Raw genomic sequence first — 112,734 nt, 5'->3', positions numbered from 1 at the left:
ACCCGCGCAGAGCGGCACCGAGAGCGAGCGCCTGGACCCGGTGGAGCTGGTGGCGATCGCCTCCCGCGTGCGCACCCGGGCCGTACGCCTGGACGGCCGCTGGTGGCGGGACAACATCGGCCCGCTGGTGGGACACCGGGCCCTGTCGGGTGCGCCGGTCGCGCTGCTGTGGCGGCGCGGCGGATATGTCGCCGTACATCCGGCGACCGGACGTGAGACGCCGATCGAGAAGGACAACGCGGAGGAGTTCGAGCCGCGCGCGGTGATGTTCTACCGCCCGCTGCCCGAGCGGACGCTGAGCCCCCTGCGGCTGCTGCGGTTCAGCATGCGCGGCACCGGCGGCGACCTGACCAACCTGCTGCTGAGCGGTCTGGTGACGGTGGCGATCGGCGCGCTGGTGCCCGTCGCGACCGGCAAGGTGCTGGGTGAGTTCGTCCCGAAGGCGCAGACGGGCCTGATCGCGCAGGTCTGTCTGGCCGTGATGCTCACCAGCATCGTGGCGGCGGCCTTCATGCTGCTGGAGAACCTCACCATCCTGCGCCTTGAGGGCCGCATCGAGGCCACGCTCCAGCCGGCCGTCTGGGACCGGCTGCTCAGGCTCCCGACGAAGTTCTTCACCGAGCGCTCGACCGGCGAGCTGGCCAGCGCGGCCATGGGCATCAGCTCGATCCGCCGCATGATGGCCGGGCTCGGGCCCGTCATCGCCCAGTCGGTGACCGTCGGCGCGATGAACCTGGGGCTGCTGTTCTGGTACAGCCCGTCCATGGCGCTGGCGGCGATCGGCATGCTCGTCGTCATCGCGGCCGTCTTCCTCGGCCTCGGCCTGTGGCAGGTGCGCTGGCAGCGCAAACTCGTCGTGCTCAGCAACAAGCTGAACAACCAGGCCTTCCAGACCTTGCGCGGTCTGCCGAAGCTGCGGGTGGCGGCGGCCGAGAACTACGCCTACGCGGCCTGGGCCTCGGAGTTCGCGCACAGCCGTGAACTGCAGCAGAAGGTCGGCCGCATCAAGAACCTCACCACGGTGATGGGCGCGGTCTATCTGCCGCTGTGCACCCTGCTGATGTTCATGCTGCTGGCAGGACCGGCGCGCGGGGCGATGTCGGCGGCCGCGTTCTTGACCTTCAACACCTCGGTGACGATGGTGCTGACCTCCGTCACCCAGCTGACCAGCGCGTTCGTGTCGACCGTGGCCGCGCTGCCGCTGTTCGAGGAGATCAAGCCAGTGCTGGAGGCGACGCCGGAGGTGCGCACGGCGAGCACCCGGCCGGGCCCGCTGTCCGGCGCGATCGAGGCCCGGCGGCTGTCCTTCCGCTACACGGACGACGGTCCGCTGGTCCTGGACGACGTGTCGTTCGAGATACGCCCGGGTGAGTTCGTGGCGATCGTCGGCCCCAGCGGCTGCGGCAAGTCGACCCTGCTCAGGCTGCTGATCGGCTTCGACAAGCCGGTCTCGGGCAGTGTCCTGTACGACGGTCAGGACCTGGGGGCGCTCGACCAGTCGGCCGTGCGCCGGCAGTGCGGTGTGGTGCTGCAGCATGCGCAGCCGTTCACCGGTTCCATCCTGGACGTCATCTGCGGCACCGAGCCGTACACGCCGGAGGAGGCGATGGCGGCGGCCGAGATGGCGGGGCTCGCCGAGGACATCAAGCGGATGCCGATGGGACTGCACACGATCGTCCAGGGCAGCGGCGCCGTCTCCGGCGGCCAGCGCCAACGCCTCATGATCGCTCAGGCGCTGATCCGCCGGCCGCGGATCCTCTTCTTCGACGAGGCGACCAGCGCCCTCGACAACGAGACGCAGCGCACGGTGATCGAGTCGACCAAGGCGCTCAACGCCACCCGCGTCGTCATCGCACACCGTCTGTCCACGGTCCTGGACGCGGACCGCGTGATCGTGATGGAGGACGGCAAGGTCGCCCAGCAGGGCCCGCCCGCGCAGCTGCTCGCGGACACCGGCGGCCGGCTGCACGAGCTGGTGCGGCGGCAGATGGCCTGAGAGCTCAGTCGAGGCCGGGCACCGGCGCCCCGGAGGGCACACCTGCCTCGATGTACCCCTCGTAGAAGTCCTTCCAGCCGGCGCCCGCCCCGGAGTCCGGCCCCTCGAACCGCTCCCCCCGCGCCTTGGCGTCGAGGGCGGCCAGGCACACCTCCCAGCCGGCGGCGTTGCGGGCGGCGGTGTCGGCGGCCTTGAGGACGTTGGTGAGGGTGAAGCGGGTGCGCTCGTCGTCCAGCGCCTCCAGGTCGAAGTGCAGCTCGTCGCCGCCCCACTCGAAGGAAAGGCGACGCGGCTCGTCGAGGGCGAGCACCCGGCCGGTGGACTCCGGCATGTTCGGATCGCCGCTGAAGTTGATCGTGCCGCCGGGCCGGGGGTCGATCTCGGCGCGCGAGGGGAACCAGTGGGCGAGTTCCTCGGCATCGGTCACGAACTGCCAGACGCGCTCGATGGGATGGCCGTAGGTACGGCTGAAGCGCACGGCCGGGCGGCCGTCGTCCACGGTCAGATAGGTGCCGGTGAGTTCAGCGGCCATGGTGGATCAGTCCTTCGGGGCGGGGTCGAGGGCGTCGACACGCCTCCACGATCTCCCCCACGGGCCGCGGCCGCTCCAGGAGCAGCGCGACGACACCCCGTATGAGACGGAGGCCACACCTAGCGAAACGTTGCCGTTTCGCTTTCGGAGGGTCTAATCTGCCGGTGTACGAAACCGTTTCGTTCAAGGTTTCCCGGACGACTTCCCTGGAGTGGTTCTCCCATGTCTCAGAACACCCTGACCGACAGCGTCCCCAGACGGGCGGTCGAGGCCGAGCCCGCCACCTCGTCGAAGCGCTGGTGGATCCTCGCGGTCGTCGCCGTCGCACAGCTGATGGTGGTGCTTGACGCCACCATCGTGAACATCGCGCTGCCCTCGGCCCAGGCCGACCTCGGCTTCTCCGACGGCAACCGCCAGTGGATCGTCACCGCGTACGCGCTGTCGTTCGCCTCCCTGCTGCTGCTCGGCGGCCGTATCGCCGACCTCTTCGGCCGCAAGACCGCCTTCCTCATAGGCGTGGTCGGCTTCGCCGGCGTCTCCGCGCTCGGCGGTGCCGCGAACGGCTTCGGCATGCTGGTCACCGCGCGTGCCCTGCAGGGAGCCTTCGGCGCACTGCTCGCGCCTGCCGCGCTCTCCCTCCTCAACACGACCTTCACCGACGCCCGCGAGCGCGCCAGGGCGTTCAGCGTCTACGGCGCCATCGCCGGTGCCGGCGGCGCCGTGGGCCTGCTGCTCGGCGGTGTCCTGACCGACGCGTTCGACTGGCGCTGGACGCTGTACGTGAACGTCGCGATCGCCGTCGTCGCCTTCGTGGGCGGCTGGCTGCTGCTGACCAACCACCGCGACGCGGGGAACTCCAAGCTGGACGTGCCGGGCACGCTGCTGGTCGCCGCCGGTCTGTTCTCCCTTGTCTACGGCTTCTCCAACGCCGAGACGCACGACTGGGGTTCGGGCCTGACCTGGGGCTTCCTGATAGCGGGCGGTGTGCTGATCGCGGCCTTCGCCTGGTGGCAGACCAAGGCCGCGCACCCGCTGCTGCCGCTGCGCATCCTGCTGGACCGCAACCGGGCCGCCTCGTTCCTCGCCGTGCTGATCTCCGGCGGGGGCATGTTCGGGGTGTTCCTCTTCCTCACCTACTACCTGCAGCTGAACCTGGGCTTCAGCCCGACCAGGACCGGTGTGGCGTTCCTGCCGATGGTCGGTGCGCTGATGGTGGCGGCGCAGCTCGGCACCACGACCCTGGTGCCGCGGATCGGGCCGAAGGTCGTCGTCCCGCTGGGATTCGCGGTCGCCGCGGTCGGCATGGCCTGGCTGACCGGGATCGGCGTCGGCTCCAGCTACGTCAGCGCGGTGCTGCCGCAGCTGATCGTGACCGGCGCGGGCCTCGGCCTGGTGATGCCGGCGGCGATGCAGCTGGCCACCGGCGGGGTGGCCGCCGAGGACGCGGGCGTCGCCTCCGCCACGGTCAACGCCATGCAGCAGGTGGGCGGTTCGATCGGTACGGCCCTGCTGAACACCCTCGCCGCGAGCGCCGCGACCGACTACCTGGTGGGCAAGGACGCGACCAGCAAGCTGGTGCAGGCCCAGGCCACGATCGAGAGCTACACCACCGCCTTCTGGTGGTCGGCGGGCCTGTTCGCCGTCGGCGCCGTGATCGCCTTCGTGTTCTTCCGCCGCGGGGTGCCGGAGCAGGACGCGAACGCCGCACCGGTCGTCCACATGTGATCGATCCGGGCTGAGCCGCACCGGCTCGATCCGCACCGGTCCAAGGGGCCGCCGTCCGCAGGGAGACGGCGGCCCCTCTTCGCTGCCATGGTGGCCGCATGCGTAAAACGCGGGCGGCACTCGGGTCCACGCTCTTCCTCTTCCTCGCACCGGGCACGGTGGTCGTCCTGGTGCCGTGGTGGCTGACCGGCTGGCGGGCCGGCGACTGGTGGCCGCCCGTCCGCGCGCTCGGCCTGCTCCCGCTCACCGCGGGGGCGGTCGTCCTGCTGTCGGCCTTCGTGCGCTTCCTGACCGAGGGGTCGGGCACACCGGCGCCGGTCGCGCCGACCGAGCACCTGGTGGTGGGCGGGCTGTACCGGTACGTGCGCAATCCGATGTACGTCGCGGTGATTGCGGCGGTCGGCGGCCAGGGCCTGCTGCTCGCCCGGCCGGTGCTGTTCGGGTACGACGTCCTCGCGGGAGGGGCGATGTGGGCGTTCGCGACGTGGTACGAGCAGCCCGCGCTGACCCGCCGCTTCGGCGCCGACTACACCCGCTACCGGCGCGCGGTGCCGGGCTGGTTGCCTCGGATGACACCCTGGCGCGGTGACTGACGGGGCGTTGGCCTGCCCGGAATTGGGTACCCCCTGGCCCATGCGGATCAGCGTGGTGGATGTGGGATCGAACACGGTCAGACTGGTTGTGGCGGACGCCGAGGGCGGGGTGCCGCTGCCGGTCCACACCGCCAAGTGGCGCCTGCGGCTGTCGGAACACGTGAGGCCCGGGAGCAACATTTCCGAGGAGGACATCGACCGGATCGCCGGGGCGGTCGCCGACGCGAGCCGGACCGCGGCCCGATGGGGAGCGACCGCACCGCTTGCCTTTGCGACGGCCGTGGTGCGTGCCGCTCCGAACCGGCGGGAGGTGCTGCGCACCGTCCGGTCCCGGACCGGGGTCGGGTTGTGCACGCTGCCCGGCGAGGTCGAGGCCGAGCTGACCTTCCTGGGGGCGCGGCGCTGGATGGGCTGGCGTTCGGGACCGCTCGCGCTGCTGGACATCGGCGGCGGTTCCCTCGAAGTGGCCTTCGGGCGCGGCCGGTTGCCCGACTTCGTGGCCTCGCTGCCGCTGGGCGCGGGACGGCTCACCCATGAGTTCTTCCAGGGGCAGGATCCGCCGCCGCAGGAGCAGGTGCGGGCGCTGCGCCGCAAGGTCCGGCACCAGATGCGGGACGTCGCCGCCCGGATCCGCTGGGAGGGTCCGCGCACGGCGGTGGCCACCTCGCGCACCTTCCAGCAGCTCGGACGGCTGTGCGGGGCGCCGCCCGGGCGCCACGGCCCGTTCGTGGAACGGCAGTTGAAGCGCTCGGACCTACGGGCCGCCGTCGGCAGGCTGGCCACACTGCCGGCCGCCGAACGCGCCCGGCTCCCCGGCATCTCCGCGCCGCGCGCCCAGCAGAGCCTGGCCGGCGCTGTGGTCGCCCACACCTCGATGAAGCTGACCGGCCTCAGAGTGGTCACGATCTGCCCCTGGGCGATCCGTGAAGGCGTCCTGCTGCGCCAGATCGAGGACGGCACATCCTGGTGGGCGAAGATCAACAATCTTGACGAGGTGCCCTCGTCCCCCGATCCGGTGCCCCTGCGCATCGCGGCCCCTGCACCCTGAACGAAGACCCTTCAGTCGTTGCGCGCGCAAATTGTCAAGCGCCTCCACCGCAATTCACCAGGTCGAGTGAACTAGATCTTGCGCTCGGCGTGTCGGGGATGCTCCCCCGCCGGTCGGGGTAACTACCGAGACCGAATGCGCCCTTTGCCCAGGTGGAGCGGACATGACGCCGCATGCGGACGACCGCGCTTGCGAACCACCCGAGGCGAACCCCCATGCCCGCACACGGGCCGGCAGCCGGTTCACCATGGTCACGGTCGCGGGTGAGATCGATCTGGCCACCGCGGAGTTCCTCCAGGAACACCTGGACGCGGCGACTGCGCGGCCGGAGCCGGATGTGCTGGTCGACCTGCGGCAGGTCGAGTTCTTCGACTGCTCGGGCCTGCGTGTGCTGTGCCGGGCCGAGTCGCGGGCCCGGGAGCGCGGCGGCCGGCTGCGCATCGTCTCCGACGCACCCGGCATCCACCGGCTGCTCAGTGGTGCGGGACTGCTGGAACGTTTTCCGCCCCTCCCCGCGATCCCCGGGGAGGGGCGGAACTGATGCCAGGAGTCGGCGGGCGGCCCCACTCCGCCTTGCCGACCCCTGGTGCGAGATCGACGGGTACCCGCGACAAGGGACTCGCACTCCCCAACTGCGTGCCTCTTCAGGTGTGCACGAGGACTCCGCGATCCCGGTCTCTCAGAACGCGAAGAGGCTGGTCCCGTAGGAGTTCTTCACGCACTCGTTGCCGAAGGTCCGTTCGTAGGAGACGCGCTTGCCCTGCCAGACTCCGTCGACCGTGACGACGACCGGGTCGTACAGCTTGTTGCAGATCACGCCGTCTCGCGCCTTCAGGGCGTCGATGTCACCGCCGACCCCGCGCAGGTCGGCGCAGGCGAGGGCCGGGGCCGGATGGGTGCCGGAGGCCGTCGGGGCGCAGTTCAGGGTGACGGCCCGCAGCGGGGTCGCGGCGGCCGCGCTTGTGCCGTGGCCGACGGTGAGCACCAGGGCCGAGGGGGCGTAGAGCGAGGCGGGAGCAGCGGCCGGGGTGGCGAGCGCGGCTCCGGTGAGGGGTCCGCAGACGGCGGTGGCCGTGAGGGCGAGGGTGGCTGCCCAGCGCGCGGTGTTCCGCATTGTGTGCATCCTTCCGCAGGATTCGAGGGTGTGCCGACCCGTTCCGGTTTGGTGCCGGACCGGCGAGCGCGAGTCTGCCGAGTCCGCCGCGGAAAAACACCTCGACCCCATGTGTTTCAGTAACCTTGCGTGTTGAATCAGTGGCGCGAAGTCACAGAGTTCGACCGCATGACCCCTGGAACTGAGCGGTTCTTGATCGCCCGAAGCAGCCAAGTGGCCGATTTCCTGCGCTTCGTTAATAGGCCTGAAACATTCCGGTTGAGCTGTCGGCGGACTCCCCCGCACCCCCTTGCGTTCATGGTCCCGTCGAGTAATCGTCATTACATGATTACGACAGAGCAACGAGAGAAGCTGCGCGGCTGGTTCGCCGGCCGGCTGCCCGAGGATCTCTTCGAGGAGCTGGCCGAGCTCACGGTCGACCGCGAGGAGATCACCGTGATCGGCCGCATCCCCGCGCCCCGGCTCACCGAGGACGCTTCGGACGCCGAACGGGAGGCCGCCGTCCAGGGCAGGATCCAGGAGTTCCGGGAGCGCACCCGGGAGACGCGCATCGAGGTGGCCCGCGAGGCCGAGCACCGCTTCCGCCGGAAGGTGTCCTGGGGGGTGGAGTGCGGTGGGGAGCGCGCGCTGTTCACTCACGTGGCCGCGCCCGTGATGACCCGGCTGCGCCAGCCGGAGCGCCAGGTCCTCGACACCCTGATCGCCGGCGGGGTCGCCCGCAGCCGCAGCGACGCCCTCGCCTGGTGTGTGCGGCTGGTCCAGCAACACACCGACGACTGGCTCGCCGAGCTGCGCGCATCCCTCGAACACGTCCAGCGGGTGCGGGCGCAGGGCCCCGACACGCAACCGCAGGACGCCGCCACGGACCGTTCGACGGACACACCGGCCGACGACGACTGATGGAGGATTCGTACACCCACCGCGCAAAAGATGGATGAACCGTCCTCTGGTGCGGGTCCTGCACTCCGCCTTACGGTCGGCAGACCGCCGAGAGGACGGTCGCCATGCCCGCCGCACACCCCCGCGGCGACGACCGGCCGTCCACCACGCCGCGCCACCACGCGCTCCACCGCCCCGCCCTCGCTGGAGCCACCTTGTCCTCGCAGTCGTCCGACTCCCCCAGCACCCCGCCGTCCCTCACCGAGGTCGAGGCCCACGGTGTCGAGCGCATCCCCGACGCGGACCGCACCGCGACCCCGCTCGACCTGTTCCGGCTCGCCTTCGGCGGCGCCAACACCTTCTCCACCTGCGTGTTGGGCGCCTTCCCGATCCTTTTCGGCCTCTCCTTCTGGCAGGGCCTCGCCGCCACCCTCCTCGGCGTCCTCGCGGGCGCGCTGATCCTGTGCCCGATGGCGGTGTTCGGGCCGGTCAACGGCACCAACAACGCCGTCTCGTCCTCCGCGCACCTGGGCGTGCACGGCCGGGTGGTCGGCTCGTTCCTGTCGCTGCTGACCGCGATCGCGTTCTTCTCGATCTCGGTGTGGAGCTCCGGGGACGCCCTGGTCGGCGGTGCGCACCGGCTCTTCGGCCTTGAGCGCAGCAACCTCTCGTACGTCATCGCGTACGCGCTGTTCGCCGGCCTGGTCCTCGCGGTGTGCGTGTACGGCTTCCGGTTCATGCTGTTCGTCAACAAGGTCGCGGTGGCCTCGGCGACCATGCTGTTCCTGCTCGGCGCGATCGCCTTCGCCGGCGACTTCGACCCGTCGTACGCCGGTGCCTTCACCGACACGGCGGACGCGGCGACCAGATCCCTGTTCTGGCCGTCGTTCATCGGCGCGGCCCTGATCGTGCTGTCCAACCCCGTGTCGTTCGGAGCGTTTCTCGGCGACTGGTCGCGCTACATCCCGGCGAGCACCCCGCGCCGCCGGGTGATCGGTGCCGCGTTCCTGTCGCAGATCGCGACGCTGCTGCCGTTCGTCTTCGGTCTGACGACCGCGAGCATCATCGCCGCCAAGGCCCCGAAGTACGTCGACCCGGCCGCCCCCGACTACGTGGGCGGGCTGCTCGCCATCTCGCCGACCTGGTACTTCCTGCCGGTGTGTCTGCTCGCCCTGATCGGCGGCATGTCGACGGGGACGACCTCGCTCTACGGCACCGGGCTCGACTTCTCCTCCGTGTTCCCGCGGCTGTCGCGGGTGCAGGCGACCGTGCTGGTCGGCGTCCTGTCGATCGCGTTCATCTTCATCGGTCGGTTCGGGCTCGATCTCGTCCAGTCCATCTCCACCTTCGCCACGATGATCATCACGTGCACCACGCCGTGGATGGTCGTCATGATGCTGGGCTTCTTCACCCGGCGCGGCTGGTACGACCCGGAGGCCCTCCAGGTCTTCAACCGCCGTCAGCGCGGCGGCCGTTACTGGTTCGCGCACGGCTGGAACTGGCGGGGCATGACCGCGTGGTGGGTGTCCGCGCTGCTGGGCGTGCTGGTCACGAACATCCCCGGCCAGTTCGTGGGCCCGCTGGGCGACCTCGTGAACGGCATCGACATCAGCCTGCCGCTGTCGCTGGTGGCGGCCGCCGTGCTGTATCTGGGGCTGCTGCGGATCTTCCCCGAGCCGCGCGCGGCGTACGGGCCGCAGGGCGCGCGGCTGGCCCGCACCGTCGAGGTCGCGGTGCCGCCGATCACGGGGCCGGGAGAGGGAGTCGAAGAGGGGGCTTCCGCCACGCTGCGGGCGTGACGCACTTCGTGCCGCAGGTCCGCCCCGGTGGACGGACCTGCACTTACTCGCCAGTATCGTCGGGGTGCAACGCGTTCTCAGCGACGAGGGGCGGGACGTACCCATGGCCAAGCACTGGGCGGACTTCCAGTACGAGATCTATCTGGGCGGGATGTCGGGCGCCGTACCGAGGCTGCCCACCGATCTGACCCGGCTGGAGGAGCTGACCGAGCAGCGGCTCGGCCCCGGGCCCGTCGGCTATGTCGCGGGCAGTGCGGGCGACGGCAGCACGGCGCGCGCCAACCGGGCGGCGCTCGGGCGGCGCCGGATCGTGCCGCGGATGCTGCGGGACGTGCACGAGCGGGACCTCTCGGTCGAGGTGCTGGGCCGCGCGCTGCCCGCCCCGCTGGCCCTGGCACCGGTCGGCGTGCTGTCGATCATGCACCCGGACGCCGAGTGCGCGGCCGCCCGGGCCGCCGCGGCGCAGGGCGTGCCGTACATCCTGTCCTCGGCGTCCAGCACGCCGATGGAGCAGGTCGCGGAGGCGATGGGCGACGCGGAACGCTGGTTCCAGCTGTACTGGGCCAAGGACCGTGAGGTGACGCGGAGCTTCCTGAACCGGGCGAAGGCCGCCGGGTTCACCGCGCTGGTCGTCACCCTCGACACACCGCTGCTGGCCTGGCGGCCCCGCGACCTCGACCAGGCCTATCTCCCCTTCCTCCATGGCGTCGGCACCGCGAACTACTTCTCCGACCCTGCCTTCCAGGCGGGTCTCGCCAAGCCGGTGCACGAGGACCCGAACGCCGCCGTGCTGCACTTCGTCGGCATGTTCGCGGACCCCGGCAAGACCTGGCCGGACCTGGCCTTCCTGCGGGACAACTGGGACGGCCCGATCGTCCTCAAGGGCATCCTGCACCCGGACGACGCCCGGCAGGCCGCCGATGCCGGAATGGACGGCGTGGTCGTCTCCAACCACGGCGGCCGCCAGGTGGCCGGCTCCGTCGCGGCCGCCGATGCGCTGCCCCGGGTGGCCGAGGCGGTCGGCGACCGGCTGACGGTCCTGTTCGACAGCGGCGTGCGCACCGGCGACGACGTCTTCAAGGCACTCGCGCTCGGCGCGCAGGCGGTGCTCCTGGGGCGGCCGTACGTGTACGGGCTCGGTCTCGACGGACAGCCGGGCGTGGAGCATGTGATCCGCTGTCTGCTCGCCGAGTTCGACCTCACGCTCGCCCTGTCCGGACACGCCACGCCCGCCACGATCGGCCCCGCCGACCTCATCGAGGAATCCGCATGACACCCCCGAAGAACATCCTCGCGGTCATCGCCCCGCACGTCGGGGGCCGCGCCGCCGGCGCCGGACTCGCCACGCTCTTTCCCGGCTCGGCGAACGTCACCGTCGTCGAGGCGGCCGACGAGGACCCGGCCGCCCTCCGCGCAGCACACGTGATCATCACGGCCCTCGCGCCCGTCACCGCCGAACACCTCGCCGCTGCACCGGACTTGAAGCTGGTGCAGTGCGCGAGCCACGGCTTCGAGTACGTCGACGCGGGCGCCGCCCGCGCCCGGGACGTACTCGTGTGCAACATCGGCTCCAGCGGCGCCGAGTCGCAGAACGTGGCCGAACAGACCTTCGCCCTCATGCTGGCGCTGGCCAAGCAGCTGATCCCCGCGCACACGGCGCTCGTCGAGGCGGACTGGGCACTGCCCCGACTGCAGCGCTCCCTCACCGAACTGTGCGGCAAGACGCTCGGCATCGTCGGACTCGGTGGCATCGGGCAGGAAGTCGCCCGCCGTGCGGTCGCGTTCGACATGAGCATCGTCTACGCCGGCCGCCGCAGGCTGCCCGAGGAGACGGAGGCCAGGCTCGGCGGGGCCCGCCGTGTCCCGCTCGACGAACTCCTGCGGACGGCCGACTACGTCTCCCTGCACGCGCCGCTCACCGACGAGACCCGGCATCTGCTCGACGCCGAACGGCTCGCCCTCCTCAAGCCGACGGCGTTCGTGATCAACACGGCGCGGGGCGCCCTCATCGACCAGGACGCCCTCGCGGACGCGCTGGAGAAGGGCGCCCTGGCCGGTGCGGGCATCGACGTCTTCGACCCCGAACCGCCCACCCCGGCCCTGCGCCTCCTCAAGTCACCGAACGTGGTGCTCTCACCGCACGTCGGCGGCGTGACCCGCGAAACCCTGATCCGCATCGCCCTGGCCGCCGTGCAGAACGTGACCGACTTCCTGGCGGGAGGGCACCCGCGGGACGTCGTTGGCTAGGGCCCTTCGGAGCGCCCGCAGGGCGCCTCAAAGGGGCGCGGGGCTGTGTCGATATGCGGCTCCGCCGCGGGGGCGCGACAAGCCACAACGCACCCGCAGCCGCCAGAGGCTCCCGCCCCCGAGCCATTAGGCGCTCTTCCCGGACGACCACGCCGGCCGAGCCGCAGGCGCCCCCGTCCCCGTGATCGACAGCGAGCCCGGGGTCGCCGTCGCCGTCGCCGACGGATCGGCCAGCCAGCGCTGCGCCGGGGAGCCGTCGCGGGCCTTCGCGACGACGTCCGCGCCCGGCTCCTCGGCGGTGGCGGCGAGGGCGAGCCGCTCGTCCCAGCGGGGCAGCAACTCGCCCTGCACGGTGAGGTCGTAGCGCACGTCCGCGCCCCGCTTGTCGTTCTCGGCGACGCACTTGCCGAGGACGGCCACGCCGGCGTCCACGTGCGAGTCCAGGCACAGGCCGGGGTCGGCCGCGCTGCGCAGCAACCCGTCCTTGTCGAACGACCATTGCTGGGTGTCGGCGTCCGAGCACGCCGCCAGGTCGGTCCCGGCGCCGGCCTTCACGGTGCCCGTGATGGCGAGGCAGAGGTCGGCGCCCGCGTTGCGCAGCCGCGACTGCCCGGGAACCGTGGGGAGTTGGGCCGTGCCGGGCGACGACTGGGAGCCGATGCCCGGCGCCGTGCCGCCGCTCGCACTGGTGGAGGCGGCCGGGTCGACGCCGTCTTCGTGGGACCACAGGCCGGCCGCGAACAGACTGGCGAGCAGCCCGGCGGAGACGACACCCACCCCGGTCAGCAGTGCCCGGGAATTCCGCGGCACGCCCGACGATCGCCGACCGGGCAGCGGGATACGGGGCAGGATGCGCGGCCGCCCGCCGCCGTGCCGCGAGGAGCCGCTCGCGCGCGCTTCCTGCGGCGCACGCCCGGGACGGGAGTCGAGGTAGCGGCGGGCGCCCCAGCCGAGCACCGCCTCGGCGAGGAGCACCCCCAACCCGCCCTCGAAATGACTCAGTTGTTCAGCCGCGGAACGGCAGTAACGGCACTCCGCCAGATGCTGCTGGACATCCGGCAGCAGAGCCCCGCCCCGGCGAATCGGAACATCGAGGAGACGGTTGTAGAACCGGCAATCCTTGCTCGGCGCGAGTTCCCGATGGGCATGTACACAACCTTCGCGGAATTTTTCACGCGCCTGTTCGAGTGCCGCCGACGCGGTGTCGGTATCCATGCCGAGCAGACCGGCGGGAACGGTTATGGACTCCGCTTCGACCTCGGTGTGCCAGAGCAGGCAACGAGAGAGTCCGGGAAGAGCCTGGAAAGACCGCTCGGCGAGCCTGCGGTTTTCGGGCGTCATGGACTTCGCCGTCCGTATACCGCGGCCGCCGGAGGGTTTCTGCAGCTCCGGCAGAACGCTGGATATCCGGTCCTCGGCGGACCACACGCGGACCGTCTCGCGTACGGCCACCAGCATCCGGGGGCGCAGCGCGAGCGCGGGCTCGCCCAGCGCCAACCGGTCCAGGACCTGGTGGAAGGCGGACGCCGTCACCATGGAGGCAAGGTCGGCAGGGGAGGCCAGGCAGATCGCCGCATAGTCGCGGGCGGGCTGCCAGTGCCGCGCCATCAGCAGCGCGACGGATTGGGCGGCCTCGCCGTCGGGACGGCCCCTGAGCCGGGTGGCGAGGTTCTCGTCGGATTCTCCGGGAACACCGCCGGGCGGCGGGTAAGGGGGACGAGGTGGGTGGGGGGTGGGCACTGAGCGGATTCCTTCCCACACGCATGGGACTCACAGGAGGGCGTGAATTCGGGTAGGTCCGTCCGGCCCGGTTTTCCGATTGGCCGATCGACACCCGGCCATTACACCCCCCGCACGGGTAGTTCACCCTTGCACAACACACTCATGACCAACAAGGCACTTGGGCAACATCTGCCTCTTTGAAGGTTGGTCAGAAACGGCGACAACTCGCCTCGTCCACATGAGCTTTCGTCATTCCATGCGCCCCGTGTGAAACAGGCGCACGCGCCGGAGCACCGCGCACGCTCCCGGCGCGCACCACCCCGTAGTGCACTGGGTAGCGGCCCTTCTCGGAGGCCCTGCGCAGGACGGCGGCTCTCCTGCGCCGCACGGGCCGCCGGCCTTGTTCCTCCCGCCCTCGGTCGGCGGCCCCGGGGGCGGGTCGTCCCGACGGCGGTCGGCGGCCCTCAGATCTGCCAGGAGCGCAGCCGGTCGGCCGCGCTGTAGACGTCGGCCTTCCCTGACATCAGATCGCGGGCGAGGTCGACGAGGGCGCCGTAAGGCGGGTCGATGCCGACGTCGCTCACGAACATGTACGCCACGGCTGTCGCACAGGCGAAGCGGGCGTTGGCCGAGGGCAGGGGCTTGAGCAGGGCGAGGGTGTGCAGCAGTGCGGCGGCCCGCCAGGCAGGGTCGGAGTCCACGCCGAGGCGGGGCGGGTCCACGCGGTGGCGGGCGACGGCGGCGACCAGCGCAGAGAAGTCGTTGATGGTGGGCTGGTCCGGCAGGACCTCTTCGTGGCGCTGGAGCAGCCAGGGCACGTCGATATGGATGACGGGTGCCATCGGTCAGGCGACCCGCCCCTCACCGGCGTGGGCGGGTTCGTCGTCGGGGAAGGCGGCGGCGAACTCGTCGGCATGGGAGGCGAAGAAGCGGCGGAACGCCTCCGCGCCCTCCTGCAGCGCGCGGTGCCGGGCTATGTCCGCCGCGGCCGCCTCGCGCACTAGGGCCTTCATCGACGTACCGCGCTCCTTGGCGATCTGCCGCAGGTCCTCTAGTTCGCGGTCGCTGAACTCGACATTCAGGGCTGGCATGCCATCACGGTACCGCCGGGGTACTCACTCGTAAATAGCCGCTGGTCACAGCAGCTTTCCTACGGTACCTCCGGCCATCGGACCCAGCTGAGGGCCATGTCCGTTTCCCGCCGGTTGCGGACGGCGCGGCGCAGCAGGCTGGAGCCATGACGACGTACACGAAGATCGACAGTCCGGCGGGTGAGCTGCTGCTGGTGGGCGACGGCAGGCGTTCGGGGAGGCCGCCCGGCAGCTCTCCGCCTACTTCGCGGGCCTGCTCCCCGCTTCGAGCTGAGCCTGACCCCTGACGCGACCGACCGAGACCGGCACCGAAGGGGCGGGCCATCGCAGCCGAGTTGGACGACAGGAATGTGCTGAGACGTATGTCACATTGCGCCCGCTCCATGTCACATTCGACCCCCTCCCGGCCCTCGAAGTAGTGAGCGCGGCACCGGGGAGGCCCACACATGACGCACAGCACCGGAAGTCCGGTCGCCGACGAGGCGACCGATGTCTTCATGAACCATCGGGAGCTGATGTTCAGCCTCGTCTACAACATGCTGGGCAGTGTCACCGACACCGAGGACGTGCTGCAGGAGACCTGGCTGGCGTGGTCGGGCCGGGGCGTCGGCGGGATCACCGACCCGCGCGCCTATCTGGTCCGGATCGCCGTCAACCAGGCCTTGCAGCGGCGGGCCGTGATCGCCCGCCGCCGGGAGAGGTATGTCGGCCCGTGGCTGCCCGAGCCCCTGGTCGCCGAGGACGCGAACCCCGACGACCCGGTCCTGCGGGGCGAGTCCGTGTCCCTGGCGATGCTGGTGGTCCGGGAGGCGCTGACCCCGCTGGAACGCGCGGTGTTCGTCCTGGGCGAGGTGTTCGGCTACGCCCACACCGAGATCGCGGACATCATCGACCGCAGCCCGGCGGCCGTACGGCAGCTGGCGCATCGCGCCCGGGACCATGTGCTCGCCCGCCGGCCGCGCTACCGGGCGCATCCGCGCGTCCGGCAGGAGGCGACCGAGCGGTTCGTGCGGGCGGCGCTGGGCGGGGACCTCGCCGAGCTGATGGAGATCCTGGCCCCGGACGTCACGGTGTGGACGGACGGCGGCGGCAACCGCAGGCCGGCGGGGCTGCGCCCGGTGCACGGCCGGGACAAGGCGGTCCGCCTGATCACCTCGTACGCGGCGCGGCGCGGCCCCCAGCAGCTCGACCTGCGCTACCGCCGGGTCAACGGTGACGACGCCGCGGTGCTGTTCCAGGGCGACTCGCCGTACGCCGTCATGGTCATGGACCTCACGCCCGCGGGCGACCGTGTCAACGGCGTCTACATCGTCACCAACCCCGACAAGCTCACGCACGTGCACAGGGACGACGAGGAGGACGAGTGACCGCCACCGAGACAGCGGGCCGGGGCGAGCGCGTCGCCGACTGGCTCGACGGACGCGTCGGCATCCACTCGCTGGGCAGGAAGTACCTGCGCAAGGTCTTCCCGGACCACTGGTCGTTCCTGCTCGGCGAGATCTGCCTGTACAGCTTCGTCGTACTCGTCCTGACCGGCGTGTATCTCACCCTGTTCTTCCATCCGTCGATGAACGAGGTGACGTACCACGGCAGTTACGTCCCGCTCAACGGCGTGCGGATGTCCGAGGCGTACGCCTCCACGCTGCACATCAGCTTCGACGTGCGCGGCGGGCTGCTGATCCGGCAGCTGCACCACTGGGCGGCGCTGGTGTTCGTCGCCGGGATGCTGACGCACATGATGCGGCACTTCTTCACCGGCTCCTTCCGCAAGCCCCGCGAGGTCAACTGGCTGTTCGGCTGGCTGCTGCTGTTCCTCGGCCTGTTCGAGGGCCTGTTCGGCTACTCGCTGCCGGACGACCTGCTGTCGGGCACCGGCCTGCGCTTCGTCAACGGCGCCCTGCTGTCGGTGCCGGTCGTCGGAACGTATCTGTCGATGTTCCTGTTCGGCGGTGAGTTCCCCGGCCATGACGTCGTGGCCCGCTTCTACTCGCTGCACATCCTGCTGATCCCCGGCATCATGGCGGCGCTCGTCGTGGCGCACCTGATTCTCGTCGTGTACCACAAGCACACGCAGTTCGCGGGACCGGGGCGGACCGAACGCAACGTCGTGGGCACGCCGTTCATGCCCGTGTACCTGGCGAAGGCGGGCGGCTTCTTCTTCCTGGTCTTCGGCGCGCTGACGCTGGTCGCGGCGGTGGCGACGATCAACCCGGTCTGGGTGTACGGCCCCTTCCGCCCCGACCAGGTCTCCACGGGCGCCCAGCCCGACTGGTATCTGGGCTTCGCGGAGGGACTGGTCCGGGTGATGCCGGGCTGGGAGATCACCCTGTGGGGCCACACGCTCGTCCTCGGCGTGCTGATACCGGTCGTGGTCTTCCCGCTGCTCCTCGTCTTCATCGGGATCTACCCGTTCCTGGAGGCACGGGTGACCGGTGACAAACGCGAGCACCACCTCCTGGACCGCCCGCGCAACCGCCCGGTCCGCACGGCGATCGGCGCCGTCTGGATCAGCCTCTATCTGATCCTGCTGGCGGGCGGCGGCAACGACATCGTGGCCACCCGTATGCATCTGTCGATCAATACGGTCACCTGGACGGTCCGCGTGGCGGTGTTCGTCCTTCCGGCGGTCGTCTTCGTCGTCACCCGCCGCATCTGTCTGGGTCTGCAACTGAGGGACACGGAGCTGGTGTTGCACGGCCGGGAGACCGGTGTGATCAAGCGGTTGCCGCACGGCGAGTACGTCGAGGTGCACCAGCCGCTCGATCAGGCCGAGCTGCACACCCTCACCGCCCACCGGCGGCAGGGCGAACGCGTGGAACACGAGCCGCGGCCCGAGCTCGTGGAGCGCGAGCCGCGGCCCTGACAGGGCTCAGCCCTGGTCCGCCACGAACGACGCCATCCGGGCCAGCGCCGCGTTCCAGTTGATGGCCGTCTCGTTGGTCGACCAGGACTGGATGTCGTCGATGTAGCAGAACTGACCGACGCAGCCCTGGAGTTTGCTCTGCGCGTAGGGGTCCTGGATGGACGAGTTCGGCCCGCCCGCCAGCGTTCCGTGCGGCGGGTTCGGGAGCTTCGGGTCGAGCTCGTGGGCGTACCAACGGCTGTGCTGGTTGTGGGAGTTGACCTCGCCGTAGCCGGTGACGTACGAGATGTTCAGCGCGTTGCGGCCCAGGATGTAGTCCATGGTCTGAACCGCGCCGTCCCGGTACTTCGAGGCTCCGGTGATGTCGTACGCCGTCGCCAGGACCACGCCGTTGTTGAGGATCTGATGGCTGGAGCCCCAGTCGTAGACGTTGTTGTCGGGCGCGTACGGCATGCCGTACGGCTGTGACCTCAGGGTGGCCAGGTAGCGCTCGGCGCCCTTGACGACGGACTGGCGGATCTTGTCCCGGCCGGGCAGTTTGCTGGGCACGGTCGCCAGGTCGAGTCGGCCCGCCGCGGCCGTCCTTCCCCAGTCGAAGCCGAGCGGGCCGAAGATGTCGGCGGTGTTCATCGGCGAGTTGCGCACGTAGTCCGCGAACTCCTTCTCGCCGGTGGTGAGATACAGCTCCGCCGCCGCCCAGTAGAACTCGTCCGTCGCGTTGGTGTCGTCGTAGGTGCCGCCTCCGGTGCCGTCACTGGCGGAGGCGTACATGGTCGGGTGGGCAAGCGCCGCCGACCAGGCCTTGCGGGCCGCCGTGAGGGCCTTCGCCGCGAAGGCGCGGTCGTAGGGGCGGTAGAGGCGGGCCGCCTGGGCGGCCGTCGCCGCCAGGTTGAGGGTGGCCTGGGTGGACGGCGGGTGCAGTTCGCGCTTCTGCGGGTCGTCACTGGGCAGCAGGGGCAATCCCGTCCACTGCGCGTCATGGATCTTGTGATGGGCCATACCGGCCAGCGGCTGCCCGTCGGGCACCTGCATCTTCAGGAGGAACTCCAGCTCCCAGCGGGCCTCGTCGAGGATGTCGGGCACCTTGTTCGCGCTCTCCGGGATGGCGAGGGTGCCGTCCCGCAGCTTCTCCGGCTCCCCCGTGCGGGCCAGCTTTTCTCGTTCGTAGGTGCTGAGCAGCTCCCAGGTGGCGATGCCGCCGTTGACGACGTACTTGCCGTGGTCGCCCGCGTCGTACCAGCCGCCGGTGACGTCGAGCGTGTAGTCGCACACGCCCGGCTGGCAGGGAACGTGTGAATCGCCTTGGTTCGGCGCCACGTCGAGGTGCCCGGCGGCCCGGCCGTACCCCGGACGCAGATCGTCGCGGATCGCTATGCCACTGCGCTGTGTGTAGTAGTACTTCACCGAGTCGAGGCGCAGTTGCTCGTAGGCGCCGGTGCCGATGTCGAAGGGGCGGCTGGTCTCCCCGTCGGCGACCAGCGTGAAGCCCTTGCCCGGTCTGCGGTAGTCGCCGAAGTCGATCGAGTGGACGTTCTGCCCGGAGGAGACGTCGACCCCGCGCGGCACGGTCCAGCCGTGGTCGACGGTCGCACCGCCGGCGTCCTTCAGCTGCCAGGGCAGCTTCGCGGTGGCGTCGGTGACCAGGGTGGCGTTCTTGGGTCCGGAGGGCAGATAGGCGACCTGGTTGACGCGGACCCGCGGTCCGGTGTCCGGCTGGTACACCTCGGGCGGGACACCGCCGAGCAGCGATATGTCGTCCATGCAGAATCGCCAGGCGTCCGCGCTGCCGCCGGCCTGGAAGGCGACCTGGCCCTGGGTGGTGTCGACGGGTGAGGTGAAGGTGTACGAGTAGGTGTTGCCGGAGACGCTCAGCTGCGGGCTCACCTCGAAGTAGGTGTCGTAGGGCGCCACTTGGAGCCCCACGACCGCCCGCACCACGTGCCCTTCGGGCGAACCGGTCGCTTTGAAGCTGAACTTGTACGACTCTCCCTTCTTCAGGGTGACGTCGTTCTGGCCGACGGCGGCGTCCCAGCGGTTGGCGGTGCCGCCCGGCACATCCGCGCAGAGCTGTCCGCCGGACACGCCTGCGGTGACGTTGGTGGTGGTCCACCAGGGGTCGATGGTGGTGTCGAAGGTGCCGTTCTTGAGCTGCTCGACCGGGTCGGCGGCGGCCGGAGGGGCCGGCACCCCGGTCAGCGCCGTCCCCAACAGGGCCGCCAGGGTCAGCAGAACGGTTCTGCGTCGTTTCACGTCTGGGCTCCTCGGGCTGAGGTACGGGTGACGCTCGCCGGACCCAACGGGGTGGGAGCGCTCCCAGATGCGGACGCAGCTCATGTTTGTTCGTGCCATGACATTCCGTCAACGGTCCGGACGGGACTGGTTTCCCGCCCGGACCACTCCGGCCGCTCAGCCGCCCGGCGCCTCCCACTTGCTGATCCGCAGGGCCCCGAGGACTTCGCCCGGGTGGGCGCTGGTCAGCGTGAGCCGCAGGCGGGAGCCGCGCGCCGCGTCGAAGGTGAGGACCGTCGGCGCGTCCGAGGCGGTGGCCCAGTCGACCGCAGCCCCGGTGACGGGCACATACCTTCGTCCGTCCCACACGGCCGCCTCGATCGACGCGGGCAGGCTGTGTGTCGCGTCAACGGTGAAGGAGACCTCCACCCGGTCGAAGGTCCGGGCCCGCCCGTAGTCCACCGAGACCCAGTCCTTTTCGCGTGCGCCGTTGAAGGCGGGCAGCAGGGCCGTGGCCGACTTGGCGAAGGCGTTGGACCAGCCGGTGGCCGCGTCGCCGTCGAGCATCGCGGCGGGCAGGGTGTCCGGGCGGCCGGAGTAACTGGCGTCCGCGTGCGGATAGTTCGGGGGCGCCGGGTGCTCCGGTCCGAAGGCGGCCGCCGGGGTGGTCGCGGCCGACCGGGCGGGCGTGGTGCGCGCGGTTGCCGTTCCCGTGCGCAGTCCCTCCGCGCGGGCGGTCACCTTCAGGGTGCCGGTCCTGGTGCCGGCACGCACGATCGCAAGGGCCCTTCCGTGGAAGGCGGTACGGGTGGTGGCCTGGTAGCGCTCTGCGCTCTCCTCCCGGCCGTTGTCAAGTCCGGCGAGGGATCCGCCCGTCACCTCGAAGGTGATCAGGTGCTCGGCGTCGGGCACCACGACCCCGCGGGCGTCGACGACGTCCGCGGTCACGAAGGCCAGCGAACGCCCGTCCGCCACGAGGGACTTGCGGTCCACGGTGAGCCGTACGGCATGCGGTTCGCCCGCCGTGCGCAGCACGTCGGTGGCGACCACCTTGCCGTCCCTGCGGGCCACCGCCTTCAACTCACCCGGCTGGAACGGCACTTTCCAGGTCAGGTGCAGCTTGCCGGCGCTGCCGTTCGGGCTGGTGTAACTGCCGGGATAGGGGCCGGTGGTGAAGGTCTTGTCGTCGCCGGTGGCCTCCGTGGTCTCCAGATACGTACGGCCGTCCGTGGTCCTCTTCGTGTCGAAGGTGCGCGTCCCCAGGGACTTGCCGTTGAGGTACAGCTCGACGGTGTCGGCGTTGGAGTACGCCCACACCTCGACCGTGTCGCCCTGCTCGTGGTTCCAGCTCATGGGCAGCAGATGGACCATGGGCTCGCTGATCCACTGGCTCTGGAACAGGTAGTACATGTCCTTGGGGAAGCCGGCCGTGTCGACCGCGCCGAAGAAGGACGCCTTGACCGGGAAGACGTCGTACGGGGTCGGCTCGCCGATGTAGTCGATGCCGGACCACAGGAACTGCCCGGCGAACCATTTGCGGTCCCGGTCCTTCTTGTGGCCGTACTCGCCGCTCATGGTCCAGGAGGCGAGGTTGTTGTCGTAGGAGGAGACCTCGCGTCTGCCGGGCGTGTGGTTCTCGCCGGTGTTGAGGTGCTCGGGCTCCTGGTAGGAGCCGCGGGTCGAGGTCTCCGAGGAGGACTCCGACTCGAAGAGGAACAGCTTCGGGTACTTGGCGTGCAGGGCGTCGACCGATTTGGCGGTGTTGTAGTTGAGTCCGAGGCCGTCCAGTTTGGCGAGCATGAGGTCGGCGGCGGAGCCGGTGGCGGGCACGCCGTGGTACTTGTTCGAGCCGATGACGACCGGCCGGGTGTCGTCCGCCGCCTTGATGGCTCCGATGATCCGGTCCGCCATGGCCAGTCCGGCGGTGGAGGTGGAGTCGGGTATCTCGTTGCCGATGGACCACAGCACCACGGCGGGCGAGTTGCGGGCCGCGAGGACCATCTCGGTGGCGTCCTTCTCGCACCACTCGTCGAAGAAGCGGCCGTAGTCGTACGTCGTCTTGCCGGTCCGCCAGCAGTCGAAGGCCTCCACCATCATCACGATGCCCAGTTCCTCGCAGACCTGGATCATCTGCGGCGAGGGCGGGTTGTGCGAGGTGCGGAAGGCGTTGACGCCCATCGACTTCATGATGGTCATCTGCCGGCGTACGGCGTCGATGCTGATCGCGGCGCCGAGGGCACCCTGGTCGTGGTGCAGGTCGACGCCCTTGATCTTGGTGTGGGTGCCGTTGAGGGAGAAGCCCTCGTCGGGGTCGAAGCGGTAAGTGCGGATGCCGAAGTCGGTGCGGTAGGTGTCGACGGTCCTGCCGCCGACGCGCAGTTCGGTCTCCAGGGTGTAGCGGTGCGGGGCCTCGACGTCCCACAACTTGGGCTCGAAAACGGTGAGTTCATGGGTCTCGGCCGTCTTGTCGGTGACCGCGACCGTGGTGGTCGCGCGGGCCTCCGTACGGCCGTCGGGGTCCTTGACCGTCGAGCGGATCTCGACCCGGCTCGCGGCGCCGGACTCGTTCACCACCGAGGTCCGTACGCGTACGACGGCCCGCTCCGCGGTGATGTCCGGCGTGGTGACGTAGGTGCCCCAGCGCTCGACGTGCACCGGTTCGGTGACGACCAGGCGGGCCTCGCGGTAGATGCCGCTGCCGGAGTACCAGCGGCTGCTGGGGAGCTGGTTCTGCACCTTGACGGCGATCACGTTCTCAGTGGTGCCGTCGGTGTGCAGCAGGTCGGTCAGGTCGAAGGCGAAACCGGTGTAGCCGTAGGGGTGCCGGCCGGCCTGGGTGCCGTTGCAGTAGACGTAGGAGTCCATGTAGACGCCGTCGAACTCCACCGAGATCCGCTTGCCGGCGAAGGCGGGCGGCAGGGTGAAGGCGAGGCGGTACCAGCCGAGGCCGCCGGGGAAGAAGCCGGTGCCGCTGGTGGTGCCGTGCTCGGTGGTCGGGGTCTGCTCGATGCTCCAGTCGTGCGGCACCGCCACCTCGCGCCAGCCCGAGTCGTCGTAACCGGGGTCGGCGGCGTGTGTGTAGGCGCCGGTCGGATCGGTGATCCCGTCCGGGTTGACCAGCGCGAAACGCCAGCCGTCGCGCAGGGCGACCGTGCGGCGGCCGGATCCGCCCGCGGCGGCCTCGGCGGCCCGGGCCACCGGGGTGGCGAGAAGCGCTCCGGCGGCCGGCGCGGCGGCGGAGGCGAGCAGAACCGATCTCCGAGTCACTCTCATGGCGGCTCCCCCTCATCAGGGCCCAGAAGTACTCACAACTGATCGTGAACAAACAGATTCTGACGGGACGCCACACAGAGCCGTCAAGGGTGCGGGAACGTTCTTCTGCCCCACGCGTCACAACGGCCGGAATTGCCCCTTGACCGGGCCGCCGCGCGCCCAGGGGGGTTCCCGTCCGTGCGGCTCGGCGACGGACTAGGCTGGAACTCAAGTGACCCGGCGGTTCACTGTGAGTGTTCGCGATGGAGTGGCGACGATGAGCCCGGAGTATCCGTTCGACGAGGCCGCGACGGCGCGGGCTGTCATCGATGAATCCGGCACTCTTGTCGAGTGGAACGCGGGTGCGGAGCGGCTGCTGGGCTGGCCGGTCACCGAGGTGGTGGGGCGCCCCGGCCGGAACCTGTTGATCGACAGGGATGTCCTCGCGCCCGCCGGGGCCCGCTGGGACGGCACGGTCGCGCTGCGCCACCGCGACGGCCACGAGGTGTCCGTCTGGCTGCTCGCCCACCATCGTCCGTCGCGCAACGACACGCCCGGCCGGTGGCTCCTCTTCAGCCCCCTGGACGGCGACGCCCCGCACTCCCCCGACGACCCACTGGCCCAGGCGGCGCTCACCCAGTCGCCCTGCGCGGTCGCCGTGTACGACGAGCGGCTGCGGCTGAGAAGGGTCAACGACGCCATGGTCGACGTGATCGGCCTCCCCGAGGAGCGCATGCGGGGGCTTCGACTGGCCGAGATCGGCGGCAAGCCGCAGAGCGAGGAGCTCGAGGCGCACATGGTGCAGGTGCTCGCCACCGGGCGCCCACTGGACGTCCAGACGTACATGCGCACCGGCGGCGAGGATCGCGCACACGCCTGGCTGGCCCGGATGGCGCCGGTCACGGACGCCGAGGGGCGGGTGCGGGGCGTGTGCCTGGCCGCGCACGACTTCACCGACAACTACCTCGCCCGGGAGCGGCTGCAGCTGGTCAACGAGGCGAGTGTGCGCATCGGTTCCACGCTCGGCGTCACCCGTACGACGCAGGAGCTCGTGGACGTTCTCGTGCCCGCCCTGGCCGACCTGGTCAGCGTCGACCTGCTGGACCTCCAGGAGCACGGCGGCGAGCCCCCGCTCAGGCTGACCGCGCCCATCGGACTGCGCCGCGCCGCACACCTCTCGGTCAATCCCGGCACACCCGAGGCCGTCCTCCAGCCCGGGCAGCTGGAGCACTACCCCGCGGGCTCACCCCAGGCCGACTCGCTGATCGCCGGCCGTACGATCGTCGCGTCCGTCTCCTCGGGCGACCTCGACCAGTGGCTCAGCTGGCACAAGGCACGTGCCGAGCGGGTCAAGGAGTACGGCATCCACTCCACGATGTCGGTGCCGATCCGGGCCCGCGGTCAGACCCTCGGTGTCGCGGTCCTCACCCGGTTCCGGCGGCCGGACCCCTTCTCCGCGGACGACGTCCTGCTGGCCGAGGAGATCACCACGCGGGCCGCCGTCTGCATCGACAACGCCCGCCGCTTCTCCCGCGAACGGGAGACCGCCCTCGCCCTGCAGCGCAGCCTGCTGCCCCGCTCGCTGCCGCGCACGGCCGCGGTGGATGCCGCCTCGCGCTATCTGCCCGCGGCCCGGGCAGGCGTGGGCGGCGACTGGTTCGACGTGATCCCGCTGTCGGGGATGCGGGTCGCCATGGTCGTCGGGGACGTCGTCGGGCACGGCATCCAGGCCTCGGCCACCATGGGCCGGCTGCGCACCGCCGTGCGCACCCTCGCCGACATAGACCTCGCCCCCGACGAGCTGCTCACCCATCTGGACGATCTGGTCGTCCGGCTGTCCGCGGAGGCCGGCAACGACGGCAGCCCCGGCGAGGTCGGCGCCACCTGCCTGTACGCGGTCTACGACCCGGTGTCCCGGCGCTGCACCCTGGCCCGGGCCGGGCATCCCCCGCCGGTCGTGGTGCCGCCGGGCGGCGTTCCGCAGCAGGTGGAGCTCCCGGCCGGGCCGCCGCTGGGCCTGGGCGGGCTGCCGTTCGAGTCGGCCGAGCTGGAGCTGCGTGAGGGCAGCGTGCTGTCGTTCTACACAGACGGACTGATCGAGACCCGCGAGCGGGACGTCGACGCCAGCCACCGGATGCTGTGTGACGCGCTGGAGACGTACTCCGACTCGCTGGACGAGACCTGCGACCGGGTGCTGCACACCCTGCTGCCGTCGGGCGGCGCCCTGGACGACGTGGCCCTGCTGCTGGCCCGCACCCGCGGGCTGCCGTCCTCGCAGGTGGCGACCTGGCACATCCCCGCCGACCCGGCACTGGTGGCGCCGATCCGCAAGCAGGTCGTCGCGCAGCTGGACGGCTGGGGGCTGCAGGAGGCGGCGTTCACCGCCGAGCTGGTGGTGAGCGAGCTCGTCACGAACGCGATCCGGTACGGCGCGCACCCCATCCGGCTGCGGCTGATCCATGACGAGGCCACGCTGATCTGCGAGGTGTCGGACACCAGCCACACGGCTCCGCATCTGCGGCGCGCGAAGACGTGGGACGAGGGTGGGCGGGGGCTGCTGCTGGTGGCTCAGCTGACGCAGCGGTGGGGTAGCCGCCATACGGCGGACGGGAAGACGATCTGGGCGGAGATCGGGCTGCTCGACGAGTGACGCTCCGCGGGGCTGCGCGGTGGGGTCGTCTTGCGTCTGCCGGTGCGTTGTGGCTGGTCGCGCAGTTCCCCGCGCCCCTACGGGGCGCACGTCGCGCGCCCTTCAGGGCGCTTCCAGCAGCCAAGGTCTGATGTGCTTGCGGGCCTCGTGGAGGCGGGACTTGAAGGTGCCGAGGGGGATGCCGGTGCGCTCGGCGGCCTCGGTGTAGTCGAGCTGGCAGATGTCTCGGTAGACCAGGGGGGCGACGAGTTGGGGGTGTTCGCGCTCCAGGCGGTCCAGGGCCTCCAGCAGGTCGAGGCGGGAGCCGGCGATGACGCTGGTGGTGCGGGGGTCGGTGAGCCGTCCCGCGTCGATCGGGGCCGGTTGTTCCGCCGAGCGCCGCTTGAGTTCGCGGTACTTCTGGCGGCAGCAGTTGGCGACGACCGTGTAGAGCCAGGTGCTGAAGCGGCTGCGGCCCTGGAAGGTGGGGATCTTCCGGGCGACCTGGAGCAGGACGTCCTGCGCTGCCTCCTCGGCGTCCTCGCGGCAGGGCAGGAACCGGCCGCAGCGCCGGACGACCTCGGGCCCGATCGCCCGGAGCAGTCCCTCCAGCGCCGCCGGATCGCCCGCCGCGGCGCTGCGGGCCAGGTCCTCGGTGGGCGCGACCTGGGGTTCTCCTCGGGAACGATCCACGTCCAGGCATGATAGTCGTATGCATTCCGTCGAGCGGATCGGGCGCTACCGTCTCGAACGGCGCCTGGGCACGGGTGCGTTCGGCACGGTCTGGCTGGCCCATGACGACGAGCTCGACGCACCGGTGGCGGTCAAGGTCCTCGCCGACAACTGGTCGCACCGGCTCGATGTGCGGGAGCGGTTCCTGGCCGAGGCGCGGATGCTGCGGCGGGCGGGTTCGGACCGGGTGGTGCAGGTCTACGACATCGGTGAACTCCCGGACGGGAGGCCGTACTTCGTGATGGAGTACGCCGACGGCGGCACCCTCGCCGAGCTGTCGGCCGGCGGTCCGCTGCCGGTGGCGGAGGCGCTGAGGCTGACGGCGCTGGCCGCCCGTGGCGCGGCGGCGCTGCATGCGGCGGGGATCGTGCACCGGGACATCAAGCCGAGCAATGTGCTGCTGTGCTCCTCCCCCGACGGCGGCTCGCGGGTGCTGCTGGCCGACCTGGGGCTCGCCAAGAGTCTTGCGGAGGCGTCCGGGCTCACGCAGGCCGCCGGTTCGGCGGGATACCGGCCGCCCGAGCAGGCCGAACCCGGCGTCGGCATCGACGCCCGGGCCGATGTGTACAGCCTGGGCGCGGTCGCCTACCACCTGGTCACCGGCGCGGTTCCGGGTGAGCCGGGCAGGGTCGTACGGCCCGACCGGCTGCGTCCGGAGCTGGCTCCTGCTGTCCGGCGGGCCCTGATGCGGGCGCTGGCGCCGGACCGCAGCCGCCGCTGGCCCGATGCCGAGGCCTTCGCTCGGGAGCTGGAACGGCTCGCCGCCTCCGGTCACCGGCCCCGAAGACACCGGACGGCTCTCACCCTTACGGGTGCTGTGGCCGTGGTCGCGGCCGTCGGTGTGACGCTGGCGCTGGTCGACCGGCAGGCCCCGGCGACCACGGATGTGCGGGTCTCGGACACGACCGGCAGGGTGGTCGCCGAGGTTCCCCGCGGCTGGGACCGGCAGGTGCGCGACTCCGGGTGGGATCCGCGGGCGCTCGGCCTGCCTTCGGGCCATGAGCCGGGGTTCGCCGTCGCGGACCGGCTGACCGCGTGGCAGGACCTGACGACCGAGGTCAACGGCGTGCTGGTGGGGCTGAGCGGGCACGGCGACCTCACGGCCGCGGTGAACGCCCTCACCCACCCGGACTGCCACTACGACGGTGCCCGCGCCTACACGGGCACCGTGTGGCACGGCAGGGTCCGCACCTGGGACGGCTGCCCGGGCGGCGGGGCGGTCACGGAGGCTGCGCTCGCCCCGGCGGACGGCAGCGCGCAGACTCGGGTGTACGTACAGATCCGACAAAGTGGCCGAGCGTCGGCGACCGACCGCATCCTCGCCTCCGTACGCGTCGGAAGCTGATGCGGAACACTCGGGCCGCGCGAACTTTTTCGCCCCGGCACGCATCGGACCTGCATGACGGGGCACATCAGCGCCGTACGCACACGCCACGACGTGTGCGAGGAATCTCCGGGAGTGTTGAGGCACATGGCGAAGAAGTCCCCCTCCGTCCACCGGGCGGCCCTGCTCGCGAGTGCGGTCGCGGTGCTCGGTCTGCTGACGGCCTGCGGCAACGGCGGCACGGCGAGCGCTCCGACGACGCTGCCCGGTACGGCCGCGCCCGCCACCGGCGGCGACCACAGCACCGACCCGGCGAGCGCGTCCGCCTCCACGACGAGCACCGCTCCCGCCGGGGCCACCCGGACCGCGTCGGCGGCGCAGTCCACGCCGGCCGGCAGCACGGGAGGCCGTTGCCACACCTCGGAGCTGCGGGCCACCGTCGGGCAGAACGACCCCGGTGCCGGACAGGAGAACTTCCCGGTCGTCCTGACCAACGCCTCTTCCCGCACCTGCACGGTGCGCGGCTATCCGGGTGCCGCGTTCGTGGACGCGTCCGGACGACAGCTGGGCCCGGACCCGAAGCGCTCCTCGGGCAGTCCTACGACGGTGACGCTGGCGCCGGGCAAGAGCGCCTGGGCCGGGCTGACCTTCTCCAACCCGGACGTCAGCGGCGCCCACGCGGCCACCCCCGCCTCGCTGCTGGTCACGCCCCCCAACGAGCGGGACCATCTCACGGTGACGTGGAAGGGCGGCCAGGTCCCCGTCTCCGGCAACGCCTCCTCGGTGTTCCTGACGGTGCTCAGCCCGGGTACCGGTCCCTGAGCGGGCAGGGGTCCCGGCTGATCTCTTACCGGGACCTGTTTTCATTGAGGTCCCGCGCTGATCCGCCCTGAAGGACCCTGCCCTGAACACCGCGCTCGCCGAAATACTCTCCGCCGCCCTGCTCGTCGCGGTCCTCGCCTGGGCGGTGCTGCGCCCGAAGGGCCTGCCGGAGGCCGTGCTGGCGGTCCCGGCCGCGGGGATCGTGATCGCCACTGGCGCGATCTCCCTGGACCACGCCCGGGCGGAGGCCGCCAGCCTCGGGCCCGTCGTCGGCTTCCTCGCCGCCGTGCTGGTGCTGGCCCACTTCTGTGACGTGGAGGGGCTGTTCCAGGCGTGCGGGGCGTGGATGGCCCGGCGGGCGGCGGGCTCTCCCGGGCGGTTGCTCGCGGCGGTCTTCGTGCTGGCGTCGGCGATCACGGCCGTGCTCAGCCTGGACGCCACGGTGGTGCTGCTGACGCCGGTGGTGCTCGCCACCGCCGCCCGGGCCGGCGTGCGGGCGAGACCGCATCTCTACGCGTGCGCCCACCTGTCGAACACGGCCTCGCTGCTGCTGCCCGTCTCCAACCTCACCAACCTGCTGGCCTTCGAGGCGAGCGGGCTGAGCTTCACCCGGTTCGCGGCGCTGATGGCGCTGCCGTGGCTGGTCGCGATCGGCGCCGAGTATCTGGTCTTCCGGCGGTTCTTCGACGAGGACCTGGCCGCGTCCGTGCACTCCCCCGAACCCGGTGAGACGCCCGCGCTGCCGCTGTTCGCGCTGGTCACCGTGGGGTGCACGCTGGGCGGATTCGTCGTGGCCTCCGCGGCCGGCATCGACCCGGCCTGGGTGGCCGCGGCGGGCGCGCTGGTGCTGGCCTGCCGCGCGCTCGTACGGCGCAAAGCGACCCCGCTGTCGGTGGTGCGGGCCTCGTCCCCGGCGTTCCTGGCGTTCGTCCTCGCGCTCGGCATCGTGGTGCGGGCGGTGGTCGACAACGGGCTCGCCGACGCCCTCGGCCATGTGCTGCCCGCGGGCACGGGGCTGCTCGCACTGCTGGGCATCGCCGCGCTGGCCGCCGTACTGGCGAACCTGATCAACAATCTGCCCGCGGTGTTGGTCCTGCTACCGCTGACCGCCGCCGGCGGGCCCGGTGCGGTGCTGGCGGTGCTGCTCGGGGTGAACATCGGCCCCAACCTGACGTACGCGGGCTCGCTGGCGACGCTCCTGTGGCGGCGCATCGTGCAGCGGCACGGCCAGGAGGTGCAGCTCGGGGAGTTCACCCGGCTCGGCCTGCTCGCCACCCCGGCCGCGCTCGTCGCGGCCGTGGCGGCGCTGTGGCTGTCGCTGCAGGTGGCCGGCTGAGCCTGGCGGTCAGTGGTGGCCGCCACCGCCGTATCCGTACCCGTTGCCGTATCCGGAGCCCGAGCCGTCACCGCCCCATCCGCAGTAGGACGGGTTGTAGTAGCAGTACGGGTTCGTGGGGTAGGAGTGCGTCGGCGTCGGCCGCGCGGTCGTCGGAGCGGCCGACGGCGTGGGGGTGGGGCTCGGGGTCCTCGCGGCCTTGGGGGTGGCCCTCGGTGTCGGCGAGGGGCTGTTGTCGGCGTCCCAGTTGACCACCTGCATCTGCAGGTCGGCCTTGGACGTGTCGAACACCCAGCGCTGGGCGGTGCCGTCGTCGCGGGTCTTGACGACCAGGGCGCCGGAGCCGTCGGTGGCCGCGGGGGTCAGGGCCAGGTCCTGGTTCCAGCGCGGCACCAGGGTGCCCTGCAGGGTGAAGTCGTAGCGGATGTTCTTGGCACCCGGCTCGGAGTCGCCCGTGCACGGCGCGAGCTGCACCGAGTAGCCGAGGTGGGAGTCCAGGCACAGGTCGGGGTCCGTGGCACTGCGCAGACGGCCGTCGGTCTCGTACGTCCACTGCTGGACGGACGGCGAGGAGCAGTCGGCGAGTTCGGTCTCGGCTCCCTTGACGGCCTTCTTGCCGACGACGGCGACGCACAGCCCGGAGTCGGCGTTGTGCAGTTTGCCGCGCATGGTGCCCTGGGAGCCCGTGCTGGTGCCGACCCAGGAGGGCCCCGCGGACGGTGTGCCCGTACCGCTGCCCGGGGTTTCGGAGGGGTGGTCGCCGTCGGCCTTGGTGGTGCCGTCGCCGGAGCCGAGGACGGACCACAGGACCAGCGGGAGGACGACCAGTCCGCTGACCGTCAGGACGGCCGCGGCGAGATTGCGGCGGCGGGCGGCGGCGTGCCGGGCTGCCTTGTGGGCGGCACGCCGGGCGGCGGAGCGGCCACCGGGGCGGGGGGCGGTGCCGGGCTCGCGATGAGACGGGGCGAAGGGCTCGCCCGGGATCGGCGGGAGGGGGATCTCCGGGGGCAGGGCGCCGGACTCCTCGGTCAGCGAGGCCACCCGGGACTCCACATAGGCCCGCGCGCCCCAGCCGAGCACCGCCTCGGCCAGCGCGAGGCCGAGTCCCTCATTGAACTGCGCCAACTGGTCGGCGGTGTGGCGGCAGTGCCGGCAGCCGGCCAGGTGGGCGTTGAGGTCGGGGTCGATGTCGACTCCGCCGCGCCGGTAGGTGACGTCCAGCATCCGCAGATAGCGCCGGCACTCCTGCTCGGGGGCGAGTTCGCGGTGGACCTGGAGGCACTCCTCGCGCAGCCGTTCACGGGCCCGCTCCAGTTCGACGGCGGCGTCCTGTTCCTCGATGCCCAGCAGGCCGGCGGGTATCCCCAGCGCTTCCGCCTCGACCTCGACATGCCACAGCAGGCAGCGGGCCGACTGGGGCAGCCGCTGGAAGGCCCCGGACAGCAGGCGGCGGTCGGACGGCGGGAGCAGGCGGGCCGCGACGCGGTCACCGCCTTCTGAGGACAGCTCGGGGTGGAGGTGTTCGCGCCGGTGGTCGTTGTCCCACTCCGCGGCGATCCGGCGGACGGTGACGAGGAGTTGGGGCCGCCAGGCGGACGTCGGCCCGTTCTGCCGCAGGGTTTCACCGAAGAGCCGCGTGAATGCGGCGGTCGTGAGCATTCCCGCCGAAGCGGCACCGTCGGTGCACAGCCGGGCGTAGGCGAACGCCGCTTCCCAGTGCCGGTCGAGAAGTTCGCCGACGGGCTGCAGCGCGGGTGTCGTCCCCGTCCACTTCTTCAGTTCTGCGCTCAGCTGTTCGTCCGTCACGAAGAACCGGCGGTCGGGCGTGGGGGAATTCGACAGGCCCGCGTCTTTCACGGCTGCATTCCTCTCGGGGGCATGCGTCATAAAGTCCATACCAACGGGTATGGGTACAGGATTCGGCAGCTCCAACGCCCACCTGGGGAAGCTCTTTTGGAGCGTAGGTCGAACGGGAGCGGCCTCGTGCACACAGCCGGAAAAAGTATTGTCCGTGCGCCGACAGGGCACACCTTTGCACAGGTCAGGGAGGCCTAACAAGAGATCCAGCGGTTTTCTGCCCTGCGGGCCCGCCGACGAGATTTGACGAACGGTCAAGCCAGTTGGCACGGCAATCGGAAATGGGATTCAGTTGGTCCGCACACGGGTCGCTCCGCAACCATTGAGCAGGCGTTCCACCGCCCGTCCCACGGGTCGGACGGAGTACCGCGGTTCACGTCTCAACCATTGAGCCGCCTCTTCGGTAGGCGCCGGGCGGCACTCCGTAGCGTGTGCGGAAGACCCGGTTGAAGTGGAACGGGCTGGCGAACCCCGAGGCGGCGGCCACCCGGTCCACGGACAGGTCGGTGCTCTCCAGGAGCCGGGCGGCATGCCGCAGCCGGGCCTCGCGCAGGGCCCGCATCGGGGACTGGCCCAGTTGCCGGGTGAACAAATGGGCGAACCGGGAGGGCGAGAGGGAGACGCTTTCGGCGAGCGAGTGCACGGTGTGCGGTGCGCCCGGGTCGGCGGCGATCAGCGCCTCGGCGCGGCGGACCCTGCCGTCGACGCCGGGCGGCGGCGCCGGGGTGCGCGCGGTGGCTGCGGTGAGCAGGACGATCTCCTCCAGGGAGGACAGGGCGAGCTCCCGCGCCGCGGTGCCGTGCGCCACGGCGACCCGGTCGTCCGGTGCGGCGGCGGGCGGTGACCCGCTGCCGGTCCAGCGGGCGTCGGCGAGCATCCGGCGGAAGGCCGCGTCGACCCGGTCGTGCAGGGCGGCCGGTGTCGGGGTGACGACGAACAGTCCGTCGCCGGTGTCGTACGGCCGCAGCCACGGCGCCCAGGACGGCCGTGCCTGGCAGTGCACCCACCAGAACTGCCAGCTGTGGGAGCCGGGTTCGACCGCGTACTCGTGTCCGACGCCCGGGGCGAGCACCACCAGGTCGCCCGCACCGGCCCGTGCCTCGACCGTGCCCTGGCGCAGCCGGCCGCGTCCGCCCGTGGTCCAGGTGAACAGCCAGCTGTCCGCGCCGCGCGGCCGGTTGACGCCGTAGCCCTCCAGCCGATCGTAGCGGCCGACCACGACGAAGCCCGGCGGCGGGGCGGGATCGCCGGGCGCAGCAGTCTCGGGCAATCCGTCAGCGTTCACGGGCATCCTCCTGAAGCACACGGCGACCTAGCGTGATGAGCCGAAGACACCCGATCGAGGGAGCGGACACATGACAGCCATGGATATGGGCGCCGTCGGCGCCTCCATCCTCACCCGGGACGGGCTGAGGCAGTTCCAGGAGGACGGGTTCACGGTCGTACGCGGGCTGTTCGGACCCGACGAGATCGACCGGCTCTGTGCGGAGTTCGCTGCCCTGCACGCGGCCGGGCCGGTGCCCGGGCACTTCGAGCCGCGCGCGTCCGAGGATCCGCTGGCGGCCTACCCGAGGGTGATGCACCCGCACGAGATCAGCGAGACGGCGCTGCGCATGCTGCTCGACGCCCGGCTGCGCAGGGCCCTGGAGGCGCTGCTCGGCGAGGAGGTCCTGGCCGCGCAGAGCATGTTCTACTTCAAGCCGCCGGGCGCGCGGGGGCAGGCGCTGCACCAGGACAACTTCTATCTGCGGGTGGAGCCGGGCACCTGTGTGGCGGCGTGGGTGGCCTGTGACGTGATCGGCCGGGACAACGGGGGTCTGGAGGTCGTCCCCGGTACGCACCGCATGGACCTGTTCTGCCCGGAGGAGGCGGACGTCGAGGTGTCGTTCGCGCGGGAGTACGTTGCGCCGCCGCCGGGCCTGGCGACCGTGCCGGTCGACATGGCGCCGGGGGACGTCCTGTTCTTCAACGGCAGTCTGGTGCACGGCTCACAGCCCAACGGGACCACCGACCGCTTCCGCCGGTCGTTCATCGGCCACTACGTGGGGCGGTCTGCGGAGCGCATCGGGCACTACTACCGCACGCTGTCGATGGACGGCGAGCGCGTGCTCCTCGCGGAGAGCGAGGGCGCGGGCCCGTGCGGCACGGAGTTCGCACCGCACGGGCCGCACTGAGCGGGTCGGTCCAAGTCCGCTGCCGTTCGGCCGCGCCCCGAAGGGGCGCGGGGCCGTATCGATGTGCGGCTCCGCCACGGGGCGCGACCAGCCACGACGGGCCCGCAGGGTGTCGACGGCCAGTCGCGGCCCCGCGGCGAAGCCGCACCAGGCACAGCCAGCGGAGCGTTTCGTCAGCTGTGACCGACGACGGGGTGGGGGGAGTAAGGGGCCTCCAGCTCCTCGATCTCCTTGTCGCTGAGCTCGAGTTCGACGGCGGCCACCGCGTCCTCGATGTGGTGCGGCTTGGCGGCGCCGACGATCGGGGCCGCCACCGTGTCCTGCTGCAGCAGCCAGGCGAGGGCGATCCGGGCGCGCGGGACGGCGCGGTCGTTCGCGATGCGGGTGACGGCCTCGACGATGGTGCGGTCGCCCTCCGGGTAGAGGCGGCTGCCGAAGTTGTCGCCCGCGCTGCGCTCGGTCACCGTGCCCCAGTCCCGGGTGAGCCGACCGCGGGCGAGCGGGCTCCAGGGCAGGACCCCGACGCCCTGGTCGGCGCAGAGCGGCAGCATCTCGCGCTCCTCCTCGCGGTAGAGGAGGTTGTAGTGGTTCTGCATGGACACGAACTTGGTCCAGCCGTGCCGCTCGGCGGTGTACTGCATCTTGGAGAACTGCCAGGCGAACATCGAACTCGCCCCGATGTAGCGCACCTTGCCCGCCTTCACCAGGTCGTGCAGGGCCTCCATGGTCTCCTCGACCGGGGTGTGCGGGTCGAAGCGGTGGATCTGGTACAGGTCGACGTAGTCGGTGCCGAGCCGGCTCAGGCTGTGGTCGATCTCCGTCATGATCGCCTTGCGGGACAGGCCGGCACCGTTGGGGCCGGGTCGCATCCGGCCGTGCACCTTGGTGGCGAGGACGATGTCGTCGCGGTGGGCGAAGTCGCGCAGCGCCTTGCCGACGATCTCCTCGCTGGTGCCGTCGGAGTAGACGTTGGCCGTGTCGAAGAAGTTGATGCCGGCCTCCAGCGCCTGCCGGATCAGCGGACGCGAGGCCTCCTCGTCGAGCGTCCACTCGTGCACGCCGCGGTCGGGCAGGCCGTAGGTCATACAGCCGAGACAGACCCGCGACACGTCCAGGCCCGTCGAACCGAGCTTCACGTACTGCATCGTTGCTGCTCCTGCCTTCGGGATGGGTACGAAGGGGAGCGTACGGCCTCGCCCGCAGTGCAAGCAGCACGCCCCCGGGCAGCCGGGGCACCGGTCGTTGCTGCCCGCAGGTGACCGCCCGGCGTGGGAGCCGCCTTGCGGTCGGCGCGCTCGCGCATCCTCGGCGCAGGTGACCGGCGCCCGGCCGGTCGTGGCCCTGCGGGAGGAACCCGATGCCGACACGTGCGACGAAGACCAAGCCGAAGCTGCTGATGGGAACGGCGGCGCAGACCCTCGCCCTGCCCCTCATGCTGGTCTCGCCCGCATGGAGCAGTCCCAGTCCCCCGCCGGAACCGTCGACGCTGTGCGCACCCGCGGGGGTCCTGCGGGGCGCGAACGGTCAGCGTGCCGTGGTCAGCCTGTGCGCGGGCAGCGGCACCCCGACGATGGCGATGTCGGCTCCGGCGACCTGCACCGGTCCGGGGGAGGACGACGACGACCGCGCCTGTCTGACCTCGGGCACCTGGACCGCGCGGAAGGGCGGCGTGACGGCCGCCTCCGGGAAGCTGCCCGGAGGCGGCGAGTATCCCGGCCCGGGGACGTACGACGTGACGGCCGACGTCCGCGTGAAGTCGTCACCCGCCGGACTGAATCTGCACGGCACCGTCCACGCCACGCTGACCCTGACCGCACCCAAGCCGCCGGCCACGCACCGCATCGAGGTCGACCGGACCACGCTGCAGCGCGGTGCAGCGACCACGCTGACGTACCGGATCTACCGTGACAGCGAACAAGGGGACGGCAGCGCGCGGTTCGGGCTGATCGGGGAGGAGAGTTCGGGGGTGCGGCTGTCCACGTCGGACGCCCGCTGCGTCAACCCGCTGACCGGCCGCTATCCCGCGACGACCAGGAACGCGTACGCCCTCGACTGCGCCCTCACCGACCTGCAGCCGGGTCACCCGGCCACGGTCGTGGTCCGCGCCTCGGTGGGGTCCGCCTGCTCGACGGTCGTCTCCAAGCTGGGCTACTGGATGCCCCAGGGGCAGACGCTGCACACCGGGGGCATGCTGGAGGGGCCGACGGTCCGCTGCGCCTGAGCCGTCACCGCCCCTCGACCAGATCCAGCGCCCGTTCCCAGCCGAACTCCGGTCGCGTGCCGTCCTCTTCCGGCTCGCCGGAGTACGGCTCGCCGAACCGGACGCCCATCCCGCGCAGCCGTACCAGGCTGTCCCGGTAGGCGGGATGGGCGGCCAGCGCGTCGGCCACGCACGGGAGTACGGCGACCGGGACGCCCAGGCCGTGGGCCTCGCACAGGGTGGCCACCGCGAGGGTGTCGGCGAGCCCGGCCGCCCATTTGTTGACGGTGTTGAAGGTGGCGGGCGCGACCACGACGGCGTCCGGCGGCGGGAAGGGGCGGGGGTCGCCGGGGGTGCGCCAGGCGGAGCGTATGGGGCGGCCGGTCTGCGCCTGGACGGCGGCGGTGTCGAAGAAGCCGTTCATGGCGACCGGGGTGGCGATGACGCCGACCTCCCAGTCCCGCTCCTGTGCGGCGGTGATCAGCTTGCTGACGTCCGCGGCGATCCCGGCGGCGCACACGACGACGTAGAGGAAGGGCTTCTCGGCCTGTTCGGTCATCCGCGAAACCCTACTCACCGCCGAACGCTAGGCGAGCGGGAAGGACCGTCCCCGTTCGGCCTCGGGCCGCGGGCCGTGGATGCGGCGCTGCTTCTCCTCGATCGGCACGTCGTTGATGCTGGCCTCGCGCCGGGTCATCAGGCCGTGCTCGTCGAACTCCCACAGTTCGTTGCCGTAGGAGCGCCACCACTGGCCGTCGGCGTCGCGGGACTCGTACTGGAAGCGGACCGCGATGCGGTTGCCGTCGAAGGCCCACAGGTCCTTGCGCAGCGCGTAGTCCAGCTCGCGCTCCCACTTCGCGGTCAGGAGTTCGACGATCTCGGCCCGTCCGGTGACGAAGGTGTCGCGGTTGCGCCACACCGAGTCCTCCGAGTAGGCGAGTGCCACCTTGTGCGGGTCGCGGGTGTTCCAGGCGTCCTCGGCGGCCTGGACCTTCTGCGCGGCCGTTTCGCGGGTGAACGGGGGCAGGGGTGGGCGGTCGGCGGCCATGAATTCCTCCTCGAAGGGCGTACAGCGACGGAGAACGAGCGTTCTCCCTCGGGCTGCTACCGTAGGAGAACGCTCGTTCTCGCGTCAAGCGGGCACATCAAGGGGAGGTCGTACGCCGCATGGCCGTCATGGACAGTGCAGTCGCCCGGGAGCAGGCGCTGGATGCCGCGGAGGAGCTGTTCTACGGGCGGGGCATCCAGTCCGTCGGCATGGACGACATCCGCGGCGCCTCGGGTGTCTCGCTCAAGCGGCTCTACCAGCTGTTCCCGGCGAAGGAGCAGCTGGTGGAGGCGTATCTGGAGCGGCGCGACGTGCGCTGGCGCGGCCGCCTGGCCGAGTTCGCCCAGCAGCAGGAGGGGCCCGAGGAGCGGATCCTGGCGGTCTTCGACTGGCTGGAGCTGTGGTTCGGCGAGGACGGCTTCCGTGGCTGCGCGTGGATCAATTCCTACGGCGAGCTGGGCGCCTCGTCGGCCCGGGTGGCGGCCCAGGTGCGGGCGCACAAGGGGGCGTTCCGGGAGTATCTCGGCGGGCTCGTGGCGGACGCGGGGCTGCCCGGCGCCCTGGCCGGGCAGCTGTTCCTGCTGGCCGAGGGCGCCATGGTCACCGCCGGGATCACCCGGAGCACCGAGCCCGCCCGAGAGGCGCGCGAGGCGGCACGGCTGCTGCTGCGGGCGGGCTGAACCTTGGAGCCCGTGTCATATCCCCGGCCGGATCAGCGCGCGGCGTCACGGGGGTCCCCCCGCGCGAGGTTGTTCGAGCGTGCGTGCCAGGCGTCGCGCGCCCGGCCGGGGATATGACACAGGCCCTTCGGCTCTCAGCCCCCGGACACGGTGATCGCGCCGACCGGGCAGGCCCGGGCCGCTTCCCGCACCATCGGGTCGCCGCCGCCGTCCTCCCGGCCCGGCAGCAGCGTGCTGAATCCGTCGTCGTCCTGGGTGAAGACGCCCGGGGCGGCCAGGGCGCACTGGCCCGCGCCGATACAGACGTCCTTGTCGATCTCGATGTGTGTGTCGGTGTGCATGGCCTTGAGCCTCTTACCAGGTCACGGGGAGTTCCAGCATCCCCTGGATCGTGTCGCCGGGTTTGAAGGGAATCTCGTCGGCCGGGGCGGCCAGGTGCAGCGTGGGCAGCCGGTCGAAGAGGGTGTGCAGGGCGATCTCCAGCTCGGCGCGGGCCAGGTTCTGGCCCAGGCACTGGTGGATGCCGAAGCCGAAGGCGACGTGGTGGCGGGCGGAGCGGTGCCAGTCGAGGCTGTCGGGGGCGGGGTAGACGTCCTCGTCGCGGTTGATGACCGAGGTCGCGAAGACCACGCCGTCGCCGGCCCGGATCGTCGTGCCGCCGGCCTCGATGTCCTCGGTGGCCCGGCGCAGCAGACCGTCCGCGATCGACAGCATGCGCATCAGCTCCTCCACGGCGCCGGGCAGGAGCTCCGGGTCATCGCGCAACTCGGCCAGCTGCTCCGGGTGCTGGAGGAGGGTGAAGGTGCCCAGGGAGATCATGTTGGCGGTCGTCTCGTGGCCGGCGACCAGCAGAATCGTCGCGAACGAGATGACTTCCTGGCGGTCGAGCACTCCCTCGCGCAGCTGCAGGTGGACGAGTTCGTCCAGCACGCCGTCGCCGGGCTCCGGCTGTTTCAGCTTGCTGTCGATCAACTCATCGAAGTATGCGTCCAGTTGGTTGCGCGCGTCCTGCACGTCGTCGACCGTGGGGCCGCGCAGCAGCCGGCGTGACTGTCCCTCGAAGAACTCGTGGTCGGCATACGGGACGCCGAGCAGCGCGCAGATCACCATCGACGGCACGGGCAGCGCGAAGGCGTTCACCAGCTCGGCGGGCGGCCCCTGCGCGATCATGGCGTCGAGGCGCTCGTCCACGATCCGCTGGATCTGCGGCCGCAGTTCGACGGCGCGCCTGAGGGTGAAGCTGGGCACCATCATCCGCCGCTGCGTGCGGTGTTTCGGGTCGTCGACGCCGAGCAGCGCGACCCTGCGGTTCCTCACTGCAGCGAACCGCTCGGTGGGCGCCGGGAAGTCGGGATGGGTGCGGTCGGTCGACAGGCGCTGGTCGGAGAGCAGCTCGCGGGCGAGGGCGTGCCCGGTGACGAGCCAGGCCGGACGGCCGTCGTAGAGCGTGATCCGGCTCAGCGGGCGGGTGGCGCGCAGCGGGTCGTAGGCGGTGGGCGGGTGGTAGGGGCAGGTCCGGTCCTGGGGGAACGCGACGGGTTCCGTTTCCGTCATGGAAGACCTCGCAGACGAAGAGTGCGTCGTGCAGATCTTCATTAGATGCCCGGGGCATCTATGGGACGACGTGAAGTTCGGCCAGATCGGTGGCGCGGGCATTCTGGCCGGAGATGCTCGCTCGGGCATCTCGAATCGGGCCGGGGCGGCGGTGGCCGCCTCCACAATCCGTCCATGTCCGGAGCCGTTGCGGGGTCGGCCCGTGACCGATCCGCTGACGAGTGGCGTGATCACGCCTCCAAAGGGCAGTGCGGTATGGATGAATCTTGCGTGCACCGGTGTTAAGTGCGGTGCCAGTCAGCTGCAGAACTCGACGATGGGACGGATGACATGCCTCTTGAGGGCGAGTACGAACCCAGCCCGGAGCAGCGGGTACGCGAGCAGGTGGAGCTGTACGAGAGCTCCGGCGGCACAAAGGGGACAACGCTCCTTGACACCGGCCTGCCCGTCGTCCTGGTCACGACCCGGGGTGCGAAGAGCGGCAAGCTCCGCAAGACGCCTCTGATGCGCGTGGAGCACGAGGGGCGCTACGCCCTGGTCGCCTCGCAGGGCGGCGCGCCCAAGCACCCGGTCTGGTACCACAACGTCAAGGCAGATCGCCGTGTGGAGCTCCAGGACGGTCCCGCCAAGCAGGACATGACGGCCCGGGAAGTCACCGGTGCGGAGAAGGCCGAGTGGTGGGAGCGTGCCGTGGCCGCGTATCCGCCGTATGCCGACTACCAGAAGAAGACGGACCGGGAGATCCCGGTGTTCGTGCTGGAACCGGTCGACGGGGAGCACTGATCCGGGCCGGGTCCGGCTGTCTCCGGCACCGGGCGCTCCCACAGCCGCCCGACCGGCGGCTGGACCGGGCCGGAAAAAATTCTTCGTTCGAGGACGCATGAACCGGGTGGCGCCGGGAACGCGTGCGTCAGGCCCCGCCGCGTTCCCCCGTCGCGGCGGGGCTTTCGCGTGCCTCATCGGCGGGCCGGTCGGTGATGTCGAGGAAGATCTCGGCGGCCTCGGGCACGGTGTTCGCGAGGGACCGCTTGATCCGTACGGCGACCTCCTCGACCTGCTCGCTGTCCAGGCCGGGGACCAGGTCGACGCGAGCGGCCACGAGGGCCGTGTCGAGGCCCGTCTTCATCGTGAACAGCGCCTCCACGCTGTCGATCTCGGGCTGGGCCTCCAGCAGGGACCGGATCCGGGCCGCCGTGCGCGGGTCGGCGGACTCCCCGATCAGCTGGTCGCGGGCCTCGCGGCCCAGGTGGTAGGCGACGAAGACGAGCAGTGCGCCGATCGCCAGCGAGGCGGAGGCCTCCCACACCACCTGCCCGGTGATCATGTGCAGCGCCATGCCCGCGGCGGCCAGTGTCACGCCGAGCACCGCCGTGCCGTCCTCGGCGACCACCGTGCGCAGCGCCGGATCGCGCAAGAGCTGTGTGCCGCCCTGGCGGCGCACCTGGTGCAGGGCCCGCGCCAGTGAGATGCCCTCCGCGACGAAGGCGACGCCCAGCACGATCAGGCCCGCGACATAACCGCTCAGTTTCTCCTCGGCCCCGTTCTTGAGAGCCTCGGCGCCCTGGAAGAAGGAGAAGCAGCCGCCCATGACGAAGATCCCGACGGCTGCCAGGAGTGACCAGAAGAACCGTTCCTTGCCATAGCCGAAGGGATGCCGCTTGTCGGCCGGCCGACGGCTGCGACGCAGCGCGGCCAGCAGGAAGACCTCGTTGAAACTGTCGGCCACCGAGTGCGCCGCCTCCGACAGCAGCGCCGGTGATCCGGCGATCAGGCCGCCGGCGGCCTTGGCCACCGCGATCAGCAGATTGGCGGCGAGCGCCACCACCACGGTGACGTGTGTCCTACGGTCCGCCTTGTCGTTCGAGGATGTCGAGGATGTCCCGCTCACCTTCGCCGACTGCCCCGCTCGTGGCAGCTCACACCGCGCGCGTGGAATCCGGGGGAATCGAGGGAATGCGGGGAACCCGGTCACCAGACACGGGGAACCGGTCATCAGGGGACAGGCAACGCAGGGAGGAACCATGGGCGGCGGGGGCAACAGCAGCTACGGGCAGACGGCGTTCAAGCGGTCCAAGAGCCACTTCACGGACCGGATCACGGCGGACGGCCGGGACGGGTGGCCCGTGGAGGCGGGCCGTTACCGGCTGGTGGCCAGCCGTGCGTGTCCGTGGGCGAGCCGGGCGCTGGTCTCGCGCCGGCTGCTCGGCCTCGAGGAGGCCCTCTCGCTGGGCATCGCCGATCCGATCCAGGACGACCGCAGCTGGCGGTTCTCCCTGGACCCGGACGGCCGCGACCCGGTCCTCGGCATCCGCTTCCTCAGCGAGGCCTACGACCGGCGGGAGACCGGCTACCCGGGTGGCGTGAGCGTGCCCGCGATCGTCGACATACCCAGCGGGAAGCTGGTCACCAACGACTACCAGCAGCTCACCCTGGACCTGGCCACCGAGTGGCGGGCCCTGCACCGCGAGGGGGCGCCGGACCTGTACCCGTACGCCCTGCGCGACGAGATCGACTCGGTGATGGCGGACGTCTACGAGGACGTCAACAACGGTGTGTACCGGGCGGGTTTCGCCACGGACCAGGAGGAGTACGAGGCGGCGTGCGCCGGTGTCTTCCGGCGGCTGGAGCTGCTGACACCGCGGCTTGAGCGACAGCGTTATCTGGTCGGCGACACGATCACGGAGGCGGACATCCGGCTGTTCACCACCCTGGTGCGTTTCGACGCCGTCTACCACGGCCACTTCAAGTGCAACCGCTTCAAGCTCGCGGAGAGTCCGGTCCTGTGGGCGTACGCCCGCGACCTCTACCAGACGCCCGGCTTCGGTGACACCGTCGACTTCGACCACATCAAACGGCACTACTACCAGGTGCACACCGGCATCAACCCGACCCGGATCGTGCCCCTCGGGCCGGACCTGTCCGGGTGGCTGACGCCCCATCACCGTGAGGAGCTGGGCGGCCGGCCGTTCGGCGACGGGACGCCGCCGGGGCCCGTCCCGGCGGACGAGGAGGTTGCCGCGCCGGGCCGGCCCTGACCGACGAAGGAGACAGACGTGGCAAAGACGAAGAAGAGGAAAATGAAGCTGCCCCTCGCCTACAAGCCCCTGGGGTTCGCCATGGGCTGGGCCAGCGGTGCGATCGCCTCTCTCGCCTTCCGCAAGACGTGGATGGCGCTGCGGCACGAGGAGGACGCGCCCGACGCCCTCGACCGGGACCGCGGCTGGGGAGAGATCCTGCTGGCGGCGGCGGTCCAGGGCGCCCTGTTCGCCGTGGTGCGCAGTGCGGTGGACCGCACGGGAGCGAAGGCCATCGAGCGCTCCACCGGCGTCTGGCCGGCCGACGACCAGGGCGGCCGGGACTGACACCGGCAGGGATCTGTCCGGTGGATCGGGCTGGTGGCCTCCTGCGCCCCGCGCCGTGAGGCCAGGCCGGTCCGCCGGACAGGTCCGTCTCAGAGCCGGTGTCGTATCCCTGGTCGGACCAGCGCGCGGCGTCATGGGCCCCCGCGCGAGGTCGTTCGAGCGGGGGGAGCGTGCGATCGCAAGGCGCTGAAGCGCCCTCGACGGGAGTCCTCCCCCCGCTCGAGCGAAGCCGAGAGTGGGGAGGAGCTACCAGGGCGTTTCGGCAACGCCGCTGGGGCCCCACGCCCTTGAGGCAGTCGGGGAGTGCCTGCCAGGCGTCGCGCGCCCGGCCGGGGACATGACACAGGCTCTCAGCCCTGCTTGGGCGCCGTCGGTGTGGTGCGGCGCAGGGTGAAGGAGTGGCCTGCCGGGTCGGCGTAGCCGCGCTCCTCGAAGGGGCCGGACGCGTCCTTCGTGTCCAGAGGGCGTCCGCCGAGTTCGATCACCTTGCGTTCCACCGCGTCCAGGTCCTCCACCATGAAGTCCAGATGGACCTGGAGGGAGTTCTCGGGGCGCGGCCAGCTGGGCGGCGTCGCGTTCACATCGCGGCGGAAGGCCAGCCGGGTGCCGTCGGCGCCCCTGATCTCCACGCGGTTGGCGGTCGCGTCCGTCTCCTCGGCCGCCAGCAGCTCCTTGTAGAACACGGCGAGCTTCTCGGGCTCGAGGCAGTCGAGCACCAGATAACCCGCTTCCACCAGTGGCATGTCTCCTCCGAACGGTCCGGGGCGCGGGACTTCGTGTCCCGCGGCCCTGTACCTCACGGATATCCCGGTCCGGCGGATTCAGTCGGCGGCCGTACGCTCCCCCGCCGCACGTGGCCGTGCCCGGATCTCCGCCAGCCGTGCCGCCGCAGCGCTCAACAGCAGGTCCAGGGCGGCCGGATAGGAGCTGCGGGGCATGTCGGCCACGAGGTGGCGGGCCGTCGCGGCGATGTGCGGGTGCGTGTCGGCGGGCAGCCGGGCGTAGGTGGCCCGCCACACCCCCGCCTCCCCCTCCTGGGCGGACTTCGGCAGCGCCGTGCTCGCCGAGTCGAGGGCGCCGAAGGCGAGGGACTGGTCGACGAAGGCGTGGTAGATCCGCACCGCCTCGGCGTCCGGGAAGCCGGCGTCCCGCAGCACACCGAGGATGGTCTCGACGGCCTGGATCTCGTACGCCCGCCCCGTCACCCGGTACGAGCTCAGGACGGCCGCCCGCGGATGGGCGAGGGCGCCCGCGTGCATGCGCAGACCGAGATCGCGCAGGTCGGATCGCCAGTCGCCGGTGGGCCGCCAGATGCGCAGGGTACGGCCGATGAGCTCGTCGGCGATGGCCAGCATCAGGTCGTCGGTGTGCCGGAAGTAGCGGTACAGCGAGCTCGGATCGGCGCCGAGGGCCCGCCCGAGGCGGCGGACGGACAGGGCCTCCGCACCGTGCTCCTCGATCAGTCTGAGGGCCGTGGCGACGATCAGTTCCTCGGACAGGACGACGCCCTGCTTGGTGGGCCGTCTGCGCCGACGGGCGGTGGGCGGGACGACGCGCTCGCTCATGTGACTGCCTCCCCGGGCCGGTGCTCGCACCTTATGACAACACCGTTGACCTGTTAAGTCCCCGGGCAGTTTCATGTGCGTTCACCGGGGCCGCCCAGGCCCCCAGGTGCGAGCGGAGACCGGCCATGTCCGACCAGCCCTTCGGTGCAGCCCCACCAGCGCGGCCCGCGCTGCGCAAGTCCCTCGGCGTGCTCGACGGCATCGCCATCGCCGCCTCCAGCACGGCCGCCACCACCAGCATCGGCATCGGCCTGGGCGTCACGGCCGGTGTGGTGGGCCTGCATCTCCCGGCGATCATGCTGCTGGCGTTCCTGCCGGTCCTCGGCATCGCGGGCGCCTTCTCGCGGCTGAACCGGGTGGAGCCGAACGCGGGCAACGGCTATGTCTGGGTGGGCCGTTCGCTCAGCCCGTGGCTGGGCTTCATGGTCGGCTGGGTGAACATCGTGGCGACGCTGGCGTTCCTCGCGTACACCACCGCGGTGACCGGGTCGGCGCTGATCCAGCTCGCCGGGGAGGCCGGGCTGCACCGGGTGGCCGGGCTCGCCCTGGACCCGGGTTCGACGGTGCAGACGACCGCGGTCGGCATCGTGGTCCTGGTCGCCGTCACGCTCACCGCGGTCACCGGCATCCGGACGGCGGCGCGGCTGCAGACCGGGCTGCTGGTCTTCGAGTACGTCGTCCTGCTCGGGTTCTGCGGATACGGCATCGTCCACGGGCCGCACGCCTTCAGTCTGAGCTGGTTCGATCCCTTCGCCATCCCGTCGGCGTCGGCGCTCGCCCAGGGACTGCTGCTGTCGGTGTTCTGCTACTGGGGCTTCGAGGCCGCGTTCAGCGTGAACGAGGAGGTGCGCGACCCGCGCGACGCCTCCCGCGCCGGGATCATCACCCTGGTCACCATGCTGACCCTCTTCCTGATCGGCTCGGTGGCCTTCCAACGAGTGCTGTCCGAGCCCGAGTTGGCCGGGCACGGCGCTCAGGGCCTTGCGTTCTTCGGGGACCGGCTGGCCTCCCAGCCACTGGCCGCGCTCCCCCTGGTGGCGCTGACGTTCTCGGCGGTGGCCTCGCTGCAGGCCGGTGTGATTCCGACGGCACGGGCGATGTTCGCGATGAGCCGGGACCGTACCCTCGGGCCGGTGTGGTCCAAGGTCAGCTCCCGGTACGGGACTCCGGCCGCCGGGACGCTGCTGATCGGCACCCTCGCCACGGTGATCGCGGCCCTCGCCCTGGTCATTCCGCGGCTCGCGGACATGATCATGGCGACGGTGAGCGCCGTGGGCATCGTGGTCGCGCTGTCGTACGCGCTCACGGCCCTCGCGGCGGCCGTGCGCTTCCGCTCGCTGCTGCGCGAGGACTGGCGCCAGGGCGTACGGGCGGTCGTGCTGCCCGCGCTGAGCGCCGTGGCGCTGCTCGGACTCGGCGGTTGTCTCGGCTGGTCCTTCTACTCCTCCGCCGACCATCTCGAACTCCGCGCGGACAACGGCTGGTTCCTGCTCCTGACTCCCCTGGCGATGATCGCGTCGGGCTTCTTGGCCGCCGCGTGGGCCAAGTGGGTGCGCAGGTCGCCGTACTTCCGCACGGGCGACGGCACGGACGCCGACGCGCCGCAGCTGCTCGCCGCCCCCAACTGACCCCGACCAGGAACGGAACATGCACGCAGACCTTCTCTTCACCGGCGGTCCGGTCCTCTCTCCCGAGGGCCGTACCGCCACCGCCGTGGCCGTCACCGGTGACCGCATCACCGCCGTCGGGCACGACGAGATCCACGATCTCGCCGGGCCGCGGACCGAAGTGGTCGAGCTGGCCGGGCGGTTGCTGCTGCCGGGCTTCCAGGACGCGCACGTCCACCCGATCCCGGCGGGGCTGGAACTGAGCCAGTGCGACCTGACCGGGGCACGGACGGCGCACGAGACGCTCGCCGCGGTCCGCGCCTATGCCGACGCACATCACGAGCGGGAGTGGATCCTCGGCGGCGGCTGGTCCATGGAGGCCTTCGAGGGCGGTACGCCGACCAAGGAGCTCCTGGACGCCGTCGTCCCCGACCGGCCGGTCTACCTGCCCAACCGCGACCACCATGGCGCCTGGGTCAACAGCCGCGCCCTGGAGTTGGCGGGCATCGGCCGCGACACTCCGGACCCGGCCGACGGGCGCATCGAACGGGACGCCGCTGGCGAGCCGAGCGGCACCCTGCAGGAGGGGGCGATGCAGCTCGTCGGGCGGCTCACTCCCCCGGCCACCGCCGCCGACCGGCTGGCGGCGCTGCTGCAGGCGCAGCGCCATCTGCACGCGCTGGGCATCACAGCCTGGCAGGACGCGCTGGTGGGGGACTTCCTCGGCATGGACGACCCCTCGGGGGCGTATCTGGCAGCGGCGCGGGACGGTTCACTGACCGCACGCGTCGTGGGTGCGCTGTGGTGGGACCGCGAACGCGGGGCCGAGCAGATCCCCGAACTCGTCGAGAAGCGAGCCAAGTTGAGCCACGGCCGGTTCCGCGCCGGCTCCGTGAAGCTGATGCTGGACGGGGTCGCCGAGAACGGCACGGCCGCCCTGCTCGATCCCTATCTGGACAAGTGCGGCTGCGCCACCGCCAATCGCGGCAAGAGTTTCATCGACCGTGGTCAACTTCCGAAGTACGTGACCGAGTTGGATGCCCTGGGCTTCCAGTGCCATTTTCACGCGCTGGGCGACCGCGCCGTACGCGACGCCCTTGACGCCGTGGAGGCGGCGCGCACCGAGAACGGGCCGAGCGACACCCGGCCGCATCTGGCGCATCTTCAGGTCGTGCACCCCGAGGACGTGGCGCGCTTCGCCCGGCTCGACGCGACGGCGAACATCCAGCCGTTGTGGGCCGCGCACGAACCGCAGATGGACGAGCTGACCATTCCGTTCCTGGGTGCCGAACGGGCCGCGTGGCAGTACCCCTTCGGTGCGCTGCTGCGCTCCGGTGCCCGGCTCGCGGCGGGCAGCGACTGGCCGGTCAGCAGCCCCGACCCGCTGGAGGGGATCCATGTCGCGGTCAACCGAGTGACACCCGAAGGCGACGGCGCCCCGGTGTTCCTGCCCGGCGAACGCATCGGCCTCGCCGAGGCGTTGACCGCGTACACCGCGGGATCGGCCCATGTGAACCACCTCGACGACACCGGCCGGATCCAGGTCGGCGCGCTGGCCGATCTGGTGGTCCTTGACCGTGACCCGTTCGACGGGCCGAGCGAGGCGATCGCACAGACCGGTGTGGACCTGACCTACGTGGGAGGGGAGGCAGTGTACGCAGCTCACGAGGCGTAGGCAGTAACGCACATCACGGTGAGGTCACGCGTAGATCATTTACGCTCTGGGCAGCCTCGTATCGCTTCTCGGTTCAACTTTCGGCCATGGAAGCTCAGTTCGAGGGCACGGGTGGCCATTTCGGCCACCCGTTCGCAGGGCCGGGGGGACTCTGCATCGCCGTCTCCCGGAAGGAAGCGCATGCCTCAGGACGTCACGTTCGATCCCCCCTTCGGCACCCTCATCAGCAGACATCAGGGGATTCCCTGGCCTTCCTCCAGCTGTAGCGCGCCCCGGATCCGGTGGTCGCGCTTCGCCTGACCGACCGCACGGGCGACCGGCGAGGCCGTCGCAGAAGGCACAGAAAACTCTCGGACACGACCGACCGACCGCCACGGTCGATCGATTCCTTTGTCATGTCCACAGCTTGAATGTCCGCAGCTTGATGGGAGACCGGTGTGAAATCCCGAGTCGCAGGTACTGTCCCGCAGACGTCCGTCGACAGCTCGATCCCGGCGCAGCCGAGCGCCCCGCTCCAGCCCACCGAGGCGGCGAACGCCCTGGTCCGCCTCCTGGAGAAACGCATCAAGGGGAGCACGGAGGAGCACCGAAGCAGCCAGAACGCCGCTCGGCAGCGGCTGGACGCACTCATATCCCCCGGCTCCAGTACGACGCTGCACGCGACGGGAGCTCTCCATCTGGCGCGGCCCGCGTTCCTCCCGCCCGACGAGGAGGGCCAGGCCAGGCTGAGGCACCTCGACGCCGGTCTGAGCCTCATAGAAGCGGCCTTCCCCCAAGTCGGCACCGATATCGAGCTCTGCCGGCTGACCTGCACGATGCTGGAAGGGGCCTGGAGGAGCCGGGCACTCACCCCGCCGCGCGAACAGGAGCAGACCACCGACTGTGCCTGCCCGCTGTGCCGTCGGCTGCCCACACCACCCGCACGCACGCTGGGTGACTACAACTGGCGGCAGAGCGCCGGTCGTCCCCTCACCGTCAAGGCCTGGCCGTACCGCGAGGAACTCGACAGCGTCCTGACCGCCGGATGGATCTGGGTCCGGCAGTTGAACGACCTGGAACGAGACCTTGGCCTGCGCCACCGTTTCGAAGACGACATCCTCGTCTTCCACGAGTACAAGCGCGTGATCGACACCATCGACACCGCGAGCGTCATCCGACTCGTCGAAAGCCGCCTGGCCGAGAATTTCAGCACCAACAGCGCCCGAGCCCTGGTCTGCGGACTCTACGCAGCCCACAAGCGATCCGCCGACGAGTACTGGCTCCAACAGCACCAAGCAGGCAGTGTAAGGCTCCCCCAGACCAACCCGCTGAGCCAGAGCGCCTATTCGGCCCTGCAGATGCTGGACTGCCTGTTCTGGCACGTCTCACCCGACACCGAACTCTGGCAGGAGGAACACCTCGCCTCCCTGCTGCTGTGCCGCGTCATCGACGACATGGCCGACGTACGAGTCGACTCCCTCACCGGCGAGATCAGCAACTTCTGGCTCGCCGACATACCCACCCACACCAAGGCCCTCTACGCCGCCTGCACGATCGCCCTCATCAAGTACGGGTGCCTGCCCGAGGCGCATGAACCGATGTGGAACACCTGGCTGTTGAACAGCACCATCGTCTGGATGGGCCTCACGGGCCGCCACGCCCTGTGGTTCGACGGCATCACCGAGGGCCTCCCCCCGGCCGAGGACTGCCCGCTGTGCGACCTGCAGCCCGATCCGTGCACCGGCATCCTCACCCACGGCACGACCCTGACCATCGGCCCGCGACCCACCGCACCGGCACTGAGCTCCCGGGCCGCCGAGCTGTCCGCACTCTGCCGAGCCCAATTCCCCCGGACATGGGCGCTCTTCGACGCCGAGCTCCATGCCTTCGAGGCACTGCACGGCGCCTGGCAGGGCAACACCGACAGCACATGGGAGATCCTGCGACGCACCTACATCGCCGCCGTGGAGGCATCCATGGACACACCGTCCACGGACCGCGCCCGACAGGTCCAACAGGACGCCGGCGCAGTCGGCTCCGAAAAGTTCTCCACCCTGTACGAGCCTCGAACCGGCAGAGAAGACACCGCGCTGCTCTCCTACATGTTCGGCTGCGCCCACCCGCACTTCATCTGGAACGCCACGGGATCCCGTCCCACGAGCGTCCAAGGCGACTGGCTCGACGGCTGAGGGAGACCGGCCTGCCGCATGGGACAACGCTGCTGCCCGGCCGGTTTCCGGCCGGGCAGCAGCACGCTCGCTCACACCGGGAACTCGACCGGCAGTCTGTCCAGCCGGGACTCCCAGGTGGAGGCGGTCGACGTGAGCTCGTCCGCCTCCACTGCCAGCCGCAGGCCCGGCAGCCGGTGCAACAGGACGTCCACCGCGATCTCGATCATGGACTGCCCCATGCTCTGCCCGGGGCATTCGTGCGGGCCCGAACCGAACGCCAGGTGCGCCTGGTTGCCCGCCACCGAGACATGCGTGTCGGGCCGGATCTCGGGGTCGAAGTTGCCCGGGGCGAGCCCGAGAACGAGCAGGTCGCCCCCCTCGATGCGATGCCCGCCCAGTTCGACGTCCCCGGCGGCGAAGCGCCCCGGCAGTACGGACAGCGGCGGAGAGTTCCACATCGCCTCCTCCATCACCGCCGAGATGTTCAGCTGACCGCCGATCAGCCCGGAGAGCCGGGAGGTGTCGGTCAGGACCAGCCCCAGCACCCGGGCCAGCAGGTTGGTCGTGACGGCCGCGGCGATCATCACCATGCGCAAATGGTCGACGACCTCGTCGTGGTCGAGAGCCGCGTGATGCTCCAGCAGGTCGCTGGCGAGGTCGGAGCCGGGTTCGGACTGTCTGCGCTCGACGAGTTCACGAAGGATCTCCCTGATCACGCCGTCGTGCACCAGGGCTTCCGCGCCGCCCTTGAGCACCCCCGAGCAGGCCTCGACCAGCCGGCGCCCCTGCGCCTCGGCGAGCCCCAGAACGCGGCTCATCACGAGCATCGGCACATAGTCGGCGTAGTCCGCCACCAGATCGGCGCGGCCGTCGGCCGCGAACCCGTCGATCTGCTTGTTGGCGAAGTGCGTGGCGTGGCGCCGGATACCGCGGCCGACAGCGGCCTGCAGCACGTCGTTGACGGCGCCGCGCAGCCTCCGGTGCGGTTCGCCGTCCTGGGACACGCAGTCAGGACGCCAGGCGAGCATCGGAATCAGCGCGGAGGTCTCCGCGATCCGTCCTTCCTGCCAGTCCCGCCAGGTCCGCGCGTCCCGGGGGAACTGGCTGGGATTGTCGAGCACCCGCCGACTCTCCCGGTAGCCCAGCACCAGCCAGGCCGGAACGTCACCCTCCAGCAGCACCGGCGCGACGGAGCCGTGCTCCTTGCGCAGCCGCTCGTAGATGGCCTGCGGGTCAGTGGCCGCGTCCGGGCCGTACAGCCGCGCGAGTTCCGCCCCGCCGTGCGCGACGGGGCACCCGCGGGGCGCGTCGGGGCCGTTTAAAGTCTGGGCGTTCATCGGGACTCCAGTGCGACGGCGGAGCGGTCCTTCAGATGGCGTATCAGCGTGACGAGCACGTCACGGCTGGAGGCACGGTCGCGGGCGTCGCAGGCCACGACCGGAATGCTCTCGGGTATGTCCAGGGCGTCGCGGATCTCCTCGACCGGATAGTCCTTCGAGTCGGGGAAGACGTTCAGGGCGACGACGAACGGGACGTTCTGCCGCTCCATCTCCTCGATGGCCCGGAAGCTGGAGGCCAGGCGCCGCGTGTCGACCAGGACCACCGCGCCGAGCGCGCCCTTGAACAGTCCGTTCCACAGGAACCAGAAGCGCTCCTGCCCCGGGGTGCCGAACAGGTACAGCATCAGGCTGTCGTTGAGGCTGATCTTGCCGAAGTCCAGGCTGACGGTGGTCTCCGTCTTGTCGGCGACGCCGATGAGATGGTCGACGTCGGCGCTTGCCTGGGTGAGCGTCTCCTCGGTGGTCAGCGGCTTGATGTCGCTGACCGAGCGGACCATGGTGGTCTTCCCGGTGCCGAAGCCGCCGGCGATCATCACCTTCACCGAGCGGGTGCCGCCGGCTGCCGGGCGGCCAGGGTGATCAAAGCCGTTCAAGTCCACTGAGTACCTCCTCAAGGAGCGCGAGGTCGGGCCCGCGACCGGCACCGTGCGCCGGGATGGGGTCACGGGCTTCGACGCGGCCTGCCTCGAGCAGATCCGCCAGCAGCACCGCGAGAATGTTGAAGGGCAGTCCCAGATGGGCGCCGAGTTCGGCCACCGACAGCGGATCGCGGCAGCGCCGGAGGATGTCCTCGTGTTCGTGCTGCATACCCGGTGCGGGGGCGGCCAGGGAGACGATGAGGGTCGCCACGTCGAGACTCGACGCCGAACCGCCCGGTCCGCTGCGCCCCCCGGTGAGGACGTAGTAGCGCTCGAGACCGGACGGGTCCGTGGGCCTGCGGGGAGCACTCATCCAGAGTGCTCCTCCAGGCGCGGAGTGGTGCCGAGGAGCTCGCCCATCCTCCGGGCCAGGTCCCTCATCTGGTGTCCGAGCAGCCCCTGGTCGAGGCCTTCGCGGGCCAGCACCCCGAGATACGTCTCCACACCGGCCCGTACGACGAAGAGGTGCCCACCGTCGACCTCGATCATGGCCAGCCGCAGCTGCCCGGCGTACCTGGGGAACTGCTCGGCGACCGGCTGGGCCAGCGCCTGCAGGCCGGCCACCACGGCCGCGAAACGGTCCACGTCGTCGGGGTCTTCGGCGCCAAAGGAGGTGATGGCCTTGCCGTCGCTGGAGGCCACGAGGGCGAAGCGGATCTCCGGGATGGACTCCACCAGATCGCGCAGCGCCCAGCTCACGTCGGTTCCCTGTTGCGTCATGTGGACTAGTCGCTCTCTTCAGTGCGGTGCTCGGCGGACCGGCTGCCGAAAGGCGGCGTGTCCTCCGTGGTGGACTCCTCGTCTGCCTCGCGGCCGGCGGTGGCAAAGGCAGCCAGGCCGGTGAACGAGGCGTCCGGCGGGACGGCGGAGACCGTGGTCTCCTCGGTGCGCTCGGCCGGCTGGGGCCGCGCCGTGCCCTCCCCCTCGTGCCGTTTGCTGCGGCGCCGGGGCAGTCCGCCGGGAGTGGTCTCCACCGCCTCGGAAGGCTCGGCCACCGGCTGGGCCGACACCGCCGCCGGTACCGCCGCAGCCGCCGCGGACGGGGCCGCCGAGGCCGACGCCGTGGTCGTGGCAGTCGTCGCAGCAGCCGTGGGAAGCGGGCTGAAGTACTTGTGCGGGACCACGACCACCACCGAAGTGCCGAGCCAGGGCGAGTCCGCGAAGGTGACGCGGATGCCGTAGCGGCGAGCCAGGGCGCCCACCACGCGCAGACCGATGTTGGCGTCCTCGGAGATTCCGCCGATACCGGGTCCGGCCGCGCTGCCGGTGAGGGCCTCCTCGGCCTCGCGCTTCTTCTCCTCGCTCAGGCCCTTGCCGGAGTCCTGGATCTCGATGCCGACGCCGTTGGGCACCTCCTTGCCGGAGACGAGCACGGGCTCGCTGGGCGGCGAGTAGCGGGCCGCGTTGTCCAGCAGCTGGGCGAAGATCAGCGTGAGGTGGTCCACCAGGCCGCCGTCGACGCCGAGTTCGGGCAGATGACGGACCTCGACGCGGTGGAAGTCCTTGATCCGGCCGATACCGCCACGGACCACGCTGAGCAGGCGCTGCGGCTCCTGCCACTGCCGACCCGGGCGGTCCGAGCCGCCGAGCACGCCGATGCTCGCGGCGAGCGAGTCGGCGGGGCCGAGTTCCTGGTCCAGTTCCATCAGACCGCGGGCGACGGCCGGCAGCCGGCCGTGCTCGCCCTGCATCTCGTGCAGCCGGCCGCGGAGCTTGCTGGTCAGCACGTGGATGCGGTTGCCGATGCTGATCACGGCCTGCTCGGCGGTGGTGGAGCGGTTGAACTCCTCCTCGACGCCGATCAGGGCGGTGCGCAGCACCTTGCGCAGTTCGGCCTGCAGGTCGGCGCTGACCTTGGCGCACTGGCCGGGCTCGGGCAGCAGGTCGTCGATGGCCTCACCGGCGCGCAGCTGCTTCAACGCGTCGGGCAGCTGCTCGTTGGCGAGCCGTGCCACCGCGTCGTGCTGGTGGGCGAGCTGCTCCTGCCAGACCTCGGCCTGGTCGGCGAGCTGGGCCTCGTACGACTTGGCCTGGTCGGCGAGGCGTCCCTCGAAGGCCCTGGCCTGTTCGGTCAGTTGGGCCTCGTACGTCGCGCTCTGCTCCGCCAGCCGCGCCTCGTAGGCGCCGGCCTGGTCGCCCAGCTGGGCCTCCAGCGAGCCGCGCTCGGCGGCGTACTTCCGCTCCAGGCCCGCGACATGCTGCTGCCACTGCTGCGAGTGCTCGGCCTGCGTGGCGCGGAAGGAGCCCTCGCTGGCGCTCAGCTGCGTGCGGGTGCGGAGCAGCAGCCGTACGCACACGGCGCTTGCGGCAGTGGCCGCGATGCCCGCGACACCGGCGGCGATTCGCTCGGAGCTCATGAACGTGGCGGCAACCGTCCCGCCTCCTAAGGCCAGCGGCATCAACCACCAGCTGTACCAGGCGACAGGGGCCCGCGCCGCCGGCGGCGGAGTGGCGAGTTCCATCTGCATCCTTACAAGCAACACGAACGAACAGGGGGGTGTGCAAGGGGGAGCGCACTGATGCGTGAAGCACCACGGGACGACCGATCGCGATCGAGTCAACTCGCAGCGCCGCACAGGAGCTTATCGGGTTTGAACCCGAAAGGATCAACCTCGAACAGCCGACGGAAGTGAGGGTTCCATCACTCTCAGCCAGCGACCCACACATCGACAAATCCCTTTGCGGACCTGCGAAATTGTCAGGTGATGACAATTCACCTGTTTATGACTGTCCGCCGTTGATAAGCCCTGACGGATTACCGACGGGTATCGTCGCGGCCGTGCCGAAGAGAGCCGCTGTGCCGGTGGAGGAGCCGCGCGGTCCGTTCAATGCGTTACCGACGGGACTGCACCTCCACCTCAGACCGTTCTTCGCCGACATCACCGAGGAGGTCGTACGGGCGATCAGGACCGAGATCCCCGAGTACGCACGCCCCACCGACGACACGTACATGCAGGGTGTGCACCGCGGCGTGGACCATGCGCTGCAGGGCTTCCTGGAGCGGATGGCGAAGCCGGACACGGACTGGGAGCCGGTGAAGGCGACGTATCAGCGCATCGGCCGCGGGGAGGCCGAGGAGGGGCGCAGTCTCGACTCGTTCCAGTCGGCGCTGCGGCTGGGTGCACGGGTGACATGGCGGCGGGTGAACGCGCTGGTCGACGCGGACCTGCTGCCGCGCAATGTGCTGGCGGCCTTCGGCGAGGCGCTGTTCCTGCACCTGGACGAGATGGCGGCGGCGACGACCGCCGGCTACACGGAGGCGCGGCTGCACGCGGCCGGTGAGCTGCAGCAGCGGCGTACCCGGCTGCTCGACCTGCTCACCGCGGATCCGCCCGCCTCCGCGGAGGCCATCGCGGACCTCGCGCACAGCGCACGCTGGCCGGTGCCGCGCGCGCTCGCGGTGGTGGCGATCGACCACCGCCCGCAGGCGGGCGGGCAGCCGATCGTGGCGCCGGAGTTCCTCGCCCGCTTCGACGTCCAGCCGGCCGTACTGGTCGTGCCGGACCCCGAGGGGCCCGGGCGGGCGCGGGCGGTGGCCGGGGCGCTGCACGGACGGCGGGCCGCGATGGGCCCGACGGTGGCGCTGCAGGAGGGGGCGCGGTCGCTCCGCTGGGCGTCCGAGGCCCTGGACCTGGTGCGGCGGGGCGTGCTCCCGGGCAGTGAAATGGTGCGCTGCCAGGACCACTTGGCCACGCTGCTGCTTCTGCGCGACGACGCTCTGATCGACGCCATGACCGAACACCGGCTGCGCCCGCTGGAGCAGGTGCGGCCACCTCAACGCGAGCGCCTGGCGGAGACCCTGCTCAGCTGGCTGCAGTGCGGCCACAACGCCAGCGAGGTCGCCGTCCGGCTGGCCGTGCACCCCCAGACGGTGCGCTACCGCATGCGCCAGCTGGACGAGCTGTTCGGCTCCCGACTGCACGACCCGGCGGCCCAGTTCGAGATGCAGCTGGCCCTGCGCGCCCTGGAGCTGCGCCGCGGCGCTACAGGGACTGGCGCAGGGTGACCGTCATGGCGGTGAAGCCGCCCCGCCCGTAGAAGCGGATGGCATCCGCGTTCGCCGCGTAGGCGGTCACCTCGGCGTGCACTGACAGTGAGCACTTCTTGGACACCTGTCCCGCTATAGTAGACACCTGTCCAGGAAATCGACACAAGAATGACGGAGCCCCGCAATGGAGACGCTCGCGAACGTACTGGTCGCTCTGGTGGCCGCCCTGCATGCCTACATCCTGGTGGTGGAGATGTTCCTGTGGCAGAAGAAGCCCGGGCGGGCGCTGCACGGGTTCGACCGGGAGATGGCGCGGGCGACCGCCCCGATGGCCGCCAACCAGGGGCTCTACAACGGCTTTCTCGCGGCCGGTCTGGTCTGGGGCCTGATCGCGGCGGACCCGACGGGATTCCGCGCCCAGGTGTTCTTCCTGTGCTGCGTCGTGGTCGCAGGCGTCTACGGCGCCGTCACGGCCAACCGCCGCATCCTGTTCGCGCAGGCGCTGCCCGGCGCGCTCGCCCTGGCCGCCGTCCTGATCGCGCAGTGACCCGCCGCGCGCCCCATGACCCGCGGGCCGCGCGCACCCGGGCGCGGCTGCGGGAGGCACTGCTCGCGGAGTGCGCCGAGCGGCCCCTCGCCGAGGTGGGGGTCGCGGCGCTGGTACGGCGGGCCGGGGTCGGACGGGCCACCTTCTACGTCCACTACGCCGACCTGGAGGCGCTGGCCGTCGACGCCTGCGCGGATGTCGTCCGGGAGGCCGTGGAGGCGCTGCACTCCTGGCAGGGCCGCCCGGACCCGGTGCACGCGCCGCCCGCGCTGGCCGAGTTCTTCGCCTCCCTCTCCCCGCACGCCGGCCTGTACCGGGAACTGCTGGCCCCGGGCGGCGGCGGCCCCCTCGGCCGGGTGCTGCACCGGGACCTGCGCGCCTACAGCCTCCGCGAGCGCGAACGGGCGGGCGCGGCGGATGCCCCGCTGGTCGCGTCGGCCGTGGCCGCCACCTTCGCGGGCGTGCTGGCCGACTGGCTGCACGGCCTTCTCAACGGCGACGCGGCTCATATCGCCGACGAGGTATGGCAGTTGCTGGTGGCCCTGCACGCGAGCCGGTGACGTCGGCTCACGTGCAGCCCATGCCGGCCTTCACCAGCGGCCAGGCCTCGACGCCGTCGGACGTGCGGATGCAGGCCCTGCCCGGCTCGCCGGTCAGCCACAACTGCCGGTCGTGGAAGCGGTATCCGGTGTCGTGGGCGCCTGCGGGCATGCGGACGTCTCCGTCGTACGGAGAGGTGAGCATGCCGTCGGGGAGCACTCCACCCGGATCGCGGGCGTACAGCCTGCCGTTCTTGCCGTCCCCCAGCGAGAGGAAGTGCGCCTTCTGCCAGTCGCCGTTCGCGTCTAGCGGGCGGCCGTCTGGAAGGTGCGCCGGTAGGCCTGCGGAGAGACCCCGATCGCGGCGTGCAGGTGCTGGCGCAGGGACGCACCCGTTGCGAAGCCGACGCGGCCGGCGATCTGGTCGACGGACAGGTCGCTGGACTCCAGCAGGTGCCGGGCGCGGATCACGCGCTGCTGGACGATCCAGCGGCCGGGGCTGAGGCCGACCTCCTCGTTGAAGCGGCGGGCGAAGGTGCGCAGGCTCATCCGGGCGTGGCCTGCGAGGTCGGACAGGGTGAGCGGTTCGTCGAGGCGTCCGAGGGCCCAGGCGCGGGTCGCGGCGGTGCTCGCGGCCCCGCTCTGAGGGACCGGCTGCTCGATGTACTGGGCCTGACCGCCGTCCCGGAACGGGGGTACGACGCAGCGACGGGCCACGGCGTTGGCCAGCTCACTGCCGTGGTCGGTGCGCACGATGTGCAGGCAGACGTCGACGCCGGAGGCGGCGCCCGCCGAGGTGAGGATGCGGCCGTCGGCGACGAAGAGCACGTCCGGGTCGAGGTCCACCTGCGGGTAGCGCCGCCGGAACGCGTCGGTCACCTGCCAGTGCGTGGTGGCCCTGCGGCCGTCCAGCAGTCCCGCCGCCGCGAGGACGAAGGCGGCCGTGCAGATGGAGACGATCCGCGCCTCCGGGCGGATGAGGGCGAGGGCGGCGGCGAGCTCCGCGGGCAGTTCGGCGGGGATGTGCGAGGGGGTCATGGAGGCGACCACCACCGTGTCGGCCGTGGCCAGGATCTCCGGACCGTGCTCCACCCCGATGGTGAAGTCGGCGCAGGAACGCACCGGTTGGCCGTCGACGCTGCAGGTCAGCACCTCGTACCGGCCGTCGGCGGCGCCGAAGATGCGGCTGGGGATACCCAGCTCGAAGGGGTACACGCCGTCCAGGGCCAGCACCACGACCCGTTCCACCTGCCGCTCATCGGTCATGGCACGATCTTATCGAAGGTTGGCAATCGTGCCATTTTCTTGTCGGGCGGACCGCGGCAGGCTGGGTGACCATGAGCGATGTGAACACGATGCGAGCCATCAGCCAGGACGTCCTCGGCGGTCCCGAGGTCCTCAAGGAAGTGCAGTTGCCGCGCCCCGAACCGCGTACGAACGAGGTGCTGGTCCGCGTGCGCGCCGCCGGCGTCAACCCGACCGACTGGAAGCACCGCGCGAACGGCGGTTTCCTGGGCGAACCGCCGTTCGTCCTGGGCTGGGACGCCTCCGGCACGGTCGAGGCGGTCGGGATCGGCGTCGCCCGGTTCAAGCCCGGCGACGAGGTCTTCGGCATGCTGTCGTACCCGTTCGGCCACGGCTCGCACGCCGAGTACGTCACCGGCCCTGCGCGCTGGTTCGCGCACAAGCCGGCCTCGATCGACCACACCCAGGCGGGCGCACTGCCACTGGTCTCCCTGACCGCCTGGCAGGCCCTGGTGGAGTACGCCGACGTCCAGCCGGGACAGCGGGTGCTGATCCACGCGGCGGCGGGCGGGGTCGGGCATGTGGCCGTGCAGATCGCCAAGGCGCGCGGCGCACAGGTGATCGGCACGGCGAGCGCGGGCAAGCACGACTTCCTGCGCGAGATCGGGGTGGACGAGGCGATCGACTACCGGGAGACGGACTTCACCGAGGCCGTGAAGGACGTGGACGTCGTCCTGGACACGATCGGCGGGGACACCTCGACGGACTCGCTGCGCGTGCTGCGCCCCGGCGGGATCGTCGTCTCGATCCTGCCGGTCGGTTCGAGGGACTTCGACGAGGAGGCGGAGCGGCTCGGTGTACGGGCGCTGCGCATGCTGGTGGACGCCTCACACAGCGGTCTGAAGGCGATCGCGGAGCTGGTGGAGGCGGGGAAGTTGCGCCCCGCGATCGCCAGTACCTTCCCGCTGGCCGATGCCGCCGAGGCACACAGGCTCGGCGACACCGGCCGGACCACGGGGAAGCTGGTCCTGACGGTCGACTGAGTCAGAACGTCAGCACGGGCTTGATCGCCTTGCCCGCCCCCATGTCCCGCACCGCCTGGTCGATGTCCGCGAACGGATAGGTGCTGATCAGGCGGTGCAGCGGGAGCCGTCCCTCCTTCACCAGCTGCACCAGGGACGGAATGAACGACTGTGTCTCGGCGTCGCCCAGGGTGAGGCCGACGACCTGCTTGCCGCCCAGCAACCCGTTGACGTCCAGGGCGACTTCGCTGCCGAAGGGCGGCGCCCCTACGACGACCAGGGTGCCGCGGGCGGCGAGTGCGTCGACGCCCTGGCGCAGCACGGCGACGCTGCCGGTGGTTTCGACGACACCGTCGGCGCCCCGGCCGCCGGTGATCTCCGCGAGCGCCTCGCCGAGGTGGGCCTCGCCGACGTTGACGGTGTGGGTGGCGCCCAACTCCTCGGCGAGCAAGAGGCGTTCACCGACCTTGTCGACGGCGACGATCCGGGTGGCGGGGGTGAAGGCGGCGGCCATCACGGCGGACAGGCCGACGGCGCCGGCGCCGAGGACGACGATCGTACTGCCCGTCACGGGCTTCAGCACGTTCCAGACGGCGCCCACGCCGGTCTGCACACCGCAGCCCAGCGGTGCGATCGACTCCAGCGGTACGTCCGTGTCGACCTTGACGAGGCTGCGCTCGTCCACCAGCGCCCGCTCGGCGAAGGAGGACTGGCCGAAGAAGTGGCCGCCGAGCGGGGCGCCGTCCCGGCTGATGGTGGAGGTGCCGTCGGCGCGGCGGCCGCCGATCAGGTTCAGCGGCAGCCAGGTCGCGCAGTAGGCGGGGTGGCCGCCGTGGCAGTTGCGGCACTCCCCGCACGAGGTGAAGGACAGCACGACGTGGTCGCCGGGCGCGATGCCCGTGACGGCCGATCCGACGGCCTCGACGACGCCGGCGCCCTCGTGGCCGAGCACGCCCGGCAGCGGGAAGGGCAGACCGCCGCTCGCGACCCCGAGGTCGGTGTGGCACAGGCCGGTGGCCACCATGCGGACGACCGCCTCGTGGGGCCCGGGCTCGTCGAGCTCGACATCGGCGAGCGTGAAGGGCGCACCGCCGGACTCGACGACAGCGGCGCGGGTGGTGATGGACATCGTACGAACTCCCTTGACTTTCAGGCGTGTTCGGGCGTGTTCGGCCGCGCTCAGTCGAGCGAGACGACGACGGACTTGACCTTGGTGTAGGCGGCGAGGGCCTCGGGCCCGTACTCGCGGCCGAAGCCTGAGTCCTTGACGCCGCCGAAGGGCACCGCGGGGTCGAGCATGGCCCAGTCGTTGATCCAGACGATGCCGGCCTGGAGGCGGTCGGCGATGCGGTGGGCGCGGGCGAGGTTGCTGGTCTGGATGCCCGAAGCCAGGCCGTACGGCGTGGAGTTGGCGAGCTCGATGGCCTCGTCCTCGGTGTCGAAGGGCTGCACGGTCAGGACCGGGCCGAAGATCTCCTCCTGGACGACGCGGGAGTCGTTGGACAGGTCCGCGATGACGGTGGGCTTGTAGTAGTAGCCGCCGTCGAGGTCGAGCCGTTCGCCGCCGCAGACGATGCGGCCGCCCTCCTTGCGGGCGATGTCGACGTATTCCTCGACCTTCTTCAGGTGCTTCTCCCCCGCCATCGGTCCGACGACCGTCTCGGGGTTGCGCGGGTCGCCGACCGGGACGCCGGGGACGGCCTCGGCGAGGATGCCGAGCAGGGTGCTGTAGACCGGGCGGGCCACCAGCAGGCGCGGGCCGCCCATGCAGAACTGGCCGGTGTTGAACACGAAGGCCTTGATGATCGCGCCGACGGCCTTCTCCAGGTCGGCGTCCTCGAAGACGATGTGGGCGGCGTTGCCGCCGAGTTCCATGGTGACGGGCTTGAGGGCCTCGCCCGCGGTGCTCGCCACATGGCGGCCGATCGCGGTGGAGCCGGTGAAGGCGACCTTGTCGACGCCGCGGTGGCGCAGCAGGGCCTCGCCGGCGACCGGGCCGGTGCCGGTGACGACGTTGACGACGCCGTCGGGAACGCCCGCCTGCTGGAGCAGCTTGGCCATGTACAGGGCGCTGAGCGGAGTCTCGTCGGCCGGCTTGTGCACGACGGTGTTGCCGGCCGCGAGCGCCGGGCCGATCTTCGAACCGGCCAGGATCAGCGGGAAGTTGAAGGGCGTGATCGCGGCGACCACGCCGATCGGCTCGCGCTTGGTGTACGCGAGGGCGTTCATCGGGGTGTCGCGGACGGCGCCGTCCAGGGAGTAGGCGAGGGCGGCGAAGTGCTCGTAGTCGTTGGCCGCATTGGTGATGTCGACGGCGTGGCACAGCGAGATGGGCTTGCCGACGTCGAGGCTCTCCAGACGGGCGAGTTCGTCGGCGTTCTCACGGATCAGCTCGGCGACGCGGTGCAGGACACGGCCGCGCTCGCGGCCGCTCAGCCCGGACCAGGCGCCGCCGTCGAAGGCCTCCCGGGCGGCGCGCACGGCCGCGTCCACGTCGGCGGCGCCCGCCTCCGCGACGGTGGTGACGACCGCGCCCCGGGACGGGTCGACCACCTCGGTGCGCGCTCCGTCGGCGGCCTCGCGCCACTGGCCCCCGACAAACAGCCGTCCGGGTTCGATCTCGAAGGCGGTCATCACCACTCCTCAGCCTCATTGCCAAGTTTTCAACAAACAGGATTCCTGTTGGTTCGCAGTTTCATTACAGACAGGTTTCCTGTCAATGCTCTAGGCTGAACTCATGCTGGACACCCAGGCGACCAAGACGTCCCCTTCCCTGCTCTACATGGTGAAGCAGGTGGAGCTGGTGGTGCGCTCGCACCTGGACGAGCTGGTCAAGCCGTCCGGGATCACCGCGCTGCAGTACACCGCGCTCACCGTCCTGGAGCGGCACGACGGGCTGTCGGCCGCCCAGCTCGCCCGCGACTCGTTCGTCACCGCCCAGTCCATCGCCGATCTCGTACGGTCCCTGGAGAGCCGAGGGCTGGTGCGCCGGGAGCGCAATCCGCGCAATCGACGCGAACTGCTGATCCTGCTGACGGACGCCGGACGGGAGCTGCTGGAGCAGGTCGCGGCACCCGTGCGGGAGCTGGAGGAGCGGATGGTCCGGGATCTCACGGCGCACCAGACCGAGCAGCTGCGCCAGGCGCTCTCCAAGGCCTGGCACGCACTGTCATAGGCCGGCCACGCCCACCACAGGAGTGCTTCACCGCAATTCGAAGACATATGTCAATCGAACATGCTCAAATTCACTCCATCGAGGGTAACTTGCAGGGCGGAGCAGGTTGGAGGCGATGTCGTCGTGCACCAGGAGCCCGCACCGCCGACCCGGCATCTGCGTGTCCACCAGGACCGGGGCCATACGGTGCTGGAGTTCCACGGCGAGATCGACATCGCCGCGGCCCTGGAGATCGCCCCCGTTCTGGACCGGATGACGGCACGCCCCGAGGTCCGCCTGGTGATCGACCTGCGGCCGGTCGACTTCTTCGACTGCTCCGGGTTACGCCTGCTCTACCGTGCCCGCGCCCGGGTCCTCGACCAGGACGGCGAGCTGCGGCTCGTCTGCACGCACCCGCTCGCCCTGCGCATCATGCGGGTCACCGGACTGACCCGGCTGCTGCCCGCACACCCGACCCTGGACGCGGCCCTGGGACAGCCCGAGGCCACGTCCGGGTCGTTGTGAAACTCCCTACTTGAGGATCTTGGTGACCTGACCCGCACCGACCGTCCGGCCGCCCTCACGGATGGCGAACTTCAGGCCCTCCTCCATGGCGATGGGCTGGATCAGCACGACATGGATGCTGGTGTTGTCGCCCGGCATGACCATCTCGGTGCCCTTGGGCAGGGTCACCACACCGGTGACGTCCGTGGTGCGGAAGTAGAACTGCGGGCGGTAGTTCTCGAAGAACGGCGTGTGCCGGCCGCCCTCGTCCTTCGACAGGATGTACGCCTGCCCCTCGAACTCCGTGTGCGGGGTGACCGAGCCGGGCTTGATGACGACCTGCCCGCGCTCCACGTCCTCGCGTTTGACACCGCGCAGCAGCAGCCCGACGTTCTCCCCGGCCCGGCCCTCGTCGAGCAGCTTGCGGAACATCTCGATGCCGGTGACGGTGGTCTTCGTCTTCTGCTCGTGGATGCCGATGATCTCGACCTCGTTGTTGACGTGCAGCACCCCGCGCTCGATCCGGCCAGTGACGACGGTGCCGCGGCCGGTGATGGTGAAGACGTCCTCGATCGGCATCAGGAACGGCTTGTCGACGTCCCGCTGCGGCTCGGGCACCGCCGTGTCGACGGCGTCCAGCAGGTCCAGCACCGACTGGGTCCACTGCTCGTCGCCCTCCAGGGCCTTCAGGGCGGAGACCTTGACGACCGGGACGTCGTCGCCGGGGAACTCGTACTCACTGAGCAGTTCGCGCACCTCCAGCTCGACGAGTTCCAGGATCTCCTCGTCGTCCACCATGTCGGTCTTGTTGAGGGCGACGACGATGTACGGCACGCCCACCTGCCGGGCCAGCAGCACATGCTCCTTGGTCTGCGGCATGGGCCCGTCCGTGGCCGCCACGACCAGGATCGCGCCGTCCATCTGGGCCGCGCCCGTGATCATGTTCTTGATGTAGTCCGCGTGTCCGGGGCAGTCGACGTGCGCGTAGTGCCGGCGCTCGGTCTGGTACTCGACGTGGGCGATCGAGATCGTGATACCGCGCTGCCGCTCCTCGGGTGCCTTGTCGATCTGGTCGAACGGCGTGAACGGGTTCAGGTCGGGAAACCTGTCGTGCAACACCTTGGTGATGGCCGCCGTGAGCGTCGTCTTGCCGTGGTCGATGTGACCGATCGTGCCGATGTTCACGTGCGGCTTGGTCCGCTCGAACTTCGCCTTCGCCACTGCAACCCCTCCTGAGCATCCCTGTGATGCCGAGCGTTGCTCGCTACCTCATGTCTATTCGCTTCGCGGCGCGTCGAACAGGGCACTGACGGACTCCCCGTTGTGAATGCGTCGTACGGCCTCGGCGAGGGCGGGGGCGATGGACAGGATCCGCAGCTTCTCGGTGCGCTCCTCCTCCGGGACCGGCACGGTGTTGGTGCACACGATCTCCAGTACGTCGGGCTGCTCGCCGATCCGCTTGAGCGCCCCGGCCGCGAACAGGCCGTGCGTACAGGCCACCCGGATGGACCGCGGCCCCAACTCCCGCAAACGGTCGAGGAGTTCGAGGACGGTGCTGCCCTTGGCGATCTCGTCGTCCAGGACGATGACGTCCCGGTCGGTGACCTCGCCGATCACGGAGCTGATGGAGACCCGGTCGTCCGCGTAGCGCTGCTTGGCGCCGGCGGCGACCTGGGCGCCGATCATCCGGGCGAAGGCGGCCGCCTCCTTGGCGTTGCCGAGGTCCGGCGAGACGACGGTGGTGCGGGACAGGTCGTACTGCCGGAAGTAGGCGGCCAGCTCCCGCCGGGCGTGCAGATGGTCGACCGGTACCGAGAAGAAGCCGTGCACCTGCGGCGAGTGCAGCGTCATGGCGAGGACCCGGCTCGCGCCCGCCGCGACCATCAGGTCCGCGACGAGCCGGCCGCCCAGGGAGATCCGGGGCGCGTCCTTCTTGTCGGAGCGGGCGTAGGAGTAGTGCGGCATCACGACGGAGATCCGCGCCGCCGACGCGCCGCGGGCCGCGTCGCACATCAGCAGCAGCTCCACGAGGTGCTCCTGGACCGGCCGGACCAGGGGCTGGATCAGGAAGACGTCGCGCTCGCGGCAGTTGGCCTGGAGCTGCACCTCCAGACAGTCGTTGGCGAAACGGCTGACCCGGGTGGGGCTGAGCGGCACACCGAGATGCGCACAGACCTCCGCGGCCAGGTCGGGGTGGGCACTGCCGCTGAACACGGAGATGTCTCGCACGATCCGCTCCTCGCGTGATCATTCCGGGGGACGGGTTCATGCTACTGACCGCGGAAATTGGGTTGCGGTGCGCCACCGGCCGCGCGCCATGATGTCCCGGTCCGAGTCCCTCACCTCAGGAGATCCCATGCGCCGACTCCTCGGAATCGACCAGCGCCCCCATCGGCCCACGGTTCTCGAGGACTCGACCCCGCATGAACACCCTGAACATCGGCATTCTCGCCCACGTCGACGCCGGTAAGACCAGCCTCACCGAGCGGCTGCTGTTCGACCACGGAGCGATCGACCGGCTCGGCAGCGTCGACGGCGGTGACACCCGTACGGACGACGGCGCGATCGAGCGGCAGCGCGGCATCACCATCCGCTCCGCGGTCGCCGCGTTCACCGTCGGCGACACCCAGATCAACCTCATCGACACACCCGGGCACTCCGACTTCATCGCCGAGGTCGAGCGCGCCCTGGAGGTCCTGGACGGTGCGGTGCTGCTGCTGTCCGCCGTGGAGGGCGTGCAGGCGCAGACGAGGGTGCTGATGAGGACGCTGCGGCGGCTGCGGCTGCCCACGCTCGTCTTCGTCAACAAGGTCGACCGTGCGGGCGCCCGGTCCACGGGCCTGCTGGCCGACATCCGGCGCAGGCTGACGCCGTACGTCGCACCGCTCTCGGACGTGACGGGCATCGGCACCGCCGACGCCCGCGTGACCGTACGCCCGCCCGGGGATCCGCAGCTGGCCGAGGCGCTCGCCGAGGTCGACCCCGAGGTCCTCGCGGCGGTCGTCGACGGCCCCGCGCCCACGCCCGACGACCTGCGCAAGGCGCTCGCCGCGCGGACCGCCGACGGCTCCTTCCACCCCGTCTTCTTCGGCTCGGCCCTCGGCGGACAGGGCGTCGCCGAGCTCGTCGAGGGCATGGTCGGGCTGATCCCGCCGGCACCGCAGGCCGAGGGCGCCGGCCCGCGCGGCACGGTGTTCGCGGTACGCCCCGGCCCGGGCGGCGAACGGACGGCGTATCTGCGGCTCTACGACGGCGAGGTGACACCGCGGCAACGCCTCACTCTGCTGCGGCGCGAGGCCGACGGCCGCACCACGGAGGTCTCCGGACGGGTCAACCGCCTCGAGGTCATCGGCCGGGAGGAGCCGCTCACCGCGGGGAACATCGCGGCGATCGGCGGCCTCGGCGGGGTGCGGGTGGGTGACCGGCTCGGTGAGCTCACGGACCGCGCACCGCAGTTCGCGCCCCCGACGCTGGAGACCGTGGTCCGTGCCCGCCGACCCGGGCAGGCGGCGCACCTGCGCAAGGCGCTCCTCGCCCTCGCCGACCAGGACCCGTTGATCCACGCCGGTCCGGCGCCCGCGGGAGCCACCTCGCTGCTCCTCTACGGCGAGGTCCAGATGGAGGTGATCGCGGCGACCCTCGCCCAGGACTTCGGCGTCGAGGCCGACTTCGAGCCGGGCCGCGTGCGCTTCCTTGAGCGGCCGCGGGGGGTGGGTGAAGCCTGCGCGGAGATGCCGTGGCACCTGGGCACGCGGTACTGGGCGACCATCGGGCTGCGCGTGGAGCCCGGACCGCGCGACTCGGGTGGGGTGTTCACGTACGAGACGGAACTCGGCGCACTCCCCCGCGCCTTCCACCAGGCGATCGAGGACACGGTGCACACGAGCATGCTGGCCGGGCTGTCCGGGGCGCCGGTGACGGACTACCGGGTGACGCTGATCCGCTCCGGCTACTGCTCGCCGATCAGCACGGCGGCCGACTTCCGCGGTCTCACCCCGATCGTGCTGCGCCGCGCGCTGGAGGCGTCGGGGACCCGGCTGTACGAGCCGTACCACGCGTTCGAGACGGAGGTCCCGTTCGACGCGCTCGCTCCGGTGACCGCGGAACTCGCCTCGCGTGGAGCGGAGTTCAGCGGCACCACGGCCGGCTCCTCGTCCTGGCTGATCACCGGTGAGCTGCCGGCCCGCCGGGTGCGCGAGGTCGAGCTACGGCTGCCGGGGCTCACGCAGGGCGAGGGGGTGTGGTGGTCGCGTCCGTCGGGTGACCGGGCGCTGCGGTGAGCTGCGCGGGCTGTGCGAGGAGGGGTCGTCGGGTCGTGTGCGGCCCCGGTTGTGGCTGGTCGCGCGGTTCCCCGCGCCCCTATGGGGCGCGGTCGCGCCCGCCGCAGGTCAGGGCCGTTCACCACGACACCGGCAGGCGGCTCGGGCTTCGTGTCATCTGGCCCTTTCGCCACTCGATCGTGTCGGATGTGAACTCGGCGCGGAGGTCGGGGAAGCGGGTCGCGAGGCGGTGTAGGGCGAGGCCGAGTTCGAGGCGGGCCAGCCAGGCGCCCAGGCAGTGGTGGGGGCCGGCGCCGAAGACGATGCTGGGGGCGGTCAGCGGGGTGAACAGGTCCGGTGGGCCGGCCGGGAACACGTCGGGGTCGCGGCTGGCGGCGTTGGTCTGGACGGCGACCACGCTGCCCGCCGGGATCGTCACGCCGCCGACCTCGGTGTCCTCGACGGCGCGGCGGATCAGGCCGGGCAGTACCCGCCCCTCGCTGAGCGGGACGGCCCGCAGCAGCTGTTCGGCCGCGAGGGCCGCCGTCTCCTCGTCCTCGGCGAGCCCAGGCCAGGCCTCCTGCCGATCGGTGAGGAGGTAGACGACGATGTTGCCGAGGGCCGTCATGGTGGTCTCGTGGCCCGCGACCACCAGCCCGCACACCAGCATCACCAGTTGTCGTTCGTCGATGTCCAGGCTGTCGCCCGCCGCCACCAGGCCGCTCACCAGGTCGTCACCAGGGGTCTTGCGCCGCTGGGTGACCAGGTCGGCGGCGAAGTCACCGAACTCGTGCATGGCGGCGACGACTTGCTCCCGGGTGTGCGCGCCGCCGGAGAGTGCGTGGTCGGCCCAGTGGCGGATGCGCTCGCGGTCGACGTGGTCGAGCCCCATCAGCCGGGAGATGACGGAGACGGGCAGCGGGCGGGTGAAGCCCTCGATGATGTCGGCGGGACGGTCCTGCGCGGCGAAGTCGTCGAGGAGAGCCTCCACCACCGTGGCCACCCAGGGCCGCCAGCGGGCGATCGCGCGCGGCGTGAACGCCCGCTGGACGGTGCCGCGCAGGCGTTGGTGCGCCTCGCCGTCCTGGTTGAGCAGCCCGTTGGGGTCGTCCAGCAGGTTCGGTACGACGAGCAGCGGCGGCGCGTCCTCGGCATGCAGGGAACTCCTGTTGAACCGGGGGTCCATGAGCACCTGGCGTACGTCGGCGTAGCGGGTCACCAGCCACACCGGGGTGCCGGTGGCGAGGGTGAGGGGACGGGGCGGTCCGGGTTCGGGGAGGTCGATGCGGTGCATGGGACAGAGGGGCCGGGACGTGCTGTGTGTACTCATCCGGGACTCCAGGCGCGCCGGTATGGAGAGTTCTCCACGCTAGTGCGCCCCGCCTGCCCCCGTCAGCGGTGCCATTCGGCCAACGGCCGGGTCTGGCAAGGGCTTTGGGGGGCATGCGCACTGTAGGAAGGAGGGCCGTCGCCATGACGACTCCCATCAGGCGCGTGTCCAGGCGCATGCCCGGCTGGGCGAAGGCGGTGAGCGCCGTCGTGCTGGTGCTCGTGGTGTTCTTCGCCGGGATCCGGCTGAGTGTGCTCCCTGGTCTCAAGGACCTGTTCGGCACCGAAACGCACGACCGCTCGGGACCCGCACTGCTCCAGTCCATCCAGGACATGAGCCGTTACGACGCCGCCTCCGGCAACTTCCAGGTCGTCGTCGACCTGGAAAAGGACACCAAGTACCTGCCCGACGCGATCCGCGGCTCCCGCACGCTGTACATCGGTGCGGGCACCGTCGACGCGTACGTCGACCTCGGAAAGGTCGGCAAGGACGACGTGACGGTCAACGGCGACCGCACGTCCGCCACGCTCCGGCTGCCGCACGCGGTGCTCGGCAAGCCGGCCCTCGACCCGGACCGCTCCTACGCCGTCTCCAAGCAGCGCGGTCTCCTCGACCGGCTCGGCGACCTGTTCTCGGACAATCCCAACAGCGAGCAGGCCGTGCAGAAGCTCGCGGTCAAGCACATCGGGGAGGCGGCGAAGGACAGCGGTCTGACCCGGCGGGCCGAGACCAACACCACGGACATGCTCGACGGCCTGCTGCGTTCCCTCGGTTTCAAGGAGGTGCATGTCAGCTACGGCAGCTGATCAGCCGCCCCCCGACACCCCTGGCAGGGCCAGCACGCCGAGCAAGGCGGCCCCGACCAGCACCCATGCGACGTAGTCCCCGACGTGCCCGGACTGCAGGCGCCGCAGTGGCAGCGCCCAGTCCGGGGCGGCGAGCAGCTTGGGGCGGGTGACGGCGACGGCGGCGAGGCCCACGGCGAGCAGGGTCGAGGCCAGGCCCAGAAGCACACCGGGTACGGTCCACTGCGGGGTGGAGACCACCACCCCGCCGGACCCCGCCTCGCTCATTGCGTGCGCCACGAGCCCGGCGAAGCCGGGGACCGCGCCGACGGCCAGCGCGGTGGCGAGCAGCACCGTCGGGACGACCGTCATCGGGCCCGGGACCCGGCTGACGCGGTGGCCGGTCTCGGGCTCCTCGCCGGAACCGGTCGTCTCGTACTCGCCGTGGTCGGGCGGTGCGGGCCCGAGGCCGAGGAAGACGCGGGCGGCGACCCGCAGCACCGCGCCGGCGGTCACCGCGCTCGCGGCGACGTACACGAGAGTGAGGGGGCCGCCCACGGCCTCCTCCGCCACCGACTTGCCGAGTGCCGTGCCGAACGGGGGCAGCCCGGCGAGGCCGAGGGCCCCCGCGGCGTACAGGACGGCAAGCCCGCGCAGCCGTCGGGCGCGCCCGTGCAGGGCGTGTTCGTCGACGCTGCCGTACCGGTCCAGGAGGACGCCGGTGCAGGCGAACAGGGCGGCCTTCACACCGGCGTGGCCGAGCACGTACAGCGCGACCCCGTCGTCCGCCTCAGGGGTCAGCACGCCGATCCCGATGAGGAAGAGGCCGGTGTGGGCCACCGTCGAATAGGCGAGCAGCCGTTTGAGGTGCCGCTGGTACCAGCACATGACGGCGCCGATCACGGCCGTCAGCACGCCGAGCACCACGAGCACCCGCGTCAGTGCCTCGGCGGGCACCCCGCCGGGCCCGGAGAACACGCTCCCGTACACCCGCCAGACGCCGTACGTGCCGAGTTCGACCATCACGCCCGACAGCAGCATGCACACGGGCGTGGGTGCGACGGCGTGGGCGTCGGGCAGCCAGAAGTGGAAGGGCAGGGCGGCCGCCTTGACCAGCAGTCCGGTGAGGACCAGGACGAACCCGGCGAGGACGAGCGCGTCGGGCCCGCCGTGCCGGTCCAGGCCGCGTCCGATCTGGGCCATCGCCAGTTCGCCGGTGCGGGCGTACAGCAGCCCGATGCCCATCAGCATGGCGTACGCGCCGAGCGAGGTGACGACCGCGAAGGTCAGCGCGCCCTGGACGGCCTTGGCCTCCTCGACGCGGGTGCCGGTCAGGGCGTAGGCGACGACGCTCATCAGCTCGAACCAGACGAACATGTTGAACAGGTCGCCGGCGAGGGCGAAGCCGCACATGCCGCCCTGGAAGAGCAGCATCAGCGCGGGGAAGGAGCCCGCGTGGCGGCGGGGCGGTTCGTCGAAGTAGTGCCAGGAGTACGCCAGTGCGGCCAGCGTCAGCAGTGAGGCGAGCGCGGCCATGCCGAGGCCGGGCCCGTCGCCGGTCAGGACGATGCCGACGCTCTCGCCGTTCACGGGCTGCCAGCCGCCGACCCACTCGGTCATGGGCGGCGAGGAGTTGAGAAGCAGCACGATCGCGAGGCCGGCCGTGCCGGCGGAGACGGTGCACCCCACGGTCTCGGCGACCACGCGGGGCAGCCGGCGGCCCGCGGCGACCAGGAGGGCGGCCCCCAGCAGGGGCACGGCGACGACGAGGGGCAGCAGGTCGTTCATCAGCCGCGCAGCTCGGAGAGTTCGTCGGGGTCGACGGTGCCGTGCCGCTTGGCGATCTGCATGACGAGCGCGAGCAGGAGTGCGGTGACGGTGGCGCCGACGACGACGTCGGTGAGGGTGAGCGCCTGTACGACCGGGTCGACGACCGGCCGGGAACCGGGTTTGACGTCGGAGAACACGGGGGCGGTGGCGCCGTCGCGGTAACCCACGGACAGCAGCAGCACATAGGTGCCGGCCTGGCACACGGACAGGCAGCCGACAGCGTGGATCAGGTTGCGGCTGGTGGCCAGGCCGTAGCAGCCGGCCAGGAAGACCCAGGCGGCGACCAGATATGGCAGTACATCCATCACGGCTCTCATGTGCCGCTCTCCTCCTCGATCTCGACGGCCTGGTCCAGGAAGCGGGCGAGCAGCACGACGACCGCGCTGGCGACCTCCATGCCGATGGCCGCGTTCAGCAGCGGGACGGTGCCGCCGGAGGACAGCGTGTTGAAAGTGCCGTACGGCAGCAGCGTGTTGGCGAGGAAGGCGGTGCCTCCGATCAGTCCCGCGATGCCCATGACGAGGTAACCGGAGGCGGCGAGGGCGTCGGCGACCTCGTAGGCGCCGATCGGCCTGATGCGTTCCAGTGCCGCGTAGTCGGCGCCCAGGTAGAGCAGGTGCAGGGCGGTCGCGGCGACCACTCCGCCCTGGAAGCCGCCGCCGGGGCTGAGCTGGCCGTGGGCGATGACGTACAGGCCGCTGAGCAGGGCGACCGGCAGGACGACGAGGGCGTAGCGGCGGACCGGCAGGGCGACCTCGGCCGGTTCGGGGCGGGCCCGCTGTTCGTCCCGGGTCTGGCGCAGCAGCATCACGCAGCCGAGGACGGCGGAGAACAGGATGGTCATCTCGCCGAGGGTGTCGAAGGCGCGCTGGTCGAAGTTGACGGAGGAGACGGTGTTGGCGGTCTGCCGGGCCAGGGAGGCGTGCACGGCGCGGTCGCCGTAGGGATGGCGGTCACCACCGAAGTGCGGCAGGTCCAGGCAGGCGGCGACGAGCAGGGCGGCCAGGCCCGCGCCGCCCGCGAGCAGCACCCACAGGCGGACGCGCCGGGTCACCGCTCACGCTCCTTGCCCTGTCCGCGCCGCCTGACCTTGCGGACGGTGAGCATCAACAGCAGCGGTGTCAGCGCGGAGCCGACGGCCAGCTGGGAGAGCCCGACGTCGGGCGCCTGGTCCACGGTGAACAGGGCGGCGAGGACGATGCCCAGGAGGGACAGGACCAGGGCCTGGCGCATGGGGTCGCGGGTGGCCACGGCCGCGGTCGCGCAGGCCGCGACCAGCAGCAGTGCCACGACGATCACCGCGTCAGCCACCGCGGACCCCCCGGAATCCGCCGGCCAGGGCCCGCGAGGCGATGATGTTGCCGCTGATCAATAGGGCGCCGATGACCAGCAGTTTCACCATGGCGCGGCCGGGCCCGGTGGCGACGCACAGGGCGATCACGGCGGCCGCGCCGAGCCCGGCGACCGTCAGGGTGGGGCCCCAGGCGCGCGGCGGGTCCTCGGCGAGTTCCTCGGCGAGCAGCCGGGCGAAGACGAGGGTGCCGACAGGGCCGAGCAGGGCCAGGACGAGGCCGAGGTCGACGTAGGAGGGGCGGTTGTAGGCCTGGGAGAGGAGCAGCAGGCTCGGGCAGGCGAGTGCGGTGGACAGGTTCTGGGCCACGACCCGGCGGCGCAGCGGACCGGTGGTCACGCCCCACAGGGCGGTGCCCAGTCCGCCGGCGAGACCGACCGCGGCGGCAAGCGTCCAGCCGTTCACGTCGCGCTCACCGCCCGTCGTGCGCCGCGGGCCGCGAAGGCGCCCACGCAGGCGCAGCTCGCGCCGACGACGAGTTCCAGGGTGTCGACGGTGCTGATGAGGACCAGCCACAGCGGGCCGAGCGCGATCCACCAGCCCAGCAGTTCGGCCACGGTGAACAGGACCGTTCGCGGGGTCATGCGCCACCTCCTCGGGCTCTGTTCGCACACCGTCACGGGCGGGATGTCCGGTACGTCCGTCCCGCGGCATCCAAACATCGCGGCGGGCGCACCGGGTGGCGGCGCGCTGGCTTCCACCGCCGGAGTGCCCCTACGGCAGGAAGGGAAACCGCGAGGGCATCCGGGCCGCGCCGGCCGCGCGGCGGCATTCTCGGCCGCCGAGCGGGTAACCGCCTTACAACGCAGGGAAGTTGAAGACTGGAGGACCTGATGGCCCGTGCAGCCTTACGAGCACGTTCAGCGTTGCGCCTGCGTACGACCAAGACCGGCACGCCCGAGAGGCCGAAGAAGTACTTGAAGTGGAAGAAGCCGGAGAAGGGAAGCGAGCCGGCGAAGGCGAAGAAGTCCGCGAAAACCGGGAGCAAGGCACAGCCGGCTCCTCGTGAGCGCCATGTCATGCCCTTGCCGATCCGGCTGCTGGCGATGCTGTGCGCCTTCGGGTTCATGGTGGCCTTCGCCGCGGTGCTGGCCCGATTGACCCTGGAACCCTCTCCCGCCTCGGCGTCGATGGCCCACACGAACTTGCATCCGGGAACCACTCTGCGGCTCTATCTGGACCAGCCGGCGTTCCGGGACGCCGTGAAGCAAATCGGCGGCAATGTACTGCTGGGCGTCCCGTTCGGCGTCCTGGTGCCGGTCGTCGCACCGCGGGCGCGCGGGTTGTTGCGGGTGCTGGCGCTGACCGCGGTGGTGATGCTGCTGGTGGAGTTCGCCCAGGGAGCACTGGTCGAAGGGCGGGCCTTCGACATCGACGACGTCATCCTCAACACGACCGGTGCACTGGTGGGTTACGTCCTGCTGGGGCGGCGACTGGGCCGGGCCGTGCACGCGCGGGAGCGGCTGCCGCGACGGGCGGCGAAGCGAACGAAGGACGCATAGCGCCACCGCTCAACTCCTGGTCCGTACCAAAGTATTGACGCCCCCTTACCTCACTCCTTAAATCAAGAGGCGACGCCTTCATCCCCCACCGCGGCCGAACGCCTCCCTGCGCCCGGCCGCCGTACGGAAGGAAGTCCCGTGGCCTCCCCACGCCTGCTGCGCAGATGTCTGTTCGCCGCCCTGTCCGCCGTACTGGTCGCATCCGCCGCGACCGGTGCGGCGCAGGCGGATCAGCCCGGGGCCACCGCCGCCACGGTGGCGTTCTCCGACACTTTCGACGGGCCGGCCGGAGCCGCGGTCGACTCCTCGAAGTGGCAGACCGAGACGGGGGACAACGTCAACAACCACGAGCGGCAGTACTACACCCCGGGCACCGCGAACGCGGCCCTGGACGGACAGGGCCATCTGGTGATCACGGCGCGGCGCGAGAACCCGGGCAACTACCAGTGCTGGTACGGAACCTGCCAGTACACCTCGGCGCGGCTGAACACCTCGGGGAGGTTCAACGCCCAGTACGGGCACGTCGAGGCGCGCATGAAGATCCCGCGGGGGCAGGGCATGTGGCCCGCCTTCTGGATGCTCGGCACGCCGGTCAACTGGCCGGACTCGGGGGAGATCGACGTCATGGAGAACGTCGGCTACGAACCGTCCACCGTGCACGGCACCATCCACGGACCCGGCTACTCCGGCTCGGGCGGCATAGGCGCCGCCTACTCCCTGCCGAACGGGCAGGCCTTCGCGGACGCCTTCCACACCTTCGCCGTCGACTGGGCACCCGACTCGATCACCTGGTCCGTGGACGGCACCGTCTACCAGCGGCGCACACCCGCCGATCTGGGCGGCAGGACCTGGGTGTTCAACAAGCCGTTCTTCCTGATCCTGAACCTGGCGGTGGGCGGCTACTGGCCCGGAGACCCGGACGGCTCAACGGCCTTCCCACAGCAGCTGGTGGTGGACTCGGTGTCGGTCACGACCGGCGACTCGGCCACCGGAGCGGCGATCAGGGGACTGGCCGGAAAGTGCGTGGACGTCGCCGGGGCGAACTCCGCCAACGGCACCCCCGTGCAGCTCTACGACTGCAACGGCACCGCCGCCCAGCAGTGGACGGTGGGTTCCGACGGCACCCTGCGCGCGCTCGACAAGTGCCTGGACGTCACCGGCAACGGCACCGCGGACGGCTCGACCGTCCAGTTGTGGGACTGCACGGGCGGCCCGAACCAGACGTGGACGGTCACCGGGGCGCACGACATCGTCGATCCGCAGGCGGACAAATGCCTCGACGTGACCGGGAACAACTCGGCCAACGGCACCCGGCTGCAGATCTGGACCTGCTCGGGCGGCGCCAACCAGAAGTGGACGGTCGGCTGAGCCGGGCCGTCAGTGCAGCTTCCAGGTGAACTTGTCGCCGCCGACCCAGCGCACCACGTCCGGGTCGTCCAAGTCGTGCACCGTGATGCCGAAGGCGGCGGCGGCCTCCAGGACGTCGGTGACGGACTTGGCCTCACCGATCACTTCGCCGTCGATCTCCACGATCCGGAACGGCGGTGTGCCCGGCTGCACACCGAGGACCATGATCCGCGGATTGGAGATGTGGGGAGCTGCTTGTTCGGTCATGCAATAGAGCGTAGGACGCATCGGTGGCGGCTCGCTCGGGGGTGTCAGCGCTGCAGGAGCTCGAGCACCGCCGCCTCGACGGCGCCCTGCGTCGCGGGACGGCCGAAGTCCCCGTGTTCGCCCAGCCGGGTGAGCACGGGGGCGATGGTCTCGCCCTGCTCGAAGAGCTCCACGACCCGGGGGTCGATGTAGGAGGCGCGGCAGACGGCGGGCGTGTTGCCGAGGTAGTGGCTGACCTCGCGGACGGCGCGGCTGGTCTGCCGGCGCCGGGCGGCCGGGGTGGCGCGTGCCTCCTCGGTGACGACGGCCAGGGCGACGGCGGCGAGGACCGTGGCGTGCCAGGTGCGGAAGTCCTTTGCGGTGATCTCGGTGCCGGACAGCCGGCGCAGCGCCTCGTTGAGGTCGTCGCCGTGCAGGTCGTGCCAGGCGTGCCGGTCCCAGTACACCAGCAGCCGCTCCCCGCCGCTGCGGCGGCGCAGCAGGGCCCGTACGACGGCATGCGCCTGCTCGTCGACGAGCGCCCGTACGATCTCGGTGCCGCCCTTGGCCGGATAGCTGAACGCGATCTCCCCGCGGCCGCAGGTGACGTGCTCGCGCAGCATCGTCGTCAGGCCGTAGGTCTCGCTCTCGCGGGTGTGCCGGTCGCTGCCGATGCGGAAGAAGCCGAGGTCGAGCAGGCGCACGGCGCAGGCGGTGACCCGGGAGCGGGACAGGCCGCGTCCGGCGAGGTCCAGGGCGACCCTGGCGCGCAGTTCGGGCAGGGCGCGGGCGACCTCGCGGACGTGTTCGTGCTTGGCCTGCTCCTGCTGGGCGCGGAACTGTTCGTGGTAGAGGTACTGGCGGCGCCCTGCGTCGTCGGTGCCGACGGCCTGGAGGTGGCCGCCCGGCCAGGGGCAGATCCACACGTCCCGCCAGGCGGGCGGGATGACCAGGGCCCGGATACGGGCGAGGTGCCCGGGGTCCTTCAGCGGCGCGCCGGTCTCGTCCAGGTAGCGGAAGCCGCGGCCGCAGCGGACGCGGGTGAAGCCGGGGCCGTCGCAGGAGCTGGTGCGCAGTCGCACGGCGGCCGGCTCAGGGCCGACGCCAGTCGTCGCTCTTGAGGTGGGAGCCGGCCTGCGGGCCCATCCGCAGCATGCCGCCGTCCACGCTCCAGGAGGCGCCGGTGACGTAGGAGGCGTCGGGGCCCGCGAGGAAGGCGATGACGGCGGCGACCTCACGGGCGTCGCCGGGCCGTCCTACGGGGATGCCGGGGCGGGGTTCGGTGTGCACGTCGGTGTCCTCCTGGCCGGTCATCGGGGTGGCGATCTCGCCCGGCGCGACCGCGTTGACGGTGATGCCGTACTCGGCGAGCTCCAGGGCCATGACCTGGGTGAGCAGTCCGAGGCCGCCCTTGGCCGCGCAGTACGGGGCGGCGCCGACCCGCGGCTGGTGTTCGTGGACGGAGGTCACGTTGACGATCCGGCCGCCGTCGCCCTGCCGGATCATGTGCCGCGCCGCCCGCTGTCCGCACAGGAACGGGCCGATCAGATCGACGTCGAGGACCTCGCGCACCGTGTCGAGCTCCAGGTCGAGGAAGGGCGTCATGGTGCCGGTGCCGGCGTTGTTGACCAGCACGTCGAGGCGGCCGAGCCGGTCGCAGAGCTCGTCGACGGTGCCGGCGGCGGTGGGCAGCCGGGTGAGGTCCATCTGGGCCACGGCGGCCCGCTGCCCGTGGGCGCGGACCTCCTCCGCGGTCTCCTCGGCGCCCTTGAGGTCGCTGTTCCAGGTGATGCCGACGTCCATGCCCGCCCGGGCGAGCCTTACGGCGGTGGCGCGGCCGATGCCGGAGTCGGAGCCGGTGATCACGGCGACCTTGGCGGGAGCTGATGTGGGCATCGCCGACCTCCTCCTGGACGGTGCGGGGGTGCGCATCGCAGTACCCGGGTGCGGGCGGGACAAACCGTGCGGGGTGCCCGGCGCTGGGGAACCCTGGAGGAGGAGGTCACCATGGATCCCGTCGAGGCACTGGAGCGGATCGCCTTCCTGCTGGAGCGGTCCCTGGCGCCGACGTACCGCGTCCGCGCCTTCCGCACGGCGGCCCGCGTGCTGACGTCCCTGCCCGCGGACGAGGTCCGCGAGCGGGCGGCCGCCGGGTCACTGGAGTCGCTGAAGGGCGTCGGCCCGAAGACCGCGCAGGTCGTCCGGGAGGCGCTGGCCGGAGAGGTGCCCGGCTATCTGGTCAAGCTGGAGGGCGAGGCGGGGGCGCCGAGCGAGGACCGGGCCGGCGCGGGGCTGCGGGCCAGGTTGCGCGGGGACTGCCATCTGCACTCCGACTGGTCGGACGGCGGCAGCCCGATCGAGGAGATGGGCCGGGCCGCGCAGGCCCTCGGGCACGAGTGGGCCGTGCTGACGGACCACTCCCCCCGGCTGACCGTGGCGCGCGGGCTGTCTCCCGAACGGCTGCGGGAACAGCTGGACGTGGTGGCGGAGCTGAACACCACCTGGGCGCCGTTCCGGCTGCTCACCGGCATCGAGTGCGACATCCTCGACGACGGCTCGCTGGACCAGGAGCCGGAGCTGCTTGAGCGGCTCGACGTGGTCGTGGTGTCGGTGCACTCCAAGCTGCGCATGGACGCCCGCTCGATGACCCGCCGGATGGTGGCCGCCGTACGCAGTCCGCACTCCGATGTGCTCGGGCACTGCACGGGGCGGCTGGTGACCGGGCGGGGGCGGCCCGAGTCGGAGTTCGACGCCGACGAGGTGTTCGCCGCGCTGGCCGAGACGGGCACCGCCCTGGAGATCAACAGCAGGCCCGAGCGGCTCGATCCGCCACGGCGGCTGCTGCGCCGGGCGGTCGGGTCGGGGGTGCTGTTCTCCGTCGACACCGACGCGCACGCGCCCGGCCAGCTGGACTGGCAGATCCTCGGCTGTGCCCGGGCCGAGGAGTGCGGGGTGCCGGCCGAGCGCGTGGTGAACACCTGGAGTCTGGACGATCTGCTGGCCTGGACCCGCTCGCGGCGCACGCCCGCAGGAGTGACAGGAACCTGACGTGGTACTCGGGGCAGCGGAACAGCAAAGGAGTGCGCATGGAACGGGCGGCCGTGTTCGACGTCGACGGAACCCTCGTCGACACCAACCACCTGCACGTGGCGACCTGGTGGGAGGCCTTCCGCCAAGCCGGCCACAAGGTGCCCATGCACGCCATCCACCGCTCCGTCGGCCTCGGCTCCGAGGACCTCGTCGCCCGGCTGCTGGGCGATCGGCGGGATCCGGACCGGGACGCCGAACTCAGCGCCGCGCACAAGGCGTTGTACGGCCAGTACTTCGACCGGCTGCCCGCGTTCGAGGACGCCGGGCGGCTGCTGCGGCGCCTCGACCACGACGGCTGGACGGTGGTGCTGGCCACCTCCGCGAGCGGCCCGGAACTCTCCGCGCTGCGCCGCGCGATCTGCGCCGACGACGCGATCACCGCCACCGCGAGCGCGGACGACGTCAAGGAGGGAAAGCCGGCCCCCGAGCCCGTCGAACACGCCCTGGAACTGGCCGGGGTGCCCGCCGAACGGGCGGTCTTCGTCGGTGACACCGTGTGGGACATGCGCGCGGGCAGCCGGGCCGGCGTGCGCTGTCTGGGCGTGCTGTGCGGCGGCATCCCGCGCGCCGACCTGGAGGAGGCGGGAGCCGAGGCCGTGTACGACGACCCCGCGCATCTGCTGTCCGCCCTGGAGAACAGTCCGCTGGCCTGAACACCCCGAACGGGTGACGCAGATCACCACGCAAGGTGCCGAACACAGGAACACCCAGCGGTAGTTCGCCGTTGAACCAACCGTGGGTGCGGATGGGACAGTGTCCCCGGGCCTCACCATTCGCCCACAGGGACGATCGTTCGGCTGAAGCCCTGTGGAGCCTTTCGCCGAGAGGCGACCGCCATCCGTGCCCACCACCGAGCGAGCCCCGACCGGCCTCCCCCGTCCGGTCGGGGCTCTTTCATGCCCGCGCCCGACCGCCCCGGTCCGCGCTTGACTTCGAGAGCACTCCAATCCGTAGCGTTCCCGTCATGAGCACTGGCACTGCACAGCACAAGATCGGATCCGGTTTCGGCGCCACGAGCACGGCCGACGACGTCCTTCAGGGCGTCGACCTGACCGGCAGGCTCGCCGTCGTCACCGGCGGCTACTCGGGGCTGGGCCTGGAGACCACGCGCGCCCTGACCAAGGCGGGCGCCCGGGTCGTCGTCCCGGCCCGCCGCCGGGCCACCGCCGAGGAGGCGCTGGCCGGCCTCGACGGCGTCGAGGTGGACGAGCTGGACCTCGGCGACCTGGAGAGCGTACGGGCCTTCGCCGATGGCTTCCTCGCCTCCGGACGGACCATCGACATCATGATCGACAACGCCGGGATCATGGCGTGCCCGGAGACACGGGTGGGGCCCGGCTGGGAGGCCCAGTTCGCCACCAACCACCTGGGCCACTTCGCCCTGGTCAACCGGCTGTGGCCGGCGATCGCCCCAGGCGGCGCCCGCGTCGTCTCCGTCTCCTCCCGCGCCCACCACTTCTCGGGCATGCGCTGGGACGACGTCCACTGGACGCAGGGCTACGACAAGTGGCAGGCCTACGGACAGGCCAAGACCGCGAACGTCCTGTTCGCCGTCCACCTCGACAAGCTCGGCCGGGACGCCGGCGTGCGCGCCTTCTCCCTGCACCCCGGCGGCATCCTCACCCCGCTGCAGCGGCACATCCCCAAGGCGGAGATGGTCGAGCGCGGCTGGATCGACGAGGACGGCAACGTCCTCAACCCCGAGGGCTTCAAGACCCCGCCGCAGGGCGCGGCCACCCAGGTGTGGGCGGCGACCTCGGCCCAGCTGGACGGCCTCGGCGGCGTCTACCTGGAGGACTGCGACATCGCCGAGCCCGCGGTCGACGGCGCGACCAGCGGCGTCAAGGACTGGGCGATCGACCCCGACCAGGCCGCCCGGCTGTGGGAGTTGTCGGCGGAGCTGACGGGCGTGAACGCCTTCGCCTAGGACCTGTCGTCAAATTCCCGTCGTCCGCCCGAAGGGCGGCCCGGCGGCGTCATGGGGGTCCCCCCCGCTCGGGCGAAGCCGAGTGGGGCAGGAGGCACGTGGGTGGTTCGGCAACGCGGCTGGCGTCCCCTCACGCCCTTAAGGCCGTGAAGGGCAGTGCCGTGCCAGGCGTCGCCGCACAGGCGAGAATTTGACCACAAGGCCTAGGAGTCACCCGGTTCCCTCGGCCCGAACAGGGCGGCGGGTGCGCCGGTCACGAGGGCCCAGTAGCGGTCTCCGTAGGACCAGTGCCACCACTCGGTGGGGTAGTTGACGAGCCCGGCGGCCGTCAGCGCGCCGCCGAGCAGGGCACGGTGGGCGCGGGCCTCCTCCGTGATGTTGGCGGCCGCCGTGTAGCAGGCGCCGTCGCTCTGCTCCGGGTTGGCGTTCATCTCGGTGCCCAGGTCCAGTTCGCGGCCCTCGGCGTCGGCGAGCGTCAGGTCGACGGCCGCGCCCGCGCTGTGCGGGGCGATCTCGGGCGGGGAGACATAGCGGCTGGCTGCGCTGAGGATGCGGTCGGCGGGCCAGTCCGGGTGGGCGGCGCGCAGTTCGTCGGCGTACCGCTCGAAGTAGCGGCGCTGGAGGGCCGGCGGCCGGTATCCCTCCACGAACAGCAGGCGCAGGCCCTCCGGGAGCAGGGCCTGGGCGGCGAGGAGGCGGTCGAGGACGCCGCGGCGCAGCTGGACCTCGGCGCCGTGGGAGTCCTTGTGCTTGCGGTCGTCGACCAGGAGCTTGTCTCGTACGTCGACGAGGGGCTCGCCGTTCTCCGCCACGGGTACGGCGGCGACCCGGGCGTCGGACATCAGGATGATCTCGCTCATGGCTTGATCATCTCCCGGCCGCCCGCCCGGAGCCGCCGGGGCTCAGTCGCCCATGAACTCCCGCAGGTCGGCGGTGAGTTGTTCGGCATGGGTGGCGAACAGACCGTGCCCCGCGTTCTCGTAGACCTTGAGGGTGGCGTCGGGGGCGAGGCCGGCGGCGCGGCGGCCGGTCGTCTCCAGGGGTGCCGAGGCGTCGTGCGTGCCGTGTACGACGAGCAACGGCACCTCCAGCTTGGCCAGTTCGGGAGCGACGTCGAGGGTGACGATCGTCTCCTGGACCGCGCTGGAGGCCCGCGCGGTGGACACCAGGCAGCGGTCGCTGAGGTAGCGGACGTAGGCGGTCGACACGTCGTTGCCCGGCCGGTGCAGGGCGAAGAAGTCGCGCAGTGCGCCGGGGTCGTTGAAGAACGCCGCCCGGTCGCGCAGGAAGGCCGCGTTGCCCGCCCGCATGACCTCGGGGTCCCAGCCGTCCGGGTTGTCCTCCGTGCGGACCACGCCCGGGGCGATGCCCGCCACGAGCGCGACACGGGTCACCCGGCCGCTGCCGTGCCGGGTCAGGCAGCGCACGATCTCGGCGCTGCCGACGGAGTGGCCGATCAGCGTCACCGCGCGCAGATCCAGATGGTCCAGCAGCCCGTACAGGTCGTCGGCGAGGGTGTCGAGGTCGTAGCCGTTCCACACGTCCTCGGAGCGTCCGTGCCCGCGCCGGTCCAGGCCCACGCAGCGGTAGCCCTCGGCCGCCAGCGGCAGCATCTGGAACTCCCACATCTCGGTGCCCAGGTAGGCGCTGTTGACGAAGACGGCCACGGGGCCGTCGGCCGGGCCGTGGTCGACGAAGTGCAGCTGCGCGCCGTCGGCCGGGCTGGCGAAATACGGCATGGGGCGTCCCCCTGCGATCCGGTGGGGTGGGTACGTCCTCCATCGTTCCGGGGGCAGGGACGGGCGTCGATTACCTCCGAGGTCATACGGCAGGTTCCGCGTGTGCTCCCCCCGGCCGGGTACTCGGTCACCCCGTTTCGGACCGTGCGGCCGGAAGGAGCCGAAGGTGAGCAGCGCAGTGGGCAGCAGGATCGTGGTCACGGGTGCCACCGGCAACGTCGGCACCAGTGTGGTGCGCCTCCTCTCCGAGGAAGCGCAGGTGGGGTCCGTGCTGGGGCTGGCCCGGCGGATTCCCGAGTGGTCGCCGGCGCGGACCGAGTGGTCCGCGGTCGACCTGGCGTCCCAACAGGCCGATCTGGTCAAGGAGTTCGAGGACGCCGACGCGGTCGTCCATCTGGCGTGGGCCTTCCAGCCCACGCATGATCCGGCGGCGACCTGGCGCACGAACGTGCTCGGGAGCATCCGGGTGTTCGAGGCGGTCGCGGCGGCCCGGGTGCCGACGCTCGTGCACGCCTCGTCGGTGGGCGCCTACTCTCCGGGACCGAAGGACCACGCGGTGGACGAGTCGTGGCCGACGCACGGCTGGCCGGATGCCGCGTACTGCCGGGAGAAGGCCTATCTGGAGCGCACCCTGGACACCTTCGAGCGCGACCACCCGGAGGTGCGGGTGGTCCGGATGCGGCCCGCGTTCCTCTTCAAGCGCGAGTCGGCGAGCGAGCAGCGCCGGATCTTCGGCGGCCGCTTCCTGCCGGGCCCGCTGGCGCGCCCGGAGCTGTTGCCCTTCCTCCCTGACATCCCGGGTCTGCGGGCCCAGGCGCTGCACACCGACGACGCGGCCAGGGCGTACGTCCTCGCGCTCGGCGCCGAGGTCCGCGGCGCCTTCAACCTGGCGGCCGAGCCCCCGGTCGACGCCGAACTGCTCGCTCAGCTGCTGGACACCCGCCCGATCCGGCTCCCCCGCGTCGCGGCCCGCTCGGCGATCGCCGCCGCCTGGGGCCTGCATCTGCTGCCCGCGTCGCCGCATCTGTTCGACGCGGTCCTTCGGCTGCCACTGATGGACTGCACACGCGCGCATGCCGAGCTGGGCTGGCACCCGGAGCACGAGGCGACCGAAGTCCTGGAGGAGTTCCTGCAGGGGCTGCAGCACGGCGAGGGCGCACGGACTGCGCCACTGCGGGGGCGCAAGGTCGGCTGACCGGCCCGGAACATGTCCACGGCCGCGCGTCGAGACGCGCGAGCGTGCCGAGCTGGGCCGGCACCCGGAGCACGAGGCGACCGAAGTCCTGGAGGAGTTCTCCTGGAGGAGTTCCAAGGGGCTGCAGCACGGCGGGGGCGCAAGGTCGGCTGACCGGCCCGGAACGTGTCCACGGCCGCTCGTCGAGACGCGCGGGCGTGCCAGGTGGGCTGACGGTGCGAGGGCTATGTGGTCTCGTCGAGCCGTTCGCGCTGTGGCACCACCGTGTACTTGGGGTCCTCGGCCGAGGCGATGCCCGCCGCGAAGACGCCGAAGCGGGTGCAGGCCGATCCTGCGAGCAGGGCGAGCCCGGAGGCGACCGCGGCGCCACGCCGTCCGCCGAAGAGCGCGGCGGTGACGGCACCGCCGGCGGTGAGCACCTGCGCCGCCCGGAGCAGTGCGCCGGCCCGGCCCTCCCGCCAGGTCTCGGCGACCATGCCCATGCGCTGCTCGGCCGCCTTCGACACCGCCGCGTCGGCCAGCGCAGCCAGCGCCGCGGCGCACCGGGCCGGAGCGTTCTCGCTCGGAGGTCCGGCAACGAGGGCCATCCCGGACGCCGCCGCGGTCGCGGACGCCGCGAACAGGTACGGCAGCTCCCGGTGGACGCCGTGCCAGGCCGGTACGGCGGTGTCGGCGGCCAGCACCCCGGTGTAAGTGGCGACCGCCGGGCCCAGCAGTGCGGCGGCGCCGGTCGCCGCGCCCCCGAGACGCGGCGACCGGCCGGTCACGGCGCTCGCGGCGGCCGCACCCGCCACGGGCCCGTAGGCGCCGAGCAGCCAGGACCCCATGCTCATGGGCGAGGTCGGCTTGAACACCCGCAGCATGTTCGCGAACCGGCTCGGCTTTCCGAGGTCGTGGATCAGGGCGGCGGCCGACAGGGAGACGGAGGCCAGCGAGGACACCTTCAGTGCCGTCGCGGTCGTCGTACGTCCGGTCAGGTGCGCGCCCGCCGCGAGCACCGACCCTGCTCCGGCGAGCCCGCCGAGGAAGAAGTACCCGGCGATGTCGGGGGCGGCCCAGGAGGGCGCCTTGATGACGGGACGGCCGTAGTAGGACTGGAACTCGGCCCGGGGGACGACGGCTTGCTCGCCGCGCCGCCGCCTGCGTCCCGCACGCTCGGTCGTGCTCATCGCCGGCCCCTTCCCGTGAGTGCGAAGCAGGCCGCGAGGCCGCCCAGCAGGGACAGGGCCGCGGCGCCCGCGTGCTTCCACATCGCGGGCAGGTCCCGGGTGGTGACCACGGGGTCCGGGGGCAGCCCGTACACCTCGGGCTCGTCCAGGAGCAGGAAGAACGCGCCGTCGCCGCCCACGCCGTCGTCCGGGTCGTGGCCGTAGAGCCGGGCGTCGGTGACGCCCGCCTCGTGCAGCTGGTCGACGCGCAGCGCGGCCCGCTCGCGCAGTTCGTCGAGCGGACCGAACTGGATGGACTCGGTGGGGCAGGCCTTGGCGCAGGCCGGTTCCTGTCCTGCGCCAAGGCGGTCGTAGCACATCGTGCACTTGAACGCGCGGCCGTCGCGCGGCCGTTGCTCGATGACGCCGTAGGGGCAGGCGGGCACGCAGTAGCCGCAGCCGTTGCAGATGTCCTCCTGGACGACGACCGTGCCGAACTCGGTGCGGAAGAGCGAGCCGGTGGGGCAGACGTCGAGGCAGGCGGCGTGGGTGCAGTGCTTGCACACGTCGGAGGACATCAGCCAGCGCAGCTCGCCGTCGCCGCCGACCGGTGTCTCCTGCGCGGTCGACTCGCCCTCGACCAGCGGAAGTTGGGTACGGCCGTCCGGGCGCGGCTGCTCGATGAAGGCCACGTGCCGCCAGGTCGAGGCGCCGAGCGCCTGCGTGTTGTCGTACGACATGGCCGTGAGCGACAGCCCGTCCTCCGGGATGGCGTTCCACTCCTTGCAGGCGACCTCGCAGGCCTTGCAGCCGATGCAGACGGAGGTGTCGGTGAAGAAGCCGACGCGTTCCTCGCTCACTTGCGTGCCTCCGTTCCGGTGTCCGGGGTGATACCGGCCCGGGTGCGGTACTCGGCGACCAGCCTCGGCAGGTCCGGGCCGCGCGGGCGGCGGCCGGCACGGATGTCGGCGGTCAGCGCCTTGTCCTCCTGGATGTGGGCGTTGGGGTCGAGGGCGATGGCCAGCAGCTCGTTGGCTGCATCGCCCTTCGCGACGCCGTTCGGGCCCCAGTGGAAGGGCAGGCCGATCTGATGGATCGTGCGGCCCTGCACCCGCAAGGGCCGGATACGGTCGGTCACCAGCACCCGCGCCTCGACGGCGTTGCGGGCGGTGACGATCGTCGCCCAGCCGCCGTTCTCCAGGCCGCGCTCACGGGCCAGCGCGGGCGAGACCTCGCAGAAGAACTCCGGCTGCAGCTCGGACAGATACTCCGACCAGCGGCTCATGCCGCCCGCCGTGAAGTGCTCGGTGAGGCGGTGCGTGGTGACGACGTACGGGAAGACCTCGGCGCCCTTCTCGTCTCCGCTGGGGTGGTAGCGGTTGCCCTCGCGGGGCAGCAGCTGGCGCACCGGGTTGCGCGGGGTGGAGGGGTACAGGGCGTTGGGGAACGGCGAGTCCTGCGGCTCGTAGTGGCTGGGCAGCGGGCCGTCCTCCAGGCCTGCGGGGGTGAACAGCCAGCCCTTGCCGTCGGCCTGCATGATGAACGGGTCGTCGCCGCGCAGCGCGTCGGAGCCGACCGCGTCCTCGTCGGGCACGAAGTCGGGTGCGCGGTCGGGGACGAAGTCCGGGACGTCACGCCCGGTCCACTTGCCCTCCTCCGCGTCCCACCAGACGTACTTCTTGCGCTCGCTCCAGGGCGTGCCGTCGGGCGCGGCGGAGGCGCGGTTGTAGAGGATGCGCCGGTTGGCGGGCCAGGCCCAGGCCCACTCGGCGGCCACCCAGTCCTGCTCCCAGTGGGGTTTCTTGCGGGCGGCCTGGTTGACGCCGTCGGCGTAGACCCCGCAGTAGATCCAGCAGCCGCAGCGGGTGGAGCCGTCGTCCTTGAGTTCGGTGTACGCGCTCAACGGGGTGTCGTCGGGACCATGGCCGCTGATCTCGGCAAGCACGGCGTCGGCGACGGGTTCCTCGAGGTCCCCGGTGACCGGGTAGTCCCAGGTCAGGTCGAGGACCGGGCGGTCCATGGGGTCCGTCGAGCCGGTCAGCTTCTCCCTGATGCGGCGGCCCAGGTGGTACATGAACCACAGGTCGCTGCGGGCGTCGCCCTCGGGTTCCACCGCCTGGTAGTGCCACTGCACCCAGCGGTTGGTGTTGGTGAAGGAACCGGACTTCTCGGTGTGGGAAGCGGCCGGGAAGAAGAACACCTCGGTGCCGATGTCCTCGGTGCGCAGCTCACCGGTCTCGATCTCGGGGCCGTCCTTCCACCACGTCGCCGACTCGATCAGGGAGAAGTCCCGCACGACCAGCCAGTCCAGGTTGGCCATGCCCAGCCGCTGCAGACGGGTGTTGGCGGAGCCGACCGCCGGGTTCTCGCCGAGCAGGAAGTAGCCCTTGCAGTCGCCGTCGAGCTGGGCCATGACCGTGTCGTAGGTGGAGTGCGAGCCGGTCAGCCGCGGCAGGTGGTCGAAGCAGAAGTCGTTGTCGGGAGTGGCGGCGTCGCCGTAGTAGGCCTTCAGCAGACTGACGATGTACGCCCGCATGTCGGCCCAGAAGCCCTTCACCGTGCGGGTCGTCTCGACGAAGTTGTCGAGGTTCATGTCCTCGTGGGCGTGCGGCATCGGGATGTAGCCGGGCAGCAGGTTGAACAGGGTGGGGATGTCGCTTGAGCCCTGGATGGAGGCATGGCCGCGCAGGGCCTGGATGCCGCCGCCGGTTCGGCCGATGTTGCCGAGCAGGAGCTGGAGGACGCAGGCGGCGCGGATGAACTGGGCCCCGGTGGTGTGCTGGGTCCAGCCGACGGCGTAGCAGAAGGCGCTGGTGCGCTCGGGGCCGGAGTTGGTGGTCAGCGCGTCGCAGACCTGCCGGAAGGTCTCGCGGGGGATGCCGCAGACCTCCTCGACCATCTCGGGGGTGTAGCGGGCGTAGTGCCGCTTGAGGATCTGGTAGACGCAGCGCGGATGCTGGAGGGTCTCGTCGGTGGGGGCGCGGTGCCCCGTACGCGCTCCGCCGGAGCCGTGCGCCTCGGCGCCGGCGGACTTGCGGGTGCGCTCCTCGTAGAGCTCGTCGGCCTCGCCGGCCGGCTGCTGGATCTCGACGCCCTCGTACTGCCAGGTGGTGGGGTCGTAGTGCTTCTTCTCCTCGTCGAGGCCGGAGAAGACGCCGTCGAGGTCCTCGGTGTCGCGGAAGTCCTCGCCGACCAGGGTGGAGGCGTTGGTGTAGTTGAGGACGTACTCCCGGAAGTCCTTCTCCTCGGTCAGGACGTGGTTGATGATCCCGCCGAGGAAGGCGATGTCGGTGCCCGCGCGGATGGGCACGTACAGGTCGGCGAGCGCGCTGGTGCGGTTGAAGCGCGGGTCGACGTCGATGATGGTGGCGCCGCGCTTCTTGGCCTCCATCACCCACTGGAAGCCGACCGGGTGGCACTCGGCGAAGTTGGAGCCCTCGATGACGATGCAGTCGGAGTACTGCAGGTCCTGCATGAAGGTGGTGGCGCCGCCGCGGCCGAAGGAGGTGCCGAGACCTGCGACCGTGGAGGAGTGACAGACCCGGGCCTGGTTCTCCACCTGCACCACGCCGAGGCCGGTCAGCAGCTTCTTGATGAGGTAGTTCTCCTCGTTGTCGAGGGTGGCGCCGCCGAGACTGGCGATGCCCAGGGTGCGCGCGGTGCGCATTCCGTCGCGCTCCCATTCCCAGGTCTCGCGCCGGGTGCGCAGGACCCGGTCGGCGACCATGTCCATGGCCGTGTCCAGGTCGAGCGGCTCCCAGTCGGTGCCGTGCGGGCGGCGGTAGAGCACCTGGTGCTCACGGGCCGGTCCGGTGGTCAGCTGCAGGGTGGCCGAGCCCTTGGGACACAGCCGTCCGCGGCTGACCGGCGAGGCGGGATCGCCCTCGATCTGTATGACTTTCTCGTCCCGGACATAGACCTGCTGGCCGCAGCCGACCGCGCAGTAGGGGCACACGGACTGCACCACGCGCTCCGCGCTGTCCGTGCGGGGCCGCAGGCCTTCGGTGTACGAGGATTTCGCGGCGCTCCCCCGGCCCGTACGGTCGGTGCCGGTGAGCTGCCGGTAGACGGGCCATGCGCGGACCCGGTCGCCGATACCCATGGTGGCTCCCTGTCGCGGTCAGGCCGAGGGCTCGTCCGGAGCGGGATGCTCGGGATGGACGGTGGCCGAACGGGGACCGTCCCGCCGCCCTGTACCGGCCTCGTCGGTGTCCGGCACCCCGTCGTCCGCCTCTTCGGCCTCCACGTCCGGAACCGGAATGTCCAGCGGATCCTCGCCCTCGCCGACCTGCTGGTCGGGCAGATCCCGCGGCACGGGCCCGCCGCCCTGACCTGCGTCATGCCGATCGGCCACGGCACACTCCCTTCACGTCGTTCGAGCGAGACGCGAGTACCTCCGCCGGTGACCACCGAAACCTGGGGGTGCGCCCCGATAGGGGCGCGGGGCTGTGTCGATATGCGGCTCCGCCACGTGGGCGCGACAAGCCACGACGACGACGCGGACGGCCCAGAGCCCTCCGCGGCACTCTCAGAGTCGCTCCTCCAACGCCGTCCGCCACGCAGGCACGGGCCCCTCGGGCACCGGCTCAAGCCGCCGCCCGCCCCGGGCAAAGAAGTCGGCCAGAGGCAAAATCGCCGCCCCGACGGTGACCGCGTCGGGCCCGAGCCGCCCAAGCTCAATGCTCACCTTCTCGGCCGGATGCCGCAGCGCATACGAGGCCGCATACCGCCGCACCGCAGGCAGGAACCGCGCCCCCAGCTGAAGCCCCGCCCACCCCCCGATGAGAATCCGCTCGGGCTGGAACAGGTTGATCAGGTCGGAGAGCCCGGCTCCGAGATACTCGGCGGTCTCCTCCAGCACGGCCAGGGCGACCGGATCGGCCTCGCCCCCCTCGACCGGGTAGGCCGAAGCAAGCATCGCCGTGAGCGCCGACTCCTCGTCCGCCCCCTCCGGCGGCTGCCCACCCTCCTCGCGCCACCGCTCCAGCAGGGACTCCGCCCCCGCATAAGCCTCCAGGCAGCCCAGCGCACCGCACCGGCAGCGGCGCCCCCTGACCCGTACCGTCAGATGGCCCCATTCGACCGCCCGCCCGTTCTCCACCTCCGGCGTGACGAGGCAGGCGCCGACGCCGGAGCCGAACAGCACGACGATCGCGTTGCGCGCCCCGCGCCCCGCGCCGAACCACATCTCGGCCTGGCCGAGGGTCTTGGCGCCGTTGTCGATGAAGTACCGGACGCCGTTCGGGAGTCGGGAGGAGGAGCGGAGCAGTTCCTCCAGCGGGACGGCGTCCCAGCCGATCGTCTGCCCGTGCACGACGGCGCCGCGCTCCTCCGGGGTGCGCTCCACGATGCCGGGGACGCCGATGCCGACGCCGAGGAGCTGTTCGGGGCCGATGGCGGAGCCGGCGAGCACCTCGGCGATCCCGTCGCGGATGTGGCCGACGATGACCTCGACGTCGTAGCGCTGCTGTTCCAAGGGCCGCTCGGCGCGGGCGAGTTCGGTGAGGGTGAGGTCGAACAGCTCGATGCGCACCCGGGTCTCGCCGACGTCGACGCCGATCATGTGGCCGGCGCCGGGTGCCACGCGCAGCAGGGTGCGGGGGCGGCCGCCGTCGGAGTCGACGCTGCCGGCCTCCTCGACCAGGCCGTCGGCGACCAGGTCCGCGACGACGTTGCTGACCGAGCCGGAGCTCAGCCCGGTCACCGGGCCGAGCTCGAAGCGGCTGAGGGGTCCGTCGAAGTAGAGCCGCTGCAGCACGACCGCGCGGTTGGCCCGCCTGAGGTCGCGTACCGTGCGCCCGTTCCGCCCCGCCATGTGGTTCCTTTCGCGCCCTGTCCGACCTGCAACATACCTCTGCGGACAGGCTTGGCGCGACATTCCTCCAACCCTTAGTTCACGATGTGAGCTAAGAGGTGGCCTCCTCGATCTCGTCCAGGGCGGCCACGAGTTCCGGCGCGACCGCCTCCTCGCGCCACCGGATGTCCCCCTCCCCCATCGCCCGCGGCACGGTCTCCACCAGCATGATCAGGTAGAGGTAGGCGCGGTAGAGGGCGAGGCGCAGGAGGGCCGGGCGGTCGAACTCGGCGCGTCCGCCGCCGTCCCGGTAGCCCGAGAGGAATGCCTCGTCCTTCCTGATGTCCCCCAGCAGCGCCAGGGAGACGAACTCGGCCAGCGGGTCGCCCCAGAACATGCGCTCCCCGTCGATGAGCCCGCCGATGCGAAGGGAGTCCGCCGAGCGTTCCACGAGGATGTTGCCGTCCCACAGGTCGAAGTGGACGAGCGCGGGGGCGGTGACCTCGTCGAGGGCGTCGTACGCGGCGCGGAGCGTGCCTTCGATCTCGTCGACGGGTCTGGGCAGCCGGGCCGAGAAGCGGCGGGCGTCGTCGAGGATCGCCTCCAGCATTCCGCTGAAGGCGGTCCGCCAGTCGGGGGCGAGGGGGCCGAGCGCTCCGGACGGGTAGCCGAAGGCGGTTCCGGTGACGCGGTGCAGGGCGGCGACCTGGCGGCCCAACTCCGCGCGCAGATATGCCCGTTCGGCCTCCGTGAGGGATCCGTCCCACGGGTCGCCGGGACATGCGGTCATCAGGAGTACGGAGCTGTCGTCGTCGAGGGTGACGAGCCGGGGCGCCGGCACCCCGGCCGTTTCGGCGCAGCGGTAGAACTCCGCCTCGGCGACGAGGAGCCGGCTCTCGTAGCGCAGTCCGGGGGTGTCCGGGGCGACCTTCAGCACGTAGCGGCTGCCGTCGGTGAGCCGGAGTTCCTCGACGGTGTTGTAGGTGCCACCGGTGAGGGGGCGCAGGTGGGCCAGCCGGCCGGGAGGGATCTGTGCGCCCTCCAGGATGCGTCGGGCTCTCTCCCAGGAGTCCACCACCGTGCGCCCACCTCTCCCCTCGGTCAGCCGGCCGCGTACACGTCCTCGATGTAACGGCCGTGCGCGATCAGTGCGTCGAGCCACGCCTCGGCCGCCGTGTGGTCGGCTCCGGGCGTGCGGTCCCGGTACAGCGTACGGAACGCGTCCCGCACGCCCGGCGCCATTTTCGAACCGTCGCCGCAGACGTACACCCGGGCCCCGGCGTCGAGCAGCTGCCAGACCTCGTCAGCCTCGGCGGCGATGCGGTGCTGCACGAAGGTCCCCGCGGTGCTGAAGGCCGGGCGGAGCGACACCGCTCCGGCGGCCTCGGCAGTGCGCAGTTCCTCGGCGTGCAGGAAGTCCGCGTGGGGTGCGTCGCAGCCGAAGTAGCAGAGAGCGGGGGCGAGTTCGGTGCCCGCGGCGAGGGCGGCCGTGCGGTCGGCGACGGTTCCCCGGAAGGGGGCCAGGCCCGTGCCCGCCGCGATCATGATCACCGGGGCGGAGTGGTCCACCCGGAAGGCCTCCCGGCACGGCTGGACCCGGGCGAGGATCGTCTCGCCGGGAGCGACGGCGGCGAGGTGCCCCGATCCGGTCCCCCGGTAGACGCCCTTGCCGGAGCGTGCGGGGGCTTCGAGCAGGGAGATCATGAGGTCCACGTGGTCCGCGTCGACGGCGGGCGAGGAGGAGATGGAGTAGTGGCGGGGCCGCAGCGGGGTGAGGATCTCCAGGACCTGTGGCCAGTCGAGGGCGCCGCGCAGGGCCTGGTGGTCCTCGATCAGCTCGACGAGGGTGCGCGGGTCGTCGGCCGGGAGGGCGGCCAGGGCCGCGCGCTCGGGCGGGCAGGGGTTGGCGGCGGCGAGCGCGGCCAGCTGGGCAGGCGTCGGCCGCTCCTGCAACTCGATGTGGTGTGCGAGAAGTTGACGTACCGTCAAGGGACGGTCGATCGCCAGGCCGTCACGGCGGGGGCGGGTGGCGCGGATGTCGAGGACGGTGTCGGGGTCGACGCCGAGTGCGGTGGCGGCGCGGTCGACGAGCGCGGGGGCGTTGACGGGCAGCACGGTGAGATGGTCGGCGGTGCGGTAGGCGGTGCCCTCCGGCAGGGCGACGCGGACGAAGCGCTTGCGGCGCGGGTGGCCGGGGGCGGTGAGGTCGTACGCCTCGGTGACGGTCATGGGAAGGAGCCCGTGCCGTTCGGCGAGGACGTCCAGGGGGCCGCCGGCGAGGGTGCGGACCTCGTACGCCGCGGTGGGCTCGTCGGCGGGGGCGGTGGCGTCCGGGTCGCCGTACTGCTCCAGCAGCGCCGTGCGCAGGCGGGCCGTGAAGTCCCTTACGGCCCCGGTGAGATCGCCCGAGGCGTCGGCGGCGGCGCGGTCGACGAGGCGGGTGGCGCCGAGTTCGGCGAGGCGGTCGTCGATGCGGGTGGGGACGTGCTGGTAGGTGGCGGCCCAGTTGCGGTCGCCGACGCCCAGGACGGCGTAGGTGACGTCCGTCAGGTCGTGGGTGTCCTCCAGCCGGGCGGCGAAGGCGGTGGCGTCGTCGGTGGGCCGGCCGTTGTAGGAGGCGGCGGTGATGACGACGGGCCGGTCGGTGGGCAGGCCTCCCGCGTAGGCGTCCAGCGGTGCGATCTCGGTCTCGCAGCCGATCCCGGCGGCCTCGTCGGCGAGCCCGGCGGCGAACTCGCGGCAGGTTCCGTAGTTGCTGCCGTGCAGGAGGAGGACGCCGGTGCCGGGGCGGACGCGTGCCGGGAGGGCGTGCGGGTCGGGGCTGTGCGTGGTCTCGGTCGGGCGATTTCCGGGGAGGACGCCGTGTTGGCGGTCGGCGGTGGTGCGCGGGGTGAGGGTCAGGGTGAAGCCCTCGGGCTTGAGGGTGAGGGTCTCCTTGACGTGGAGCGCGTAGTCGGCATGGTCGTGCAGACGGTAGCGGTGCACCAGCATCGCCAGCAGCATGGTCGCCTCGTGCAGCGCGAACTGCCGCCCGATGCAGGCGCGTTCCCCGGTGCCGAACGGCTTGAAGGCGTGCACCGGGCGGGCCGCATCCGCCTCGGCGGTGAACCGGGAGGGGTCGAACAGCTCGGGGTTGTCGCCCCAGACGGGCTGGCGGTGCAGCATCGGGGCGAGCACGGTGACGGCCTGACCGGCGGGCAGCGGGATCCGGCCGCCGAGCAGGGTGTCCTGGAGGGCGTGGCGGCTGAAGGCGGCGGCCGTGGGCCACAGCCGCAGGGCCTCGTTGAGGACCTGGCGGGTGTAGGTGAGCCTGCCGATCTCGTCGTACGTGGGCTCGGGGTCGGCCCGGTCGCCCCACAGGGCGTCGGCCTCGCGCTGGACGAGCTGGAGCGCGGTGGGGTGCTTGGCCAGGTAGTACAGGGCGAAGGACATGGCACCGGAGGTCGTCTCGTGGCCCGCGATCAGGAAGGTGATGACCTGGTTGCGGATGTTGGCGGTGTCCAGGGTGGTGCCGTCGGCCGGATGTGCGGCGGTGAGCATGAGGCCGAGGAGGTCCTCGGCACCGCTCTGGTCGGTGCCGGAGCGGGAGGCGATGACGTCGTCGACGACCTGGGCGAGGTAGGCGGAGTCGTCCCGGAAGGCGGCGTCGGCGGCCGAGTGGTCGCGGCCGGGGGTGCGGGCGAGCCGGGTCATGCTCCATTCCAGGCAGCGGACCATGGACTCGACGAAGGGGTGGGGTTCGTCCCGTCCGAAGGACCCGAAGTCGTAGCCGAATCCGGCGAGTCCGATGGTGTCGAGGGTCATCCGGGTCATGTCGTCAGGGACGTTGACCGGCTGGCCGTCACGGGCGGCGCGGTCCCAGGACGCGATGAGCCGCTGGGCCACCTTGAGCATCACGGGGTGGTAGGTGCGCATCGAGCCGAGCGCGAAGGCGGGCATCAGGATGTCATGCGCCCTGGCCCAGTTGGGCTCGTCGTTGTACGCGGTGAACAGGCCGTCGGCAGTGAACTCGCGGACGTTCTCCAGCGCGGGCCCGACATGCTTGGCGAACCGGGTCTCGTCGGCGAGGTCGGCCACCAGGTCCAGGTCGCCGACGAACAGCGTGTCGCGCCCGTGCAGACGCCGCAGGAGGACCGGGCCGTGCTCACGCATGAGGTCCATGACCTGCTGGATGGGGGTGCGGCCGGGCCCGGTTGCGGTGATGTCCACGAGGGGGACGCCGGGGAGGGGGGCCGCGGTGTGGGGGGTCAGGGCGGTGGGGGGCATGGCGCGACAACTGCCTTTCGCGGTACGGAGGTACTGCGATCAAGGTTGGTCGAGCGGATCCGGCCGTCCGCGCCACGGGACTACATGATCGTGTAGTCAAGAACGTGCCTGGGGGCTTGCGGAGGCCCTCAGGAGGGGTTCTCGTCCTCCGTCGCGGGGCCGGGCGGCCGGGCGGTGGTGCCCCGCGGGATCAGACGGGTCGGCAGGACGATGTGCCGCTCGTGGTCCGCCTCGGGGTCGTTGATCAGGCGCAGGACCAGCTCGCCGGCTACGCGGCCCATCTCGGAGGGCGACTGGGCCACCGTGGTCAGGTCGAACCACTCGGCCAGCGGCTGGTCGTCGAAGCCGAGGACGGACATCGCCTCAGGCACCTCGATCCTGGCCTTGCGCAGGGCCGTGATCAGGGTGGCGGCGAGCTCGTCCTGTTCGGCGAAGACCGCGGTGGGCGGCTCACGCAGGCCGAGCAACTGCCCCAGGGCCTCGGCGACGGCGCGCTTGTCCTCGGCGCGGGCGGACACCACCAGGGAGTCGTCCAGGGCGATGCCCGCCTCGGCGAGCGCCTGCCGGTAGCCGTGCAGCCGCTCGTGCGAGCTGAAGGAGAAGCCGGTGGCGCCCGGGCTCTGCACGAAGGCGATGCGGCGGTGGCCCAGGTTCAGCAGGTGCCGGGTGCCGCTCAGGGCACCGGCCGCGTCGTCGACGTAGACGCTCGGGCGTCCCTCGGCGTGCTGGCTGACGTAGATGACCGGCATCCCGAGGTCGTCGAGCCGTGCGCTCTCCTCCTCGGTGAGGTCGAAGCAGTGGACGAGCAGGGCGTCGGCGTTGCGCCGGGCCGGCAGCTGTTCGAAGAACGAGGCGCGTTCGGCCAGGTCGGGTATCACGTAGAGGGCCAGTTCCATGTCCGCGGCGCGCAGCAGCGGGCCCAGGCTCGACAGGGCCGAGCCCATGAACCACGACTTGAGGGTGGGCACCAGCACCGCCACCACTCCGGTCCTGCCGGTCACCAGGCTGGAGGCCTGCCGGGAGACCGCGAAGTTCAGCTCGCGTGCGGCCCGTTCGACGCGGGCGCGGACGTCCGGCGAGACGCTCGACAGTCCGCGCAGTGTGCGGGAGACGGTGGATGTGGAGACCCCGGCCCGTTCGGCGACATCGGCCATCGTGGGGTGCCGTTGAGCTGCTGGCATGGGCGGACGTTAGCACAAGCGTGCACTGATCCGCCCAGCTTTGTGACAGCGCTGTCACGGCATTACTTCCGCGTAACGCATTGACGTGCCGCCTGGCTTGCTCCTAGCTTGCAAGCGTTGTCTCAGCAGAAACCAATTACTTGAGCAGAGCTCACCTCTATACGTTCTGACCTGCATATTTTTTCTCTGCAATCGCTGCCCGGGAGTGACCTTGAAGAAGAGGAAGACCAGAGCGTTGCGGCGCTCCGGTGCGCTGTGCGCGGGGATGGCCGCCGTTGCCGCGTGCGGCACCGGCGGCGGCTCGGTGTCGAGTACGGGGCGCGGCCCCATCACCTATGTCGCCGGTGCCGACAACACGGGGACCGTCCAGGCGGTGCTCGACCGCTGGAACAAGCTGCACCCGGGCGAGAAGGTCACCTTCGTCCAGCTGCCCACCGATCCCGATGCGCAGCGGCAGCAGATGATCCAGAACGCGGCGACGAAGTCGGACGCCTTCACCGTGCTGTCCCTGGACGTCGTGTGGACCTCGGAGTTCGCGGCGCACCGCTGGGTGGACCGGTTGCCCGAGGACCGCTTCCCGCTGAGCCGGATGCTGAAGCCGATCGTCGCGACCGGCATGTACCGCGGCGGCCTGTACTCCGTGCCGGCCAGTTCGGACGGCGGCATGCTGTACTACCGCACCGATCTGCTCCAGCAGGCAGGCATCGGCCGACCGCCGGTCACCTGGGCGGAGTTGAAGGCGGACTGCGCCAAGGTGCGCAGGCTGCCCGCGGCCAAGGGTGTGTCCTGTTACGCGGGCCAGTTCCAGAAGTACGAGGGCCTGACGGTGAACTTCGCGGAGGCGGTGAACTCCGCGGGCGGGGTCGTCACCGACGCCCGGGGACGCCCGCATCTCGACACCCCGCAGGCCAGAAAGGGCCTGGACTTCCTGGTCAGTTCCTTCCGGGACGGCACCATCCCCAAGGAGGCCGCCACCTACCAGGAGGAGGACGCCCGCCGCGCCTTCCAGTCCGGCAGGCTCGTCTTCGAACGGCAGTGGCCGTACATGTATCCGCTGGCGAACAAGACGGACGGCTCCAGCAAGGTCGCAGGCAAGTTCGCCGTCGCACCGCTGCCCGGTCTGAACGGGCCCGGTGCCTCCAGTCTCGGCGGCCACAACCTGGCGCTGTCCGCCTCGGCGAAGAACAAGGCCACCGCACTCGACTTCATCCGTTTCTTCACCAGCCAGGACACCCAGCGCTTCACGCTGGCCTACGCGCCGGCGGCGCCCACGTACCAGGCCCTGTACCAGGATCCGCGCCTGGTGAAGAAGTATCCCTACCTCCCCGTCCTCAAGCAGTCGATCCTGCATGCGGTGCCACGGCCGCGGGTCTTCGGCTACGGCGATGTCACCGCGGCCGTGCAGCGGGAGGCGTTCGCCGCGCTCACCGGAGCCAAGAGCAGCGCGAGCGCGCTCAGGGACCTGCAGAAGGACCTGCAGCAACAGGCGGCGGGGCAGTGAGGAGACACGACATGGTGACCACCCACAACCCGCCGGACAGCCTCGACCGGCCGGAAGTGAAGACCCCCGGCAGCGCCGGCCGGGCCCTGCGGGACCGCCGCCGCAGAGCCACCTCCGGCGAGGGCAGGCTCGGCGCCCTGCTCGTCTCGCCGACGCTGCTGGTCCTGGCGGTCGTCGTGCTCTATCCGACGATCGTGGCGCTGAAGGACTCCTTCTACGGCACCCCGGGCCTCGACCCCAGGACGGGGTTCGTGCGCGACCACGATCCGTTCGTCGGGGCCGACAACTACACCGCGATCTTCGGAGCGGCGGGCGACCGCTTCTGGAACGCCTTCTGGAACACGACCTTCCTGACCGTCACCACGGTCACCCTGGAGACGGTGCTCGGCATCGCGATGGCGCTGATCATGCACCGTGCGCTGCGCGGCCGGGCGGTCGTCCGCGCGTCCATCCTGGTGCCGTGGGCGATCCCCACCGCCGTCACGGGTCTGCTGTGGCGCTGGATCTTCAACAGCGACGGCGTGGCCAACGCCCTGATCGGCCGGCAGATCCTGTGGACCACCGAGGGGTTCCACGCCAAGGTCGCGGTCATCGTGGCCGATGTGTGGAAGACGGCTCCGTTCATCGGGCTGCTGGTGCTGGCCGGGCTCCAGGTGATCTCCAAGGAGGTGTACGAGGCGGCGCGGATGGACGGGGCGGGCGCGCTGCGCCAGTTCTGGAGCATCACGCTGCCGCTGGTCAAGCCGGCACTGCTGGTGGCCGTGCTGTTCCGTACGCTCGACGCGCTGCGCATGTTCGACCTGCCGTACATCCTGATCGGCGCACAGAAGACGTCCGTGGAGACGCTGTCCATGCTCGCCCAGGACCAGGCCGCGAACGTGCGGTTCGGGCCGGCCGCCGCCTACGCGGTGATCCTTTTCGTCTATGTCTTCCTCATCGCGTTGGCGTTCGTGCGGCTGCTGGGCGCCGACGTGGTGCCGCGCCGCCACAAGGAGGTGGCCGCATGAACCCCACCGCCCTGCACCCGGTCCTGCGCAGAGCGCTGCTCTGGCTCGGGGTCACCGCGGTCGTCGCCTACTGCCTGGCACCCTTCTACTGGATGCTGGTCTCCAGTCTGCGCCGCACCTCGGACATCTTCGACAACTCCCTGTTCCCCGCGCGGATCTCGTTCGAGAACTACCGTGCCGTGCTCGACCCGTCCGAGAACTTCACCCGTGCCCTGTTCAACAGTCTTGTCGTGGCGGGCATCACGACCGTATGTGCACTGCTGCTGGCGACGTTCACGGCGTATGCGATGGCGCGGCTGGAGTTCCGCTTCAAACGGTTCGTGCTGACGCTGATCATCGCCACGTCGATGTTCCCGGTGGTGTCGATCGTGGTGCCGCTGCTGAAAATGTTCGTCGGCTTCGGCTGGATCAACACCTACCAGGCGATGATCGTGCCGAGTCTGTCCTTCACGCTGCCGCTCGCGGTGTGGAATCTGACGGCGTTCTTCCGGCAGATGCCCGACGAGCTGGAGCACGCGGCCATGATCGACGGCTGCACCCGTGCCCAGGCCTTCCGCCGCGTCATCATCCCGCTCGCCGCGCCCGGCATCTTCACCACCGCGATCATCACCTTCATCGCCGCCTGGAACGAGTTCCTGATCGCGCTGTCGATGACGAACAAGCCCGACATCCAGACCGCGCCCGTCGCGATCTCCAAGTTCGCCGGGGCGACCCAGTTCGAGACGCCGTTCGGCAGCCAGATGGCCGCCGGGGTCCTGGTCACGGTTCCGCTCGTGGTGGTGGTGCTGCTGTTCCAACGCCGGATCGTGGCCGGCCTCACGGCGGGCGCGGCGAAGTAGCCCCCTTTCCCCACTGATGTACCCCACTGATGTACGAGGAGTACGCACCCCTATGTCCACCAGCACCGCACCTTGGTGGCGCGACGCCGTCATCTACCAGGTCTACGTCCGCAGTTTCGCCGACGGCAACGGGGACGGCGTCGGCGACATCGCGGGCATCCGCTCCCGGCTGCCGTATCTGAAGTCGCTCGGCGTGGACGCGATCTGGATCAACCCCTGGTACAAGTCACCGATGGCCGACCACGGTTACGACGTCGCCGACTTCCGTGAGATCGATCCGCTGTTCGGCACGGTCGCCGAGGCGGAGCAGCTCATCGAGGAGGCGCACCGGCACGGCATCCGCGTGATCCCCGACATCGTGCCCAACCACACCTCTGACCAGCACGCCTGGTTCCAGGCGGCGTTGGCCGCCGGGCCCGGCAGCCCGGAGCGGGAGCGCTACGTCTTCCGTGCCGGCCGCGGGGCGGACGGCGCCGAGCCGCCCAACGACTGGGTGTCCTGCTTCGGCGGCCCGGCCTGGACCCGGCTGCCCGACGGGGAGTGGTACCTGCACCTGTTCGCTCCCGAGCAGCCCGACCTCAACTGGCAACACCCGCAGGTGCGGGCGGAGTTCGAGTCGATCCTGCGGTTCTGGTTCAGCCGGGGTGTGGACGGCTTCCGTATCGACGTCGCGCACGGGCTGATCAAGCATCCCGAGCTGCCCGACCTGCCGCCCCGCCCGGAAGTGGCGCCGGACGGTCCGCGGCGGCATCTGGACCATCCGCACTGGGACCGGGACGAGGTGCACGACATCTACCGGGCCTGGCGCCGGGTGGCCGACGAGTTCCCCGGTGACCGCTCGTTCGTCGCCGAGGCCTGGGCGGACACTCCGGAGCGGCTCGCCGCCTACGTCCGCCAAGACGGTCTGCACACGGCGTTCAACTTCGACTTCCTGATGTCGAGTTGGGACGCGAAGGAGCTGCGGGCCGTCATCGACGACTCCCTCGCCATGCTCGGCGCGGTGGGCGCTCCGGCCACCTGGGTGCTGTCCAACCACGACGTGATGCGCCATCCCAGCCGCTACGGCCGCAAGGTGGTCCGGCGGTGGGTCGCCAACGAGCCCTACCGGCCCGAGGGCCCCCTGGATCTGGCCCTGGGCACCCGGCGCGCCCGCGCCGCAGCCCTGCTGATGCTCGCGCTGCCCGGCGGCGCCTACATCTACCAGGGGGAGGAGCTCGGGCTGCCGGAGGTCGAGGACCTGCCCGAGCCCGTCCTCCAGGACCCGGTGTGGGAGCGCTCCGGCCACACCGACCGCGGACGCGACGGCTGCCGGGTGCCGATCCCGTGGTCGGGGCGCAGTGCCCCGTACGGCTTCAGCCCGGAGGGCACGACGGCCGAGCCCTGGCTGCCGCAGCCGGACGGCTGGGCGGATCACAGCGTGGCCGCGCAGGACGGTGTCGAGGGCTCGATGCTGGAGCTGTACCGCGCCGCCCTGCGCCTGCGCCGCGACCATCCGGCCCTCGGTGACGGCGATCTGAGCTGGCTCGACGCTCCGGCCGGCGTCCTGGTCTTCCGCCGCGAGCCCGGCTTCATGTGCGTGGTGAACCTCTCGGCCGAGCCGTACCGGCTGCCTGAGCACACCTCGGTCCTGCTGGCGAGCGGCTCACTGGACGACGGTCTGCTGGGACCGGATCAAGCGGCCTGGCTCGCCACATGATTGTGTAGTGCACGCAGTGCGTGTCGCCGTCGTGCGTGTCGCCGTCGTGCGGGTGTCAGGAGGTCTTGGTGGAAGAGGGCCGTCGGGAGGCCGTGATGTGGCGCAATCGCGCCCTGACGCTCTTCGACCGGGTCTGTGTGCCCGTCGCGGTGTGCGACGCGTACGGCGCCGTCCTGCTGGCCAACCCGGCGATGGCGGCCGAGTGCGGTACGACTCCGGGGCGGCTGCGCGGCCGTGATGTGCTGGAGCTGTTCCGGCCGCAGGAGGCCACGCAGGTGGAGCGGATCGCGCAGGCGCTGCGGCTGCGGCACCGCTCGCGGTATCAGGTGTCGGTGTGCTGGGAGGGGCCGGGCGGCGGCGAGCGGTTCGGCGAGCTGACCGCCGACCCGGTCAGCGACACCGTGGAGGAGACGCCCGCCCTGCTGGTGATGCTACGGGTGCGGGGTGAACGCGAGCCGCTCGGCGAGGAACCCGTGCGGGTGGCGCCGGTGGAGGCCCGCATCCTGGCACTGCTCGCCGAGGGCGCCACCACCGCCAGGGCCGCCAAGGAGACCGGTCTCAGCGCGGACGGCGTCACCTATCACCTGCGACGGCTGTCGGCGCGCTGGGGCGCCTCGAACCGTACCGAACTGGTGGCGCGCGCCTATGCGCTGGGCGTCCTCACTCCCGGGGTGTGGCCGCCGGGCGCATAGGCGGTGCCCGACCCTTCGGGGGCGCCGAAGCGGGCGTACGCTGGACGGCCCGCCTGCCGGCCCGGGCCGCTCTGGCGACGGTCGCCCGCGACGCCGTCCTCCTGGTGCGCAGCCCCTTGCTGGAGCGGGTCAAGAAGTGCGAGAACCCGAACTGCTCACTGCTGTTCCTGGACGACTCCCAGGCGCGCCGCCGCCGTTGGTGCTCCATGGACCGCTGCGGCAACCTCGCGAAGGTCGCGGGCTACCGGTCCCGGACCAGGGGCGTCCCCCCGCGGTGAAGGTGGCCGGGGGGTTGCGGAGACGGGCGAGCGCGCCGTCCTGATCGGTGGCGTGCCGGAAACCGGAGTGGCGTGCGGTGACGGCGCTGGCCGTGGTGCTCGACAGTAATGCCGGGGCTGGCCGTGGCCGAGCTGGTGCGGCTGCGCCGCGATCGCCGGCGGTGCGCAGCGCTTCGGCGCGTCAGGACGCCGTAGGCGACCAGTGCGGGTCGCGGCCCAGGAAGGCGAGCAGCGCCTCGGCGCTGTCGTAGCCCGGCACAACCTCGCGTGCGGGCGCGAACACCTGGTAGGCGTCCCGGAGGTGATCGACCAGCCGCTCCGCCGCCGGCCGGATTCCCTCTGCCAGTTCCCCGGTCAGCGGACGGTCCTGGCCCGTGGCCACCGCGATGTCCCAGGCGTGCACCGCCGCGTCCATGGCGGCTGCCGCCGCGGCGAGCGGCACGGGCAGGGGGCCCAGCGGAGTCGGCGCCTGCTCGGCGTCGGCGGGCAGTCCCGCGTAGGCGTCCGCCACGGCACGCAGCACCTTGTCGAGCTCCGCAGCCGGGTCTCCGTCAAGGACGTCGGCCGGGTGGAAGGGGTCCGAGTCCGGGCGGCCGCCGGTGATCGCGAGTCCGTAGGCCTGCTGGTCGATCCGCGCATGGTTGAGGACCTGCCGTACCGTCCACTCGCTGCACGGCGTCGGTGCTCCCCACGCCGACTCCGGCACTCCGGCGACCACCTCGGCGAGATAAGCGTGCGCCTGCGTGAGAACCTCGATGCCCTGGGTGTGCTCCACGATTGTTCCCCTCCTGTCACCCTTCGACCGACATGAACAATCTAGGCTGCCTTGCGGACAGTTACGGTCCTCAATGACACGGTCCTCCAGGACAGGCCTTCAAGGGCAGGAAGGAGCTCGGCCCGAGGATGCGAGTGGTACGTGAGTGGACGGCGTCTCTCGTGCGCTTTGTGAAGCGCCGCCGGGATCCGATGGTCGTACAGACCCTGCGGTCGGCTGCCGCGGCGACGATCGCGTACGTCGTCGCACTGCGCCTGAGCCCCGAGCCCGCACCGCTCACCGCTCCGCTGACCGCGCTGCTGGTCGTCCAGGTCACCCTCTACGCCACCCTCACCAACGGCATCCGCCGGGTGAACTCGGTCGTGGCCGGCGTCCTCGTCGCGATCGCCTTCAGCCTTCTGGTGGGTCTGACGTGGTGGAGTCTGGCCCTGCTGATCGTGGCCTCGCTGGCCGTGGGGCGGCTGGTGCGCGTCGAGGAGTACGTGCCCGAGGTGGCGATCAGCGCGATGCTGGTGCTCGGGGTGACGACCCATGGGGACACGGCCTGGGCGCGGGTGGTGGAGACACTGATCGGCGCGGTCGTCGGATTCGGCTGCAATCTGCTGCTCGCGCCACCCGTGTGGGTGGACGAGGCCGGCGAGTCGATCGAGGGTCTGGCCCGCCGGGTGCGGCAGCTGATGCTGCGCATGGGCGAGGAGGCCGCCGGCCGCACGCCCGTCGAGCGGGCGACGGAGCGGCTGTACGAGGCACGTCGGCTGGATCACGACATCGTCGAGGTCGACGCGGCCCTGAGACAGGCCGAGGACAGCCTGCGGCTCAATCCCCGGGTACGGGAGGGCCTGCTGCACCGGGTGGTGCTGCGCACGGGCCTCGACACGCTGGAGATCTGCACGGTGGTGCTGCGGGTGCTGGCACGCACCCTCACCGACCTCGCCAAGGAACGCGATCCCGAGCCGCTGTTCGCGCCCGAGACGGGGGCCGCCGTGGAGCGGCTGCTGTCGGAGATCGCCGACGCCGTGGTGAGTTTCGCGGTCCTGGTCACCAGCCACGTCAGTGAGAGCGCCGAGTCGGCGGAGTCCCGGCTGGCCGCGGAGCTGCGGCAGGCCGCGGCCACCCGCGACAAGCTGGCCCAGTTGCTGCTTGAGGAGGTCCAGCGCGATGCCCGCAGCTGGCAGCTGTACGGGGCCGTGCTGACCGAGGTCAATCGCATCCTCGACGAGATGGACACCGAGCACCGCTCGCGCCGCCTCTTCGAGGAGCTGGACCGCAACTCCCGCGAACAGCGCGAGCGGATGCCGCGGCTGACCAGGCTGCGGGAGAGCCTGCGCGATTCCGAGCGGCTGCGGGTTCCGGAGGTGCTGCGCAGGAACCCCGACGGCACCGGGCGTCGTTCCAGGTGACGGAGTCACCGGAGCGGCGTACGCGTCCGGGACGGAGAGCAAGGGGGCGGGCGGATGACGGACCAGGGCGTGCGGATCGACGGGAACACCCTGCGGCTGCCGGGGGGTGTGGCGGTGCGGTTCGTGCGCACCCTGCGGCTGCCGGAGTCGGGCACTCATCCGCTGCCGCCGGGACTGGGCGAGTTCCCGGTGCGCCGGGTCGCGGACTTCCCGGACACGGTGCCCGAGCAGTGGCGTGCGCGGGGCGGTGTGATGCTGCCCGTGTATCTGCGCGAGGCGATGTGGCTGAGCTTCGGCGGGACCGTGGAGCCGGCCGCCCTGCAGGTCGGCGTCGGCAAGGTGTGCGCGGTCTCGGGGAAGCCGTGGAGCGACCGGCTGTCCAGGAAACCGCAGAACTACCTCGTGCTGCCCCGCCAGCCCTGGCTGGACGGCATCAACTCCGGGAAGGGCACGGTCCGCCAGTTCGTGGCGGTGCCGCTGGGCCTGGGGGCGACCGTCGAGGGCCAGGTCACGGGCGAGGAGACCTGGGGCGGCGTCCAGCTGCAGTCCTTCCCGCTCCGCGAGGGGAAGCTGGCCGAGTGGCGCGAGGAGGAGCGGCGCCGCACCGAGCGGCGGCGGACGAGCATGGCGGCCGGAGGCTACGGGGCGGCGCTGCCCATGGCGGCGGCCGCGCCGGGCGGCCCGGTGCCGGTGGGGGCTCCGGCAGGCGGTGCGCGTCCCGCCGCGGCCATGGGGCTCGGCGTCGGCGGTTCGATGCGGCAGGAGGTCTACCGGGACGACCGGCCGCTCGAGGACTGGGCGGAGGAGCCCGCCGGGCGGGTGTTCGTGCACCTGGTGACACCCCCGGAGTGGCGCCGCATCACCGGCGAGGCTCCCCCGCCGTCCCCCGTGGACCGTGCGGAGTACACCCGGGCCGGGCTGCCCTGGTACGACTACTACGACCAGGACGCGGAGGATCTCGCACCCACGGACACACTGGAGGGCGTGAAACCGGTCGGTGACTGGCTGGGCGACGACCAGGAGCCGTGGCAGGATCCCGCGCCGCACCAGGTCAAGCCGCTGAAGGACGCACCGGGCAAGCCCGTGGAGGACGGGGACTGGTAGAGCCGCACTCATTGCATCCTGCGCAACGCCCGTTGCCGTTCTTGCGCCCACCGGTGGGCACGGGTCATGGTGGCTTGTCACGAACGAGGCGAGCGACCACCTGAGGTGCGGACATGGGCAGTGGGACAGGAGCGGCCGGCGGCGCCTGGAACAGGCGCCGCTTCGTCGGCGTGCTCGCCGGAGCGGCCGCGGTGACAGCGCTGCCGGCACCCGCGCCGCCCAAGGACGCGGCCGCCCACACCTCCTCTCCGGTCCCCGACCGGGCGGCGCCCGCTGCCAAGCAGCCGTCAGCCCAGCGCAGCGCGCCGCACCCGGCCGAGAAGCCCTCCGGCCCCCAGCCGCTGTACATCGGCACGTACACCACGGTCGAGGGCGGCGGCACGGGCGTCGGACTCGCCACGTACGACCCCGCGTCCGGCCGCATCACCGGCACCGGAACCCTGACGGGCATCGTCAACCCGTCGTATCTCGCGCTCCACCCGGACCGCCGCACGCTGTACACGGTGAACGAGCACGACGACGGCGCCGTGACCGCCGTGCGCCTCGCCGACCGCAGGATCCTGGGTGCCCGTGGCACCGGCGGGGCGGGACCCTGCCACCTCTCCGTGCATCCCAGCGGCCGCTGGCTGCTGAGCGCCAACTACACGTCGGGCAGTGTGGCCGTGCACCCGATCGACAACTCGGGCGCACTGGGCGAGCGCACGGACGTGGTCACGCACTCGACTCCGGCCCCCGGGCCGGGCCAACAGGGCCCGCACGCCCACCAGTTCATCACCAGCCCCGACGGCGGCCATGTGCTCGCCGTCGACCTGGGCACGGACACCGTCTACACCTACCGCCTGGACGAGCGTCGCGGCACCCTCACCGAGGTCGCGCAGGCGCACACCCGGCCGGGCGCCGGTCCGCGCCACCTCACCTTCCACCCCGGCGGACGGCACGCCTATCTGGCCAACGAGGTCGACAACACGGTCACCGTCTGCGCCTACGAGCCCGCCACCGGACGGTTGGCGATCGGCGAGCCGCAGTCCACGGGCTCCGGCCCGGGCACCAACTACCCGGCGCAGATCCTGGTGACCGCCGACGGCTCCTACGCCTATCTCGCCAACCGCGGAGACAACAGCCTCGCGCGCTTCGCCGTCGAGGCGGACGGCGCCCGGCTGCGGCTGCTCGGCACGGTGCCGGTGTCGGGCGACTTCCCGCGCCAGATCGCCTTCTCGCCGGACGGGGGTCTGCTGTTCGCGGCGAACCAGAAGTCCGGCACGGTCAGCGTCTTCCACGTGGACGGCGAGAGCGGTGACCTGCGGCTCGCGGGCGAGCCGTTCGCCTCACCCGTCGCCGTCTGCGCGCTGCCGCTGTAGGGCGCGCGGGCAGGAGGCGGCACTGGCCTGCGCGAGCAGGACGTGCATGCGTTCGGTGAGCTGTCCGACGTCGTCGGCGGGCGTATGGAAGGGCAGTCGTACGTCGCCGTGGGCGCGGTTGCGCTCGATGCGCAGGGTCAGTCCGTGCCGGTCGACGGCGACGGGCCGGACGCGGACCGCGCCGTGCAGACTGGCGTGGTCGACGAGCCGGGTGAGCCGCTCGACGGCATCGGGGTGGCAGTCGGCGAGGTGGGTCAGCAGGTGCGCCTCGGCGAGGGCGAGCGGGTCGGGCTCGGCGGCGGCGAACTCGTCGAGGTCGACGGCCACTGCACCGGACGACTGCCGCAGCACGATCCGGGTCGGCCGGAACGCAAGGTGGCCGTCCTCGGGGAGGAAGTACCCGGCGAGCCAGAGCCGGGCGCGGATGCGGTGGCGTACCGGGACGGGTGCGACGTCGGCGAACTCCAGCACCGCATGGGGTTCGCCGCGGGGCGCGCAGATCGCGGCCGCGAGCAGGGCGCTGTCCTCGGGCACGTGCAGCAGCACCCGGCCGTCCTCGTCCACGCTGTGCGCGCCGACGAACTCCTCGCGGCCGCCGTCCGCGGTCACCGCGCAGGACCAGGCGGCGGCGAGTACCGACCTGGCCCGTTCGGCCGCGGCGGGCGCGGCCGTCCAGTTGGGACTGTCACCCATCCCAAACCTCCTTAGGTAAGCCTTGCCTAACTTACCCAAGATCGAGGTGTACGCCAACCACGGGGTGACCCAAGCGGTCGGCCTCAGGGGGCGATGACGCCCAGCAGCGCCCGGGCGCACAGGTCGCGCACCTGCTCCCGGGTCAGATCCGAACCCCGCAGCCACTCCAGGCAGACGGCCGTGGTGAAGGCCAGCCAGCCGCGGACGGCCAGCTTGAGGTCGGGGCGCTGCTGTGCGACCGGGCCGAGTTCGGGATCGGCGGCGAGCGTCGCCAGGATCTGCCGCTCCTGCGCGGCCAGTGCCCGCTGGTAGACCCGGCGGATGGCCTGGTCCCCCGCCGCGTCCGCCCGGTGGAAGGCACGGAAGCCGTGCGCATGGGTGTGGACGTACTCCAGGAAGATGTCGAGTCCGGCGGCGAGTTGCTCGCGCGCCGGGACCCCGGGCACGGCTGCCGTCATCTGTAGCATGCGTTCGCTCTGCCGCTCGACGACCGCGGCGAAGAAGTCCCGCTTGGTCGGGAAGTAGTGGTACAGCAGTCCGCGCGAGACCCCGGCGATCTCGGCGACCTGCTCGATCCACACCTCGTCGTACGGGCTCTCCGAGAACAGCCGCGCCCCCACCGCGAGCAGCTGCTCCCGGCGCTCCTCGGTGCTGAGCCGGCGGCGCGTGCGCTCGCCCTGGTTCGCGGCCATGCCCGCACTTTACTTGACGCCGGTTCAACAGCGGGATCAGACTGAAGCCGCTATTGAACCCACGTACAACAGATGCTCTGGACAGTTGCACGACAGCTCGACCTGCCGCTGATTCAAGGGAGAACGCGTCATGGCGGAGACGACGTCAGAGGCCCGGCCGGCGATACAGGCCACGCTTCCCAAGGGGTTCCGGGGCGCCGAACAGGGCTGGCCCGAGCTGCACCGCATTCCGCATCCCCCGCACCGGCTCCCCCTGCTCGGCGATGTGCTCGGCGCCGACCGGCGCGCGCCCGTCCAGGACTCCATGCGCTACGCACGGCAGCTCGGGCCGATCTTCCGGCGCAAGGCGTTCGGCAAGGAGTTCGTGTTCGTGTGGGGCGCCGATCCTGCGGCCGACATGGCGGACGAGTCGCGCTTCGCCAAGCACGTCGGCCTCGGGGTCGCCAATCTGCGGCCGGTCGTCGGGGACGCGCTGTTCACGGCGTACAACCACGAGCCGAACTGGCAGCTGGCCCACGACGTCCTCGCCCCGGGCTTCAGCCGGGAGGCCATGGAGGGCTACCACCCGATGATGCTGGCGGTGGCCGAGCGGCTCACCGACCACTGGGACCGCGAGCTGGCGGCGGGCCGGGCGGTGGACGTGCCCGGTGACATGACCAAGCTGACGCTGGAGACGATCGCGCGCACCGGGTTCGGGCACGACTTCGGTTCCTTCGAGCGGCCCCGGCTGCACCCGTTCGTGACCGCGATGGTGGGCACACTGACGTACGCCCAGCGGCTGAACACGGTCCCCTCGCCGCTGGCGCCCTTCCTGCTGCGCAGTGCCTCGCGCCGCAACGAGGGCGACATCGCGTATCTCAACCGCACGGTCGACGACCTGGTCCTGGCCCGTCGCGCATCCGGCGAGGGCGGCGGCGGGGATCTGCTGGACCGGATGCTGGAGACGGCCCACCCCGAGACCGGGGAGCGGCTGTCCGCAGAGAACGTGCGCCGCCAGGTCATCACCTTCCTGGTGGCCGGCCACGAGACGACCTCGGGCGCGCTCTCCTTCGCCCTGCACTACCTCTCCCGGCACCCCGAGATCGCAGCCCGCGCCAGGGCCGAGGTCGACGCCGTCTGGGGCGATGCCACGGTGCCCGGCTACGACCAGGTGGCCAAGCTGCGCTATGTGCGGCGGGTGCTGGACGAGGCGCTGCGGCTGTGGCCGACGGCGCCGGCCTTCGCCCGGGAGGCCCGCGAGGACACCGTGCTGGCCGGGGACCATCCGATGCGGCGCGGGGCCTGGGCGCTGGTCCTGACCGCGATGCTGCACCGCGACCCGGAGGTGTGGGGCGATGACGCGGAGCGGTTCGACCCGGACCGTTTCGACCCGAAGGCCGTACGGTCCCGGGCCCCGCACACCTTCAAGCCGTTCGGGACGGGCGCGCGGGCGTGCATCGGGCGGCAGTTCGCGCTGCACGAGGCCACGCTGGTGCTCGGTCTGCTGCTGCGTCGCTACGACCTGCGGCCCGACCCGGACTACCGGCTGCGGGTGACCGAGCGGCTCACCCTGATGCCGGAGGGGCTGCGGCTGCATCTGGAGCGGCGCAGCATCACCGCCGGGGTCTCCCCCGCCAAGGCCCTGGACGAGGCTCCGTCAGAGCCGCGCTGTCCAGTGCACGGGGCGGGTGAGTGACTCCGGCAGCCGGGTGCCGGCGCTGCCGCGGGCGGCGTTGAGCTGGGGCTGGGTGAGGAAGAAGGCGCCGGTCAGGTCGGCGTCGGTGAGATCGGCGTCGCGCATGTCGGCGCCGATCATGTCCGCGCCGCGCAGGTCGGCTCCGGTCAGGTCGGCGGCTATGAGGTAGGCGCCGCGCAGGTTGGCACCACGCAGGTCGGCGCCCTTGAGGCGGGCGCCCATCAGATCCGCGCCGCGGCGGTCCTTCTTGCGGCCGCGGGCGCCGGCACCGGCCCGTACCAGTTCGCTGGTCTTCAGCAGGAGCACGTTGACGTCCTGCCGGTGCGCGCCCACGTCCAACGCGGCCAGCTGCTCGGGGGTTCGGCGGGTGAGCTCCTCGGTCTTCCGCAGGGCGCGGCGCAGGTCGCCGTGGACGGGGCGGGCCGGGGACAGGGCGAGGGCTTCGGTGAGGTACCAGAGCAGTTCGTGCAGCTGCCGTACGACCGGGAACACGTCGAACATGCGCCGGGCGTCCGCCGGCGAGGCCGTGCGCCAGTCCTGTCCGCCGAAGGTGACCTGCGAGACCTTCTGGCCCGCGCCGAAGCAGTCGTAGACCGTGCAGCCGCTGAAGCCCTGCTGCCGCAGCCGGGCATGGATGCCGCAGCGGTGGTCCTCCCGCAGGTTCCGGCAGGGCGTGCCGGCCTGTTTGTCGATCGCGAAGTCGGCGGAGGCGGCGAAGGGCAGGGCGACACAGCAGAGACCGAAGCACCGCTCGCAGTCGCCGCGCAGCTCGGCCCGGTCGGCTGTCTGATCTGGCATGACGCCAAGCCTAACGGGGTGCGGCCGGGCGTTGTCGGTGGCCGTACGTACAGTCGTCGTATGGCGCTTTCACGCGAAGAACGGGAAGGTTTCCTTGCTGAACCGCAGGTGGCCGCGCTGGGCGTGGCCGCCGGTGACGACCGGGGGCCGTTGGTGGTGCCGATCTGGTACGCCTACGAGCGCGGCGGTCTGCCGTGGATCCTCACCGGCACGAACTCCCGGAAGATGGCCCTGATCAGGGCGGCGGGCCGCTTCAGTCTGATGGTCCAGCGCACGGAGCCGACGACCCGGTACGTGTCGGTCGAAGGGCCGGTCGCCGAGGTGGCCGAGGGAAGCGGCGCGCTTCACCGTGAGATGGCCGCGCGCTATCTGTCGGGGGCGGCACTCGACGAGTTCGTGGCCTTTGCCGAGGCCGAACTCTCCGATCACGTCGTGGTGCGTATGCGGCCGGAGCACTGGTTCGCCGCGGATCTGGGCACGACCGGGTGACGCGTGCCGTCCGCGGCCGTCAGCCGGACAGCAGCGCCCGCTCCCACTGCTCCTGGCGCTCTTCGATGTACTCGGCATCCCCGCGCCACGCGTCGCCGTGGCCTTCCGCCCAGAGCCTCGCCCACGGCTGGTTGCCCCGGTCCGACTGATCCCTGAGGAAGTCGTGCATGGCTCGGGTGCGGCGGCCCAGCATCGGTACGAGGGCGCGCCGTTCGGTCTCGTCGAGTCCGTAGGCGTCGGCGAAGAGACGCAGGCGGTCGGCGGCCTCGGGGGTCTGCCAGTCGGGGTGCGCGGACAGGGGCACGAAGCCGCGGATGGCGTAGGCGACGTCCCAGAGGCGGGAGCCGGGGGCGGCCGTGTCCCAGTCGATGATGGCCCACTCGTCCTCGCCGCCGACCACGAGGTTCCACGGCGCCAGGTCCTGGTGGGCGATGATGTCGGCGCCTTCCGCGGGAAGGAGCACCTGCCAGCGGGCGTCGGCCGGCGGCGTGAAGTCCTTCACGGCGTCGTGGAAGTCCCGGACCAGCCGGGCCACGCGGACCAGCCCCGCCGCCGGCTCCACCAGGGCGAACCGGTCGGGCCAGATCACGTCACCCGGCACGAAGGTGAGCACCTCGCGCCCCTGGTCGTCGATCCCGAGGGGTCGCGGGGCCGCCCGGAATCCGGCCTCGTGCAGATGCGTGAGCAGGGCGTGCACGGCGGGCGTCCAGGGCCCCGCGGGCCGACGCACGGTGTCACCGACACGGACGACACCGTCGCTGACGTTCCCACCGGACAGCGGCTGTTCGTCCTCGTGCACTGAAACTCTCCTCAACTTCCATGAGGCCGATCTGGACGGCCTCATCGCCGAAGTGGACCGCACTGCGCCACCGCCCACCGCCCCGGTGACCAGGAACAGCCCGACTGGCTGGCGCTGCTGACTGCCGCCGCCACCATATCCGGCCAACTCCAGGCACTGGCCGACGACTTGGTCGAGGACTACGTGGAGCACTGCCGGTCCTTGTGGAACACGGCTTCGGTGAGCGGCGGTCATGACCCCACCTGCTTGCTCGGGTCCGTGATGTGGTGGCGTGCAGCTTCGGTGTTCTCGATGCTCTCGACCAGCTTCGCGATCCTCGCCTGCTTCGCCTCGATGCCGCGGGCTATGAGCCGTAGGTGAGCCGACGACTCGGGCACGGTCGATTCAAGCTCCTCCAAGCGGCGTCGTTCGAGGGCGAGTTCCGTCCTGAGGCGTGCTGCCCGGTCCGGCGGGGCGGGCGGGGTCTCGCCGTTGAAGATCACGTTGTACTTGGGGCGTTCGGTCCAGACGGCCTCGCGTTCGGCTGCCTCCGCGTCGTCCGGGTACTCGATCCGTATCCCGACGACCTGCGACGCCCATGGCTGCTCCCGCAGGTGCGTGCGCACTCGGGTGAGCGGGGAGATCGAGATGCCGACGTAGAGCAGACCTTCCAGGCCGTACAGCCGGTACAACGCGGTGCGGCCCGCGGTGTGCAGACTGCCCTCCTCGTCGAACAGGCCACGCAGGAACTGCGAATCGACGTCGGCCATGACGCGGCCCCCTTCGCCTCGACGGGCACCGACTGTCCATGTCCCACGCTGCCACGCGGGTCTGACAGGGACTCCGCTGCGAATCCCGTCGAAAACGACCGGCGGGAAACCGAACCTCACCGATGAGTTTCCGGCGCTGTGGGGGTCTCCTCATTCAACGGAAAACAAGCTCGGCTATCACAGATACGAGCGCACTTCAGGCGGGAGCCAGACGGATCGAGGAGAGAGACCATGTGCAGTCACCGGCCACCGTGCCCCACCGCAGACAAGCCGGACCACCACAGCGCCGTGATCGTGTCGGCCCATCCCGAACAGGGCTGGAGCCTGCTGTGCAACGGGACGATCGTGTTCGAGGTTATGTCGATCTCTGATGCCTCTCGGCACCTGTGAGCTGGTAGTTCACGAGATGGACATGTC

At 71.3% G+C, this 112,734-nt stretch carries 105 protein-coding genes and 1 pseudogene (1 of these 106 only partly in view); 50 read left to right on the top strand and 56 right to left on the bottom strand.

The window, feature by feature from the left end; genetic code table 11:
* Positions 1-1,996: the 3' portion of an NHLP bacteriocin export ABC transporter permease/ATPase subunit gene (locus ABD355_RS17605; RefSeq protein WP_344401341.1), read on the top strand. 824 nt of this gene lie to the left of the window's left edge; 1,996 of the gene's 2,820 nt are visible here — the last part of the coding sequence; its start codon lies beyond the left edge, outside the window; the stop codon is at positions 1,994-1,996.
* A 4-nt stretch (positions 1,997-2,000) separates the two neighbouring features.
* On the opposite strand, the gene ABD355_RS17600 is transcribed toward ABD355_RS17605, so the two are convergent.
* Positions 2,001-2,528, bottom strand: a complete 528-nt coding sequence (locus ABD355_RS17600; protein WP_344401340.1) for an SRPBCC family protein — start codon at positions 2,526-2,528, stop codon at positions 2,001-2,003.
* 222 nt (positions 2,529-2,750) lie between these two features.
* On the opposite strand from ABD355_RS17600, the gene ABD355_RS17595 reads away from it, so the two are divergent.
* The 4 genes from ABD355_RS17595 (at position 2,751) to ABD355_RS17580 (ending at position 6,435) form a co-directional block, all read left to right on the top strand.
* The gene (locus ABD355_RS17595; RefSeq protein ID WP_344401339.1) at positions 2,751-4,253 is read left to right on the top strand and encodes an MFS transporter; all 1,503 of its coding nucleotides are present in this window, start codon (positions 2,751-2,753) and stop codon (positions 4,251-4,253) included.
* Positions 4,254-4,351: 98 nt separating this feature from the next.
* Positions 4,352-4,846 carry a methyltransferase family protein gene (locus ABD355_RS17590; protein WP_344401338.1) on the top strand — a complete coding sequence of 165 codons (495 nt, stop codon included), beginning with the start codon at positions 4,352-4,354 and terminating at the stop codon, positions 4,844-4,846.
* 40 nt (positions 4,847-4,886) lie between these two features.
* A complete protein-coding gene (locus tag ABD355_RS17585) occupies positions 4,887-5,894 on the top strand; it encodes a Ppx/GppA family phosphatase (protein WP_344401337.1) in 1,008 nt (335 codons plus the stop codon).
* A 163-nt stretch (positions 5,895-6,057) separates the two neighbouring features.
* Complete coding sequence (locus ABD355_RS17580; RefSeq protein WP_344401336.1) at positions 6,058-6,435, top strand: STAS domain-containing protein; 378 nt, start codon at positions 6,058-6,060, stop codon at positions 6,433-6,435.
* A 138-nt stretch (positions 6,436-6,573) separates the two neighbouring features.
* On the opposite strand, the gene ABD355_RS17575 is transcribed toward ABD355_RS17580, so the two are convergent.
* Positions 6,574-7,008 carry a protease inhibitor gene (locus ABD355_RS17575; protein ID WP_344401335.1) on the bottom strand — a complete coding sequence of 145 codons (435 nt, stop codon included), beginning with the start codon at positions 7,006-7,008 and terminating at the stop codon, positions 6,574-6,576.
* A gap of 324 nt (positions 7,009-7,332) precedes the next feature.
* Here ABD355_RS17575 and ABD355_RS17570 point away from each other — a divergent pair, with 324 nt between their 5' ends.
* The 4 genes from ABD355_RS17570 (at position 7,333) to ABD355_RS17555 (ending at position 11,933) form a co-directional block, all read left to right on the top strand.
* On the top strand, positions 7,333-7,908 hold the full coding sequence (locus ABD355_RS17570) for a CoA-transferase family III protein (protein ID WP_344401333.1): 576 nt from the start codon (positions 7,333-7,335) through the stop codon (positions 7,906-7,908).
* A gap of 194 nt (positions 7,909-8,102) precedes the next feature.
* On the top strand, positions 8,103-9,686 hold the full coding sequence (locus ABD355_RS17565; RefSeq protein ID WP_344401658.1) for a purine-cytosine permease family protein: 1,584 nt from the start codon (positions 8,103-8,105) through the stop codon (positions 9,684-9,686).
* A gap of 103 nt (positions 9,687-9,789) precedes the next feature.
* Positions 9,790-10,959 carry a lactate 2-monooxygenase gene (locus ABD355_RS17560; protein WP_344401657.1) on the top strand — a complete coding sequence of 390 codons (1,170 nt, stop codon included), beginning with the start codon at positions 9,790-9,792 and terminating at the stop codon, positions 10,957-10,959.
* A complete protein-coding gene (locus ABD355_RS17555; RefSeq protein ID WP_344401332.1) occupies positions 10,956-11,933 on the top strand; it encodes a 2-hydroxyacid dehydrogenase in 978 nt (325 codons plus the stop codon). Before ABD355_RS17560 ends, ABD355_RS17555 begins: the two co-directional genes overlap by 4 nt.
* Positions 11,934-12,059: 126 nt before the next feature.
* Here the strand turns inward: ABD355_RS17555 and ABD355_RS17550 are convergent, their stop codons facing one another.
* From ABD355_RS17550 to ABD355_RS17540, 3 genes are all read right to left on the bottom strand, one after another.
* Positions 12,060-13,673 carry an RICIN domain-containing protein gene (locus ABD355_RS17550; protein WP_344401331.1) on the bottom strand — a complete coding sequence of 538 codons (1,614 nt, stop codon included), beginning with the start codon at positions 13,671-13,673 and terminating at the stop codon, positions 12,060-12,062.
* 446 nt (positions 13,674-14,119) lie between these two features.
* Complete coding sequence (locus ABD355_RS17545) at positions 14,120-14,497, bottom strand: toxin Doc (protein WP_115911359.1); 378 nt, start codon at positions 14,495-14,497, stop codon at positions 14,120-14,122.
* 3 nt (positions 14,498-14,500) lie between these two features.
* Positions 14,501-14,746: a hypothetical protein gene (locus ABD355_RS17540; protein WP_030937710.1), complete on the bottom strand. Its 246-nt coding sequence runs from the start codon at positions 14,744-14,746 to the stop codon at positions 14,501-14,503.
* Between the two features lie 446 nt (positions 14,747-15,192).
* On the opposite strand from ABD355_RS17540, the gene sigJ reads away from it, so the two are divergent.
* Together sigJ and qcrB are read left to right on the top strand one after the other, a co-directional pair.
* Positions 15,193-16,113 carry an RNA polymerase sigma factor SigJ gene (gene sigJ, locus ABD355_RS17535; RefSeq protein ID WP_344401330.1) on the top strand — a complete coding sequence of 307 codons (921 nt, stop codon included), beginning with the start codon at positions 15,193-15,195 and terminating at the stop codon, positions 16,111-16,113.
* Positions 16,110-17,609 (top strand): cytochrome bc1 complex cytochrome b subunit, encoded by a 1,500-nt coding sequence (gene qcrB, locus ABD355_RS17530; protein ID WP_344401329.1) that lies wholly within the window; start codon positions 16,110-16,112, stop codon positions 17,607-17,609. The genes sigJ and qcrB overlap by 4 nt, the downstream gene beginning before the upstream one ends.
* 6 nt (positions 17,610-17,615) lie before the next feature.
* On the opposite strand, the gene ABD355_RS17525 is transcribed toward qcrB, so the two are convergent.
* Both ABD355_RS17525 and ABD355_RS17520 read right to left on the bottom strand, forming a co-directional pair.
* Entirely contained in the window at positions 17,616-19,859 is a 2,244-nt protein-coding gene (locus tag ABD355_RS17525; RefSeq protein WP_344401328.1) for a glycoside hydrolase family 9 protein, read from the bottom strand.
* Between the two features lie 156 nt (positions 19,860-20,015).
* Positions 20,016-23,111 carry a glycoside hydrolase family 2 TIM barrel-domain containing protein gene (locus ABD355_RS17520; RefSeq protein WP_344401327.1) on the bottom strand — a complete coding sequence of 1,032 codons (3,096 nt, stop codon included), beginning with the start codon at positions 23,109-23,111 and terminating at the stop codon, positions 20,016-20,018.
* A 256-nt stretch (positions 23,112-23,367) separates the two neighbouring features.
* Between ABD355_RS17520 and ABD355_RS17515 the strand changes: the two genes are divergently transcribed.
* A complete protein-coding gene (locus ABD355_RS17515; RefSeq protein WP_344401326.1) occupies positions 23,368-25,740 on the top strand; it encodes a SpoIIE family protein phosphatase in 2,373 nt (790 codons plus the stop codon).
* 102 nt (positions 25,741-25,842) lie between these two features.
* Here the strand turns inward: ABD355_RS17515 and ABD355_RS17510 are convergent, their stop codons facing one another.
* The gene (locus ABD355_RS17510) at positions 25,843-26,412 is read right to left on the bottom strand and encodes an RNA polymerase sigma factor (protein ID WP_344401325.1); all 570 of its coding nucleotides are present in this window, start codon (positions 26,410-26,412) and stop codon (positions 25,843-25,845) included.
* A gap of 19 nt (positions 26,413-26,431) precedes the next feature.
* On the opposite strand from ABD355_RS17510, the gene ABD355_RS17505 reads away from it, so the two are divergent.
* The 3 genes from ABD355_RS17505 to ABD355_RS17495 all read left to right on the top strand — a co-directional run bounded on the left by ABD355_RS17505 (position 26,432) and on the right by ABD355_RS17495 (position 29,933).
* Positions 26,432-27,796: a serine/threonine-protein kinase gene (locus ABD355_RS17505; RefSeq protein ID WP_344401324.1), complete on the top strand. Its 1,365-nt coding sequence runs from the start codon at positions 26,432-26,434 to the stop codon at positions 27,794-27,796.
* Positions 27,797-27,922: 126 nt separating this feature from the next.
* Positions 27,923-28,597, top strand: a complete 675-nt coding sequence (locus tag ABD355_RS17500; protein ID WP_344401323.1) for a DUF4232 domain-containing protein — start codon at positions 27,923-27,925, stop codon at positions 28,595-28,597.
* Positions 28,598-28,679: 82 nt separating this feature from the next.
* Complete coding sequence (locus ABD355_RS17495; protein WP_344401656.1) at positions 28,680-29,933, top strand: SLC13 family permease; 1,254 nt, start codon at positions 28,680-28,682, stop codon at positions 29,931-29,933.
* Between the two features lie 9 nt (positions 29,934-29,942).
* Here the strand turns inward: ABD355_RS17495 and ABD355_RS17490 are convergent, their stop codons facing one another.
* Entirely contained in the window at positions 29,943-31,790 is a 1,848-nt protein-coding gene (locus ABD355_RS17490) for a ricin-type beta-trefoil lectin domain protein (protein ID WP_344401321.1), read from the bottom strand.
* A 373-nt stretch (positions 31,791-32,163) separates the two neighbouring features.
* Positions 32,164-33,081, bottom strand: a complete 918-nt coding sequence (locus tag ABD355_RS17485; protein WP_344401320.1) for a helix-turn-helix domain-containing protein — start codon at positions 33,079-33,081, stop codon at positions 32,164-32,166.
* Positions 33,082-33,145: 64 nt separating this feature from the next.
* Between ABD355_RS17485 and ABD355_RS17480 the strand changes: the two genes are divergently transcribed.
* On the top strand, positions 33,146-33,964 hold the full coding sequence (locus ABD355_RS17480) for a phytanoyl-CoA dioxygenase family protein (RefSeq protein ID WP_344401319.1): 819 nt from the start codon (positions 33,146-33,148) through the stop codon (positions 33,962-33,964).
* Between the two features lie 173 nt (positions 33,965-34,137).
* On the opposite strand, the gene ABD355_RS17475 is transcribed toward ABD355_RS17480, so the two are convergent.
* Positions 34,138-35,109 (bottom strand): aldo/keto reductase, encoded by a 972-nt coding sequence (locus ABD355_RS17475; protein ID WP_344401318.1) that lies wholly within the window; start codon positions 35,107-35,109, stop codon positions 34,138-34,140.
* Between the two features lie 212 nt (positions 35,110-35,321).
* Here ABD355_RS17475 and ABD355_RS17470 point away from each other — a divergent pair, with 212 nt between their 5' ends.
* Complete coding sequence (locus ABD355_RS17470) at positions 35,322-36,185, top strand: hypothetical protein (RefSeq protein ID WP_344401317.1); 864 nt, start codon at positions 35,322-35,324, stop codon at positions 36,183-36,185.
* Between the two features lie 4 nt (positions 36,186-36,189).
* Here the strand turns inward: ABD355_RS17470 and ABD355_RS17465 are convergent, their stop codons facing one another.
* A complete protein-coding gene (locus ABD355_RS17465) occupies positions 36,190-36,723 on the bottom strand; it encodes a flavoprotein (RefSeq protein ID WP_344401316.1) in 534 nt (177 codons plus the stop codon).
* 27 nt (positions 36,724-36,750) lie between these two features.
* Complete coding sequence (locus ABD355_RS17460; RefSeq protein ID WP_344401315.1) at positions 36,751-37,212, bottom strand: nuclear transport factor 2 family protein; 462 nt, start codon at positions 37,210-37,212, stop codon at positions 36,751-36,753.
* 128 nt (positions 37,213-37,340) lie between these two features.
* Here ABD355_RS17460 and ABD355_RS17455 point away from each other — a divergent pair, with 128 nt between their 5' ends.
* Positions 37,341-37,892, top strand: coding sequence for a TetR/AcrR family transcriptional regulator (locus tag ABD355_RS17455; protein ID WP_344401313.1), 552 nt, complete (start codon positions 37,341-37,343; stop codon positions 37,890-37,892).
* Between the two features lie 134 nt (positions 37,893-38,026).
* Here the strand turns inward: ABD355_RS17455 and ABD355_RS17450 are convergent, their stop codons facing one another.
* Positions 38,027-38,233: a ferredoxin gene (locus ABD355_RS17450; RefSeq protein WP_344401312.1), complete on the bottom strand. Its 207-nt coding sequence runs from the start codon at positions 38,231-38,233 to the stop codon at positions 38,027-38,029.
* A 13-nt stretch (positions 38,234-38,246) separates the two neighbouring features.
* Entirely contained in the window at positions 38,247-39,446 is a 1,200-nt protein-coding gene (locus ABD355_RS17445) for a cytochrome P450 (RefSeq protein ID WP_344401311.1), read from the bottom strand.
* A 330-nt stretch (positions 39,447-39,776) separates the two neighbouring features.
* Between ABD355_RS17445 and ABD355_RS17440 the strand changes: the two genes are divergently transcribed.
* Entirely contained in the window at positions 39,777-40,229 is a 453-nt protein-coding gene (locus ABD355_RS17440; RefSeq protein ID WP_344401309.1) for a nitroreductase family deazaflavin-dependent oxidoreductase, read from the top strand.
* 127 nt (positions 40,230-40,356) lie between these two features.
* On the opposite strand, the gene ABD355_RS17435 is transcribed toward ABD355_RS17440, so the two are convergent.
* On the bottom strand, positions 40,357-41,334 hold the full coding sequence (locus ABD355_RS17435) for a cation diffusion facilitator family transporter (RefSeq protein WP_425585759.1): 978 nt from the start codon (positions 41,332-41,334) through the stop codon (positions 40,357-40,359).
* A 133-nt stretch (positions 41,335-41,467) separates the two neighbouring features.
* On the opposite strand from ABD355_RS17435, the gene ABD355_RS17430 reads away from it, so the two are divergent.
* Positions 41,468-42,481: a glutathione S-transferase family protein gene (locus ABD355_RS17430; protein ID WP_344401307.1), complete on the top strand. Its 1,014-nt coding sequence runs from the start codon at positions 41,468-41,470 to the stop codon at positions 42,479-42,481.
* Positions 42,482-42,523: 42 nt separating this feature from the next.
* Positions 42,524-42,808 carry a DUF4235 domain-containing protein gene (locus ABD355_RS17425; protein ID WP_344401654.1) on the top strand — a complete coding sequence of 95 codons (285 nt, stop codon included), beginning with the start codon at positions 42,524-42,526 and terminating at the stop codon, positions 42,806-42,808.
* A gap of 350 nt (positions 42,809-43,158) precedes the next feature.
* On the opposite strand, the gene ABD355_RS17420 is transcribed toward ABD355_RS17425, so the two are convergent.
* Both ABD355_RS17420 and ABD355_RS17415 read right to left on the bottom strand, forming a co-directional pair.
* Positions 43,159-43,551 (bottom strand): VOC family protein, encoded by a 393-nt coding sequence (locus tag ABD355_RS17420; protein ID WP_344401306.1) that lies wholly within the window; start codon positions 43,549-43,551, stop codon positions 43,159-43,161.
* A 78-nt stretch (positions 43,552-43,629) separates the two neighbouring features.
* The gene (locus tag ABD355_RS17415; RefSeq protein WP_344401305.1) at positions 43,630-44,373 is read right to left on the bottom strand and encodes a TetR/AcrR family transcriptional regulator; all 744 of its coding nucleotides are present in this window, start codon (positions 44,371-44,373) and stop codon (positions 43,630-43,632) included.
* 125 nt (positions 44,374-44,498) lie between these two features.
* Between ABD355_RS17415 and ABD355_RS17410 the strand changes: the two genes are divergently transcribed.
* From ABD355_RS17410 to ABD355_RS17400, 3 genes are all read left to right on the top strand, one after another.
* The gene (locus ABD355_RS17410; protein ID WP_344401304.1) at positions 44,499-46,001 is read left to right on the top strand and encodes an APC family permease; all 1,503 of its coding nucleotides are present in this window, start codon (positions 44,499-44,501) and stop codon (positions 45,999-46,001) included.
* Between the two features lie 19 nt (positions 46,002-46,020).
* A complete protein-coding gene (locus ABD355_RS17405; RefSeq protein WP_344401303.1) occupies positions 46,021-47,655 on the top strand; it encodes an amidohydrolase in 1,635 nt (544 codons plus the stop codon).
* 437 nt (positions 47,656-48,092) lie between these two features.
* Positions 48,093-49,823 (top strand): hypothetical protein, encoded by a 1,731-nt coding sequence (locus tag ABD355_RS17400; protein WP_344401302.1) that lies wholly within the window; start codon positions 48,093-48,095, stop codon positions 49,821-49,823.
* A gap of 71 nt (positions 49,824-49,894) precedes the next feature.
* Here ABD355_RS17400 and ABD355_RS17395 read toward each other — a convergent pair whose 3' ends face one another.
* From ABD355_RS17395 to ABD355_RS17375, 5 genes are read right to left on the bottom strand one after another with little or no spacing between them, the layout of a single operon-like run.
* Positions 49,895-51,142 carry a cytochrome P450 gene (locus tag ABD355_RS17395; protein WP_344401301.1) on the bottom strand — a complete coding sequence of 416 codons (1,248 nt, stop codon included), beginning with the start codon at positions 51,140-51,142 and terminating at the stop codon, positions 49,895-49,897.
* Positions 51,139-51,744, bottom strand: a complete 606-nt coding sequence (locus ABD355_RS17390) for a GTP-binding protein (RefSeq protein WP_344401300.1) — start codon at positions 51,742-51,744, stop codon at positions 51,139-51,141. The genes ABD355_RS17395 and ABD355_RS17390 overlap by 4 nt, the downstream gene beginning before the upstream one ends.
* The gene (locus tag ABD355_RS17385) at positions 51,725-52,096 is read right to left on the bottom strand and encodes a DUF742 domain-containing protein (RefSeq protein ID WP_266951094.1); all 372 of its coding nucleotides are present in this window, start codon (positions 52,094-52,096) and stop codon (positions 51,725-51,727) included. The genes ABD355_RS17390 and ABD355_RS17385 overlap by 20 nt, the downstream gene beginning before the upstream one ends.
* Complete coding sequence (locus tag ABD355_RS17380; RefSeq protein ID WP_099933429.1) at positions 52,093-52,503, bottom strand: roadblock/LC7 domain-containing protein; 411 nt, start codon at positions 52,501-52,503, stop codon at positions 52,093-52,095. The genes ABD355_RS17385 and ABD355_RS17380 overlap by 4 nt, the downstream gene beginning before the upstream one ends.
* A 5-nt stretch (positions 52,504-52,508) precedes the next feature.
* Complete coding sequence (locus ABD355_RS17375; protein WP_344401299.1) at positions 52,509-54,245, bottom strand: ATP-binding protein; 1,737 nt, start codon at positions 54,243-54,245, stop codon at positions 52,509-52,511.
* A 317-nt stretch (positions 54,246-54,562) separates the two neighbouring features.
* Here ABD355_RS17375 and ABD355_RS17370 point away from each other — a divergent pair, with 317 nt between their 5' ends.
* Complete coding sequence (locus ABD355_RS17370; protein ID WP_344401298.1) at positions 54,563-55,789, top strand: PucR family transcriptional regulator; 1,227 nt, start codon at positions 54,563-54,565, stop codon at positions 55,787-55,789.
* On the opposite strand, the gene ABD355_RS17365 is transcribed toward ABD355_RS17370, so the two are convergent.
* Complete coding sequence (locus ABD355_RS17365) at positions 55,767-55,916, bottom strand: hypothetical protein (RefSeq protein ID WP_344401297.1); 150 nt, start codon at positions 55,914-55,916, stop codon at positions 55,767-55,769. The two genes, ABD355_RS17370 and ABD355_RS17365, sit on opposite strands and share 23 nt — an antisense overlap.
* Before the next feature lie 39 nt (positions 55,917-55,955).
* Between ABD355_RS17365 and ABD355_RS17360 the strand changes: the two genes are divergently transcribed.
* Entirely contained in the window at positions 55,956-56,318 is a 363-nt protein-coding gene (locus ABD355_RS17360; RefSeq protein WP_344401296.1) for a DUF1304 domain-containing protein, read from the top strand.
* Entirely contained in the window at positions 56,315-56,878 is a 564-nt protein-coding gene (locus ABD355_RS17355; RefSeq protein WP_344401295.1) for a TetR/AcrR family transcriptional regulator, read from the top strand. The genes ABD355_RS17360 and ABD355_RS17355 overlap by 4 nt, the downstream gene beginning before the upstream one ends.
* A gap of 7 nt (positions 56,879-56,885) precedes the next feature.
* On the opposite strand, the gene ABD355_RS17350 is transcribed toward ABD355_RS17355, so the two are convergent.
* Together ABD355_RS17350 and ABD355_RS17345 are read right to left on the bottom strand one after the other, a co-directional pair.
* Positions 56,886-57,062, bottom strand: coding sequence for a hypothetical protein (locus tag ABD355_RS17350; RefSeq protein WP_344401294.1), 177 nt, complete (start codon positions 57,060-57,062; stop codon positions 56,886-56,888).
* Positions 57,063-57,163: 101 nt separating this feature from the next.
* Positions 57,164-58,123 carry a GlxA family transcriptional regulator gene (locus ABD355_RS17345; RefSeq protein ID WP_344401293.1) on the bottom strand — a complete coding sequence of 320 codons (960 nt, stop codon included), beginning with the start codon at positions 58,121-58,123 and terminating at the stop codon, positions 57,164-57,166.
* Positions 58,124-58,194: 71 nt separating this feature from the next.
* Here ABD355_RS17345 and ABD355_RS17340 point away from each other — a divergent pair, with 71 nt between their 5' ends.
* Positions 58,195-59,145, top strand: coding sequence for an NADP-dependent oxidoreductase (locus tag ABD355_RS17340; RefSeq protein ID WP_344401291.1), 951 nt, complete (start codon positions 58,195-58,197; stop codon positions 59,143-59,145).
* 1 nt (position 59,146) lies between these two features.
* Here the strand turns inward: ABD355_RS17340 and ABD355_RS17335 are convergent, their stop codons facing one another.
* Positions 59,147-60,253 carry an NAD(P)-dependent alcohol dehydrogenase gene (locus ABD355_RS17335; RefSeq protein ID WP_344401290.1) on the bottom strand — a complete coding sequence of 369 codons (1,107 nt, stop codon included), beginning with the start codon at positions 60,251-60,253 and terminating at the stop codon, positions 59,147-59,149.
* Positions 60,254-60,303: 50 nt separating this feature from the next.
* Positions 60,304-61,758 carry an aldehyde dehydrogenase family protein gene (locus ABD355_RS17330; protein ID WP_344401289.1) on the bottom strand — a complete coding sequence of 485 codons (1,455 nt, stop codon included), beginning with the start codon at positions 61,756-61,758 and terminating at the stop codon, positions 60,304-60,306.
* 103 nt (positions 61,759-61,861) lie between these two features.
* Here ABD355_RS17330 and ABD355_RS17325 point away from each other — a divergent pair, with 103 nt between their 5' ends.
* Both ABD355_RS17325 and ABD355_RS17320 read left to right on the top strand, forming a co-directional pair.
* A complete protein-coding gene (locus ABD355_RS17325; protein WP_344401288.1) occupies positions 61,862-62,299 on the top strand; it encodes a MarR family winged helix-turn-helix transcriptional regulator in 438 nt (145 codons plus the stop codon).
* A gap of 123 nt (positions 62,300-62,422) precedes the next feature.
* Entirely contained in the window at positions 62,423-62,803 is a 381-nt protein-coding gene (locus ABD355_RS17320; protein ID WP_344401287.1) for an anti-sigma factor antagonist, read from the top strand.
* Between the two features lie 6 nt (positions 62,804-62,809).
* On the opposite strand, the gene tuf is transcribed toward ABD355_RS17320, so the two are convergent.
* Both tuf and ABD355_RS17310 read right to left on the bottom strand, forming a co-directional pair.
* Complete coding sequence (gene tuf / locus ABD355_RS17315; RefSeq protein WP_344401286.1) at positions 62,810-64,003, bottom strand: elongation factor Tu; 1,194 nt, start codon at positions 64,001-64,003, stop codon at positions 62,810-62,812.
* 54 nt (positions 64,004-64,057) lie between these two features.
* Positions 64,058-65,011 carry a ribose-phosphate diphosphokinase gene (locus ABD355_RS17310; protein WP_344401285.1) on the bottom strand — a complete coding sequence of 318 codons (954 nt, stop codon included), beginning with the start codon at positions 65,009-65,011 and terminating at the stop codon, positions 64,058-64,060.
* 194 nt (positions 65,012-65,205) lie between these two features.
* On the opposite strand from ABD355_RS17310, the gene otr(A) reads away from it, so the two are divergent.
* The gene (gene otr(A), locus ABD355_RS17305) at positions 65,206-67,062 is read left to right on the top strand and encodes a tetracycline resistance ribosomal protection protein Otr(A) (RefSeq protein ID WP_344401284.1); all 1,857 of its coding nucleotides are present in this window, start codon (positions 65,206-65,208) and stop codon (positions 67,060-67,062) included.
* A gap of 118 nt (positions 67,063-67,180) precedes the next feature.
* Here otr(A) and ABD355_RS17300 read toward each other — a convergent pair whose 3' ends face one another.
* Positions 67,181-68,371, bottom strand: a complete 1,191-nt coding sequence (locus ABD355_RS17300; RefSeq protein ID WP_344401283.1) for a cytochrome P450 — start codon at positions 68,369-68,371, stop codon at positions 67,181-67,183.
* Positions 68,372-68,514: 143 nt separating this feature from the next.
* Between ABD355_RS17300 and ABD355_RS17295 the strand changes: the two genes are divergently transcribed.
* A complete protein-coding gene (locus tag ABD355_RS17295) occupies positions 68,515-69,177 on the top strand; it encodes a DUF4230 domain-containing protein (protein ID WP_344401282.1) in 663 nt (220 codons plus the stop codon).
* Here ABD355_RS17295 and ABD355_RS17290 read toward each other — a convergent pair whose 3' ends face one another.
* Genes ABD355_RS17290 through ABD355_RS17265 form a run of 6 tightly spaced genes read right to left on the bottom strand, consistent with a single transcriptional unit; the run spans position 69,178 to position 72,921 of the window.
* Positions 69,178-70,944, bottom strand: a complete 1,767-nt coding sequence (locus ABD355_RS17290) for a complex I subunit 5 family protein (RefSeq protein WP_344401281.1) — start codon at positions 70,942-70,944, stop codon at positions 69,178-69,180. It lies immediately after the preceding gene.
* Positions 70,944-71,291, bottom strand: a complete 348-nt coding sequence (locus ABD355_RS17285) for a sodium:proton antiporter (RefSeq protein WP_030937593.1) — start codon at positions 71,289-71,291, stop codon at positions 70,944-70,946. The genes ABD355_RS17290 and ABD355_RS17285 overlap by 1 nt, the downstream gene beginning before the upstream one ends.
* 8 nt (positions 71,292-71,299) lie before the next feature.
* Positions 71,300-72,040, bottom strand: coding sequence for an MnhB domain-containing protein (locus ABD355_RS17280; RefSeq protein WP_344401280.1), 741 nt, complete (start codon positions 72,038-72,040; stop codon positions 71,300-71,302).
* The gene (locus ABD355_RS17275; protein ID WP_344401279.1) at positions 72,037-72,297 is read right to left on the bottom strand and encodes a Na(+)/H(+) antiporter subunit B; all 261 of its coding nucleotides are present in this window, start codon (positions 72,295-72,297) and stop codon (positions 72,037-72,039) included. Before ABD355_RS17275 ends, ABD355_RS17280 begins: the two co-directional genes overlap by 4 nt.
* Complete coding sequence (locus ABD355_RS17270; protein ID WP_344401278.1) at positions 72,290-72,742, bottom strand: MrpF/PhaF family protein; 453 nt, start codon at positions 72,740-72,742, stop codon at positions 72,290-72,292. Before ABD355_RS17270 ends, ABD355_RS17275 begins: the two co-directional genes overlap by 8 nt.
* Positions 72,739-72,921 carry a hypothetical protein gene (locus ABD355_RS17265; RefSeq protein ID WP_344401277.1) on the bottom strand — a complete coding sequence of 61 codons (183 nt, stop codon included), beginning with the start codon at positions 72,919-72,921 and terminating at the stop codon, positions 72,739-72,741. Before ABD355_RS17265 ends, ABD355_RS17270 begins: the two co-directional genes overlap by 4 nt.
* Before the next feature lie 249 nt (positions 72,922-73,170).
* Between ABD355_RS17265 and ABD355_RS17260 the strand changes: the two genes are divergently transcribed.
* On the top strand, positions 73,171-73,839 hold the full coding sequence (locus ABD355_RS17260) for a VanZ family protein (RefSeq protein WP_425585758.1): 669 nt from the start codon (positions 73,171-73,173) through the stop codon (positions 73,837-73,839).
* 138 nt (positions 73,840-73,977) lie between these two features.
* A complete protein-coding gene (locus ABD355_RS17255; RefSeq protein WP_344401276.1) occupies positions 73,978-75,207 on the top strand; it encodes a lectin in 1,230 nt (409 codons plus the stop codon).
* A 9-nt stretch (positions 75,208-75,216) separates the two neighbouring features.
* Here ABD355_RS17255 and ABD355_RS17250 read toward each other — a convergent pair whose 3' ends face one another.
* Genes ABD355_RS17250 through ABD355_RS17240 form a run of 3 tightly spaced genes read right to left on the bottom strand, consistent with a single transcriptional unit; the run spans position 75,217 to position 77,328 of the window.
* Positions 75,217-75,453 (bottom strand): hypothetical protein, encoded by a 237-nt coding sequence (locus ABD355_RS17250; RefSeq protein ID WP_344401275.1) that lies wholly within the window; start codon positions 75,451-75,453, stop codon positions 75,217-75,219.
* Positions 75,454-75,497: 44 nt separating this feature from the next.
* Complete coding sequence (locus tag ABD355_RS17245; protein WP_344401273.1) at positions 75,498-76,514, bottom strand: DNA topoisomerase IB; 1,017 nt, start codon at positions 76,512-76,514, stop codon at positions 75,498-75,500.
* A gap of 10 nt (positions 76,515-76,524) precedes the next feature.
* On the bottom strand, positions 76,525-77,328 hold the full coding sequence (locus ABD355_RS17240; RefSeq protein ID WP_344401272.1) for an SDR family oxidoreductase: 804 nt from the start codon (positions 77,326-77,328) through the stop codon (positions 76,525-76,527).
* A 111-nt stretch (positions 77,329-77,439) separates the two neighbouring features.
* On the opposite strand from ABD355_RS17240, the gene ABD355_RS17235 reads away from it, so the two are divergent.
* The 3 genes from ABD355_RS17235 (at position 77,440) to ABD355_RS17225 (ending at position 80,449) form a co-directional block, all read left to right on the top strand.
* Entirely contained in the window at positions 77,440-78,480 is a 1,041-nt protein-coding gene (locus tag ABD355_RS17235) for a PHP domain-containing protein (protein ID WP_344401271.1), read from the top strand.
* A 38-nt stretch (positions 78,481-78,518) separates the two neighbouring features.
* Entirely contained in the window at positions 78,519-79,175 is a 657-nt protein-coding gene (locus ABD355_RS17230) for an HAD family hydrolase (protein WP_344401270.1), read from the top strand.
* A gap of 311 nt (positions 79,176-79,486) precedes the next feature.
* Positions 79,487-80,449: an SDR family NAD(P)-dependent oxidoreductase gene (locus tag ABD355_RS17225; RefSeq protein ID WP_344401269.1), complete on the top strand. Its 963-nt coding sequence runs from the start codon at positions 79,487-79,489 to the stop codon at positions 80,447-80,449.
* A 203-nt stretch (positions 80,450-80,652) separates the two neighbouring features.
* On the opposite strand, the gene ABD355_RS17220 is transcribed toward ABD355_RS17225, so the two are convergent.
* Together ABD355_RS17220 and ABD355_RS17215 are read right to left on the bottom strand one after the other, a co-directional pair.
* Complete coding sequence (locus tag ABD355_RS17220; RefSeq protein ID WP_344401268.1) at positions 80,653-81,309, bottom strand: M15 family metallopeptidase; 657 nt, start codon at positions 81,307-81,309, stop codon at positions 80,653-80,655.
* Positions 81,310-81,351: 42 nt separating this feature from the next.
* Positions 81,352-82,188 (bottom strand): alpha/beta fold hydrolase, encoded by an 837-nt coding sequence (locus ABD355_RS17215; RefSeq protein ID WP_344401267.1) that lies wholly within the window; start codon positions 82,186-82,188, stop codon positions 81,352-81,354.
* Positions 82,189-82,354: 166 nt separating this feature from the next.
* Here ABD355_RS17215 and ABD355_RS17210 point away from each other — a divergent pair, with 166 nt between their 5' ends.
* Entirely contained in the window at positions 82,355-83,383 is a 1,029-nt protein-coding gene (locus ABD355_RS17210) for an SDR family oxidoreductase (protein WP_344401266.1), read from the top strand.
* A 224-nt stretch (positions 83,384-83,607) separates the two neighbouring features.
* Here the strand turns inward: ABD355_RS17210 and nrfD are convergent, their stop codons facing one another.
* From nrfD to ABD355_RS17170, 8 genes are all read right to left on the bottom strand, one after another.
* Complete coding sequence (gene nrfD / locus ABD355_RS17205; RefSeq protein ID WP_344401265.1) at positions 83,608-84,552, bottom strand: NrfD/PsrC family molybdoenzyme membrane anchor subunit; 945 nt, start codon at positions 84,550-84,552, stop codon at positions 83,608-83,610.
* The gene (locus ABD355_RS17200; protein ID WP_344401263.1) at positions 84,549-85,391 is read right to left on the bottom strand and encodes a 4Fe-4S dicluster domain-containing protein; all 843 of its coding nucleotides are present in this window, start codon (positions 85,389-85,391) and stop codon (positions 84,549-84,551) included. The genes nrfD and ABD355_RS17200 overlap by 4 nt, the downstream gene beginning before the upstream one ends.
* Positions 85,388-88,633 carry a formate dehydrogenase gene (fdh, locus tag ABD355_RS17195; protein ID WP_344401262.1) on the bottom strand — a complete coding sequence of 1,082 codons (3,246 nt, stop codon included), beginning with the start codon at positions 88,631-88,633 and terminating at the stop codon, positions 85,388-85,390. The genes ABD355_RS17200 and fdh overlap by 4 nt, the downstream gene beginning before the upstream one ends.
* A gap of 18 nt (positions 88,634-88,651) precedes the next feature.
* Positions 88,652-88,885 carry a hypothetical protein gene (locus ABD355_RS17190; protein ID WP_344401261.1) on the bottom strand — a complete coding sequence of 78 codons (234 nt, stop codon included), beginning with the start codon at positions 88,883-88,885 and terminating at the stop codon, positions 88,652-88,654.
* Positions 88,886-89,059: 174 nt separating this feature from the next.
* On the bottom strand, positions 89,060-90,346 hold the full coding sequence (locus tag ABD355_RS17185; protein ID WP_344401260.1) for an ROK family transcriptional regulator: 1,287 nt from the start codon (positions 90,344-90,346) through the stop codon (positions 89,060-89,062).
* A 91-nt stretch (positions 90,347-90,437) separates the two neighbouring features.
* Entirely contained in the window at positions 90,438-91,403 is a 966-nt protein-coding gene (locus ABD355_RS17180) for a phosphotransferase family protein (RefSeq protein ID WP_344401259.1), read from the bottom strand.
* 23 nt (positions 91,404-91,426) lie between these two features.
* Positions 91,427-94,591 carry a cytochrome P450 gene (locus tag ABD355_RS17175; RefSeq protein ID WP_344401258.1) on the bottom strand — a complete coding sequence of 1,055 codons (3,165 nt, stop codon included), beginning with the start codon at positions 94,589-94,591 and terminating at the stop codon, positions 91,427-91,429.
* Positions 94,592-94,719: 128 nt separating this feature from the next.
* On the bottom strand, positions 94,720-95,772 hold the full coding sequence (locus ABD355_RS17170) for a LacI family DNA-binding transcriptional regulator (protein WP_344401257.1): 1,053 nt from the start codon (positions 95,770-95,772) through the stop codon (positions 94,720-94,722).
* 211 nt (positions 95,773-95,983) lie between these two features.
* On the opposite strand from ABD355_RS17170, the gene ABD355_RS17165 reads away from it, so the two are divergent.
* From ABD355_RS17165 to ABD355_RS17140, 6 genes are all read left to right on the top strand, one after another.
* The gene (locus ABD355_RS17165; RefSeq protein WP_344401256.1) at positions 95,984-97,273 is read left to right on the top strand and encodes an ABC transporter substrate-binding protein; all 1,290 of its coding nucleotides are present in this window, start codon (positions 95,984-95,986) and stop codon (positions 97,271-97,273) included.
* An 11-nt stretch (positions 97,274-97,284) separates the two neighbouring features.
* Positions 97,285-98,280: a carbohydrate ABC transporter permease gene (locus ABD355_RS17160; RefSeq protein WP_344401255.1), complete on the top strand. Its 996-nt coding sequence runs from the start codon at positions 97,285-97,287 to the stop codon at positions 98,278-98,280.
* Positions 98,277-99,119, top strand: coding sequence for a carbohydrate ABC transporter permease (locus ABD355_RS17155; RefSeq protein ID WP_344401254.1), 843 nt, complete (start codon positions 98,277-98,279; stop codon positions 99,117-99,119). The genes ABD355_RS17160 and ABD355_RS17155 overlap by 4 nt, the downstream gene beginning before the upstream one ends.
* Positions 99,120-99,171: 52 nt before the next feature.
* Positions 99,172-100,815, top strand: a complete 1,644-nt coding sequence (locus ABD355_RS17150) for a glycoside hydrolase family 13 protein (protein WP_344401253.1) — start codon at positions 99,172-99,174, stop codon at positions 100,813-100,815.
* A 95-nt stretch (positions 100,816-100,910) separates the two neighbouring features.
* Positions 100,911-101,507, top strand: coding sequence for a PAS domain-containing protein (locus ABD355_RS17145; RefSeq protein ID WP_425585768.1), 597 nt, complete (start codon positions 100,911-100,913; stop codon positions 101,505-101,507).
* Complete coding sequence (locus tag ABD355_RS17140; protein WP_344401251.1) at positions 101,489-101,785, top strand: CGNR zinc finger domain-containing protein; 297 nt, start codon at positions 101,489-101,491, stop codon at positions 101,783-101,785. The genes ABD355_RS17145 and ABD355_RS17140 overlap by 19 nt, the downstream gene beginning before the upstream one ends.
* Before the next feature lie 181 nt (positions 101,786-101,966).
* On the opposite strand, the gene ABD355_RS17135 is transcribed toward ABD355_RS17140, so the two are convergent.
* Positions 101,967-102,560, bottom strand: coding sequence for a TIGR03086 family metal-binding protein (locus ABD355_RS17135; RefSeq protein WP_344401250.1), 594 nt, complete (start codon positions 102,558-102,560; stop codon positions 101,967-101,969).
* A 128-nt stretch (positions 102,561-102,688) separates the two neighbouring features.
* On the opposite strand from ABD355_RS17135, the gene ABD355_RS17130 reads away from it, so the two are divergent.
* The 3 genes from ABD355_RS17130 (at position 102,689) to ABD355_RS17120 (ending at position 106,422) form a co-directional block, all read left to right on the top strand.
* Complete coding sequence (locus ABD355_RS17130) at positions 102,689-103,960, top strand: FUSC family protein (RefSeq protein ID WP_344401249.1); 1,272 nt, start codon at positions 102,689-102,691, stop codon at positions 103,958-103,960.
* A gap of 54 nt (positions 103,961-104,014) precedes the next feature.
* Positions 104,015-105,064 carry a hypothetical protein gene (locus ABD355_RS17125; protein ID WP_344401248.1) on the top strand — a complete coding sequence of 350 codons (1,050 nt, stop codon included), beginning with the start codon at positions 104,015-104,017 and terminating at the stop codon, positions 105,062-105,064.
* Positions 105,065-105,177: 113 nt separating this feature from the next.
* Positions 105,178-106,422 (top strand): lactonase family protein, encoded by a 1,245-nt coding sequence (locus tag ABD355_RS17120; RefSeq protein ID WP_344401247.1) that lies wholly within the window; start codon positions 105,178-105,180, stop codon positions 106,420-106,422.
* On the opposite strand, the gene ABD355_RS17115 is transcribed toward ABD355_RS17120, so the two are convergent.
* Together ABD355_RS17115 and ABD355_RS17110 are read right to left on the bottom strand one after the other, a co-directional pair.
* Positions 106,390-107,115 carry a DUF2470 domain-containing protein gene (locus tag ABD355_RS17115; RefSeq protein WP_344401246.1) on the bottom strand — a complete coding sequence of 242 codons (726 nt, stop codon included), beginning with the start codon at positions 107,113-107,115 and terminating at the stop codon, positions 106,390-106,392. The genes ABD355_RS17120 and ABD355_RS17115 overlap by 33 nt on opposite strands.
* A gap of 83 nt (positions 107,116-107,198) precedes the next feature.
* Positions 107,199-107,807 (bottom strand): TetR/AcrR family transcriptional regulator, encoded by a 609-nt coding sequence (locus tag ABD355_RS17110; RefSeq protein ID WP_123969512.1) that lies wholly within the window; start codon positions 107,805-107,807, stop codon positions 107,199-107,201.
* A gap of 130 nt (positions 107,808-107,937) precedes the next feature.
* On the opposite strand from ABD355_RS17110, the gene ABD355_RS17105 reads away from it, so the two are divergent.
* Positions 107,938-109,482, top strand: coding sequence for a cytochrome P450 (locus tag ABD355_RS17105; RefSeq protein ID WP_344401245.1), 1,545 nt, complete (start codon positions 107,938-107,940; stop codon positions 109,480-109,482).
* Here the strand turns inward: ABD355_RS17105 and ABD355_RS17100 are convergent.
* A complete protein-coding gene (locus ABD355_RS17100; protein ID WP_344401244.1) occupies positions 109,444-110,280 on the bottom strand; it encodes a pentapeptide repeat-containing protein in 837 nt (278 codons plus the stop codon). The genes ABD355_RS17105 and ABD355_RS17100 overlap by 39 nt on opposite strands.
* 60 nt (positions 110,281-110,340) lie before the next feature.
* On the opposite strand from ABD355_RS17100, the gene ABD355_RS17095 reads away from it, so the two are divergent.
* On the top strand, positions 110,341-110,769 hold the full coding sequence (locus ABD355_RS17095; RefSeq protein WP_344401243.1) for a pyridoxamine 5'-phosphate oxidase family protein: 429 nt from the start codon (positions 110,341-110,343) through the stop codon (positions 110,767-110,769).
* Positions 110,770-110,788: 19 nt separating this feature from the next.
* Here ABD355_RS17095 and ABD355_RS17090 read toward each other — a convergent pair whose 3' ends face one another.
* Positions 110,789-111,547 (bottom strand): phosphotransferase enzyme family protein, encoded by a 759-nt coding sequence (locus tag ABD355_RS17090; RefSeq protein ID WP_425585767.1) that lies wholly within the window; start codon positions 111,545-111,547, stop codon positions 110,789-110,791.
* Between the two features lie 251 nt (positions 111,548-111,798).
* Complete coding sequence (locus ABD355_RS17085; protein WP_344401241.1) at positions 111,799-112,317, bottom strand: GIY-YIG nuclease family protein; 519 nt, start codon at positions 112,315-112,317, stop codon at positions 111,799-111,801.
* Positions 112,318-112,548: 231 nt separating this feature from the next.
* Between ABD355_RS17085 and ABD355_RS17080 the strand changes: the two are divergent.
* Positions 112,549-112,671: pseudogene (locus tag ABD355_RS17080) on the top strand (DUF5999 family protein); the annotation flags it as partial.
* Between the last annotated feature and the right edge of the window lie 63 nt (positions 112,672-112,734).

This window comes from Streptomyces longisporus (genome assembly GCF_039532765.1).
Classification (GTDB): domain Bacteria; phylum Actinomycetota; class Actinomycetes; order Streptomycetales; family Streptomycetaceae; genus Streptomyces; species Streptomyces longisporus.
This window is presented reverse-complemented; position numbering and strand designations above follow the sequence as displayed.

Coding starts and splice junctions, on each gene's coding strand:
- ABD355_RS17465 (WP_344401316.1), bottom strand. CDS start 36,723: ATGACCGAACAGGCCGAGAAGCCCTTCCTCTACGTCGTCGTGTGCGCC.
- ABD355_RS17385 (WP_266951094.1), bottom strand. CDS start 52,096: ATGAGTGCTCCCCGCAGGCCCACGGACCCGTCCGGTCTCGAGCGCTAC.
- ABD355_RS17555 (WP_344401332.1), top strand. CDS start 10,956: ATGACACCCCCGAAGAACATCCTCGCGGTCATCGCCCCGCACGTCGGG.
- ABD355_RS17130 (WP_344401249.1), top strand. CDS start 102,689: ATGCGAGTGGTACGTGAGTGGACGGCGTCTCTCGTGCGCTTTGTGAAG.
- ABD355_RS17105 (WP_344401245.1), top strand. CDS start 107,938: ATGGCGGAGACGACGTCAGAGGCCCGGCCGGCGATACAGGCCACGCTT.
- ABD355_RS17350 (WP_344401294.1), bottom strand. CDS start 57,062: ATGCTCACCTCTCCGTACGACGGAGACGTCCGCATGCCCGCAGGCGCC.
- ABD355_RS17100 (WP_344401244.1), bottom strand. CDS start 110,280: ATGCCAGATCAGACAGCCGACCGGGCCGAGCTGCGCGGCGACTGCGAG.
- ABD355_RS17175 (WP_344401258.1), bottom strand. CDS start 94,591: ATGCCCCCCACCGCCCTGACCCCCCACACCGCGGCCCCCCTCCCCGGC.
- ABD355_RS17595 (WP_344401339.1), top strand. CDS start 2,751: ATGTCTCAGAACACCCTGACCGACAGCGTCCCCAGACGGGCGGTCGAG.
- ABD355_RS17340 (WP_344401291.1), top strand. CDS start 58,195: ATGAGCGATGTGAACACGATGCGAGCCATCAGCCAGGACGTCCTCGGC.
- ABD355_RS17540 (WP_030937710.1), bottom strand. CDS start 14,746: ATGCCAGCCCTGAATGTCGAGTTCAGCGACCGCGAACTAGAGGACCTG.
- ABD355_RS17260 (WP_425585758.1), top strand. CDS start 73,171: ATGGCCCGTGCAGCCTTACGAGCACGTTCAGCGTTGCGCCTGCGTACG.
- ABD355_RS17170 (WP_344401257.1), bottom strand. CDS start 95,772: ATGCCAGCAGCTCAACGGCACCCCACGATGGCCGATGTCGCCGAACGG.
- ABD355_RS17500 (WP_344401323.1), top strand. CDS start 27,923: ATGGCGAAGAAGTCCCCCTCCGTCCACCGGGCGGCCCTGCTCGCGAGT.
- ABD355_RS17515 (WP_344401326.1), top strand. CDS start 23,368: ATGAGCCCGGAGTATCCGTTCGACGAGGCCGCGACGGCGCGGGCTGTC.
- ABD355_RS17505 (WP_344401324.1), top strand. CDS start 26,432: ATGCATTCCGTCGAGCGGATCGGGCGCTACCGTCTCGAACGGCGCCTG.
- ABD355_RS17440 (WP_344401309.1), top strand. CDS start 39,777: ATGCCTCTTGAGGGCGAGTACGAACCCAGCCCGGAGCAGCGGGTACGC.
- ABD355_RS17285 (WP_030937593.1), bottom strand. CDS start 71,291: ATGGATGTACTGCCATATCTGGTCGCCGCCTGGGTCTTCCTGGCCGGC.
- ABD355_RS17330 (WP_344401289.1), bottom strand. CDS start 61,758: ATGACCGCCTTCGAGATCGAACCCGGACGGCTGTTTGTCGGGGGCCAG.
- ABD355_RS17300 (WP_344401283.1), bottom strand. CDS start 68,371: ATGAGTACACACAGCACGTCCCGGCCCCTCTGTCCCATGCACCGCATC.
- ABD355_RS17450 (WP_344401312.1), bottom strand. CDS start 38,233: ATGCACACCGACACACACATCGAGATCGACAAGGACGTCTGTATCGGC.
- ABD355_RS17445 (WP_344401311.1), bottom strand. CDS start 39,446: ATGACGGAAACGGAACCCGTCGCGTTCCCCCAGGACCGGACCTGCCCC.
- ABD355_RS17485 (WP_344401320.1), bottom strand. CDS start 33,081: ATGCCCGTGAACGCTGACGGATTGCCCGAGACTGCTGCGCCCGGCGAT.
- ABD355_RS17160 (WP_344401255.1), top strand. CDS start 97,285: ATGGTGACCACCCACAACCCGCCGGACAGCCTCGACCGGCCGGAAGTG.
- ABD355_RS17570 (WP_344401333.1), top strand. CDS start 7,333: ATGATTACGACAGAGCAACGAGAGAAGCTGCGCGGCTGGTTCGCCGGC.
- ABD355_RS17415 (WP_344401305.1), bottom strand. CDS start 44,373: ATGAGCGAGCGCGTCGTCCCGCCCACCGCCCGTCGGCGCAGACGGCCC.
- ABD355_RS17335 (WP_344401290.1), bottom strand. CDS start 60,253: ATGTCCATCACCACCCGCGCCGCTGTCGTCGAGTCCGGCGGTGCGCCC.
- ABD355_RS17460 (WP_344401315.1), bottom strand. CDS start 37,212: ATGGCCGCCGACCGCCCACCCCTGCCCCCGTTCACCCGCGAAACGGCC.
- nrfD (WP_344401265.1), bottom strand. CDS start 84,552: ATGAGCACGACCGAGCGTGCGGGACGCAGGCGGCGGCGCGGCGAGCAA.
- ABD355_RS17120 (WP_344401247.1), top strand. CDS start 105,178: ATGGGCAGTGGGACAGGAGCGGCCGGCGGCGCCTGGAACAGGCGCCGC.
- ABD355_RS17560 (WP_344401657.1), top strand. CDS start 9,790: ATGGCCAAGCACTGGGCGGACTTCCAGTACGAGATCTATCTGGGCGGG.
- ABD355_RS17150 (WP_344401253.1), top strand. CDS start 99,172: ATGTCCACCAGCACCGCACCTTGGTGGCGCGACGCCGTCATCTACCAG.
- sigJ (WP_344401330.1), top strand. CDS start 15,193: ATGACGCACAGCACCGGAAGTCCGGTCGCCGACGAGGCGACCGATGTC.
- ABD355_RS17265 (WP_344401277.1), bottom strand. CDS start 72,921: ATGACCCCGCGAACGGTCCTGTTCACCGTGGCCGAACTGCTGGGCTGG.
- fdh (WP_344401262.1), bottom strand. CDS start 88,633: ATGGGTATCGGCGACCGGGTCCGCGCATGGCCCGTCTACCGGCAGCTC.
- ABD355_RS17360 (WP_344401296.1), top strand. CDS start 55,956: ATGGAGACGCTCGCGAACGTACTGGTCGCTCTGGTGGCCGCCCTGCAT.
- ABD355_RS17405 (WP_344401303.1), top strand. CDS start 46,021: ATGCACGCAGACCTTCTCTTCACCGGCGGTCCGGTCCTCTCTCCCGAG.
- ABD355_RS17220 (WP_344401268.1), bottom strand. CDS start 81,309: ATGAGCGAGATCATCCTGATGTCCGACGCCCGGGTCGCCGCCGTACCC.
- ABD355_RS17085 (WP_344401241.1), bottom strand. CDS start 112,317: ATGGCCGACGTCGATTCGCAGTTCCTGCGTGGCCTGTTCGACGAGGAG.
- ABD355_RS17215 (WP_344401267.1), bottom strand. CDS start 82,188: ATGCCGTATTTCGCCAGCCCGGCCGACGGCGCGCAGCTGCACTTCGTC.
- ABD355_RS17235 (WP_344401271.1), top strand. CDS start 77,440: ATGGATCCCGTCGAGGCACTGGAGCGGATCGCCTTCCTGCTGGAGCGG.
- ABD355_RS17470 (WP_344401317.1), top strand. CDS start 35,322: ATGCCGACACGTGCGACGAAGACCAAGCCGAAGCTGCTGATGGGAACG.
- ABD355_RS17430 (WP_344401307.1), top strand. CDS start 41,468: ATGGGCGGCGGGGGCAACAGCAGCTACGGGCAGACGGCGTTCAAGCGG.
- ABD355_RS17225 (WP_344401269.1), top strand. CDS start 79,487: ATGAGCACTGGCACTGCACAGCACAAGATCGGATCCGGTTTCGGCGCC.
- ABD355_RS17600 (WP_344401340.1), bottom strand. CDS start 2,528: ATGGCCGCTGAACTCACCGGCACCTATCTGACCGTGGACGACGGCCGC.
- ABD355_RS17375 (WP_344401299.1), bottom strand. CDS start 54,245: ATGGAACTCGCCACTCCGCCGCCGGCGGCGCGGGCCCCTGTCGCCTGG.
- ABD355_RS17115 (WP_344401246.1), bottom strand. CDS start 107,115: ATGGGTGACAGTCCCAACTGGACGGCCGCGCCCGCCGCGGCCGAACGG.
- ABD355_RS17110 (WP_123969512.1), bottom strand. CDS start 107,807: ATGGCCGCGAACCAGGGCGAGCGCACGCGCCGCCGGCTCAGCACCGAG.
- ABD355_RS17185 (WP_344401260.1), bottom strand. CDS start 90,346: ATGGCGGGGCGGAACGGGCGCACGGTACGCGACCTCAGGCGGGCCAAC.
- ABD355_RS17145 (WP_425585768.1), top strand. CDS start 100,911: ATGTGGCGCAATCGCGCCCTGACGCTCTTCGACCGGGTCTGTGTGCCC.
- ABD355_RS17395 (WP_344401301.1), bottom strand. CDS start 51,142: ATGAACGCCCAGACTTTAAACGGCCCCGACGCGCCCCGCGGGTGCCCC.
- ABD355_RS17325 (WP_344401288.1), top strand. CDS start 61,862: ATGCTGGACACCCAGGCGACCAAGACGTCCCCTTCCCTGCTCTACATG.
- ABD355_RS17095 (WP_344401243.1), top strand. CDS start 110,341: ATGGCGCTTTCACGCGAAGAACGGGAAGGTTTCCTTGCTGAACCGCAG.
- ABD355_RS17155 (WP_344401254.1), top strand. CDS start 98,277: ATGAACCCCACCGCCCTGCACCCGGTCCTGCGCAGAGCGCTGCTCTGG.
- ABD355_RS17250 (WP_344401275.1), bottom strand. CDS start 75,453: ATGACCGAACAAGCAGCTCCCCACATCTCCAATCCGCGGATCATGGTC.
- ABD355_RS17420 (WP_344401306.1), bottom strand. CDS start 43,551: ATGCCACTGGTGGAAGCGGGTTATCTGGTGCTCGACTGCCTCGAGCCC.
- ABD355_RS17425 (WP_344401654.1), top strand. CDS start 42,524: ATGAAGCTGCCCCTCGCCTACAAGCCCCTGGGGTTCGCCATGGGCTGG.
- ABD355_RS17230 (WP_344401270.1), top strand. CDS start 78,519: ATGGAACGGGCGGCCGTGTTCGACGTCGACGGAACCCTCGTCGACACC.
- ABD355_RS17590 (WP_344401338.1), top strand. CDS start 4,352: ATGCGTAAAACGCGGGCGGCACTCGGGTCCACGCTCTTCCTCTTCCTC.
- ABD355_RS17410 (WP_344401304.1), top strand. CDS start 44,499: ATGTCCGACCAGCCCTTCGGTGCAGCCCCACCAGCGCGGCCCGCGCTG.
- ABD355_RS17345 (WP_344401293.1), bottom strand. CDS start 58,123: ATGACCGATGAGCGGCAGGTGGAACGGGTCGTGGTGCTGGCCCTGGAC.
- ABD355_RS17295 (WP_344401282.1), top strand. CDS start 68,515: ATGACGACTCCCATCAGGCGCGTGTCCAGGCGCATGCCCGGCTGGGCG.
- ABD355_RS17380 (WP_099933429.1), bottom strand. CDS start 52,503: ATGACGCAACAGGGAACCGACGTGAGCTGGGCGCTGCGCGATCTGGTG.
- ABD355_RS17520 (WP_344401327.1), bottom strand. CDS start 23,111: ATGAGAGTGACTCGGAGATCGGTTCTGCTCGCCTCCGCCGCCGCGCCG.
- ABD355_RS17580 (WP_344401336.1), top strand. CDS start 6,058: ATGACGCCGCATGCGGACGACCGCGCTTGCGAACCACCCGAGGCGAAC.
- ABD355_RS17290 (WP_344401281.1), bottom strand. CDS start 70,944: ATGAACGACCTGCTGCCCCTCGTCGTCGCCGTGCCCCTGCTGGGGGCC.
- ABD355_RS17455 (WP_344401313.1), top strand. CDS start 37,341: ATGGACAGTGCAGTCGCCCGGGAGCAGGCGCTGGATGCCGCGGAGGAG.
- ABD355_RS17480 (WP_344401319.1), top strand. CDS start 33,146: ATGACAGCCATGGATATGGGCGCCGTCGGCGCCTCCATCCTCACCCGG.
- ABD355_RS17575 (WP_344401335.1), bottom strand. CDS start 7,008: ATGCGGAACACCGCGCGCTGGGCAGCCACCCTCGCCCTCACGGCCACC.
- ABD355_RS17545 (WP_115911359.1), bottom strand. CDS start 14,497: ATGGCACCCGTCATCCATATCGACGTGCCCTGGCTGCTCCAGCGCCAC.
- ABD355_RS17125 (WP_344401248.1), top strand. CDS start 104,015: ATGACGGACCAGGGCGTGCGGATCGACGGGAACACCCTGCGGCTGCCG.
- ABD355_RS17475 (WP_344401318.1), bottom strand. CDS start 35,109: ATGCAGTACGTGAAGCTCGGTTCGACGGGCCTGGACGTGTCGCGGGTC.
- ABD355_RS17240 (WP_344401272.1), bottom strand. CDS start 77,328: ATGCCCACATCAGCTCCCGCCAAGGTCGCCGTGATCACCGGCTCCGAC.
- ABD355_RS17585 (WP_344401337.1), top strand. CDS start 4,887: ATGCGGATCAGCGTGGTGGATGTGGGATCGAACACGGTCAGACTGGTT.